The organism is Geobacter psychrophilus, assembly GCF_056821595.1.
Map to the genome: position 1 here is coordinate 3,958,173 of NZ_JBXDTU010000004.1, position 115,343 is coordinate 4,073,515.

A 115,343-nucleotide genomic window follows, 5' to 3' on the forward strand; every position below is an offset into this window, starting at 1 on the left:
ATTTCCCGTCAACGCTATTGGGGCAACCCGATTCCGATCATCTATTGCGACGTCTGCGGCGTGGTGCCGGTTCCCGAACAGGATCTGCCGGTAACACTGCCGGTGGACGTGGAATTTACCGGTGAAGGCGGCAGCCCCTTGGCCAGGCTGGAATCATTTGTCAATGTAACCTGTCCCATCTGCGGGATTTCCGCACGGCGCGAGTCGGACACCATGGATACCTTTGTACAGTCATCCTGGTATTTCCTGCGCTACTGTTGTCCTGAATTAGCGGACGCCCCCCTTGACCGCTCCAAGGTCGATTACTGGATGTCCGTGGACCAGTATATCGGCGGCATCGAGCATGCGGTCATGCACCTGCTGTATGCGCGCTTTTTTACCAAGGTACTGCGTGACATGGGCTATATCAGCTGTGACGAGCCGTTCCTCAACCTGTTGACCCAGGGCATGGTCATCAAGGATGGCGCCAAGATGAGCAAATCCAAGGGCAATGTGGTTGATCCGGACGCCCTGATCAGGAAATACGGGGCCGACACCGCTCGCCTCTTCTCGCTGTTTGCTGCACCTCCTGAAAAGGATCTGGACTGGAGCGACCAGGGGGTGGATGGTTCCTTCCGTTTTCTCAACCGTGTCTGGAAACTCGTTCATGACCGGCTTGAGCTGGTAAAAGGTGCCGGAAGTGTTGTAACGGCCTCACTCAGCGCCGAAGAACGGGTTCTGCGCCGCTCTGTGCACAAGGCCATTCGAAAGGTAACCGAGGATATTGAGGAGCGCTTTCACTTCAATACCGCTATCGCTGCGATCATGGAGCTGCTCAATACACTCCAGTCAACGGAATTAAACACTCCCCAGTTCGGTCCGGTCATGAAGGAGGCCCTGGAAAGCATGGTGCTCCTGCTGGCCCCGTTTGTGCCCCATATCGCGGAAGAGCTGTGGCAGTCACTTGGTCATACCGAACACATTTCATCGGCAGCCTGGCCTGAATATGACCGGAATGCGGTGGTCGATGAAGAGGTACTGGTGGTTGTCCAGGTCAATGGCAAGTTGCGTTCAAAACTCTTGGTAGCGGCCGGAACGGCAGAGGATGACCTGAAAACTCTTGCCCTGGGAGATGACAAGGTACAGCCGTTTCTGGAAAATGTGCAGGTACGCAAGGTGATCTGTGTGCCGGGCAAGCTGGTTAATATCGTGGTCGGGTAACTGTTTATGTCCACCGGATTCTTTCGTTGTTGCGGGATCATACGCAGGCAGGTACTGCCGATAGTGGGGCTTGGAATCTTGCTGATGCTGACAGCCTGCGGCTATCACTTTTCCGGTGCCGGCGCAAACAGGCTGGCATCCGGCCAATCCCTGTGGGTGTCGTTTATCGCGATCGAAAGTGACAGTCCGTCGGCCCAGACCGTTCTGCGCCGCTCGCTGCTGGAAGAGGGTCATGCGCTTCGCGGACTTTTTCCTGCTGGCGATGAAGCAACAGCGGACCTTCGGATTACCGGCGCTCTTCGTTCCTACACCGCTCAGGCTGTTTCCTATACTGCCCTTGATCAGGTCAAGGAGTACCGGCTGACGATAGAGGTGGTGCTTGAGCTGTTCCGCAAAGGAGAAACCGCTCCATTTTGGAAAGGCGTACTCCAGAGTTATCAGGATTACCCGGCAAATAGCGATCTGGCACAGCAGCGGTCAGCCGAAGGAGCTGCCCTGGCTGCCGCTTCCCGAATTCTTGCCCAGAAATTTTTGACAGCTGTGGAGCAATCGTACTGAATGACACCCCAGGAATTCGAGATACTTGTAAAAAAAGGTACGATCCCTCCGGTATGTTATCTGTATGGCGAGGAGTCTTTCCTGCTTGAGCGGGCCACCCGTGCGCTGCTGGAGCGTGCGATCGACCCTGCGCTGAAGGATTTTAATTTCAACGTCTTTTACGGCAATGAATCAAAAGGGGTCGATATCGCCGATGCGGCCCAAACCCTGCCCATGTTTGCCGAGCGGCGTGCCGTTCTGGTCAAACGGGCTGAAAACCTCACTGCTGCAGCCTGTGAGGCCTTGCTGCCCTATATTCAGAATCCCGCCACAAGCACCTGTCTGATTTTCACCGGAACCAAGATCGACCAGCGCAAAAAATTTTTTCTGGAACTGAAAAAATATGGAACAATGGTTGAGTTCAAGCGTATCTATGACAACAAGTTGTCCTCTTTTATTCAGGGGGAGTCCCTGGTTCATGGCAAGCCGATCGAACCGGCAGCAGCTGATCTGCTCTCATTTCTGATCGGAAACAACCTGCAGGAGCTGTCCTCCCAGATCGAAAAACTGGTCATCTTTGCCGGCAGCCGTCCTCGCATCTCGGTGGAGGATGTGCGGGTGATTGCCAGCAGCAGCAAGTCCTTTACCGTGTTCGAACTGGCAAAATACCTGTGTCTCAAGGACCTTCAGAATGCCTTGAAAAGCCTGGATACGCTGTTTAGGAATGGCGAGGAAATGCCCATGATGATCGGAGCCCTTTCGCGTCATTTCCGGCAGTTATGGAGGGTCAGGGAGATGCTGGATCGCAAGGCGGTCAAGGCTGAAATCGCCAAAGAAGTCGGGATCAATCCCTATTTTCTGGATGACATGCTCACTCAGGCCAAAAACTTCGGCAGGGGGACATTGCGGGGCATTTTTGATGAGCTGTATCGCTGTGACCTGGCTTCAAAGACCGGCGGCGGACAGCCCTATACGCTGATGCACGGGTTGGTGGTGGGGATCTGCAGCAGCTGATTTTGACTGGTGAACGATACGAAAAAAGGGGACATACCAACAGGTAGTCCCCTTTTTAGTTCGTATGATGCTGCGTCTAGCCGAGTGTGTTGACCAGCAGGGTCAGGCGGGACACGTTGCGTGATGCATTGGAGCTGTGGATAATGCCTTTGGAAGCAGAGGCATCAATAACAGGAATGGCGGCCTGCAAAGCTGCTGTTGCAGCAACTTTGTCCTTGGCAGCAACTGCTTCACGAACCCTTTTGATGTATGTTTTCAGCGTTGTCGAAGCGTGGCGATTACGCGCATTTCGCTTCGCATTCTGTTTGATCCTTTTGATTGCCGATTTGTGATGTGCCAAACTGCACCTCCATGAAAGCGTAGAATACGTAATTTATTAAGCTAAAGAGAATTTATTACCATTGATGGTGCGCTTGTGTCAAGCAAAATTATCCCTGTATAAGCACATGTCGCCCGTGTACGGCGAGTTTCCCTTCAACGAACAGTCTGATGGCTTCGGGAAAAATTCGATGTTCTTCCTGCTGGATGCGTGCCGAGAGGGTTTCATTCGTGTCATCCTGCGCAACAGGAACAACGGCCTGCATAATAACCGGTCCCGTGTCTGTGCCGCAATCCACAAAATGTACCGTGCACCCCGAAAACCTTACGCCGTAATCAAGGGCCTGCTGCTGGGCATGCAGACCGGGAAATGAGGGCAGCAGGGCGGGGTGGATATTCATGATGGCGTTGGGAAAGGCCGCGACCATGGCTTCGGAAAGAATCCGCATGTACCCGGCCAGCACGACCAGCTGAACCCCATACCCTCGCAGGATTTCCACCAGGGCGGTGTCATACTCTTTGCGGCTCTTGAAGCCGCAATTTTCATGAACAACACAGGGAATCCCGTGGGATTCAGCCCGGGTCAAGGCATAGGCCGCGGGATTGTTACTGATGACGCAGGCGATGCGGGCGTTCAGCTTACCGCTGTCAATGCTGTCTATGATCGACTGGAGATTGGAGCCATTCCCCGAAACTAGGACAGCCAGCAGGCATGGTTGTGATCCGGTACTCATTACTCCACCAACTGTACGCATTCAGAGCCTTCGGGACAGGCCTCAATCCTGCCGATGCTCCAGGCCTGCTCATCCATACCATGCAGGCGGTCGATAATATCCTCTGCTTCGTTTTCCGCCACAACCAGCACCATGCCGATGCCCATGTTAAAGGTTTTGTACATCTCGTCGCGGGCCACATTGCCGGCATCGCGCAGGACATCAAACAGGGCCGGCCGCTCCCAACCATCAAGGTTGATGGTTGCCTGGCAGCCGTGGGGCAGGATGCGGGGTACGTTCTCCAGCAGGCCTCCGCCGGTGATATGGGCGATGCCGTTGATGCGGAAATCCTTCAGCAGGTTCAGCACGGAGCGGACATAGATGCGGGTCGGGGTAAGCAGTTCCTCGGCAACGGTGCGGCCGGTTCCGGGAAATGGTGAGTCTATGGAGAGTCCCAGGCACTCAAAGATCAGCTTGCGTGCCAGCGAGTAGCCGTTGCTGTGGAGACCGCTGGAGGCGATGCCGATCAGCCGGTTGCCGACCGCGATGGTTGAACCGTCGATAATATTTTCCCGGTCAACGACACCGACCGTAAAGCCGGCTACATCATACTCGCCTTCGGCGTAAAAGCCGGGCATTTCAGCGGTCTCGCCGCCGATCAAGGCACAGCCGGCCTGACGGCACCCTTCAGCGATGCCCTTGACAATCAGGGCCGCTTTCTCAGGCAGTAGTTTTCCGGTTGCCAGGTAATCCAGGAAAAAGAGCGGTTCGGCACCCTGGACGATGATGTCATTAACGCACATGGCGACCAGGTCGATGCCGACCGTGTCGTGACGGTCGGCCATAAACGCGATCTTGAGCTTCGTGCCAACGCCGTCGGTGCCGGAAACAAGGACAGGATTCTTGTACTTGCTGGCGTTCAGGGAAAACAGGCCGCCAAATCCCCCGATTTCTGCCATGACCTCCGGCCGGAATGTTGATTTCACCAGCGGTTTGATCATGCTGACAAAACTGTTGCCGGCCGCGATATCGACCCCGGCGTCCTTATAAGTAACTCTTTGATCACTCACGCTCTGCCTCCTCAATCAAAAAGATATTTTTAGAGCATGGGCCGGGAAAAGTCAATTTCAATCTGGGAAATTGAACATTGTCTGAGATGGCTGGTGATGTCAGGATTAGTTCGTAGCAAGCGAAACTGCCTGTAGCGTTTGATAGAGGCAAGATGCCGATATTCGCTTTGTTTTGATTTACGTTTTTTTCACAACACCGAGCATCTTCCCAACGACGAGTCCGAAAACAGCAGCGATCAGGCTGAACATGGCACCCATTTTTGCAGCGCCACGAATGATCGGGTCGGTGAAGGCCTCACCGGCGACAAAAAGGGCCACGGTAAAGCCGGTGCCAGCGATGAGACCGGCTGTCAGCAGGTCACGTAATTTCATGCCACGGGGAAGACCGAACCCGAGCTTGGTTGCCAGAAAACCGAATGAGAAGATCCCTGCGGTTTTGCCGATCAGCAGTGAAGTCAGCACCAGGGCTGTGACGGTTCCCATGCTGGAAAACTGTACACCGGCATTGGACAGGCTGAACATGAATAACCCGAAATCGACAAAAACCTTCCATTCATGTTCGAAGCGCGAAAGAGGTGATCGGTCGCCTGGATCCTCTTCGAAAAGATGTTTGTGCTCTTTTTTTGCATGCGGGAGGAACGGTATGATAAACACCAGCGCCAGGGCTGGATGAAGGTGGGCGTGGTGCAGGCCGACCCAGCTAAGCGAACCGCCAACCAGCAGATAGGGCCAATAGCTTCTGACGTTAAAACGACGCAACAACCAGGCGATTGCCATTCCCAAGACGGTCAGCATGAGCCAGACCGGTTCTGTGGGCATGGTCGGGTTGGGGTAGAATATGGCGATTATCATGAGACCTATGGCATCATCGGCCACCGCCAGCAGCAACAGGTAGGATACGGCCGGATGGGAAGCTCCGAACGTCATTCGAGCTGCCAGCCAGGCCAGGGCAATGTCGGTGGCGGTGGGGATTCCCCAACCGCTGCGCAGCTCGGGAGCGCCGATTAGGGTATTCAGACACAGGTATACCGCGATCGGGCCGAGTACCCCGCCAAGAGTGCCCATGAGCGGGTTGATGGCCTTTGAGATCGGATTCAGATCCCCACCCGGCAGGCAGCTCTGGGTGATTTCAACCGCTGCTATGCCGAAAAAAAGCACCATGAACAGTTCGTTGGATACGAAGTGGAAAGAAAGTCCTCCCAGAAAAGGTGTTGTGTTGAAGGTTTGATATCCGGAGGGATTCAGGTTAGCCCAGACAACTGCAACCACCACTCCTGCCAGGAGTGGTAGGGAAAACTCGCGCAGAAAATTCAGGCGTTGTCTCATTTTGTTTGACTCCTTACCGCTAAACAGTGGTGTTACTTTGTACAATAGAAAAGGCGCTTATCCTAGCGCCTTTTCCAGTGCCTTCAGAATGTTCAGCTTGATCAGTACCCCAGCAGACGGGGCAGCCAGAGGGAAATGATCGGAACATAGGTGATCAGCAGCATGAACCCGATCATGGCAATCAGCCAAGGCATGACCGCCACCGAGAGTTCGGAAATACCCATCTTGGTAATGCCGCTGGCAACGTACAGGTTCAGTCCCACCGGCGGGTGGCACATGCCGACCTCCATGTTGACCGTAATCAGTACGCCGAAATGGATCGGGTCGATGCCGAGCTTCATAGCCACCGGGAAGAGGATCGGCGCCAGGATCAGGATGATGGAAGATGGCTCCATGACGTTGCCGGCCAGCAGCAGCAGAACGTTAGTCACCAGCAGGAAGGCGACCACGCCCAAGTTATGCCCCAGTATCCAGTCCGCCATGAGTTGGGGAATCTGCTCGTGGGTCATCAGGAAAGAGAACAGGACCGCGTTGGTGATGATATACAGCAGCATGGCGGACATGCTGGCTGAATCGAGCAGAACTTTCGGTATTTTTGCAAAGGTAATGTCTCTATAGACGAATACCGCTACGAAAAATGCATACACCGCACTCATGGCCGCCGCTTCGGTCGGGGTGAACATGCCGCTGTAGATACCGCCCAGGACGATTACGATCAGCAATAGGCCCCAGACGCTCTCGCGGAAAGCCTTGCCGCGTTGGGCCCAGGTTGCCTTCGGCATACGGGGATAATCATTCTTGCGGGCAATCCACCAGGAAACGAGACCCAGCAGCGTTGCCAGCATCAGACCCGGTACCACCCCGCCCATGAACAAGCCGCCGACCGAGGAGTTGGTGGCGACACAGTAAATGACCATCGGGATCGAGGGGGGGATCAGAATGCCGAGCGACCCGGAGGTGGTGATAACACCGGCCCCGAAACGTTTGGGGAAGCCGGCCTTCACCATGGCCGGCAGCAGGATCGAGCCGATGGCCACAACGGTTGCCGGGCTTGACCCGGACACTGCAGCGAACAGGGCGCAGGCGATGACACCGGACAACGCCAGTCCGCCATACAGGTGCCCGACCATAGAGGTGGCAAAGTTGATCATCCGTTTGGCGACGCCGCCATGGGTCAGAAAGTTGCCGGCCAGGATGAAGAACGGGATCGCCATGATCTCGAACTTTTCGATGCCGGTAAACAGCTTCATCGCCACCGCTTCTGTGGGGATATTGGTAAAAAAGAAGAGGAACGAGAGCACGGTAAGACCCAGGGCGATCGAGATCGGCATGCCGGTCAGCATCAGCAACAGCAGAATGGCAAACACGACCCCGGTACTGCCGAGCATGGCAATCGCTCCAAGGGCACCAGCAATACAGAGCAGCCATTTTGTTGCCTTTTGTTTGGAAAACTGTTCCCATCCAGCGACCGCAGTACTCATTTGGCACCTCCATCTTTTCCTGCTTTATCAAATCTGTGCTCTTCATATTCCTCAAGCACTTCAGTCGCATCGACGACAACTTCGTCGAGTCCGTCAACAGCGGCATGATCGTGATGCGGCAGCTCACCGGTGCGGAAAAAGCCCCACCCAACCTGCAGGAAGCGGAAACACATCAGATAGGAACCGAGCGGAACAGCAGCGTAAATGACCCAGGTCGGCCACTCCAGATCCGGCGTGATCGGTCCCTCGTACAGATCCCCGAGGGCAATCCCCAATTTGTTGTAGACGGCATAATGCATGCCGTTTTCCCAGACGAAGCGCGCCCCCAGTGTGCCGATCAGGCTGGTGAAGAGCGCGCCGCCGGCGATACCGATCAGGACGCACTTGACCCGCCAGGTATCCGGAAGTCGGTTGACAATGACATCGACACCGACATGGATGCCGGTTCGGACACCATAGGCCGCGCCGAACTTGGCCATCCAGACGAACATATAGATGCAGAGTTCCTGGGACCAGCTCATGTTGATGGTCAGCAGCCAATCCTGGACACCCGGAATCGGCACGCCGGACAGGTAGCGATGGGCAACGGCAACAAAGATTACAATCGTCGCCGCGCCGATGAGAAAGGTGATTATGACTTCCTCAAGATGGTTGAGATATTTCATCATGGTGTCAGCTCCTGGTCCCGTTATTGGGGTAGTACCTTGAATAGGGCGTAAAAAAGGCCGCTGCGTCGGCCGCAGCGGCCAGGATGTTGTTAATTCGGTGTGTAACCGGTTTCTTTGTAGACTTCCTTGACCAGATCGGCGCCGATACGACCCATGTTATCCTTGTGGGCCTTATCCATGGCCTTTTTCCAGGCAGCCTTTTCCTGAGGAGTCAGCGTAATCAGCTGCGAGCGGCCGGATTTCTTGACAGCGGCCAGGGCCTCGTCATTGTCCTTCTTGGCGACATCGTTGGCAAACTTGGTGGCATCCTTCATGGCGCCTTCAAGAATGGTGCGGATGTCGGCTGGCAGGCCGGCCCAGAATTTTTTGTTAACGATAACGGCATAGCCCAGGTAGCCATGATCGGAGAGGGTCACGTATTTCTGAACTTCGTGCATCTTCTGGGTGTACAGGTTGGAAGGTGGGTTTTCTGTTCCATCGACAACGCCGGTCTGGAGCGCCTGATATACTTCCGAGAAGGCCATGACCTGAGGATTGGCGCCTACCGAACGCATCTGGGAATCAAGCACCTTGGAGGACTGGATGCGCATCTTCTGCCCTTTGAAATCTGCCGGTACTTTCAGCGGCTTGTTGGCGCTCATGACCTTGAAGCCGTTGTCCCAGTATGCCAGACCATGAATCCCCTTTGCCTCAAGTTTGGCCAGCAGTTTGGTGCCGACCGGACCCTGGGTGACCTTGTGCAGCTCCTGATAGCTGTCGAAGATAAATGGGAGGTCGAAGACCTCAAATTCCTTGACACCCAGCGGAGCGAATTTGGCCAAAGATGGTGCCAGCATCTGAACGGCTCCCAGCTGTAACGCCTCCATCTCTTCCTTGTCTTTGTACAGCTGGCTGTTGGGGTAGACTTCAACCTTTACCCGTCCTTTGGTGCGTTCCTCGGCAATTTTCTTGAAATAGTCGGCAGCCTGGCCTTTGGGGGTGTGCTGAGCGACAACGTGGCTGAACTTGATCACGATCGGGGCGGGAGCGGCCAGTGCCGTGGCGGGGAGTGCCAGTACCAGGGCGCCTATCAACAGATGTTTCAGTTTCATGTGTGTTCCTCCTGTTTTGGGAATGTGGTGCGGGTCCTGATTTGCGAGCAGGCCCGCATTGTTGATACTGTGGCGATAGTCACCTTTATATCGTTGTTATAAAGCAAGCATGATGCCAAATGATGTGTGTGGGCAACTGACTGCAATCGTTGGTTAAATGAGGTTTGATGGGGTGGGGAAGGGGGAGAGGTGGCGAAAAACAGCCACCAGGGGTGGCCGGCATTCGCCATTAGCTCCTGTTTATCAGGGTTAGGAACGCTGATGAGCGTATGAATGGGACATGGTCTCGGCGCAGAACAGAGCCAGCAGCAGCAGAAGGGAGATCATGAGCGCAATGCCGGTCCAGCCATGCTGCACCCAGAACAGACCACCAAGGGTGCCGGAAATGCTGGAACCGAGATAATAGAAAAACAGGTACAGGGAGGCTGCCTGGGCCTTGGCGGTGGCGGCACGTCGGCCGACCCAGCTGGATGCGATGGTATGGACGCCGAAAAATCCGCAGGTGAACAGGGCCACCCCGGCAATGATCCAGGGCAGCGGCGCTGCCAGAGTCAGGACTGTTCCGGCGAACATGGCAAGGACTGTCAGGCGGATCATGAAGCGTCGCCCGAAGCGCTGTATCATTCTGCCCATCATGGCCGAACTCAGCGATCCGAAAAAATAGACCAGGAAAATCAGGCTGATGCTGGATTGGCTCATCTCATAGGGACGTGCCAGCAGACGGAAGCCGATGTAGTTGTACAGGCTGATAAAGGCGCCCATGCAGAGAAAGGCAATACCGAAGAGCAACAGCATGCCCGGATCACGGAGATGATGGATGATCGACGTGGCAAGATAGCGGATTTCAAAGGGGCGCTGACGGAAATTGCTCGATGGCGGCAGGCTTTTGGCGAACAGCAGGGCCAGCAGCAGGCTTAAGCAGCCGATCAGGCCGATTGCCGTCCGCCAGGGCATGTAGTCGGACATGATGGCGGAGACGACCCGTCCGGTCATGCCCCCGACAGCATTGCCGCTGATATACAGCCCCATGGCCGAACCGACGGCAGATGCATCCATCTCCTCGGCCAGATATGCCATGGCAACCGACGGGACACCGGCCAGGACAATGCCCTGCATGAAGCGGATGGCCAGCAGGGACGGGAAGGAACTGCTGAAGGCGGTAAGGATGGCCAGTGCGGCGGTCAGGAAAAGGGCCGTAACCATGATCGGCCTACGTCCCAGGGATTCCGACATGGTCCCCATCAGCAGCATGGTAACCGCCAGTGTCAGGGTGCTGATCGATAAGGGCAGGCTTCCAACAGCAGGTGAAACGCCGAATTCCCGGGAGAACAGCGGCAAAAGCGGCTGGATGTCATAGAGGGTTACGAAGGTGATAAAGCCGGCACAGAAAAGGGCCAGATTGACCAGTCGGTACCTGGGTGAGTCGGAGCTGATCCGTCCTTCTGCCGTGTTCACGTCCATGCGGTCCGGATCTCCTCGTTACAGGCCGTACTTATCCATCTTATACCGCAGGGTGCCGCGGGGAATCTTCAGGCGCGTTGCGGTTTGCAGGACGTTGCCCCTGGAGTGGGTCAGGGCCTGCCGGATGATGGCTTTCTCAAACTCCATCACGGCGTCATCCAGTCCCGTGCCATCGGGCAGGACAGGGCCATTGACCAGGGATGATGTTCCGGATGCTGCAACAGAATTGTCGGTGACTCTGCCAAGGATCTCTACCGGCAGGTGCTCTGCCAGCAGTTCAGGACCGGATTTCATGATGCAGATCCGTTCGATGACATTGCGCAGTTCACGGATGTTGCCCGGCCAGGCGTACTGTTGCATGAGCTGCAGGGCTTCAGGTGAAACCCCGCGAAAATCGCGTCCAAAGGCCAGGCTGAAGCTGTTGAGGAAAAAGGCGGCCAGGCCGGCTATGTCCTCGCTGCGCTGCCGGAGCGCCGGGATGTGGATCGGGAAGACGTTGAGCCGGTAATACAGGTCTTCCCGGAAGGTGCCATGGGCGATCCTGTCCAGCAGATTGCGATTGGTGGCGGCGATCACCCGCACATCGATGGCGATATCCTTGAGCCCTCCCACCCGGCGGATGGTGCGTTCCTGCAGCACGCGCAGCAGTTTTGCCTGCATGGCCATGTCCATTTCACCGATCTCATCCAGGAATACCGTGCCGCGGTGGGCTTCCTCGAACAGTCCCAGTTTTCGGCTGCCGGCGTTCGTAAAGGCCCCTTTTTCATGTCCGAACAATTCACTTTCCAGCAGCGTGGCAGGGATCGAGGCACAGTTGATGCCGACAAAAGCCGCATCCTTGCGGTCTGACAGGTCATGAATGGCCCGGGCGACCAGCTCCTTGCCGGTGCCTGATTCGCCGGTAATCAGAACGGTTGACGGGATGCGGGCAATCTCCCGTACCTGTTCGATGACCTCGGCGAACGCCGCGCTGGTCCCGATCATCGGGGAATGACCGGGCAGATAGGTTCCGGCCCGTTTCAGGTTGCGTACCTCACGTTTGAGGGTCTGGGTCTGAAGCGCCAGTTTAACGATGACCCGTAACGCATCTGCCTTGAAGGGCTTTTTCATATAGTGAAAGGCGCCTAGTTTGAGCGAATCGACCGCGCTTTCCACGGATCCGTAGCCGGTAATGATGATGATCAGCAGTTCCGGGTCGATCTCCTTGAGGACCTTGAGGATGTCGATACCGTTCTCGGTACCTAAATTGAGATCCAGCAGGGCCAGGTCGATTTCCCCCGAAGCAACCTGTTCACGCGCTTCGCCTCCGTTGGCTGCTTGACAGACCTGATAGCCCTCATCGCCCAGGATGCGGGCGACATTCTCGCGGATAAAGGACTCGTCGTCGATAATAAGAATTTTTTCCATGGTTTTGTATCCTTGGCCGGAATCTAAATCTTATACCAATTCCATATCAAGGCCCTATCTTCGTTGGCTCGTCTTAGTGAGTTAGAATGTGAAACATTCGTGAACGAACTATTCTGACTTGTCAGGGCAGGCTGCTCAACGTACTGCCATGTACGCCTCGCAGCCTCAATCCTCGCCGCCTTGATATCATCCTTGATCTGAAATTGGAATTTCAAATATTTTTTGTGGGTTATGCTGTCAGCGGCAGTTTCAGGGTGAAGACGGTCCCGGATGTTGCGGCGCTCTCCACAGAGATCTCTCCACGGTGCTCTTCCACGATGCGCTGGGTGATAGAAAGCCCCAGGCCGGTTCCGGCGCCCTTGCGTGTGAAAAACGGTTCGAATATCAGAGGCAGATCTGCTTCCTGGATGCCTGGCCCGCTGTCGGAAATGGTGATGGTAACATGATCTGCATCAGCCGCTGTGGCAATGATTATTTCTCCGCCTTCGGGCATGGCTTCCAGGGCATTCCTGGTGATATTCAGCAGGGCTTGCTTGATCTTCTCGGGATCGAATCTGAAGGGGGCAAGCGCCGCAGTATTCATACTGATCCGCACCTTCTGGCGTTCACACTGCCGGTGCATCAAGAGCACGGTATCATGCACCACCTGATTGAGGTCTGATTGGCGGAATTCCACTCTGGCCGGCGAAGAGTAGTTCAGCAGGGCATTGATCAGGCGCTCGACACGTTCGATTTCGGCCACCGCCTTCTTGATCATGATCTGGTCGTCGGATGCCGTGGCAGCCCTGTCATGCAGGTCATCCAGCAGCAGCGAGATCCCGGTCAGCGGATTGCGGACTTCGTGGGCAATCCCGGCCGAAAGTTTGCCCAGGGATGCCAGCCGGTCAAGGCGCATCATCTCCTCGCGCAGCTTCTCCTTTTCCGTTTCATTGCGCATGGTGACAGTCAAACCCTTTTCCGCATTTCGTCCGATGGGGAAAAAACCGACCTCAAAATGTGTCATGGTCCCGCTCCGCTCTATGCTGAAGGGTTCGCGGCCATAGTGGTCGCTGCTGTTCAATGAACGGGTGACCAGGGCGCCCATCTCTCCCCAGCCGTCAAATACCTGCAGATAGTGCAAGTCGATAGCTACGTCGTTACCGAGAAACTGCCGGCCGGTGGAGTTGATGGAGGTTAGCCGGCCCGCGGGGGAAAAGGTGACGATGGCGCTGGAGATACTCTCCAGAACACTTTCCTTGAAGTTGCGTTCATCTAGGATCTCCAGGCGCGAGCGGCGCAGTTCGTCCAGGGTCGAGAGTAGGCTGTTTTTTCGCTGTTCCAGCTCTTCGGCCATGAAGTTGAAGGTGTTGGCAAGGTCGCCGATTTCATCGGTAGAAGTTACTGCAACCCGGCATCCCGTATCGCCCTGTGCCAGCCGGTGGGCGCCGTCCGTCAACTGGCGCAAGGGGTAGCTGATGTCGCGCGACAGCCGCCAGGCCGCCAACCCGGCCAACAGGGCGGTCAGCATCAGTATGAGTGCACTGCGGCGGCGGTGATCTCCCAGCTGCTTTGTGATCAGGCGACTCCCCTTGCGGGCGGCATCATGGAACTGGTCCACCTGAAAGCCGATGGTTACGCCGCCGAAGACGCCATGTATCCAATATTCTCCCGTATTGTACAGGATCGGGGCATAGGCCATGATCTTCTTGATCCCCCCCGCGTTTGTGATGTCCACATACCCTGCTTGCCGGTTCCGGACCTTGCCGGACACAACGGGATAATTGGGGTGGATGAAACCGGCATGATCGAGGTTGAAAGGAACAAGACCGTTCTCGATGTCGCTTTTGCTTGATGTCGCGCTGTACGCCGGAACCTGTTTGCCGTTTCTGTCTACCCCGCGGATATCCCAGTAATTGGGATGGGTGATGATCCACCCCTCATCGTCGAAGAGAAAGGCGTAATTGCCGCTCTGGTAGGTGGGAAATGGTGTGAAAAAATTTATACCCGGATCGATGTGCTGGGTGAACTCCATCAGGTGGCGATGGTCCAGGGAAATGACAACCATACCGAGGAACGAGCTGTCCGGGGAGTACAGCGGGGTGCCGAAACGGATCACACCATCATATCTGCCGCCGTTAAAGGCGCTTTCCGGATTCGGAGCGCCGGCCAGCTGTTCCTGTTTTGAGATATGGAAACCGGTCAGGTGCGAGACATAGATTTCGCCGCTTATCAGTTGTTTGATCCGGTGGAAGTAGTCTTCGTTCTTGAACTCGGTTCCCGCGGGCGTGGAGACATCGCGCAATTCCGAGGCCGTGAGGAAACGACCGTCGCGAATGACGATCCGCTCCTTGCCGCGTTTGTCGATAAAGGCAAAGGATTGATAGAGCGGCACCTGCCTGCGGACCTCTCGCGGCGCCTTGACCGTGCCGTGGCGCTCCCAGATGTCACTGCGGCGGGTTTCGTAGAAGTTGAGTACACTCTGCTGATCCAGCGGGGTGCGTGAGAGGTATAACAGGTCTCCCTCGCATTGGCGCAGAAATTCCGAGATTGTCTCGGCCACGTGCTGGGCCCGCATCTGTAGCGATTCAGCGGCCTGAATGTCGGAAGTGTCGGCGATTTCAGCCGCCAGGCGGGTGTTGACCGATTCCAGATTTGAAAAAAGGATCAGTGATGAAGCCAGCAGCGGCAGCAGTGACAGCAGCAGGGTGATACAAAGTATTTTTTTGAAGAGGGTCAGTCGGGGCATGGCGGCTCCGCGCGGGCTCAAAGCTGATTGTATTTGTGAGATTTCAATGATACTTTAATCATTCAAGTATTCAAAGTATTCATTGTAATGGGGCACTGATGGGCTACCGAAATCTTCAGGAATGTGTATCCGATCTTGAGCAGCGCGGGATGCTGCTGCGGATTGATACCCCGCTCGATCCCCGGCTGGAAATCGGGGCCGTGCAGCGGCGGGTATACCAGGCCGGCGGCCCGGCACTGCTCTTTACCAATCCGCTTAACTGCAGCTTTCCCCTGTTGGGAAACCTGTTTGGTACGCTGGAGCGGACGCGCTTCATCTTCCGTGACACCCTGGACGATATCCGCCGTTTGGTGGAGCTGAAGATCAACCCCTTCTCGGTCCTGAAACACCCTCTGGATGCTGTCAAGGCACCCTTTGCGGCCCTCAATCTGCTGCCCCGGACCGTTTCCTCTGCAGCGGTGCTGGAATGCCGCACGACGCTTTCGCACCTGCCGCAGCTTGTTTCCTGGCCGATGGACGGCGGCGCCTTCATCACCCTGCCGCAGGTTTACTCCGAGAGTCCGGCCAGGCCCGGCTACGCAAAATCGAACCTGGGCATGTACCGCGTGCAGATATCCGGCAACCGATACCAGCCGGACCATCAGGCCGGCCTGCACTACCAGATCCACCGCGGCATCGGCGCCCATCATGCCGAGGCCATTGCCCGCGGAGATCTGCTGCGGGTCAATGTCTTCATCGGCGGGGCACCGGCCATGACCGTGGCTGCGGTCATGCCGCTGCCGGAAGGGATGCCGGAGCTCTCCTTTGCCGGTTTGCTGGCAGGGCAGCGCATCCCCATGACCCGCATGCCCGGATGCTTGCCGGTCTCAGCCGAGGCAGATTTCTGCATCTGCGGCGTGATTGATCCCGCGGCCACCCTGCCTGAAGGGCCATTCGGCGACCACCTGGGCTACTACAGCTTGGCCCACGAGTTTCCTGTTATCCAGGTCGAGGCGGTCTACCACCGCAAGGATGCCATCTTCCCCTTTACAACCGTAGGTCGGCCGCCGCAGGAGGATACCAGTTTCGGGGCCTTTATCCACGAACTGACCGGTCCGCTGATCCCGACGGTTGTGCAGGGCGTCAAAGAGGTCCATGCCGTGGATGCGGCCGGTGTCCACCCGCTGTTGCTGGCTGTTGCCAGCGAGCGCTATGTCCCCTATGCCGCTCAGCGCCATCCCCAGGAGCTGCTGACGGTTGCCAACGCCATCCTCGGCCAGGGGCAGCTTTCCCTGGCCAAGTATCTTCTGATCGTTGCCCAGGAGGACGCCCCCGGCCTGCGCACCCATGATATCGCCGCTTTTCTGGGGCACGTCCTGGAACGGGCCGACTGGCGCCGGGATCTGCATTTCCAGACCGCCACCACCATCGACACCCTGGACTACAGCGGCAGTGGCCTCAATGAAGGTTCCAAGCTGGTGGTCGCGGCTGCCGGACCCGTCCGGACGACCTTGGCGACGGAGGTCCCGGCCGGCCTGGAATTCCCTGAAGGTTTCGGCAGAGCGGCGGTGTGTCTGCCCGGTATTCTGGCGATCCAGGGGCCGGCTTCGGGGCAGGGCCGGGGGGCCTGCGACGAGGTTATCGAGGTATTTTGCCGCTTCTACCGTGAGCGCGCATGTTTCGGAGGCTTCCCCCTGATCGTGGTCTGTGACGACAGCCGCTTTACCGCGGCCACCCTGAACAACTTCCTCTGGGTGACCTTCACCCGCTCCAATCCGGCCACGGATATCTACGGGATCAACGTTGAGAACCGCGGCCGTCACTGGGGCTGCTGCGGCCCGCTGGTGATCGATGCCCGTATAAAGCCCTTTCACGCCCCGCAGCTGGTGGACGATCCGGCGGTGGAGCGTAAAGTGGATGCGTTGGGGACAAAAGGCGGACCGCTGGCAGGTATATTGTAATCAATGTTTGATGAGGTTGAGTGTAAATCAGCTTGCACTGCCCGGAATCATTATTCGGAGTGATGCCATGAATGCACAATGTGATACCCCTCCGCAACAACCAGATGAAATCTCGAATATTCGCCGTTATGCGATATTCTGCGCTCTGCTATGGACGCTGCTGCTTTCCGGATTGTTCATTGCATATGTAGCGGATAACCGTGAAACGATCCGGGAAATCGGCCAGAGCATGGCGCAGGCCTCTTTTGAAAAAGATCTTCTGTTTCGCCGCTGGGCTGCCCGGCATGGAGGGGTCTATGTACCGGTCACCGCCTCCACCCCCCCCAATCCCTATCTTGCCGATACTCCCGAACGCGATATAACCACCCCTTCCGGCAAACGTCTGACCCTGATCAATCCTGCCTATATGACCCGTCAGATATTCGAACTGGTTCGTGAACAGCCCGGTCTGCCCCAGGGGCATATCACGAGCCTGAATCCTGTTCGGCCGGAGAATGCCCCCGATCCCTGGGAAAGGCAGGCTCTCATGCTGTTGGACCAGGGTGCCAAGGAAGTGGTTGAGCCGGTACAGCTGAACGGTCAACCGCATCTGCGCTACATGCGGCCGCTCGTGACGGAAAAGCCCTGTCTCGGCTGTCATGCCGCCCAGGGATATAAAGAGGGTGATGGACGCGGCGGGATCAGTATTACACTTTCGCTGGTGCCGATCCAGAAGACCATGGACATGGAACTGTTTCAAGAGTTCTTTATTCATTCTATTATCTGGCTGGCCGGTCTGGGATTGATCTGGTTCGGGTCCAGGAGGATGACCCGCGTAACCCATACACTTCGCAATGAACGCAACAGTCTCCGTGAAAGCGAGCAGCGCTTTCGAATCCTCGCCGATTCGGCCCCTGTTATGATCTGGATGTCTGATCAAACCAAGGGATGCACCTACTTCAACAAGGGCTGGTGCGCATTTACCGGTCGGCAGCTTGCAGATCTGCTGGGTGATGGCTGGGCCGGCGATGTCCATCCCGAGGATCTGGAACGGTGCATCACGATCTATGAACAGGCCTTTGATGCCCGACAGCCGTTTTCAATGGAGTACCGGCTGCATCGTTTCGATGGTGAATACCGCTGGATTACCGACAGCGGTGTGCCGCGCTGGAAGGATGAAAACGGTTTTATCGGATATATCGGCTCATGTTTTGATATCACCGAGCGTAAACGCGCCGAGGAAGAGCGCATAGCCTTTGAGCAGCAGTTTCACCATGCCCAGAAACTGGAAAGCCTTGGCATTCTGGCCGGCGGAATTGCCCACGACTTCAACAATATTCTGACGGTGATCATGGGGCACTGTTACCTGGGTCTGGAGGAAATTGACCCGGAATCGTACAAGGAACACTTTCAGCAGATTGAAACCGCCGGGAATCGGGCTGCGGACCTGTGCCGGCAGATGCTGGCATACGCCGGCAGGAATCCGTTGGTCCAGACCCGCTTCAGTCTGTGGCTGTTGGTCGATGAAGTCGTCAGGATGCTGCAGTCGGCCATCAACAAGAATGTGACCTTCGACCTGGACATGAATCAACGAATCCCGGAAATCAAGGGCGATACCGGCCAGATCCAGCAGATTGTCATGAACCTGATCATCAATGCCGCCGAGGCGATCGGCGATGCACACGGCATTATCAGGGTTGTGCTTATAACTTCGGAATTTGAAGCGGATCATCAGGAAACGGATCTGTTCGGCACGGTCATCACCCCCGGCAGATATGCCTGTCTGGAGGTGACTGATACCGGTATCGGCATGGATGAGGAAACCCAGAAGCGTATTTTTGAACCGTTCTACACAACCAAATTCACCGGCCGCGGTCTGGGTATGTCAGCGATTCACGGCATTATCAAGTCTCATGAAGGGATACTGCAACTGACCAGCACGCCGGGTGTCGGCACAACCTTCAAGGTTTATTTCCCGGTGCCGGACGCGTCCGAGTATGAAGAAACCGCTTACTCAGATCCGGATCTGTTTGAAATGGCAGACGGAACCATTCTGCTGGTGGAGGATGAAAAAACACTGCGTACTATGGGAAGCGCACTTCTGGAGATGATGGGCTTTTCTGTCCTGACTGCACAGCACGGCTGCGAAGCCCTTGATATTTGCCGCGAGCACCTCGGCGAGATCGACATAATCCTGCTGGACCTGATCATGCCGGTGATGGGAGGGCTGGAAACCTATCATGAGCTGCGTACAATCGCTCCGGCACTTCCGATCATCATCTGCAGCGGCTATGGTGTGGAACTGGTGGACGACATTCTGAAGCATGATCGGCATGCCGGATTTATGCACAAGCCCTACAAACCTGACGAGTTGCGCAGTGTGATCATGGAAATGAAGGGATAATCTGTTAATTGGTTGTAATCCGCAGGATGGCGATATAGTCTCATCTTGAAGAAATACGGACTCCAGGCCTCCGGGGGAGTGCCTGCGTGCCGCTGAACGGGTACAACACCGGAGGGTCTGTCCATAGAACCATAGCATGTAGCCAATCACTGAACCCGCAAGGATCACATGTTACCAATTGAAAAAGTTCCCATACTTATCGTAGATGATCTGCCGCAAAATATCCTGGCCCTGGAAGCCGTCATAGCCGATATGGGAGTTGAAATCATTACGGCACGATCAGGTAACGATGCCTTGCGGCTTTCTCTGAAACACGATTTCGCGCTGATTCTTCTGGATGTGCAGATGCCGGGCATGAACGGCTTCGAAGTGGCTCGCCTGATCCGTTCAAATCCCAAAACCAACCATTTTCCGGTTATCTTTGTTACTGCCGGAATGAAGGATCTGCTCGATCAGATCGAGGGGTATGAGACCGGGGCGGTGGATTACCTGATGAAGCCTTTTGAGCCGGTTATCCTGCGCAGCAAGGTCAGGGTTTTTCAGGAGCTTTACCAGCAGCGCAAAGTGATTGAAAAATTTTACAGCAACCTCGAACAGATCGTTGAAGATCGGACCGCAGAGCTACAAGAGGCAAATGATACAATTTCCCGTCTGGCGGCAACCGATGAACTGACCGGACTTTCCAATCGCCGTTCGTTCAATGAGAGTTTAGCCGCTGCCCTGAGTGCCGCCCGGCGCCACGAGTTCCCCTTTTCAATGATCATGATCGATCTCGATAACTTCAAAAACATTAACGATACCTTTGGTCACAGCGAAGGTGACCTGATACTGAAGGCCTTTGCCGATCTTCTGCGGGTCATGATCAGGACAGAGGATCTTGCTGCCCGCTGGGGCGGTGAAGAGTTTATCGTCATACTGCCGCACACCCCCCGTGAGGCTGCGGCAGCCCTGGCCGAGCGGGTTCGGGTCGCCTTTGAACAGCATTCCGCCAGCGTCACACCAATTGTGCTGTCCGCCAGCTTTGGCGTCGTACAGCTGCAGATAGGGGATGATGCCGACGCCCTGATCCGGCGGGCGGATGATGCCCTGTATCGTGCCAAGCATGCCGGGCGCAACAAGGTGATTGTCGGGTGAGAAGGAAAGGAGCGGGATGCGCCGGGATGATATTGCTTGAGGCAGAATGAAACAGATTGGATACGTTTATTACCTTCCTGACCTTACGAAATGAGTGGAGAACCTTGCATGGATTTTTACGCCAACCTTAAAATCAGGGACAAGCTGATTATCGGCTTTGCGACTGTTGTCTTTATAGCCCTGGCAATCGGGGTCTTCGGCTATTTCCAGATACACAAACTTGAACGTGCCGGTACGTTCCTTTTTGAAAAAGGGATCAAACCGGTGGAACACATCGGTGATATTGCGGCTGACTTCCAGCGGTTGCGGGTCAATTTTCGAGAATTTATTCTGGCAACAGATCTTAATAGACATGAATTTTATCATGGCCGGATCGCAAAATTTCGTGCGGATATTGATGCAAGCGTAAAAAAACTTGAGGCAGCACTCCCTGATGCCGAATCCAGGAAACTGTTTGCCCGACTTGTACAGACACGCAGTGACTACACCCCCCATGTCAACCGGATTGTGGAGATTACAAAACCGGGCAGTCATGACGAGGCGCTGGCGTACCTGAGATCCGATGCTGTCAATGCTGCGGAACACGCCGAAATCGAGGCTATTGAAACTCTGCAGGAGTATCTGTTGGCGAATGCAGAAAAGATTTCGCAACTGAATGCCGATACCGCCACAAACTCAGGGGTTGTTCTGCTCTGTCTGGCTTTTGGCGCCTCACTGCTGGCAGCAATCATGACGATTCTGATCACCCGCAGTATCATTAACCCCATCAATTACGTGTTGCGTTCGATTCGTTCACTTCAGGAGGGTGGCAGGGAAAAGGCACGACTGGTGGAGTCCATTGCAGGTGGTGATCTGAGCCATGATGTGATCTATACCGAACCGCTGAAGCTGGATTTGGCCCAGGCCACCAGGGATGAAGCCGGAATGCTGCTGCATGCGATTGTCGGATTGAGCGAGATACAGTATACGCTGGATCAGGCTTTTGCGGGGATGACCGGATCCCTGCGCAACAACCGTGAGCAGGAAACCCTGCGCAACTGGTTCAAAAACGGCCAGTATGAGCTCAATACCATTTTGCGAGGCGACAAGTCTACTGCCGGACTGACGGAACAGGCCCTGGAATTCCTGGTCGAATACCTTGGCGCCGGTGTCGGCGTATTCTATGTCTATAACGAAAAGGAAGAGACACTTGAAATCGCCGCCAGCTATGCGTTGACCAGGCACAAACGGCTGAATGAACGGATATCCCTTGGTGAAGGCCTGGCCGGTCAGGCGGCGCTGGAGCAGAAGATCATCTGTATGGATGCCGCCCCACCGGAGTATCTCCGCATCAGTTCCGGACTGGGCGAATCCGAGCCTGCCAATATTGTTGCCCTTCCGCTGCTGCACAATAATGCCCTGACTGGTCTCTTGGAACTGGGCTCTTTCACAACATTTACAAAGGATGATCTGGAATTTCTGAAACAGATCATGGAATCACTCGCTATTGCGCTCAGCGTCAACAAGGCCCATCAACAGGTTAACGAACTGTTGGAACAGACCCAGGGGCAGGCCGAAGAGCTGCGAGTTCAACAGGAGGAGCTGCAGCAGACCAATGAAGAATTGGAAGAACGGGCCCAGATGCTGGAGATGCAGCGCGAACAGATTCGCGCCAAGAACCGTGAGGTGGAAGAGGCCAGTCGTGAATTGCAGCGCAAGGCTGATGAACTGGAGCGGGTAAGTACCTATAAATCCGAGTTTTTGGCCAATATGTCACATGAGCTGCGCACACCTCTCAACAGCCTGATGATCCTTTCCAGTCTGCTCAAGGATAACCGGGAGGGAAATCTTTCGAACAAGCAGGTGGAGTTTGCCGCTACAATTAACGGAGCAGGCCGGGATCTGCTCAACCTGATTAACGATATTCTGGATCTATCCAAAATAGAATCCGGACATATGGAATTCAGTTATGAAGAAGTGGCGCTGTCGGATATCTGCAAACAGCTTGAAAATACCTTCAATCCGATTGCAGCAGACAAGGGCATCGTTTTTACCGTAACAAACGAGAAGTCTACACCGACAAGCATCTGTTCGGATTTTCAGAAAATCCAGCAGATTCTAAAAAATCTGCTTTCCAATGCCTGCAAGTTTACCACCCAGGGGATGGTCAGTCTGCGCACCTATGACCCGAATACCGGGGAAAATCCACTTAAAACTCCGACCATTGCCTTTGCCGTAACCGATTCCGGTATTGGCATCCCGGCCGACAAGCAGACGCTGATCTTCAATGCTTTCCAGCAGGCCGACGGCAGCACCAGCCGCACGTACGGCGGAACCGGCCTGGGGCTTTCCATCTCGCGCCAGCTTGCCCGTTCCATGGGCGGGGAAATCTATCTGACCAGTGAGCCCGGCCAGGGAAGCACCTTCACTCTGTATCTTCCGGTCAAGGGCGAGTGCATGCTCAAGCCGTTAGTCGAGCAAGCTGACCTGCCACTGCTGCCGGCAGCCGACGCTTCTGCTTTTCGCGTAAAGGACGCAGCTCCGGTCAGGGACACGGCTGTCGACCTGTTGGCGGCACCGATCCCTGATGACCGCGAGCGGCTTCAAAACGGCGACAAGAGTATTCTGGTCATCGAAGATGACCTGACCTTTGCAGGGATATTGGCGGATATGGTGCGAGGTCGTGGATTTTCAGTGCTGGTTGCTGTTGACGGCGAAAACGGCATTGCTCTTGCCGAGCATTTTCAGCCGAATGCGATCATTCTGGATGTTATGCTGCCGCATATCGACGGGTGGGGTGTCATGCGCCGTCTGAAGGATAATCCGGTAACGCGGCATATCCCGGTGCATTTCATTACCTGCCTGGAGGAACGCCAGAAAGCGATGGGCATGGGTGCGATCGGCTTTGTCACCAAGCCGGTCAGCAGAGAGCAGCTGGACACCGTTTTCGGGACATTGGAATCCGCCATCGAAAAAACCATGAAAATGCTGCTGATTGTTGAAGATGACCAGGCCCAGGCCACTGCGATGGTGGCCCTCCTGGAAGAACGCAATGTGTCGATTACGGTTGCTGAGAGTGGTGTTGAGGCGGTCAAACTGCTTTCCAGCGAACTGTTCGACTGTATCGTGCTTGATCTGGGACTGGCGGACATGGGTGCTTTCGAGTTGTTGGAAGAGCTCAAAAAACTGGACCCTGAGCGTCGAATCCCGGTCATTATCCACACCGGTCGCGAATTGACCCGCGAAGATGAAAGACGGCTGCATCATTATGCAGAGAGCATCATCATCAAAGGGACCAAGAGCCCCGAACGGCTCCTGAATGAGGTGACGCTCTTCCTGCATCTGGTAGAGACTTCGCTTGACCCGGGCAAGCAGCGCATGATTCGCTCTGCGCTCGATAAGGAGGCCATGCTGGAGGGGAAAAAGATCCTGATTGTCGATGACGACATGCGCAACATCTTCTCGCTTACCAGCGCCCTGGCGGAAAAGAATATTATCGTGTTTGAAGCGGAAAACGGCTGTGAGGCCCTGAAACGGCTGGATGAGTTCCCGGATATCGATCTGGTGCTGATGGATATCATGATGCCGGAAATGGATGGATACGAGGCGATGCGCGCCATCAGAACCAATCCGCGCTTTTCTGCAGTTCCGATCATCGCCCTGACCGCCAAGGCGATGAAGGGGGACCGTGAAGAATGTCTCAAGTCCGGCGCCAGCGACTACATACCCAAGCCGGTTGATATGGAGAAACTGTTTTCGCTGCTGCGGGTGTGGCTGTACCCGGCCGCTGCAGCGGAGCAGGCCGGGATTTTGTAGCTATTAACTGAGTCAGCAGCACAGCAAAGGGAGGTACACATGAAGCGCATGATCGTAGTAATCGCTGCCCTGGTATCATTGTTCAGCGTGTCCATTGTCGCTCGGGCGGAAGAGATTCTGCTCAGTACCGGCAGCGGACCATTGGACAGTGTCATCAACCCGGTAAAGGCTGCGTTTGAGAAGGAGAGCGGGGTAAAGCTCCATATCCTGTTTGGAAGTGCATCGCTGGCGTTCAAGCAGTTCTACAAAGGTGTTTCTGAAATTGCAGTCGTGGGAACCGATTTTGACGATATTCTTGCTCTTATGAAAAAAGAGGGCGTTGAGGTTGCCGATTCTTCGTCGTTTCGTCATGTAACGCTTGGAAAAGGGAGGGTACGGACTGTCGTCAACAGGGAAAATCCGGTTTCAAAGCTTTCCAAGGAGCAACTCAAAGGAATATTTACAGGCAGAATCACCAACTGGAAGGAGGTCGGCGGTAAAGATACTCCAATTATCATTGTGCTTTCTACACTCAACCCGGCGACCATCGGTACGTTCAGGAAAGTTATCCTTGACGATGAGCCCTATACCATGGAGGTGCTTGAACTGGGACATATGGATGAGCTGCGCGGTGCAGTAGAGGTAAACCCGGAAGCCATTTCCATCGGCACCTCTTCCGTTCTCAGTTCCGGGGTCAAGCAACTGGAGACCCCGGAGGTGTTCCGTCCGGTCACCTTGATTTCCAAAGGAGAGCCTTCTCCAAACGTACAAAAACTTATCGACTTTATCCTGAAAGGGGCCGGTACGAAGCTTGTAAAGGAGTAACTGTGACCTGGCATCACCGGAGAAAAGCGGTATGACCGTAAAAACCAAACTGATAGCCAACGTGTTTATCACGACTGCAATTATTGCTGCCATCACCCTGGCCAGCTTTTATTCACTGCGTTTTCTCCAGCAAAAACTCACGTTTTTTACCGAGAAGAGCACCCCCTTCCAGATGCGGACGATAGAATTCCAGCGTGAACTGCACGAGTGTATTGCCTCTCTGGTCAAGTTGAATGCTGCCCGTAACATGACTGAATATACGACCTTTCAGGCAGAAGCCGAAAAAAACCTCGGAAGTATCGAAGATACGCAAAAAACATTGGAGAAGTTGGGTTCTGTTGTGCCGGGTGTGTCGGAAGAGCTTGTTGACATTGCGCTGGATCTCTTTGCTGCATCCGAAGAACGAATCAGCAGCACTGCCGCAGCGACAGCAGCCAAAGCCGATGTGCTGCAGCGCATGAAGGAATCAACGGCCCGTCTTGACGATCTGGATACCTACGTCAGCAATCTTCAGGGCAATTACTCCCGGGCCTATGCTTCGGCCTTGGAGAATACCGGGATGCTTTCCGGAAGATTGCGGAGCATCGAGGAACTGCGCAATCTGATAAGAGAACTGCAATTGATCGTTGTGACCGTTCAGAATGCCCAGAAGGATTCTGCTGTCCTGATTGCCAAAGGCAAGCTCAAATCTGTGGCAGTGCGCATCGCCGGGAATGACTACTACAAATCAAACAGTTCCATGACAGCTTTTACAAGCGGATTTATCGACAAGCTGAACGAATATGTAAAGCTCCAGTCCGTTGCTGTTGCACAAAAAAACAGTACTGCAATCCTCAACGCTGCAGAATCCGGAAAAGATCTTTCATTCAAGCTGAAAGACCTGTTTCAGACACTGGATCAGGACACAATGCTGGCACGTGAAGATTTGTCGCTGGCGTACGGCCGGCAGGGCAACCTCTTTACCCAGACCAGCAGTGCCAACGATATTCTGGTGGCAAACTCCCAGCTGATTGCTCTGGGGCTGACGGTGGCGGGTGAGACCAACCGGTTGTTTACCCTGGATTCGATCTCTGAGCTGGATACACTCGACGCGGAAGTCCGCACCCTGTTCACCAGGATACATGAACGGGTAACGATGCTGGAATCCATGCTGACCAGGTTGAATGCCATGGAGGAGTTGAAGATACTTCGGGCCGCGTCGACGTCCCTGGCAATTGTGCGCAACGAAATCTATGCTCCCGATGGAATTGTGACGACCCTTAAAAAGAAGCAGGGTGCGATTACCCGGGCAAATGCTTCATCCGACAAATTGCATGCCATCGTCAGTAAACAGTCAGCCAAAGGGAATGAAAGCGTTTCAGCTGCCAAATTTGAGCAGGATAAGGCAATTGCAGCGGTAAACAGCATGGTCAGGCAGAGTCTGTCCCAGATATTCGGCATCGGGATTGCGGCAATTGTTATCGGTATTATCTTCGGCGTCTGGATGTACCGATCGTTGCTGCTGCCTCTGCAGCTGGTGCTGGCAGCGGTCAGTTCGCAGCAGGAAAAGGTTAAAGAGAAGGCGGCTCTTGCGACGGCTGTTGCCGGTGGAGATTTGAGCCGGGAGGTAGCTGTCGGTGAAGCGTTGCAGCTGGATCCGTCACAGTTGAAAAAGGATGAGATGGGGGTAGTGCTGAATGCGGTTGTGGGGATGAGCCAGGCCCAGGTCACGTTGGACAGGGCCTTTGCCGCAATGACCGCATCCCTGCGCAGCAGCCGGGAAGAGGAAGCCAGCCGCGACCGGCTGAAAAGCGGACTGTTTGAGCTGAACCATATACTGCGGGGCGAACATGGCATCACTGATCTGGCAGACAGGTCGCTGGCTTTCCTGGCCACATTTCTTGGTGCAGGTGCAGGTGTCATCTATCTGTACGACGACAGGGCAGGGTTGCTCCACACCCTCTCTACCTATGCCGTAGCCAGGTCCGAGCGACTTGCTGACGGATTTCGTCTCGGTGAGGGATTGGCAGGGCAGGTGGCACGGGAGCAGAAAATGAGATGCCTCACAACCGTACCTTCGAATTATCTCCCGATAACCTCGGCCTTGGGCGAGGCGGACCCCCTTTCAGTAGCCATACTGCCGATCATGCACAATGATACGCTGGTCGGCGTTCTGGAACTGGCCAGTTTCAAGCAGTTTACCGCAGACAATTTTGAATTTCTGCAACTTTCATTGGAAGGGATTGCCATTGCAATCAGCGTCAATCGTTCAAGGCTTCAGATACTTGAGAGCTGTCAGCGAGCTGAACATATGACCGTGGAATCCGCATGACCAGCGACGAACTCACCGATATTGAGATCGCTCTCCTGATGGAGGGGATCTACCAGGTATACGGGTACGATTTCCGGGGCTATGCCGAGGCGTCACTGCGGAGGCGGATGGCCCAATGGCTTTCCGGTTCCGGATTTGCCACCCTGTCTCTGGCCCAGTCGCAGCTGCTGCGGGATCGCGCCCTGTTTGACACCCTGCTGCGGGGGATTACGGTTACTGTGTCGGAGATGTTTCGTGATCCCGCCTTTTTCAAGGCAATCAGGGAGCAGGTTGTTCCGCACCTGAAGACCTACCCCTTTGTCAAGATCTGGCATGCCGGATGTGCCTCTGGCGAAGAGGCCTACTCAATGGCGATACTGCTCAAGGAGGAAGGGTTGCAGGGGCGCTTCCGCATCTATGCCACCGATATCAATGAAGAGGTGATCAGCAAGGCGCAGGAAGGCATCTATCCGCTTCAGGTTATGCAGCATTTTACACGGAGTTACCAGCAGGCCGGCGGCACGGGATCATTTTCAGATTATTACACCGCCCGCTACAACCATGCCATCCTCAGTCCTTCGCTGCGGGAGGGTATCGTCTTTGCGGCACACAATCTGGCTGTTGACGCCGACTTCGGCGAGATGCACCTGATTCTGTGCCGCAATGTCATGATTTATTTCAAGCAGCCGCTCAAGGAGCGGGTGCTGGAACTGTTTGACAGCAGCCTGCTGCCGGGCGGCTTTCTTTGTCTCGGCACCAAAGAGAGCCTGGACCGTCGTACCATCTCGGATCGGTATGAGGCGATCACACCACGGATGCAGATCTATCGGAAGCGCTATGCGAAAAAGTAGCGGCAGGCAGTATAAAGCCGTTGTCATCGGTGTGTCGACCGGTGGGGTCACGGCGCTCAAGCGCTTACTGGGGGCTCTGCCGGCTGACTTCCCGGTTCCGGTTTTGATTGTTACCCATATCAAGCCCGATTCGGATGACAGCCTGGCGGCATTGCTGAATTCGCTCTGTGATATCCGGGTAAAGGAAGCTGACGAACAGGAACGCATGGCGCCCGGCACCGTCTACCTGGCGCCTGCCAATTATCACCTGCTGGTGGAACGGAGCGGCACTCTGGCGTTCTCGATTGATCCCCCGGTAAACTTTGCGCGCCCTTCGGTGGATGTACTCTTTGAGTCTGCGGCAGATGCCTGTGGTCCCGAGCTGATCGGCATCATTCTGACCGGGGCCGGAAATGACGGCAGCCTAGGTCTGCTGAACATAAAAAAATGCGGCGGCGTGGCCATTGTCCAGGATCCTGCTGACGCCGAGATGAGCTCCATGCCGCAAAGTGCGCTGCAGTTGCTGAATGCCGATCATATCGTGCCATTGATCGAAATACCGGGCCTTTTGATGAGGCTTGTTGAGGGTAATCCATGAATCTTTCGCCGCAGCCTGATGCCATTCCGATTCTGATTGTTGACGACCGGACTGAAAACCTTCTGTCGCTGGAAGGTCTGCTTGCTGACCAGGGGTTTGAGCTGGTCAGGGCGACATCCGGGAATGAGGCCCTGCTTCAGACGCTCAAAAAGGATTTTGCCCTGGTGCTGCTGGATGTGCAGATGCCCGACATGGACGGTTTTGAAACGGCCGAGCTGATGCGTGCGAATCCGAAGACCAGACATATACCGATCATCTTTGTCACCGCCGGCATGAAGGAGACCACGTTCCAGTTCAAGGGGTATGACGCCGGTGCCGTCGATTATCTGGCAAAACCTATAGAGCCGCTGTTTCTGCAGAGCAAGGTCAGAATCTTTGCCGAGCTGTATTGTCAGCGTCGTGAGATAGAGCGGCACAATAATCAGCTAGAGGAACTGGTCAACCTGAGGACAAACGAGTTGCACCGGGCAGCCGCAGAACTGAAGACGAGCAATCAGCAGCTTCAGCGCAGGAACAACGAACTGCAGGCCACTGAGGAGCTGTTGCGCAGGCAGATTACGGAATTTGTGGAAACCCACGATCAACTGTTGGCCACCGAGGAGATGCTGCGGGTTCAGATAGAAGAATTCGAAGCCGGTCAGAAACTGCTGAACGAATCCAACCGCAACCTTCAGACCCTTTTTGATGTCACGCCTCTGGCGATTATTGTTACTTCCTTTCCCGCCGGGATAATCCGCGAAATCAACCGTACCTTCAGCGAGGATTTTGGCTACCCAAGAGCCCGGGTTATCGGCTCGACCGGTGGAGAGTTGGGGCTGTGGTGCGATGTTGATGAACGTGAGTTTATTTCGAATCATACCCATGAGCTGCAAGGAGTGTCGGGCATTGCTGCTGAGATAAAAACAAGCCGGGAAGAATGCCGCGCAGTGATCCTGTACAGCAATCTCATGGATTTCAAGAACGAGAAATGCCTGCTGATCGTGTTTCTGGATGTTACCGATCAGAAAAGGATGGAGGACCAGATCCGGCATACGCAGAAGATGGAGGTTATCGGGCAGCTGGCCGGTGGTGTTGCCCACGATTTCAACAACATGCTGACCGCTATTATTGGCTCTGCCGAGCTTCTGGGGCAGCATGTCACCAACGATGCTGCAGCGCTGAAACTGCTCACCAATATTCAAAAGGCAGCCACCCGATCAGCCGATCTGACCGGCCAGTTGCTGGCTTTTTCCCGCAAAGGACAGAGAAATACCGTACAGGTCAGGATGGATACAACGATCCATGAGGTGATTTCACTTCTGGAACGTACGGTTGACAAGAAGATTACTCTTGAGACCAGGCTGATAGCAAAGAATACCTGTGTCGTCGGTGATCCGATGCTGCTGCAGAATGCCCTGCTGAACCTGGGGGTCAATGCCCGGGATGCCATGCCCGAAGGCGGTGTCATCAGGTTTGCTACCGCCAACGTTGAACTGGATGCTGCTTACTGTCAATCCGCTGCAGGCAACCTGTCGCCCGGAGCATATATTGAAATTTCCGTATCCGACACCGGTGTCGGGATGACGAAGGAAATCATCGAGCATGTATTTGAGCCGTTTTTTACGACCAAAGAGGTTGGCAAGGGCACCGGGTTGGGACTGGCAGCGGTGTACGGCACCATTACGGATCACCATGGCAGTATCAGCATTTACAGCGAACCGGGTATTGGATCGATCTTTAAAATCTATCTGCCGCTGGCAACAGAAAAGAACATGGAGGTCGTCTCCGGAGAAGAACTGATCCGCGGTTCGGGTGGTGTCCTGCTGGTGGATGACGAAGAGCTGATCCGCGTTGTCGGGCAAGCGCTTCTGGAAGGTATGGGATATTGTGTCTACCTGGCGTGTGACGGCGAACAGGCCCTGGAGGTCTATGCACGTGAGAAGGACCATATCTCTCTGGTGATACTGGATATGATCATGCCCAACATGGGCGGCAAGGAAACCCTGGCAAAACTGATTGAGAGCGATCCGGATATCCGCGTGCTGATGTCTTCCGGATACCACCAGGAAAGGATCGTTGACGAACTGACCATGCTCGGTGCCAGCGGATTTCTCCAGAAGCCGTATCATCGCAAGGAGCTGGGTTTGGCTATTGCCAGGGTACTGTCACCTTGAAGTATTCCTTCTGATCCACTGACTGCGAAACGCCATCTAGTGTGTACTCTCCCTGATCTTCCTGAATGTCGGCCTTGGCGTGTTGCGTGCTTGACTAACCTGCCTCTGCGGCCTATAAATAAAAATAACTTTCATTTACATGGCGGCCAAGCAGATGGAATCAGCGCAGAGTGCAGCAATACTCAAACAATTGAAACTCAAGGTGACGCCCCGCAGACAGGAGATCATGAACTGTCTGGGGAGCGAACAGTCCTACTTGTCTGCCGATGAGGTCTGGAGCCGTGTCAAACCCAGACTTGGCAGTGTCGGCCTGCCCACGGTCTACCGCATCCTGGACGAACTGGCCGAAGCCGGGGTCATCACCCGGATCTTCCAGGCTGACCGCAAACAGTATTATTTCCTCTGTGCCAATCAGGAGCATCATCACCACTTTGTCTGTGAATCGTGTCGGCGGGTCGAAGATGTAGAGCAGTGCGGCCTGGACGGTGTTTCCCAGGATTATGCCAAGCGCTCCGGCGGTCGGGTTACGTCCCATATCCTCCAGATCAACGGGATTTGCGGTGCCTGTTGTCAGGGGCGGGTGGCCACATGAAACGGGTTGTCCTGTATATACTCCTGGCGATGGCCGTCTGTGCTGCCGTCATCCTGGACGGATGCTCACAAGAGGTGCAGAAAGCGTCCACGAAACTGCAGGTTGTAACGACCCTGTTTCCGCTCTTTGATTTTGCCCGCACTATTGCCGGAGACAAGGCCGAGGTGACAATGCTGCTGCCGCCCGGCATGGAACCGCACAGCTTCGAACCCAAGCCCAATGATATCATTCGCATCAGCCAGGCCGGCCTGTTTGTGTATACCAACCCCTATATGGAACCCTGGGCTGCGACAATCATCAAGGGCATTGATCGCGGGCAGTTGCGGATAGTGAATGCCGGGCAGGGTGTCAGTTATGTGAAGGTCTCCGGTGAAAAGGGACCTGATCACGAAGGACATGCCAGCCATGGCACGGAGGAACACGCCGGCGGCATGGATCCGCATATCTGGCTGGATTTTGCCAATGCGGGCGTGATTGTGGACAATATCCTGGCCGGTTTTGTGGCGGCCGACCCCGTTAATTCAGCCTCATACCGCAACAGCGCAGCAGGACTGAAGGCCCGCCTGGCCGCACTTGACCAGCGCTACCGGCAGGGACTTTCGTCCTGCGCTACCCGGGTGTTCCTGCATGGCGGCCACTACACCTTTGGCTATCTGGCCCGGCGCTATGGCCTGGAGTATAGATCCCTCAGCGGTGTTTCATCGGAGTCGGAACCGTCGGCAGCCCGCATGGCAGATATGGTGCGTCAGATCAGGATCTCCGGGGTGCGGCATCTGTTTGCGGAAGAATTGCTGTCGCCGCGCTTGACCGAAACGCTGGCGGCTGAGGCCGGCGTGGCGGTGCTGAAGCTGCATGGAGCCCATAACCTGGGCAGGGATGATGTTCAGCGCGGCGTTGGATTCATCGCATTGATGGAACAGAACCTGGTGAATTTGCAGAAAGGGCTGGCATGTCGGTCGAAATAGTCTCAACTGAACGTCTGGGGTGTTGTTACCGCGAAGGGTGCGTACTGGAGGATATCTCCTTTGCGGTCCAGCGCGGTGATTATGTGGGCATTGTCGGTCCCAACGGTTCCGGCAAGAGCACCCTAGTTCAGGCCCTGCTGGGACTGGTGGCGATCAGCAGCGGTTCGGCCCGCCTGTTCGGTGTCACCTGCAACGGATTCACGCAATGGGGGCGGGTAGGGTACCTGCCTCAGAGCTTGCGGTTGCTGAATCCCGTCTTCCCGGCAACAGTCGCGGAAACCGTCGGACTCGGCTTGCTCTCGCTCAAGCGATTCCCCCGGCGCGTGACCCGTCAGGATCGTGCAATTGTTGATGCTGTGCTTGATGAATTAGGTATTTACGATATCAGGTCTAAGCTGATTGGAGAGCTTTCCGGTGGTCAGCAGCAGCGTGCGCTGTTGGCCCGCGCCCTGGTGAATAACCCTGAACTGCTGATCCTGGATGAGCCCACGGCAGCGCTTGATCCCGAAACCCGGGAGCGCTTCTATCACCTGATTGCCGACATCAACCGCTCTCGGGGCGTGACCGTCCTGCTGGTGACCCATGATACGGGTGTTATTGGCCAGCATGCGACGAAAATGCTGTACCTGGACAAGCGCATGCTTTTTTTCGGCAGTTTCGATGATTTCTGTCATTCCCCTGAGATGTCGGCCCTGTTCGGCGAACATTCCCAGCACCTGATGTGCCACAGGCATTGAACCCTATGAATATGTTTGAAATTTTATCCTATGGCTTCATCCAGCGGGCGTTGCTGGCAGGGACCCTGATTGCCGTGCTCTGCTCGGTGCTGGGGGTGTTTCTCGTGCTCAGGCGCCTGTCGCTGATCGGTGACGGTCTGGCCCATGTCACCTTCGGCAGCACCGCCATTGCCCTTGCATTCAAGCTCTATTCGGCGGCATCATTGCTCGTGTCGCTGCCGGTGGTGCTGCTGGCGTCGCTCGGCATACTCAAGCTGACGGAAAAGGCCCGGCTGAGCGGTGATGCGGCCATCGGCATCGTATCGGCGGTGGGGATTTCAGCCGGTATCATGCTGGCCAGTGTGGGGGGGGGCTACAATGTTGACCTGCTGAGCTACCTGTTTGGCAACATCCTTTCCATCACCCATGAAGAGGTGCTGATCGCTGCTGCCCTGTTCGGCGTGGTGATGCTGCTGCTGGGGCTGTTTTTCAATGACCTGCTGGCGATCACGTTCAATGAGGAGCTTGCCCGGGTGTCGGGTGTACGGACAAACCTGATCAACGCCGTTCTGGTGATGCTGACGGCCCTGTCGGTGGTGCTGGCCATGAAACTGGTCGGCATCATGCTGATCTCCTCCCTGCTGATCCTGCCGGCTGTTTCGGCCCTGCAGCTGGCCCGCAGCTTCAAGGCCTGCATCGCCCTGGCGGCCCTACAGGGCTGCCTTTCGGTTGTGGCCGGCATCTTTGTATCGTTTCTGAGCAATCTTCCCACCAGCGCTACGATCGTGATGATCAACCTGCTGTTCTTCGGCGTTGCCTGTACCGCCCGCCGCATCCTTACACCGCATACTAGTAACTGATTCCTTCATATAGAATCTGGAGGCGCAGATGATCATACATTCAAGCGGTTGGGTCCATAACCTGCTGCTTTCGCTGTCCCGCAGGGCTGATCAGGCCGAAAAGGATTGCCTCATGCTGGAGGACGCCTTGGGGCACGCCTACGAGGGACTCCTGATTACCGATGCCGACGGCATTATTCTCAAGGTGAACGATGCCTATGCGCGCTTTCTTGAGACGACCATCGACAAGCTGGTCGGCAGGCACGTCACGGAGGTGATCGAGAATACCCGCATGCACCTGGTGGCACAAAGCGGTGTGGCAGAGATTGCCCAACTGCAGAAGATCAAGGGGCACGAGATGATCTGCAGCCGTATTCCGATCGTCGAACACGGAAAGGTAGTGGCGGTGGTCGGCAAGATCATGTTTCAAAACATCGAGGATCTCTTCACCTTCACCGAGAATTTCAAGAAGCTGAAATCAGAATTGGAGTTTTATAAAAACGAGCTCAGCAAGCACCTGAGCGCCAAATACTCCTTCAACCACATTGTCGGCAGCAGCAAGGAGCTGGAATGGGTGAAGGAACTGGGCCGGAAAGTGGCTGTCAGCACCACCACCGTACTATTGAAGGGGGAGAGCGGCACCGGCAAGGAGCTGTTTGCCCATGCCATCCATAACGCCAGTCAGCGGGCCTTCGGTCCTTTTATCAAGGTCAACTGTGCGGCCATTCCCGAATCGCTCTTCGAATCCGAACTGTTCGGGTATCGGGAAGGGGCCTTTACCGGGGCCCAGAAAAAAGGGAAGAAGGGGAAGTTCGCCCTGGCCGATAAGGGTACGATCTTTCTGGACGAGATCAGTGAGCTGCCGCTGACCATGCAGGTCAAGCTGCTGCGGGTACTGCAGGAAAAGGAGATCGAACCGGTTGGTGCCGAGGCCTCCGAGGCCGTGGACGTCCGGATAATTGCCGCCTCCAACCGGGATCTGGAAACATTGGTGAAAAACGGCCTGTTCCGCCACGATCTGTATTACCGTCTCAACGTGGTCATGCTGGAGATTCCGCCGCTGCGCAGTCGCCGTGACGATATTCCGCAGCTGATCCAGTTCCATCTGCGGCAGCTGGAGAAGGAAACCGGCATACCGGTGGAAGGGGTCGAGCCGGATGTGGCCGAGATCCTCAGGCAGTACTACTGGCCGGGCAATGTGCGCGAGCTGCGCAATGTTCTTGAGCAGTCACTGTACGTCAAAATCGGCCCCACGATTTCGCGCAACGACATCCCGGGCGCCCTGGTTAAAGGTAGCGGCCTCGTGCCGGCGCAGGAAACCGGCCGTACGCTCAAGACAATTACCAGGCAGGCTGAAGAGGAAGCGATCCGGACAGCCATCCGCGAGGCGAAGGGTGACAAACAGGCCGCCGCCGCCCGGCTCGGTATCAGTAAATCTTCGCTGTATGCCAAGATTGAACAGTACGACATCGGGTCGATCCCGTCCCGCTGATGTGCTGATTGGCAGATAAATCCAATAAACTGGAATGAGTCCACATTTTTGGAAAATGTATAATCATGATATTGTCGGCTCAAGTAAATCAGCTTGTTACGTTATTAGCCCCTGTTGTATCTCATCGTTGAATCCCTCAAGACTCTCCCCGATATTCCAGATATCTGGAACCATGACCCTTCGTCGGCAGCTGTAATTACGCTGTTTTGTCAAGCCATTAAATAAAATATGTTAAATATAGGTATGTTGAGTTGCGTGTGCGCAATTGGTACGTGCGTGGCACAGCACTTGCTTTGCTATTGTATAAATCTGTTTTATTCGGAGTCGCCATGGGTATCAAAGATATTCTCCTGCATCTGGACAATTCTCCTGCCTGTGAACGCAGAATCGACGTGGCCCTGAATCTGGCGCGGGTTCAAGGCGCACGGGTGACCGGGCTGTCTATCGTGACCTATGCGTATTACCAGCCGCACTACCTGCATACCGAAGAAAAAATAGCTGCTGCCGAAGCCCTGTTGCAGGCGCAGGCGAAGATAGCGGGTGTTGACTCCCGGTGCCGCAGGATCGAGTCGAGCGTGGTCGGGGTTGGTACGCGTGAACTCCTGATCAGCGCTTCCCACAGCAGCGACCTGATTGTTGTCAGCCAGGAATCACGCCGGACAAGCCGGACCTCGGCAATCGTTGAGTACCTGATAACCGGATCCGGTCGGCCGGTGCTGGTCGTTCCTGCGGCAGGTGTCTTTCCCGCTGTTGGCACACGCGTTCTGGTGGCCTGGAAGAATGGGCGTGAAGCCGCCCGCGCACTGCATGACGCCCTGCCGATCCTGCACTCGGCAGAACAGGTGACGCTGCTGACAGTCGCTTCCGGGGATGATTCGGGTCTGGAGCAGTGGAACGTCATACAGGAGCATCTGCTGAGTCATGGCATCCAAAGCCGGGCAGAACAGATGCCGGTTACGACTGCTACCCTGGCGGACAATCTGCTGAATCACGCCTGCGAGGGGGGCTACGACCTGCTGGTGATGGGCGCCTATCAACCCGGTTCCCGCAGGGGCTCGCAGCTGGGTGCCGTGGCGGGCCAGATTCTGCGGGAGATGACCATTCCTGTTTTGATGTCGCATTAATAACCCATCCCCCTCCCGACCTCCCCCTTGAAAGGGGAGGAGTATTTAATCCCCTCCCTTTCAAGGGGAGGGTTAGGGTGGGGATGGTTTAAATATATGACACTGTTCTTCAATGTGGCTGAGATGAATGAGGTGCTGAACAGATGGTAGACCATATTCTTGTTACCAAAAACCTTTCCAAGGAATTCAAAGGCTTCACCGCCGTGTCTGCCGTTAACCTGCAGATCCAGCGCGGTCACATCCATGCCCTGATCGGCCCGAACGGGGCCGGCAAGACCACGGTCTTCAACCTTCTGACCAAATTTCTGATCCCGACCTCCGGCAGCATCCATTTTAACGGCAGTGACATCACGAGTGAAAAGCCGGCCGATATCGCCCTGCGCGGGATTGTGCGCTCCTTCCAGATATCGGCGGTCTTTCCCAATTTGACGCCCTTGGAGAATGTACGACTGGCGCTGCAGCGCAAACTTGGCGTTTCCTATCATTTCTGGAAATCGGATTTAATTCTGGACCAGCTGAATGACAGGGCCATGGAGCTGCTTGAGGCTGTCGGATTGACTGAATTCGCCGGGGAAATTACCGGAGAATTGGCCTATGGCCGCAAACGGGCGCTGGAAATAGCCACCACGCTGGCGCTGGACCCGGAACTGATGCTGCTGGATGAACCGACCCAGGGGATGGGAGTCGAGGATGTGGATAAAATTACCACGCTGGTGAAACAGGTCTCGGCCAATCGCACCATACTGATGGTGGAACATAACCTCAAGGTGGTATCGACGCTGGCAGACCGGATTACGGTCCTGCAGCGCGGTGCAATCCTGGCGGAAGGCCCCTATGACGAGGTGTCCCGCAATCCTCAGGTATTGGAAGCCTATATGGGGAGTGAACATGTCTGAGTCAGATCACAGGGAAATGCTCAAGATCTCCGGCCTGCATGCCTGGTACGGAGAGTCCCACATTCTGCATGGTGTTGACCTGACCGTCGGCAAGGGGGAGGTCGTCACTCTGCTGGGAAGAAACGGCGCCGGCCGTACCACGATCCTGAAATCGATTGTCGGCCTGGTCGGGCGCCGCAGTGGTTCGATCACGATCAATGGGGTGGAAACCATCAATATTCCGACGCACCGGATCGCACACCTTGGGCTGGGCTACTGTCCTGAGGAACGCGGTATCTTCTCCAGTCTGACGGTTGAAGAAAACCTGCTGCTGCCGCCGGTGGTGAAAGCGGGGGGCATGTCGCTGCCGGAAATCTATGCCATGTTCCCCAATCTGCAGGAACGGCGCAGCAGCATGGGCACCCGGCTATCGGGCGGTGAGCAGCAGATGCTGGCCATGGCGCGCATCCTGCGCACCGGTGCCCGGCTTCTGCTGCTGGATGAAATCACCGAGGGCCTTGCTCCGGTCATTGTTCAGACGCTGGGGCGACTGATTGCCCAACTGAAAGAAAAGGGCTTCACCATCATCCTGGTGGAGCAGAATTTCCATTTTGCCGCCGACCTGGCTGACCGGCACTATGTGATCGAACATGGTGCCATAGCTGAAATGATACCGAGAGACAGACTTGTCTCCAGCAGAGAGAAGCTTAACCATTACCTGGGGGTCTGATCAGGTATACAAACGGAAAGGAGTATCAACAATGAAAAATCTGTTTTCCAAGGTGGCGATGTCTGTTGCCGTACTGACGATGACGAGTGGAATGGCCGGAGCAGCAGCTAAAGGGATTTCGGACGGTGTCGTGAAAATCGGGGTGCTGACGGACATGTCGGGCGTGTATTCCACGCTGGGCGGGAAAGGCACGCAGGTAGGTGTGGAGATGGCGGTCAAGGATTTCGGCGGCAAGGTATTGGGTAAACCGATCCAGGTCATCGGCGCCGACCATCAGAACAAGGCCGACATCGCCTCGGCCAAGGCCCGCGAGTGGTTTGACAATGAAAAGGTGGATATGATCACTGGCCTGCTGAACTCGGGCTGCGCCCTGGCGGTGCAGAAACTGGCCGGGGACAAGAAGAAGATCACCATGAACACCGGCGCGGCCAGCACCGATCTGACCAATAAGGCCTGCACCCCCTATGGGATTCACTATGTCTATGACACCTATGCCCTGGGCAAGGTTACCGCGGAGGCCGTCGTTCCCAGTGGCGGCAAGAGCTGGTACTTTCTGACTGCTGACTACGCCTTTGGACACTCGCTGGAGCAGAATACCTCGAAGTTTGTCACAAAGTTGGGCGGCAAGGTGCTCGGCTCCGTGCGCCATCCACTATCCACGTCTGATTTTTCGTCGTATCTGCTCCAGGCCCAGTCATCCGGAGCCCAGATCATCGGCCTGGCCAATGCCGGCGGCGATACCACCAATGCAATTAAACAGGCCCGTGAGTTCGGCATCGACAAGAAAGGGCAGAAACTGGTCGGATTGCTGATTTTCGATACGGATATTAAAAGCCTCGGGCTTAGCGTGGCTCAGGGCATGCAGTTCACATCCGGCTTTTACTGGGACCGGGATAAGGCGACCCGCGATTTTGCCAAGCGTTTCTACGCCATTCACAAGGCCATGCCGACCATGGACCAGGCCGGCGCCTATTCCGCCACCATGAATTACCTCAAGGCCATCAAGGCTGCCGGTACCGATGATTCGGATGCGGTTATGGCTAAACTGAAATCCATGGATGTCAGCGACTTCTTTGCCGTTCACGGCAAGATCAGGGCTGACGGGCGCATGGTGCATGACATGTATCTGATGGAAGTCAAGAAGCCTGCCGAGTCCAAGGGTGAGTGGGACCTGCTCAAGATAGTTAAAACCGTTCCCGCCGACCAGGCCTTTATGCCGCTTTCCGAGAGTGCCTGCGGACTGGTGAAGAAGTAGGGGGAATTTGCCTCCCCTCCCTTGCCTAGAGGCACCTACTTTTGGTGACGGGAGGGGATTGAGGGGTGGGTGAGGATGCCACGAAGTTGTACGTTGCAACTACCCCCACCCCCTAGCCCCATCCCGCAAGGGGAGGAGGGACATGATGAACAGCAGATTTCATCACGAGGGAGTTGGTCATGGAGATCTCATTTCAGACAGTCATGTCGCAGGTTATGCTGGGGCTCAACAACGGTGTGTTCTATGCCATTCTGAGCCTGGGCCTGGCAGTGATCTTCGGTCTGCTGAATATCGTCAACTTTGCCCACGGATCACTCTATATGCTGGGTGCCTATGTGGCTCTCCTGGGCTACACCAAGCTAGGCCCCTTGATCGGGATGCCGGAATTTCACCTCAATTACTGGGCGGCATTGATCGTCGCACCGCTGGTGGTAGGTGTATTGGGGATCGTGATTGAGCGGACCATGCTACGCAGGCTGTACAAGTTTGACCACCTGTACGGACTGCTGCTGACCTTCGGTCTGGCCCTGATTATCCAGGGGGTTTTCACCAATTTCTTCAATGTATCCGGCGATCCCTACGATGCAAAGCCTGAAATACTGAGTGGCGCGGTCAATCTCGGCTTCATGATGTTTCCGAAATACCGCCTGTGGGTGATTGTCATCTCCCTGCTGGTCTGTTTCGGCACCTGGTTTGTCATTGAACGGACAAAGCTCGGTTCCTACCTGCGGGCCGGAACTGAAAATCCGGAACTGGTCAAGGCCTTCGGCGTCAATGTGCCGCTGATGATCACACTGACTTACGGCTATGGCGTGGCTTTGGCCGCCTTTGCCGGTGTGCTTGCCGCCCCGATCTATTCGGTCAGCCCGGTCATGGGCTCGGAAATGATCATCACCGTGTTTGCCGTGGTGGTCATCGGCGGGATGGGCTCGATTATGGGTTCCATTGTTACCGGTCTGCTGCTCGGAATTGTGGAGGGTTTTACCAAGGTAGTCTACGCCCCCGCCTCCAGCACTGTCATCTTCCTGATCATGGTACTTGTTCTGCTGGTCAAACCGGCCGGCCTGTTCGGGAAGGAGTCGTAAATGTACAAGCACGCAATGAACAGGTACGTCTGGATTATCCTGATATTCCTTGGTCTGCTGGCGCCGTTTGTTGTCTATCCGGTGTTCATGATGAAGCTGCTCTGCTTCGGGCTGTTTGCCGCTGCCTTCAATCTATTGCTCGGCTACACCGGACTGCTCTCCTTCGGACATGCCGCCTTTTTCGGGGGGGCATCCTATGTAACCGGGTATCTGGTCAAGAACAGCGGTTTGACACCCGAATTGGGCGTTCTGGGGGGGACGCTGTTCGCTGCCCTGCTGGGGTATCTTGTCGGCAGCCTGGCGATCCGGCGGCAGGGCATCTACTTTGCCATGGTCACCCTGGCCTTGGCCCAGATCGTATATTTCCTGGCGCTGAAGATGCCGTTCACCGGCGGAGAGGATGGGCTGCAGGGTATTCCCCGCGGCAAACTCTTCGGGTTGATCGACCTTGGACATGTCTACACCGTGGGAGGCAGTCCCCTCGGACTCAACCTGTATTATTTCGTGTTTGTCATGTTCTGCCTCGGATTCTGGGTCATCTTCCGGACGATCAATTCCCCCTTCGGGCAGGTATTGAAGGCTATCCGTGAAAATGAACCGCGTGCGGTATCACTGGGGTACAAGGTGGAGCGCTTCAAGCTGATTGCGTTCGTGATTTCGGCATCCCTGGCCGGCATGGCCGGTTCATTGAAATCGCTGGTCTTTCAGCTCGCTTCCCTGACCGATGTCAATTGGCATACCTCCGGAGAAGTGGTGCTGATGACGCTGCTGGGAGGGGTCGGCACGGTGCTTGGACCGTTGGCTGGCGCCTTCACCGTGGTGACTCTTCAGTCCGAACTGAGCTCGGTCGGATCCTGGATAACCGTTATCATCGGGGCCATCTTTGTGGTGTGCGTGCTGGTTTTCAGGCGCGGGTTTATTGGTGAGTTGGGCAGACTGCTGAAAAGGTCGCTGTAATAAACAAACATTTTAACCGCAGAGGACGCAGAGTTTCGCAAAGGAACAAAACTGTTAGATAAAGAGATCTCATTAGCCAGATGGAGAAACGCTTTTAAACCAAAATGGTTTGATTTTACTCTGCGTTCCTCTGCGTACTCTGCGGTAAGAACTTTTTTGAAATTATTCTTTTTGAAAGTCTGAAAAATCCAGGAGGCAGGATATGGCAGTCGTCTGCACAAGCATTCAGGAAGCATTGGAAGGGATCCGCGACGGTGCCAGCATCATGGCAGGCGGGTTCGGTCTGGTCGGGATACCGGAGAAACTGATTCAGGGTCTGCGTGAGTCGGGCGTACGCGACCTGACGGTTATCTCCAACAACTGCGGCGTGGATGAGTGGGGTCTGGGGATCCTGCTCCAGAACAAGCAGATCCGCAAGATGGTTTCCTCCTATGTCGGCGAGAACAAGGAGTTCGAGCGCCAGTATCTGGCCGGTGAGCTGGAGGTGGAGCTGGTTCCCCAGGGCACCCTGGCGGAGCGCATCCGGGCCGGCGGGGCCGGTATCCCGGCCTTCTATACCCCGGCCGGCGTCGGCACCCCGATTGCCGAGGGTCGTGAAACCCGGGTCTTCGGTGCAAAGGAGTATCTGCTGGAACTGGGGCTGACGGCTGATTTTTCCATTATCAAGGCCTGGAAGGGAGACCGCTTCGGCAACCTGGTCTACCGCAAGACTGCCCGCAACTTCAACCCGATGATGGCGGCCGCCGGGCGCATCACCATCGCCGAGGTGGAAGAACTGGTTGAAACCGGTGAGCTGGACCCGGACCAGATTCATACCCCCAGTGTCTACGTGCAGCGCATCATCGCCTGCAGCGGTCATGAAAAGCGGATCGAACGCCGCACTGTCCGGAAATAGAAAGCCCGAAAACAGAAAGGAATAAACATGGCATTGACACGCGAAGAGATGGCCCAACGGGCCGCCCAGGAAATAGAGGACGGCTACTACGTCAATCTGGGGATCGGTATGCCGACCCTGGTGGCAAATTATATCCCTGCCGGAAAAACGGTGGTGCTGCAGTCAGAAAACGGGCTGCTCGGTATCGGTCCCTATCCGACGGAGGAGCAGCTGGACCCGGACCTGATCAACGCCGGCAAGGAGACCATCACCATGATTCCCGGCTCCTGCACCTTCAGTAGTGCCGAGTCGTTCGCCATGATCCGCGGCGGGCATATCGATCTGGCCATTCTGGGGGGGATGGAGGCCTCGGCTTCGGGCGACCTGGCCAACTGGGTCATTCCCGGCAAGATGGTCAAGGGGATGGGGGGCGCCATGGATCTGGTGCATGGCGCCAAATGGATCGTAGTGCTGATGGAGCATTGCAACAAGCAGGGTGAAAGCAAGATCCTCAACAACTGTACCCTGCCGCTGACCGGCAAGGGGGTGATCAACCGCATCATCACCGACCGTGCCGTGCTGGATGTCACCCCGGACGGCCTGCGGCTGGTTGAGGTCGCGCCGGGATATACCCCTGCCGATATCCAGGCCTGCAGCGAACCGCGGCTGATTATGTCTCCGACGCTCTGAGCGAAAGGAACCGTTATGCGCACCGTCGTTATTGCTTCTGCAGCCCGGACTCCGATCGGCTCCTTTGGTGGATCGCTATCCACGATGTCCGCTGCCCAACTCGGGCAACTTGTCATCAAGGAAGTTATTTGCCGCAGTGGAGCCGGCGCAGAGCAGATTGAAGAGGTCATCATGGGGCAGATCCTGCAGGGGGGCTGCGGACAGAATCCTGCCCGCCAGGCGGCGGTCGGGGCCGGCATTCCTGAGTATGTTCCCTCCTACACGGTCAACAAGTTGTGCGGCTCGGGACTGAAGAGTGTTGCCCTGGGTGCCCTGGCGATTGCCGCCGGGGAGGCTGACATGGTCGTGGCCGGCGGAATGGAGAATATGAGCCTGGCGCCCTATCTGCTGGATAAGGCCCGCAGCGGCTACCGCATGGGGAGCGGGGTCCTGGCGGATTCGATTCTGACGGATGCCCTGACTGATGCTTTCCACGGGATTCACATGGGCATCACGGCCGAAAATATAGCCCACCAGTTCCGGATCTCCCGCGAGGAGGCCGATGCCTTTGCCCTGCAGTCGCAGCAGAAGGCCGCAAAGGCGGTCAGTGAAGGGCACTTCAGTCGGGAGATTGTAGCGGTGCCGATTTCCGGCAGGCGCGGAGAAACTGTCATAGTTGCGGATGATGAATATCCCCGTCGTGATACCACCATGGAAAGCCTCGCGAAGCTTCGGCCGGCCTTCCAGCCGGATGGTGTCGTCACCGCCGGGAATTCGTCCGGTATCAACGATGGTGCGGCGGCTGTCCTGCTGATGGAACAGGGAGCGGCCCGGCAGGCCGGAATACGCCCGTTGGCCCGGGTGCTGGGGTGGGGAACGGTCGGGGTTGATCCGCGCATCATGGGCATGGGACCGGTGGAAGCGATCCGCAAGGCGCTTGTTAAAACCGGTCTGACCCTGGATGACATCGACCTGGTGGAACTGAACGAAGCCTTTGCCGTGCAGTCACTGGCGGTGATCCGCGAGCTGCGCCTGGACAGCCGCAAGGTCAACGTGAATGGCGGTGCCATTGCGCTGGGGCATCCGGTGGGGGCCAGCGGAGCGCGGGTGCTGGTGACACTGCTGCATGAACTGGAGCGGCGTGGCCTGCAGCGTGGCCTGGCCGCGCTCTGCATCGGCGGCGGGCAGGGGATCGCTATGGTCGTGGAGCGGGATGTTTAGTAAGTTAGAAAATATTTTCTGCGATTTCTTGCAGGAAATATTTTCGTTAACGCACTTATCCTGTTTTTAAGGGTTAAGAGGAGAATAAAATGCTTAAAGGAAAAAGTGCACTGATAACCGGTTCAACCAGTGGTATCGGACTCGGCATTGCCCGTGTCCTGGCCTGGCAGGGCTGCAATATCATGCTGAATGGTCTGGGTGACCCGAAACTGATCGAAGCGACCCGCGCGGGACTGGAAGCGGAATGCGCGGTTTCCGTCCATTATCACGGTGCCGACATGACCCGGCCGGATGACATCGCTGCGCTGATTGAGGCCACGGCAGCCACTTTTGGCGGTGTTGACATTCTGGTCAATTGCGCCGGTATCCAGCATACCGCGCCGGTTGAGGAGTTCCCCCCTGACCGTTGGGCTGCCATCATCGCCATCAACCTCTCCTCCAGCTTTTATACGATCCACCATGCGCTTCCGCACATGCGCCGAAACGGCTGGGGGCGGATTATCAATATCGCCTCGGTGCATGGCCTGGTGGCATCGGTCAACAAAGCGGCCTATGTCTCGGCCAAGCATGGCCTGGTCGGTCTGACCAAGGTCGTAGCTCTGGAAACAGCCGGGACCGGAATTACCAGCAATGCCATCTGTCCCGGCTGGACCCGGACTGAGCTGATCGAGCCGCAGATCGTTGCCCGGGCGCAGGCCCTGGGTGTGGGTATCGAAGAGGGTGGCCGCAGCATGCTGGCCGAGAAGCAGCCGTCGCAGCAGTTTGTCTCAATCGAACAGATTGGCCAGCTGGCGCTGTTTCTCTGTTCTCCGGCCGCTGTGCAGATCACCGGGACTGCAGTGCCGATCGACGGCGGCTGGACGGCGCAATAAGCTGCTGTTGTTGTTCAAACGCAAAAAGCCCGGCATGATGCCGGGCTTTTTGCGTTTGAATTGGCCATCACTGAACCAGCATGGCCTTTGCGATCTCTTCGGCGACCTGTGGCCCTGCCAGCCGGGATACGATAGCCAGAGCGAACTGGATGGCGGTCCCCGGCCCCTGACTGGTGATAATGCTGCCGTCAGTGACAACCGCCGTCTGGTTCTCATACCGGGCACCACCCAGTCTGGTGCTGTAGCTGGGATAGGAGGTGGCGCGTTTCCCTTCCAACAGTCCCGCTGCTGCCAGAACAATGGGCGCGGCGCAGATCGCCCCGATCAACCTGCCTGACATGTGAAACTCTGCCAGCAGCTTGTGGACGCGGGGATCGGCATTGAGGTTGTCGCTGCCCGGTTGACCGCCGGGCAGGACGATCATGTCAAACTCGTCTGTCCTGACATTGTCGATGGTGGTATCAGGCAGCATGCTGATGTTGCGGGCGCTGGACACCGCTCCCGCATGCAGGCCGGCAGTGACGACCTCTATCTTTGCCCTGCGTAGCACATCCACGACAGCCACCGCCTCAAGCTCCTCGAAGCCTTCGGCCAGCGGTACAAGTACCTTTGGCATACCCACTCCTCCCTTCCTGGATTATAGATATCGTAGCGCAACGCAACGTGTCAGCGCCGTCCACCCGCCATTTTGATGCTCGCCGGCGCATTGCGCAACAGCCGCATGAAAACCGGACCGGCTAATGCACCCAGGCCGAGACAGCCGAAGGCAATGCCCCATTCTCCGTTGATGCCCGGGAACGGCTGCCAGCCCCTGAATGTGTCCAGAGCCCAGCCGAAAACCGTTGGCGAGATCATGCCCATGGAATACCCTATCAAAGACTGCAGTCCCATGGCCGATCCCAGGTAGCCGGGGGCCACCAGCTCGGTCAGGCCGGTGGAAAAGACCGGGGACTCGGCTACGATCAAATATCCGTACATCAGCCCGATTGCCAGTGTCAGCCAGAGGTTGGTATTGATCAGCCAGCCGAAGCCTAAAGACAACAACGCACTTGCCAGCATGACCATGCTGATGGTGGTGGTGCGCCCAAGGCGGTCCGAAAGGCTGCCGGTAATGGCGGTAGAAAACGCCCCGATGCCGACCATGACAGCGGCGACGGTGGCTGCCAGGCCCGTGGCGCGAGTGTTTTCCATGCCCCATCCAACCAGGGCTGATGTCATGAAGGGCGCCAGCCAGCTGCGCATGCCGTACATCTCCCACATGTGGGCGCCATAGCCCAGAATCATGAGCAGGGCCGGGCGGTTCTGTATGACTTCGCCATTGAAACCGCCACTGGTCAGTATGCGGGCAGCCGGATGGTAGCCGCTAAAGACATACAGGGAGAGCAACGCCCCCATGAATACGCCGGTAGAACAGAGCATGAAGGCGGTGCGCCATCCGGCCAGACCGGTCAGCCAGCCGGTGGCGGCAAGTGAGAACGAGGCCCCCAGGACTAGTGAGCCGACGTATATGCCAATGGCTCTGCCGCGCGTGGACGGGTCAAAGCGCTCTGCAACCAGTTTGAGCCCCGGCATGTAGGTGCCGCCCATGCCGATGCCGGTCAGGGCTCTCAGAATCATGCCGCTGGTGAAATCGTGGGCGTACAATGCGAAGAGGAGGTTGGCCGCTGCCGACCAGAATGCTGCAGTAATGAAGATCACCCGGGTGTTCATCCGGTCTGTCAGCGTGCTGAGAATCACCCCGGACAGGATATAACCGAGTTGATAGACTGAGAAGATCAGGCCGGCCTGGGTATTGCTCATACCCCATTCCACCCGCAGCAGCGGCAGGATGGCAGAATAGTTGATGAAGACCAGCATGATGAAGAGCTGGCAGATGCACATCAGGACCAGCCAGCGGCTGTTGCTGATGATGCCGGGCAACCCTCTGCCACCCTGATCAAGGGTCATGGGAACAGGTCTGCGTCTTTGAAGCAGGTGCCGGTCTGGTCCTTGGAGGATACCATCGGATCGGCAGAGAGCGGCCAGGTAATGGCCAGGTCCGGGTCGTTCCAGGCGATACAGCGCTCGTATTCTGGAGCCCAGTAGTCGGTGGTCAGGTACAGGAACTCGGCGATATCGGACGTGACGCAGAATCCGTGGGCAAAACCTGCCGGCACCCACATCTGCCGCTTGTTTTCCGCAGAAAGCAGGGCGCCGAACCACTGGCCGAAGGTCGCAGAGCTGCGGCGGATATCCACAGCCACATCGAATACCTCGCCGCTGATTACTCTGACCAGCTTGCCCTGGGGTTGCTGTATCTGGTAATGCAGCCCCCTCAGCACGTTTCCGGCAGAGCGTGAATGGTTATGCTGGACAAAGCGGTTGTCCAGGCCGGTCAGCTCCTGCCAGGTTCGCTCGTTGAAACTTTCAAAAAAGAAACCACGGTCGTCGCCGAAAACCTTGGGTTCAATGATCAAGACGTCGGGGATGGTAGTCGAAATGATGTGCATGACGGAGTTCTCCATGTGTAAAGTTGAGGCTCTGTTCTAGCAAAAAGGGAACTGCGCCGCAATATATACTTTCTTGATAAAAATAATCAATCTGCTGGAAAAATTAGAAAAATGGGGTATGATTGCCGCCATGATAACTTCAACAGTTCTTGACAATGGCGTGCGGGTAATTACCGAGCGTGCCGAACACATGCACACGGTTTCGATCGGTATCTGGGTCGCCAATGCCACCAGGCATGAAACTCCCGAATATAACGGTGTGGCCCACTTTATCGAACACCTGCTCTTCAAGGGGACCGAGCGCCGCACAGCCCGGCAGATCTCCCTGGAAATCGACTCCATGGGCGGTATTCTCAATGCCTTTACCGGCCATGAATATGTCTGCTATTACGCCAAGGTTCTGGCCAAATTTCTGCCGCGGGTGACCGACCTGCTGACGGATATATTCCTGCACTCCACCTTTCCGGCCGATGAAATCGAGCGGGAACGTAATGTCATCCTGCAGGAAATCAAGATGCGGGACGATTCGCCGGATGAAGCCATCCATGATCGCTTTCACCAGAGTTTCTGGGACGGCCATGCCCTGGGAAACTCGATCCTCGGTACGGAAGGGACTATCGGAGGCCTCTCCCGTGACATGATTTATGCCTACAAGCAGAGTCATTACCGCCCCGATGACATCATCATCTCGGCCGCCGGCAATGTCAGCCACGAAACGCTGGTGAACCTGGTGCAAGCGGAGTTCTCTGTTATTTCATCCAAATGGAAGCCGGATGTGCAGAGTTTCAGGCCCAAAGGGGGGCGTCAGGTCAACCTGATCGAGCGTGACCTGGAGCAGACCCTGATCTGCATGGGGACCCGTGCTCTGCAGCAGGACCATCCCGACCGCTATGCCATGCACCTGCTCACGACAATCCTGGGTGGCGGTATGAGTTCGCGCCTGTTTCAGGAGGTCCGTGAGAAAAAAGGGCTGGCCTACTCTGTGTATGCCTACGTTATTTCCCACGCCGATTCCGGGGCCCTGGTCGTCTACTCCGGGACCGAACAGAAACATTGCCGCGAGGTGATTGAGATTGCCCTGGCTGAGATGGTGCGGTTGAAGCGTGAACCGGTTTCTCAGGCAGAACTGGATTCAGCCCGTGAACAATTGAAAGGTAAACTGCTGATGTCGCTGGAAAGCAGTGACAGTCTGATGACCAGGCTGGCCAAGAATATAATCTATCTGGGTCGCCATCAGCCGATCGAAGCGATCCTGGCCGGGTTTGATGAGGTGAAGATACAGGATGTCACGGCAATTGCAGGGAATCTGTTTGATGGAGAATGTCTGAACCTCCATGCGATGGGTAAGGTCAACGGCTTGGGACTGTCTGCCGAGAGCCTGGAATTATAAATTTACCTTTCAGTTATGATCTGCCCGTGTGACCGAAACCTCCAGCGCCCCGGGCGCTGTCCTTGCTGAATTCATCAACTACAGCCAGCGAAACCTGTGCAACCGGTACAAACAGCATCTGGCAGATGCGCTCACCCGGTTCAATCGTGTAGGCGGTTGTGCTGCGATTGAAAATACCGATGCCGATCTCTCCCTGATAATCCGAATCAATTACCCCGATCGTGTTGGCCAATACAATCCCATGTTTGATCCCCAAGCCGGAACGGGGCACCAGCAGTGCCACCAAGCCCGGATCGTGGATGCTGATGGCAATTCCGCTGGGCACCAGTACGGTTTCGCCCGGCTGCACCGTCAGCGCTTCGGACAGGCAGGCGCGCAAATCCATAGCTGCAGCACCGCTAGTTGCGTAGCCGGGCAGAGGGATTTCGGCACCCATGAGCGGGTTCATTATTTTGGTTTCAATTTTACCTGAGTTCATGTAAATTCCTGCACTTAAGTGAGATATGCGGCGCAGTTGACACAATAGCAGACATTGTTTCCAGCCGACAATACATTAAACGATGAAAACGCAGTAAAGAGCAGTAGTGGAAGGAACCGGTCATGAAAGACCCGCGCATTGCACAGTTTGCCGAAATACTGGTCGACTATTCCACCCGGGTAAAAAAGGGTGATGTGGTATTGATCAATGCCGCCGGCTTTGAGGCAGCTCCGCTGGTCAAGGAGTTGTATGCCCTCTGTCTGAAGCGCGGAGCGAAATACGTCGAATACAGCTTCTCCAACCCCGAGATCGACCGCCTGTTCTATAATCTGGCCAACAGGCCGCAGCTGGAGCATTTCCCCCAGCATAAGCTGGATTTCTATAAAACCCTGACCGTGTACATCGGCATCTCTGCCGGTGAAAACTCCATGGTCATGGCCAATGCCCGCCAGCAGGCAATGGTGGCCTACCAGAAGCTCACCAAGCCGCTGATCGACCAGCGCGTCAAGCATACCCGCTGGATGGTGACCCGTTATCCGACCCATGCGGCTGCCCAGGAAGCCAAGATGAGCCTGGAGGAGTACGAGGATTACCTCTTTTCGGCCTGCTGCCTTGACTGGGATGCGGAATCAAAAAAACAGGAAAAGCTGAAAAAGCTGATGGACCGTACGAAGAAGGTGCGCATCGTTGCTCCGGATACGGATATTTCCTTCAGTATCGACGGCCTTCCGGGGATCAAGTGCGACGGCCGCTTCAACATGCCGGATGGCGAGGTCTTTACCGCGCCGGTGCGGGATTCGGTGCAGGGTCATATCGCCTACAACTGCCCCAGCATCTATCAGGGCAAGGAATACAACGGCGTACGTTTTGATTTCAAGGACGGCAGGATTGTCAAGGCTGTTGCAGAGGGGGGCCTGAGTGCTGCCCTCAACAAGATACTTGATACCGATGAGGGCGCCCGCTATATCGGCGAGTTCGCCCTGGGCATCAACCCCGGCATCCGTCAGCCGATGCGCAATATCCTCTTTGATGAAAAGATCTTCGGCTCGATTCACCTCACGCCGGGACAGGCCTATGACGAGTGCGATAACGGCAACCGTTCGGCTGTTCATTGGGATTTGGTCAGGATCCTGAATGAAGGTGAAATCTGGTTTGACGACATTCTGATCCAGAAAAACGGCCGGTTTGCACACAAGGACCTGCTGCAATTGAACCCTGATACATAGGAACTCCATGAGCGAAGAACTACACCCGGAAATAGATTTCGAACACGATGATTTTGATTTCACCACCCTGGAGGATGAACTGCGGGTTGATGAACTCTGCCAATCACTGCTCAAGCATTTTTATCAGCATCTGCAGCTCAAGGGGCGCACCCCTCAGCAGGCCTCCGAGCTGGCCTATTGCGTTGATTTCTACCTGCGTGATTATGTACTGGATTTTTGCCGCGAAAACGTGGTGAGACCGCAGCCGGGCATTGTCAGGCGTTTTGCGGCAAACTGGTATATCACCCATACCCTTGACCCCGAGATCGCCCTGTTGGAACGCCACCTTGAGGGTATCCGGGAATTCTATCGCTATCTGCACGGCCTGCACTATATCTGCCGGGAAGAGCTGACCTGGCTTGAGAAAGAGGCCGCTCAATCCGAATACTACCGGCAGCGTATCGAGACCTTCCTGGCGATCTACGGTGATGGCTACGTTGCCTGGGAAGCAGAATGTCCGCTTACGGTCGGAATATTGAAGGAGACTGTGTAATGGCGGGCAGGTCGTTGAAAACGATAACCGTAACAATCCTTGGTCAGCAGCATCTCAGGGAAGATTGGCTGTTCGATTTTGAAGGTGCGGAGTTCCGGCAGTTTATATCGGGTATGACCAGGGATATGCGGAAACTGGGGTTTGACCTGACCTGCGTTAAGAATCAGGACGTGGTAATTCCGATCAACAGCTATGCCGATCTGCTCAACTGTGTGAAAATATCGTCTGAAGACAGTCTGGGAAACCACTGCATCGGACATGTCATAGGAAAAAGTGAACACCTGGATATCCTGGAGGATATCGACGCAGCGCTCCGGCGAGTGGCCTTTGCACCTGAGACGATTGCCCCGGCAGGTGAATTCAGGAAGGTCTGCCACAACTGCGGTTGCGGGTGCTAGTGCTGAACGAAGTTAGTGTGATAACTTGAACTTGCTGATGAGGTTTCATACGACAACATGTTGAAATAGAGGCTGTTGGCAGCGCGCAGGAGCGGCCGTTCTGCCAGGCAGCTTACTGAGGATTTTGAGAGACGTCCGGGATTGCAGGATCAACTAACAACAAGCTACGTTTTGATTTTACCTGTGCTCGACAGGATATAAAGGAGACAGCCATGCCAGCAGTAGTCTTGCCAGAAACCGTCAGGAAGCTCCTGGCTTCACAGCCGATCGAGTTGCCGATCTTCCATCCCGTGGCCCTCAAACTCCAGCGGATGCTGACAGATTACGATTTTACGGTGGATGAAGTCGCCCAGGTGGCAACCGAGGATCAATCCCTGGCCAGTCAGATGCTGCGGATGGCCAACTCGCCGATGTATATGGGGCGCACCAAGGTGGCGACCATCAAGGAAACGGTTATCAGGCTGGGGGCACAGCAGGTGATCAATCTGGCCATTGCCGCTTCCCAGGCTTCTACCCATGCCTCGGAGAATCAGGCCCTTGACCGCTATATGAAATCACTGTGGCTGCACAGCCACGGTTGTGCCCTTGGCGCAAAATGGCTGGCACACAATTGCGGCATGCGCGGAGTGGCCGACGAGACCTACCTGGCAGCGTTGCTGCATGATGTCGGCAAGCTGTATCTACTCAAATCGATAGAGCGCCTGGTGGGAGCCGGGGTCATCAGTTCCATGTTTGATGATGAACTGATCATGGAAATTTTCGATGCGATGCATGTCGAGCAGGGCTATCGATTGATGCAGCACTGGAATTTTCCGGCCATGTACTGTGATGTCATCCGTGATCATCACTCGGAACAGTGGGATACGGTCAACAAGATGCTGGCTATTGTCCGCTTTGTCAACCTGGCCTGCCATCGGGTCGGGCTGGGATTGAAACATGAACCGGAGTTGGTGCTGATTGACACCAGAGAGGCTGAAATTCTTGATCTCAGTGAGATGCAGATTGTGGAGTTGGAAGCTGTTCTGGATGAATCGAGGGAAGAAGCAGTGGAGGAATAGGGCGTTTTTTCAGTTGTGAGATAGTGCAGCAGGGGGGAGGCATGTGATGCCTCCCCCTTTTTTTACCTATCCTTCGATCCGGGGAAACAAGGCCTCAGCCTTGGAAATAACCGTGCCCGCCTGTAAACCACCCCATACAAGCCCCGACTTATCGCAGGCTCCCGGACATCCCAGGCTGGTCAGTGCCTTCTCGGCCGTTGATGGCAGGAAGGCTGTCAGGACGGTATGGATGATGCGCTGCGATTCCAGCATGCAGTAGATAACCGTTGCCAGTTGTTCCCGTTTGGCCGGGTCCTTGGCCAGGACCCAGGGGGCGGATTCGTCGATGTATTTGTTGCCGGCTGAAATGACATCCCAGATGGCCTGCAAGGCCTTGCTGAAAGCCAGCTCGTCCATCAGCTTGTCAACCGTTGCCACCATTTCAATGGTCCTGGTTTTCAGGACGCTGTCTGTTTCAGTCAACTCGGCAGGAGCCGGCAGTATCCCATCAAAATATTTGAGAGCCATAGCGGTTGAGCGGCTGAGCAGGTTGCCGATATCATTGGCCAGGTCGGAGTTGATACGCTGGACCAGAGCGGTATGAGAAAAGTCGCCATCCAGTCCGAAGGGTACTTCGCGCAGCAGGAAATACCTGACCGCATCCACGCCGTATTTGTCGATCAGCATATTTGGTTCCACTACGTTCTGCAGGCTTTTGCTCATCTTCTGCCCTTCCACTGTCCACCAGCCGTGGGCAAATACCTTTTCCGGCAGCGGCAGACCGGCGGCCATCAGAAAGGTTGGCCAGTAGACGGCATGGAATCTCAGGATGTCCTTGCCGATCAGATGTACATTGACCGGCCAGTAGCGTCCGTAATTGCCGTCTTGATCCGGGTAGCCCAGTGCCGTGATGTAGTTGGTCAGGGCATCAAACCAGACATAGATGATATGCTTTTCATTGCCCGGCACCGGAATGCCCCAAGAAAACGTGGTGCGGGACACGGACAGGTCCCGCAGCCCTTCCTTGACAAACGAGATGATCTCGTTGCGTTTGCTCTTGGGCTGGATGAAGTCCGGATTGGCATCGATATGTGCCAGCAGCTGTTCCTGATACTTGCTCATGCGGAAAAAATAGGATTCTTCCTTGAGCTTTTCCACCGGTCGGTTGCAGTCGGGACAGCGCCCTTCAATCAGCTGGGTCTCGGTCCAGAAGGTTTCACAGGGGGTGCAGTACCAGTCCTCGTATTCCCCTAGATAGATGTCGCCCTTATCAAGGATATCCTTGAAAATATGGGCCACGCCCTTTTTATGACGTTCCTGGGTCGTACGGATGAAGTCGTTGGAGGAAATCCCCAAACGCTCCCAGAGCGCCTGAAAGCGCTTGACCACCCGGTCGGCCAGTTCCAGCGGGGTTTCACCGGCGGTGGTGGCGGCCTTTTCAACCTTCTGGCCATGCTCGTCACTGCCGGTCAGGAAGTAGACATCGTATCCCATCAAGCGTTTGTAGCGGGCCAGGACATCGCCGGCCACCGTTGTGTAGGCATGGCCGATGTGCGGTACATCATTGACGTAGTAGATGGGTGTCGTTACGTAAAAGGTCGGTTTCATGGTTCACTCCTGTTGGGATCGCTGCTTGACCCGCCACCTGCCGGTGCGCCGCCTTCTGCAGGTTTGCGATGACCGTGTCTGCGATTGCGGCTTTTTTTCTTGCCGGTTTTGGGCTGGGCGCCATCCGCTTGCGGCTTCTGATCTTTGGGGCTTTCCGGGGCCTGAGACGCGGCGCTCTCGACAGCCGCAGGTTTCTTCTCCGCTGATTGCTGGGGAGAACGGGCCGGGCGCTGCTGCCGCGGGCGCTCCCGCTGCTCCTGACGGCCGGCCGGTTTCTGTACGGTCACGGGAGCGGTTTCTTCGGCAGTTGCATCTCCCAAAACCTCATCGCGTTTTACGACCAGGAGTTTGCCGTCGTCCAGCCTGAGGGTGATCGTGCCGGTCAGTATGTTCAGTTTGTCGATAACGCCGTTCGTTGATGCGGTCCGGACCCGCTTGCCGCATTTGGGAAAGGTTTTGCGCAGACTGCAGTAGGTTTCATATTCATAGTCGAGGCAGCAGAGCAGCCGCCCGCACTGACCGGATATCTTGTTGGGATTAAGGGCCAGGTTCTGTTCCTTGGCCATTTTGACCGATACCGGCTGAAAATCACGCAGCCAGGAACAGCAGCACAATTCACGGCCGCAGATGCCGATGCCGCCGATCATTTTCGATTCATCCCGCACCCCGATCTGGCGCATCTCAATGCGGGTATGAAAGGTATGGGCCAGGTCCTTGACCAGGTCACGGAAGTCCACCCGGCCGTCGGCGGTGAAGAAAAATACCGCCTTGCTGCCGTCAAACAGGTACTCTACCTTGACCAGCTTCATCTGCATGTTGCGCTCGACAATCCGGCGCAGGCAGAAGTCATAGGCCTCTTTCTCCTTTTGACTATTGCGTTCAACCGTCGCCAGATCTTCGAACGTGGCTTTACGTGTGATGGTCACCAGTTTTTCGGCAGAGCCCGCTTCGCGTTCAACAGGTCCGGTCATGACTTCAGCGATACTGAGTCCCCGTTCGGTTTCCACGACAACCCGGTCACCCGCGACAAGTTCGATATCACCGGCATTGAAATCATACAGCTTGCTGGCGGCTGAAAATTGAATCGATATAATACGTGGCACTCATTCCTCCCTCTTTATAATCAAAACTGCTGACCGGTTTCTATCAAGTGATAACCTCGGCCATCTTCATGAACAGGCAATCCAGTGCCAGTTTGTTATTGGCATTTCTCTGGACCGCCCGTCGGGTTTCCGTAATGGCGCCCAGTATCTGCAAGGCGCCCTCGAGTGTGCAGCGTGTCGCAAAGGCTTCCAGAGCGGGGCGGATGGACGTGTTGACGATGTCTGTGCTGCCGGCGTGCAGATAGACCGTGTCGCGGGCAAATGAAAGCAGCAGATCCAGTGAGGCCAGGGTTTCATCCCGATTGCCGGCCAGCTCTTCGGCACTGTCAAAAACAGAAGCGATTTTTCCAATATTCAGGGCCGACATATGTGTAACCAGCACGTCCCGGCGGGCGGAAAGGGTGTCATTGTCCAGTTCGCCTGCTCTCTGCATACTTCCCTCAGACAGGGGTGCCAGCAGATCGGCAGCATCCGGTGCAATACCCGTGCTGATCAGCAGCTGCCGGACATGTTCCGGGGAAAGCGGCGAAAAGCGGATCAACTGGCAGCGGGATCGGATGGTCGGCAGCAGCATGTCTGCGTTCTCGGACAGCAGGATGATGATGGCATTGCCGGGTGGTTCTTCCAGGGTTTTAAGCAGGGAATTGGCGGCATTCACACTCATGCGCTCGGCCGGTTCCAGGATGCAGGCCTTGCGGGGTGCTTCGTAGGGTCGCAGGGACAGTTCCCGCTGAATCTCCCTGAGCTGATCTATGGATATGTCGCGCTTGTCCGGCAAAGGCTCGACGAAGTGAATATCAGCGTGGTTTCCGCCGGCTATTTTGCGGCAGGAGGGGCAGACCCCGCAGGCATCGTCGTCGACTTCTCGGCAGAAGATGGCCTGGATAAGAGCCAGGGCCGTTGTTCGCCGACCGCAGCCGGGGATCCCCTCGAAAATATAGGAATGGGAGATCTTGCCAGAGCGAACGGAACGCCGGAAAACCTCTACAATCTGTTCATGGCCGGTAATATCAGCGAACGGCATGGCTGCTACCCGCGAGGCGGTCCAGTACCTGAGATGCTATGGCTTCAGAAATTTCATCAATGCTGCCCTGAGCACTGACTGTCAGGAAACGACCCGGTTCACCGGCCGCCAGGTTCAGGTAGCCATCCCTGACGCGCTGATGGAACTGGAGGGTTTCCAGCTCAAACCGTTCCTCGCGCGGGCCGCTGGCAGCCTCGATGCGGCTCCTGGCCCGGGCCAGGCCGCTGGCAGCGTCACAGTCGAGCAGAATCGTCAGGTCGGGATGCAGCGAACGACAGGCCAGTGTGTTGAGTTCGTCGATAGTGCTGCGCTCAAGGCCGCGACCGTTATGCTGATAGGCGACCGTGGCATCGGTGAAGCGGTCGCAGAGCACAACGGCTCCGGATTCAAGGGCCGGCAAGATAATTTCGGCTACGTGCTGGGCACGGGCCGCCGCATACAGCAATAATTCGGTCAGGGCCTGCATGCCGCGATTTTCGGCATCCAGCAGGATCGCGCGGATCTTGTCGGCGATCGGGCAGCCGCCCGGTTCCCGCGTCATGGTGACCCGATAACCGGCCATTGTCAGGCGGTCATGCAGAAGCTTGATCTGGGTCGTTTTGCCGCACCCTTCGACACCTTCAAATGTGATGAAAAAACCCATGCCGTGCGCCGCCTGTCTTTGTGCTCAGAAATGATGAATTATAGGGGACTGCACATGTTTTATCAACTGAATTCAGCACGTGATTGGTATGAATCTAACCGTTGAATTCCGGCCTGCCTCCTTCGACATGCCCGGGACACCCTTCGACTAGCTCAGGTCGAACGGCTTTCAGCTCTGTAACGGTCTGATTTCCCGTTCGCGGTGAACCGGTCAAGCCACGAGCGGAAATCGGTTCTGCTCTGCATTCAGCCTGATGACTTTCTATTGCCAAATACGCCCCGCCTGACATATAGTCATAGCCATGACTTTCCCAGCACGCGAGCAGCTCCAGGAGTCCCTGGGCTACCGATTTTCGGATACCTCCCAACTACATCAGGCTTTGACACACCCTTCGTTTCTTAACGAACAGGAGCATGCCGGCGGCGATTACCAGCGGCTTGAATTTCTGGGAGATGCGATTCTGGGGATGTTGCTGGCCGAGATGCTGTATGCGCGTTTTCCCGAAGCTGCCGAGGGCGAGCTGTCACGCTCCCGGGCACAACTGGCTGACCAGGGCACCCTGGCGGGGATAGCCCGTGGCAGGGGATTGGGCGCATTTATCCGGGTCGGCAGAGGTGAGGAGCAAACCGCAGGGCGTGATAAAGATTCAATCCTGTGCGACGTGCTGGAAGCCCTGATCGCTGCGGTGTATCTGGATGGCGGACTTGGAGCGGCCCGCTCTCTGGTGGCAGCGCTGTTTCAGGAGCTGCTGCCCCTGGGGCTGACCGCATCCAGGGATGCAAAAAGCGAGTTGCAGGAGCTGCTGTCGGCCAGGGGACTGGCTGCGCCCGAATACCGGTTGTCTGATGAAACGGGACCTCCCCACGAACGCCGGTTCAGCTATCAGGTGCTGATAGCAGGCGAGGTGGCCGGCGAAGGGCAGGGGCGTTCCAAGAAGATCGCCCAGCAGTCGGCAGCAAGCCAGGCCTTACATCGCCTGCTGACCGCTGCGGCCAGCGCACCATGAAAAAGGTTACGGTTCCATTTTTCATCAGCCATCAAGGCTGTGCCCATACCTGCGTGTTTTGCGACCAGCGTGCGATCTCCGGCTTTTCGGGCGAGATTCCGGGCGCAGACGAGATCCTGGCAAAGATCGCCACCTGGCAGCGCACCGCCGGAGACCGTCCATTGGAAGTGGCCTACTTTGGCGGCAGCTTTACGGCGCTGCCGGTTGCGATACAGGATCAGCTGCTCCAGCCACTGCAGAGCCTGCTGGCGTCCGGTGACATAAGGTCGGTACGCATATCGACACGCCCTGACTGTATTGATGACACAATCGTCAAGCGCCTGTCTTTATTGGGCATCACGACCATTGAGCTGGGCGTGCAGTCCATGGATGATGGGGTGCTTGAACGCTCTGCCCGCGGGCACAGCGCGGCAGACAGCGAAGCGGCCATACGCTGTATCAGGGATGGCGGACTGCTTGTCGGAGCCCAGCTGATGCCGGGCCTGCCGGGTGATACACCGGCAAAATCATTCAATTCACTGCAGCGGGTCATTGCTGCCGGAGCAGATTTTCTCAGGTTCTACCCGGTGATCGTATTGCGCGGCACCGAACTGGCGCGGCGCTTCCAGTCCGGCGAGTATGTCCCGCTGACCGTTGATGAAGGCGTACAACTCTGCAAGGTACTGTTGCATGAGTCCATGCGGGCGGCCGTGCCGGTTATCCGCATCGGCCTGCAGGCTGATGAGGGCCTCAACAATACGACGGTGCTGGGCGGCTGCTGGCATCCGTCGCTGGGGCGGCTGACCCGTTCGGAACTCTATTTTGACCTGCTCTGCAGGCTGCTGTCGGGCATCCCGGCAGGTCTGCCCAGTACCATCCGCTGTCACCCGTCGCGTATTTCTGAAGTAAACGGGCAGGAGCGGATCAATCTGAAACGTCTGGGCGACCGGGTGGAATCGGCAAAGGTTGTGGCTGATGAAACCCTTAAAAAAGAGGAACTTGCTATCGATAGTTTCAATAAAAGCATAAAGGGAAACATGGTAACTGATCTTCATTACACTATCCACGGAGAATAGCTCATGCGTAAAGAATCCTTGAAATTTCTTGAACAACTGCTGGATGCCCCCAGCCCTTCCGGATACGAACAGCCTGCCCAGCGGGTATTCCGCGAGTATGTCACCCCTTACTGCGATGACATCACCACCGATGTGATGGGCAATGTATTTGCCCGGGTCGCCGGCAAGGGCAAGGACCTGCCCAAGGTCATGATCGTCGGCCATACCGACGAAATCGGCCTGCAGATCAAATATGTCGATGATCGCGGTTTCCTGTACTTTGCTGCGGTCGGCGGCGTTGATGCCCACCTGACTCCGGGCAAACGGGTCAACATCCATACCGCTGCCGGTCCGCTGCCGGGGGTTATCGGCAAAAAGCCGATCCATCTGATGGATGCCAAGGATCGCGACACGGTCGTCAAGCTGGAGGCTCAGTACATCGATATCGGCGCCAAGGACAAGAAGGAGGCCCAGAAACTGGTCAGGGTAGGGGATGCGGTCACCTTTGAAAGCTCATTTACCCGCCTGCACGGCGACCGGGTCGCTTCGCGCGGCTTTGATGACAAGGCTGGCTGTTTTGTCGTGGCCGAGGTGCTGCGACTGGTGAGGTCCAGCGGCAAAAAGCTGAATGTGGACCTGTACGGCGTTTCATCGGTTCAGGAGGAGATCGGTCTGCGGGGCGGCACTACCAGCTGTTACACGGTCAATCCGGATGTGGGCATCTGCGTGGAGGTCGATTTCGCTACCGATCAGCCGGACGTGGAAAAGAAGCACAACGGTGAGGTCGGTCTGGGCAAGGGGCCGATCCTGGCGCGCGGCGCCAATATCAATCCCCACCTGTTCGAGCTGCTCTCCAGCGCGGCCGAGAAAGAGAAGATCGACATCCAGCATACCGCCAGCCCGCGTGCCACCGGTACGGATGCCAATGTCATGCAGATCTCGCGCGGCGGCGTTGCCACAGCCCTGGTCAAGATTCCGCTCAGATATATGCACACATCGGTGGAAACGGTTTCACTGGGTGATCTGGAGCAGGCTGCCAAGCTGATCGTGGCGGCACTGGGGAAGATCACATCCAGGGAAGAGTTTATTCCACGCTGAACGGCAGGATTATCGTGCGCGGAACACGGCGTGAATCCCCGCTGTAATTATTGAAAAGGTTGCATTTAACTATTGACAAAAACGGACCGCTGTTGTTCTACTTTCTCTTTATAATTTATGATCAATTAGCCTTGCATCCTTGGCGGATGCAACAACAACCAGGAGGAATATGATGAACCCATTAGCCCAGGAACTCAACGATCTGCTAACGCAGCACAATCCGCATGTACTGGAGATGCTGTCCGATCTCGGTAAGAACCTGTTTTTCCCCAAGGGTATTCTGACCCAGTCGGCCGAAGCCAAGGATAAAGCGCACAAATATAACGCCACCATCGGCATTGCCACTGAAAACGGCGGACCGATGTTCCTGCAGTGCATTCAGGACAAGCTCTCCGCTTTTGATCCCAAGGATATCTATCCCTATGCCCCCCCGGCCGGCAAACCTGAGCTGCGTGCCCTGTGGCGCGAGAAGATGCTGCGGGAAAATCCGAGCCAGAACGGTAAGCATTTCAGCAATCCGATCGTCACCAATGCCCTGACCCACGGCCTCTCCATTGTCGGCGACATGTTTGTTGACAAAGGCGACCACCTGATCTTGCCCGACATGCTCTGGGGCAACTACAACCTGACCTTCGGCACCTGCAACGGTGCCATTGTCAAGAAACACCCGACCTTCACCACCACCGGCGGCTATGACGTGGATGCCTTCAAGGCAGAACTGAAGAACAGCGCCGAAGAAAAGGGCAAGGCGATTGTCCTGCTTAACTTCCCCAACAACCCCAGCGGTTACACACCGACCGTAGCCGAAGGCGATGCCATCGTGGCGGCCATCAAGGAAGTGGCCGAAGCGGGCTGCAACGTCGTTGCGATCGCCGATGACGCCTATTTCGGTCTGTTCTACGAGGACAGCCTGAAGGAGTCGCTGTTCGGCAAACTGGCCAACCTGCATCCGCGCATCCTGGCGATCAAACTGGACGGCGCCACCAAGGAAGAGTTCGTCTGGGGCTTCCGTACCGGCTTCATCACCTTCGCCGATGGCAATGAATATGAAAATACACCTGTCATAACCGCCCTGGAGAAAAAGGCTATGGGGATCATCCGTGCCAAGGTCTCCAACTGTCCACATCCGTCACAGACCTTTGTCATTGAGGCGCTGCGCTCACCCAATTTCCTGGCCCAGAAGGAAGAGAAGTTCCAGGTCATGAAGGGTCGCGCACTGAAGACGAAACAGGTGCTTGATAGTGGCAAGTACGCTTCTGCTTGGACCTACTACCCCTTCAACTCCGGCTACTTCATGTGTCTGAAATTGAAAACCGTGGAAGCTGAAAAACTGCGCGTCCATCTGCTGGATAAATACGGGGTCGGTGCCATTTCCACCACCAAGACCGACCTGCGGATTGCGTTTTCCTGTATTGCCGAGGAAAATATCCAGGAGTTATTCGATATCATCTATCAGGGAGTTCAGGATCTGGCTTAAGAGTCCGAGTCTGAAAATTCTGAATCATGCAAAAAGGCCCGCCATATTGGTGGGCCTTTTTTTATGAGCGATAACCCTTGGAATTCGGCAAGTTGCTCTGAAATAGCGTTGACACTACCCTGCCCCGGATGTATATCTCAAATCCCGAAGCTACAAATTCCTATCCTTGAAACCCTGATGTCACTGTTTCGGGAGATCGACCATGACAGCCCCTCTTCGCAGAACCAGAAACCTTTTTCAAATTTCGCTTGTTCTGGCAGCCTGTCTGTTGTCGTTTGTCCGGATCGCTCCGGCAGCCGACCTTACCCTTGCAATCGATGCTGCAGCCGGTCGGCATACGATCAGCGACGATATCTACGGTATGAATTTCGCTGACGAAGCCCTGGCCAATGAGCTGCGCCTGCCGGTGAACCGTCGCGGCGGCAACTCCACCACCCGATACAACTGGCTCAACGACACCTACAATACCGGCAGTGACTGGTACTTCGAAAACATCGCCGAAAGCAATACCAACACCACCACGCTTCCTAACGGCTCGGCGGCTGACCGCTTCGTGGAACAGAATCTCCGCACCGGCACCAGGAGCATCCTGACCATTCCGCTGATCGGCTGGGTGGCAAAACGGCGCTTGGAGAGTCACCCCTTAGACTGCGGCTTCAGCATCAAGAAATACGGTGCTCAGGATGACAACGACTGGCAATATGATCTGAATTGCGGCAACGGCGTGCACAGCGGCAGCAACCTCACCGGCAACGACCCGACCGACACCAGTGTTGAAACCACCACCACATTCGTCAGCGACTGGATCAGCCACCTCACCGGCCGCTACGGCACCGCTGCCAACGGCGGGGTCAGCTACTACAACCTGGACAACGAGCCGATGCTCTGGAACAGCACCCACCGGGACGTCCATCCGGCGCCAACAAGTTACAACGAACTGCGCGATCGGACGTACCTGTACGCCCCGGCCATCAAGGCCGCAGACCCCACGGCCCGGATCCTGGGGCCGGTGCTGTGGGGGTGGTGCGCCTACTTTTATTCCGCCAAGGATAACTGCGGCTCAAGCACCGACGATTATCAGACCCATGGCAACACCTATTTTGTACCCTGGTACCTGCAGCAGATGCAGACCTACGAGCAGCAGCACGGTCTGCGGATTCTCGACTACCTGGACCTGCACTACTACCCCCAGGCAGGGGTGGCACTTACGACCGCGGGTAATGCCGAGCTCCAGGCACTTCGGCTGCGCTCCACCCGCTCCCTGTGGGATGCGAGCTATGTGGATGAAAGCTGGATCAGAGACACCTGGAGCAACACGGTCTGGCTGATCCCCCGCATGCGGGAGTGGGTCAGCGCCAACTATCCCGGCACCAAGCTGGCCATCAGCGAGTACAACTGGGGTGGACTGGAGAGCATCAACGGCGCCCTGACGCAGGCCGATGTCCTGGGAATCTTCGGCCGGGAGGGTCTGGATCTGGCCACTCTGTGGGGCTCACCGGACTCAGCCCAGCCGGGTGCCTTTGCCTTCCGCATCTTCCGCAATTACGATGGGGGAGGGCACGGCTTCGGTGAAACCTCTGTCCAGGCCGTCAGCAGCAACCAGGCGAACCTGGCGGTGTATGCCGCCCAGCGCACCGTTGACAAGGCCTTGACCGTGGTGATCATCAACAAGCAGACCATTACCCAGACCGGGGTCGTCACCCTGGCCGGGTTTTCGCTCCCGGATGTCGCGGCCGTGTACCGCTATAGCGCGGCGAACCTGAACAGCATCGAGCATCTGGCTGATCAGCCCCTGGCTGCCAACGGTTTCAGCGGCAGCTTCCCGGCCAGTTCCATCACCCTGCTGGAGATTCTGCCCCGGAAATATTCGTTGGAGGTTACCACTGCTGGAACCGGTAGCGGCACGGTCAGCAGTATTCCTGCCGGGATCAGCTGTCATAGCGGCTCATCCGCGGGATGCAGCGCCAGCTTCACCGCGGGAGACAGCGTCAAGCTGCTTGCAACCGCCAGCACCGGCTCTGTATTCAGCAGCTGGAGCGCGGACTGCAGCGGCAGCGGTGAATGCACCGTGAGCATGGATCAGGCCCGCAGTGTGAGTGCCTCCTTCACCCCGGCTCCCTTTGTCCGCATCGGCGCCACCAGCCACGCCACCCTGCAGGATGCCTACAATGCCGCCAATACGGGGGATGTGATCATGCTCATGGGAGGCCCGCTGGCCGGGTCATTGACAGCCAACCGGGGTGTCGACGTATTCATCAGGGGGGGCTATGATGCCAGCTATGCTGCAAGCAACTCGCAAACGGCACTGCAGGGGAGTATTTCCGTGCGGCAGGGGAGAGTCAGGATGGGAGGGGTTAGCTTGATAATGCCGTGAAGCCATATTGTAAAAGGTTTCACGGCGTTTTGGTCAGTTAAAATTGTCTCGTGTCAAAAACAGGCCCCTCAGTTCTCATCTTATCCGTTACACCGCGCCAGGAAATACGGGAAGTGTCCCTAGTTTTCTCCTCAGGGAATCGAACAACTGAAGCTGGCAGCCTGAAGCCAATAACCACAACAACATCGGAGCATTGCTTATTTTACCACTCAGGTTGTCTCACAAACCCCGACCACCTCACTACTCTACCTATTTGTTCCTAAAATCAAAGTTAATTCTGTCCTTCACTTTGCATAATAAAAAAGAGTATGATATTTTTCGTCTTGCAAACAGCTTAGATTACTGATCATTGGCGTAATCAGAAGCTACTTAAATATGTGAGTAACTCACAAGGAGTCTGTTATGAAAACAAGAGTTTGCAGATTAATTTTGTTGTTGGTTATGGTAGCTACGGTGGGTTCTTCGTGGGGATTCACAGAAGGAACGAATAATTTTTTTGGAACAGGAGCCGGTTCACTTAGTGTCACTGGTGTCTTCAATAGTTTCTTCGGTTATAATTCCGGCAATGCCAACTCTTCGGGTGGATACAACAGTTTCTTCGGCTATGGTACTGGTCAAAACAACCTGACGGGGAGATTCAATAGTTTTTTTGGCAACGGTGCGGGTATTGCGAACACTACGGGGGAAGCCAACACTTTCATCGGTAATTATTCAGGAGGTTCAAATACAGCTGGGAGTAATAACACTTTTATTGGCAAATGGTCCGGGTATAACAATCAAGTAGGTAATGACAATGTTTTTATCGGTAAAACGGCTGGGTTTAATGAAACTGGTTCCAATAAACTCTACATTGACAATGGTTTTACCACTTCGCCTCTCATTTATGGTGATTTCAGTGCTGGAACTTTGACAGTAAACGGGACCCTCAATGCAGCTGGCTTTTCGGGTAACGGGGCGGGTCTGTCAAATGTCGTCGCAGTTAGCGCAGCAACATGCACACAAACATCAGAAATCGGCTCATTAGCTGAAACCAGCATTCCTAGATGGAATGGTATCCAACTGATATCTGGAATCATTACAGATAATGGCTCAACAGCAACAGTTTATGGCAAACTCACGGTATCGTCATGGTCGTCTGCCTCCGACGAACGCTACAAGCGGAACATAAAGCCGCTCCAGCTATCTTTGGACAAGCTGACACATCTCAGAGGAGTGAGTTATGACTGGAAGACAGAAGAGCATAAAGGGATGGGCTTTACTGAGGGTAGACAGATCGGCCTTATTGCCCAAGAAGTTGAAAAGGTGCTGCCAGAGTTGGTGGTAGCTGACGAGAAGGGCTACTTGGCCATTTCCTATGACAAGCTGGTACCCGTGCTGATTGAGGCGGTGAAAGAGCAACAGGTCTTTATTAAGGAACATCAGGAATCAATTAGACAGAAAGATGCACGTATCGAGAAACTAGAGAAGGCACTTGAGTTAATGGAGAAGAGACTGACATCCTTGGAGAACCTGCCACAAAAGGTTGCCTTCAGGTAAGTCACCGAGCCGAGAATAACTGTATGAGGCTACTTGTTTACAACTTTTGTTTTATCGATAATTTGAAGAATGTTGTCAACAAAAGCGCAGAATTTAAGTGCCTCTTCCCTAGGTAGCGTTCTCGGGAAAAAACTAGGGACACTTCCCGGTTTTTGTAGCCTAACCGGTTTTTTGATGAAATACAGAGAGTTACCTAGTTTCCCAATAACAAATCAAGTATCTCCGGCCGTTGCTGGGAACCCTTGGTTTTTGTGGTGTCGAATTCAGAACTCCGGCTGATTCCGGCTGATTCCAGCTGAAATGATCAACTCAAATATATTGGACAATCAAGAAACGACCGCCTGTAGTTGAATCCTGTCCGCCGTAGCCCGCACATATTTTTGTCGCCCATGTCCTGGAAGTGATACTTCCTCGACACTTAGAAGGCTGGCTGCAACCAGGATATCAACGTCCCTCTTGACCGAGCTTCGATCACGGTGCAGGCGCAATGCAATTGCCGTTATGGAGGAGGGGTCAGTCTTGGCTGCGCGAAACAGCCCCAGCCGTGCCGTGCTCATGACAGCAAACATATCGCCTGGATCTTCGAACTAAGTATAAACTCAGGCTTTGGAACCTCGCCGCGATCAATCTGTTTGGCGATTTCGCGTATATGTGCGAAATATTCTTCGGTAGTTCCTGTTTTAACTGTTACGTTTCGCATTATATTCCTCCAGCACCATTATCCACTCTTTTTCAAAACGCCGCTCGATTTCCTCGAAGCTCTTCGTGTCTACTAATTGGTGCCGAAATTCAGGCAGGAACTGTAGAAGAAAAGTTACAAATAGGTAGTCGCAAAATAGATAACCACCGACAGGCTTAACGGGCTGAACAGGGTGGTGAAGTAGACAATCCTGGAGGCATATTCGGGCTCATTGTTGTACTGGAGGGCAAGGATGGCCGTGTTGACGGCGGTCGGCGTGGCAACGCCGATGACCATGGATTGGGCCAGGATACCTTTTACCCCCAGAGCCAGGACGATCAGATAACCTAGCAGCGGCGACATCAGCAGACGGATGCAGCAGGGGAGCAGCACATCGCCGAACCTGAAATCAAGCTTGATTTCGGCCAGCTGAACCCCCAGCGCAATCAGGGCGATTCCTATGAACCCGTCCGAAATGTATTTGAGCGGCACCATGATCTGCTCCGGCACCTCGATGCTGAACAGCTTCACAATCAACACCACGGCCAGTACATACAGCGTCGGCATCTCCAGCATGTTGCGGAGGGATTGCCGACGGGAGGCGTTGGCCGAGCTGGCCTGGAACACCCCGAACGTGTTGGATGTGACGTTCTGGATCAGCATGATCAGCACCTGGATGGTCATGGCATTGGGCAAACCCTTAAACACCAGGTCGGCCAGCGGCAGACCATAATTGCCGCTGTTGAAGAACATGAGCGAATTCCCCAGCGCCTTGCCTCTGCTGCGGGAATAGGCAAACATGCGCGTCACAAGGGCTGAAACCGCCAGCATCAGGATTTGAATAGCCATGACATACGCCAGTATGAACCAGACATCCTTCAACAGGACGCTGGCATAATAGATCTTGGTGAAGAAAATGGCGGGCACGAAGATGTAGATGAAGATCTTGGCAAAGGTACGGGAATCCAGGTTCAGTCGTTTGTTGGCAATGAACCCGACTGCGATCAGCACCATGATCGGCAGCATGATTTTCAGTACAATGTGGGCAAATATGGCCATTGCTGCTCTTTCGAACGGATATGTTTCAAATTATAAGGCTACAAATCGAAAATGATTCAGGTCAATTGATAAATGAATGACTATTCCGGAGAGATTCTGAGGTTGGCAGGTCCGATTGATATGAGGTCATTTGGAACAAGTTGCTGTTTTTTAATAATTTTACCGTTAACCCTGGTGCCGTTTGTGCTCGCCAGATCTTCAATAACCAGCATATTATCGACAAATTTTATTTCTGCATGTCGACGTGAAATGAAGTTATCGTCTAAGATCAAATCACAGCCTTTTCTTCCGATTGTACAAGGAAGCGCCATAGAAAAACGTTCTCCCTGCAGCGGCCCCGACTCCACAGAGAGTACGATGCTCAGATGTTTCGGTTTTTCCTTTAGATAATCCTCGTTCCCCTCCATTGCAGGCAATACTGTTCTCTGTTTGTCATCTTTACGTCTGTTTGTCGGATACCCGCCTGGCGCAGGTGCATTTGCTTTACGTCTGTTTATGGGATATCCGATTGTAAGAAGATTATAGAGTGAATCCTTGTCAATCAGGCTTGAATCCTCTGCCATGGTTGTAATCATGTTACGGAAAACGAAGGCCTGGACCTTGTCTCCAGGTTGAAAGGCATAGAGGAGCATCTCTTCATCGACGGTCATTCCTTCTGATCGCCCAAAAGACAGATCAGAATAATGAGCAAGGGTCGCTTTTCCATTCCTGAAATAGAAAAAATTGAATTTGCAGTCACGGCATAGTGCGACCATTGCATTTGCGCCAACCTCGTTTATCTGCCGTACAATGTATTCGAAATCAAGTAGAGAGGCAGGAGCCTTGACGGCAGGTTCTTCCTGTAAAAAGAGCAACATGCTTTTCAACAGCACCGGGTCTGTTTCGCAGAGGGAAATAGTCATAGACTGATTGGAGGATCTAGCCAGATGCCCACCAAGTTCATGGATAGTGTAGCAATCCGGTTTGCCGTCAGCATATCTGCCGGCCGCATAAGGCGCACCATTAAAGAAAAAGAGAAAATATAGGGAACAATCATCGCCAGTAACTGAGAGGTATCCGGTAAAGGGGGGAGACGCTGTGTATATAATCCCTAGCAAGCTGTGTAACTGCTCGCCGGAAAATGGCCTGTTATCGCAGAGCACCTTTTGCCGAGGAAACTGGCAGCTGTCTATCTTTGTGTGAATAGCAGGTTGCTGCATGTTATATTGACTCCTTGAAAACGCGCAAAAAAGTATGGTCTACTATCATGCTGTCGCATGTTTCAGATGTTTCAACCTCTGACCTGCCAGGGTGTGCATCTCTCCTGTAATACACGTTAGACGACCACATTTCGGTATGTTAGTGAATTTATTATAGCGTTTATTCGGATATTAAAGTATACCATTGTTATAAAGTATACCAGGTTAAATATTTCTCAAAGAGTTTTTTTGTTTTCTGATAAAAATCTCAGTCATGCTATTTTAGCAATCACGTAATGCGGAATCGGATCAGTTTCAATTTTTTTATTTACTGCTAACCATGTAACAAGCCTGAAATATTTTTATTGTCCACCTGATACGTAAAAATGATAGAACATTACATAACTTTGTTTTGTGTTTTTACCAGATACTATAAATTGATATTGTTTCTATTCAAGCACAATTAATCGGGATCGCACAATGTCCACCATAGCCTCCACTGACCTCACTCAATATATAGGTGCAAATATAGGCACTGTTACGCTTGTTAAACTATTGGGCAAAGGGGCTATGGGCGCCGTGTTTATTGGGTACCAGGCTACCCTCAAACGCCAGGTTGCAGTTAAAATACTTCCCAAATCGCTTGCCAGCAGCACAAGAGCCCAGCAGATGTTTCGCGATGAAGCTGAAACGGTCGGGATTCTTAACCATCCATATATTGTGCCTGTGTACGAAATGGGAGAGACGAACGATTTCTTTTTTCAAGTAATGCAACTCGTTGTTGGTCACGACCTGAGAGAAATCATCGCCAAGGCCCGCAAACATCCTGTTCCGACCAAGCGGATCCTTCCCTTGTCTGAAACGATTCAGTATATCTGCCAAGTGCTCGATGCCCTCGGATATGCGCATGAAGAAGGTGTTTTTCATCAGGATATAAAGCCGGCAAATATTATTGTTGATGACCGGTTCAAGCGTGCGCTTGTGGCGGATTTCGGCATAGCCCGGACTGTCTGGGCTGAATACAACTCCAAGCAGATGGTGGTTGGGACACCGAAGTATATGTCGCCTGAGCAGGCATCGTGCACGACGATAATTGATGGTCGAACCGACATCTACTCCGTTGGCGTCATCCTCATGGAAATGACGGCAGGTTTTCTGCCGATGAATAAAGAACCGCTTGCTGATATGATTGAACGTAAGAAAAATAAACCGGATACATTTTATACAGCCAGGCCATCTGAAATTAATCCCTCGATACACTGTGAGCTTGAAGCGATAACTCTTAAGGCAATGGCGGCGCAACCCGATCACCGCTTTTCCGATTGCCTGGAATTTAAAACCGCACTTGAAGCGTACATTCGTAAACGTAACTTGAATTAATCATGATGGGTTTATTTTAAAACAGGGACGTAACAGGATATGTCAGAAACTACCATTGATTTAAAACAGGCATTACTGATCGCCAGGCCATTTAACCTGTCATTCAATAATGCTTTTATGTATGGGGGAAGTCACCAGACTACCAAAGATACCGCTGCATCCTTATTTTCAGTTATGCAGCCAATGTTCAATATTACAAGCAGTATCACCGTAACTGCCGAACGGGGCTCCATTTTTATTGAAAATCATTGCGTAGACAAACTGGTCAGTGTTTCACGCATTGTAAGCCGTTTTATTAAATCAGGTGTCCAGTCGGTTACCTTCGACAGGGATGCTTCCGTGGAAAGTGTTCAGGCACTTTTTTATGTAATGGGTGCGCTGGCTGATTTCAAGAGTGTTAATTCCATGCAGGCTTACTTCATTAAGGAACGTATTTATGGCGTAAAAATCGACTACGTTGTGTACCAGAAAGTTACTCTCGACGACAAAGTTGTTAATAAGACAGAAGCATCTGTTCAGGCAGATCCAGATAAAATTCTCAAGGAATTATCGGAATTACTATCCCTGCACAGTTCCGCTGGAAACGCCTCTGGAACCGGGGCAGGCACCGGAACCGGAACCGGCACCGGAACCGGAACCGGCACCGGAACCGGCACCGGCACCGGCACCGGAACCGGCACCGGCACAGGAACAGGAACAGGAACTGGAACTGGAACAGGAACTGGAACAGGAACAGGAACTGGAACAGGAACAGGAACAGGAACAGGAACAGGAACAGGAACAGGAACAGGAACAGGAACAGGAACTGGAACTGGAACAGGAACTGGAACAGGAACAGGAACAGGAACTGGAACGGGAACTGGAACTGGAACTGGAACCGGAGCAGGAGCAGGAACAGGAACTGGAACGGGAACTGGAACGGGAACTGGAACGGGAACTGGAACGGGAACTGGAACGGGAACTGGAACGAGAACGGGAACGGGAACGGGGACTGGGACTGGGACTGGGACTGGAACTGGAACTGGAACTGGAACTGGAACTGGAACTGGAACGGGAACGGGAACGGGAACTGGAACGGGAACTGGAACGGGAACTGGAACGGGAACTGGAACTGGAACGGGAACTGGAACGGGAACTGGAACTGGAACTGGAACGGGAACTGGAACGGGAACTGGAACGGGAACTGGAACGGGAACGGGGACTGGAACGGGAACGGGGACTGGAACGGGAACGGGGACTGGAACGGGAACGGGGACTGGAACGGGAACTGGAACTGGAACTGGAACTGGAACGGGGACTGGAACGGGAACTGGAACTGGAACTGGAACTGGAACTGGAACTGGAACGGGAACTGGAACGGGGACTGGAACGGGAACGGGAACGGGAACGGGAACTGGAACAGGAACAGGAACGGGAACTGGAACAGGAACAGGAACAGGAACAGGAACAGGAACAGGAACAGGAACAGGAACAGGGACTGGGACTGGAACTGGAACTGGAACGGGGACTGGGACTGGAACCTCTGTAACGGTAGAGTTATCCCAGACCGATTATAACAAATTCATTGCAAGCCAAATTAATTCATTCAACAATCAACTTGCTGAATCAGAGCAATCAGTAGACGATGCTGCACTTGCTCCGGTTGAAATGCTTGAATCGATCTATAAGCTCAAGGAAAAAGTCCTTGAGAATCTCAAGCTTCAGAAAGAGACCGGAAAGCTGACTGCTGCTGAAGAACTTGCCATCGACAAGATAAATCAGCTCAGTTACCAGGTTATTGTGCGGCTGATTAAGGAAGAATACCGAAACGATCGAACTATTTCCGTCAAGAGACTGGCTCAGATTATCCGACGTATGCTGCCGGATTTAAAAGAGCTGAAGTTTCTGCTGCCACAGCTCAAAGATGGTCTCTTTGCCGAAGGGATGTCGCCTTCCGAATACTTGTCGCTGGTGAAGGAACTGAATAATGAGCTTGATAGTGAAGGAATGATGCAGGTTTTGATTGAGGCATCGGATCAGGTTGGACTCACCTTCAATGAATTGCTTGAAGGGATCAAGGACGCTCCGGAAGAAGCGGCCCGGCTTATAGTGCTGGCTTCAGAAATTAAAAAGGGGGGCGCCAAGGCTGACGACGAGCAGATGTCAGCAGTTTTGAGCGACTACATTGAAAAAGTGAGTCGATCCCTTGCGTTGCAATCACCGGAAGCTGCTGCCTCTGGCGGTGGAAAGATGCTTAAAACGGCTGTCACAAGAATTGAGCGGGAAATTATTGACCGCTTGAAATCGCAGGATGTTGCTTCGAATACCATTTCCGGGGTAGCAGAAAAACTGGCAAGTCAGTTTTCGGAGACCATCTCTGTTTTGCAAGGCGACTGGCTCAGAGCGAATCTCAAGAAGTCGGACAAACTAAATGAAGAGATGCTGCTTTCTATCATTGAGCAGGTTTCTGAGCAGGGACAAGGGGGGATAACAGGAGAGATCCGGACAATTCTGATTTCCAACGGTTACTCTGCCGAAACGATTGATACTATTGTCAAGAGAGCCCAGTTGCGTGCAGTAGCAGCAATAACCCATTCGATAGAAATCCCCCCGGGCGTATACAATGACAAAAGCACGATCTTTTTTCTGGATCGGGAAATCAGGTTGAATTTACGCTACAATACGCCATTTTCAACTGTTCTCATTTCTTATGAGGAAGTCGTTGATATCAGGACCTTTACGTTAATTGATGTAACTCCTGACATATATATTCAGTTGACCAGCCAGGCTCTTAAGCTGCTGAAAGAAATACAGAAAAGGGATCTGGATGTAATTGGAATCTGTTCGATTAATAATACGAGCATCCCATTCATGGTATTGCCAATGACAGATTTATCCGGTGCAATCTTTGTAAAGAAGAGGCTCGATACAGACTTCCCGCAGCATGAATTTATGGTTAATGACATTCCTGTTCACATAGTTCCCAAAGTTACAATATGTGACTTCAATAAAAACCTGACGCCAGATAAAGCTTCCTATCTTAAGGCGATTTATCATCGTCATTGTCAGCCGAAATTACATTGATATGTATATGATCTCTGCTCATGCCACCCATCCCGGACTTGTCCGACAGAATAATGAAGATTGCATTCGTACGGATGACAATCTTGGCATCTATCTGCTTGCCGATGGCATTGGCGGGCATAATGCCGGCGAAGTGGCAAGCGCCCTTGCCGTTGAAACTGCCTATGCTGTGTTGCGTTCAAATATTTCCCATACTGACGTTGAAGGTTATTTTGAGCTTATGGTCCATGCCATGCACACCGCTCATTGGGAGATCGTCAGTAAAGCGCAATCAAACTCGCTGTTAAATAAGATGGGGACAACTCTTGTTGTAGCTGTTTTACGGGAGGATAAGGCGTATATCGTAAATGCCGGAGATAGCCGCTGCTATCTGTATCAGAACGGATCTCCTCCTCACCTTGATCCCTTTGTTGGTACTCAGGTCAGGTCTCCCTTTACAATGGGCGGCACTACCTTCAAGCGTCTGACCAACGATCACACGGTGGGCGATCATCTGCTGGCAACCGGCATTTCCCTTGACCAGATCCCTCGAAAGAAATTTCATACCCTTACCAAGTCAGTCGGGTGCGGGGATCCGCCGTACCCGGATTTCAACACTGCAGAACTCAAGCAGGGTGATCTGATCCTCATCTGTTCCGATGGCTTGACCGATATGCTGTCTGACTCTGAAATCGAAGCCATTCTCTCACATGGAGGAGCCAGTCTTGATAGACTGGCCGAAGATCTTGTTAATGCGGCCAATGCAAACGGCGGAAGAGATAACATCTCCATTGTACTGGTAGCGTCGTCTTAAACCGTAGCCGGGAGGCACTGCAGGTAAGTAAGGCTTACATGGAGCTCATTTATTTCAGTGGTTTGTAACATAGTAACTGGCTGAAAATATTCGGTATCAATCCTGAAAATATGTAGTCTATGACTTTTGACAACACGAGCAAATGCAGGGGAATATATTATGATTTCAGCAGGCAGAGCGATCCCGCTCAGGTTAGAGAGAAAATCTCAAGATGGAAGTTTGTGGGTATTTCCTATTGAGCAGTCACCGTTTGTCATCGGACGGAAGGATGGATCAAGTCTTCTTGTTGTCTCTGATGAGGTCTCCCGTAAACATGCAGAAATCATCGAGACGCTTGATGGCTGGCGGATCAGGGATTGCGGCAGTACCAATGGTACCTTTGTCAACGGCCGGCGCTTGACCGAATATCATATTCTCAGTCATGGAGATTATATAACAATTGGCGGTATCAGGTTTGATGTCGTTGAAATGACCGACGATTCGGAATGCACGCAGATGGTGAGTCCGGAGGCAGAACATTTGGAGCGGCTGCTTGACCTGAAGGCGGTTGTCCCATGCTTTCAACCAATGGTTTCTCTCTCTGACAGTACGTTAATAGGGTATGAAACTCTTGGAAGAATTGACTACGAAGGACTCCCGAATTGCCCCATACAACTGTTCCAGATTTCCCGGCGGCTGGAAAAGCAGATCGAATTGAGTGAGTTGTTCAGGAGTAACGCGCTCGAATATGCAGCACACATCGGGGTGAAAGAGTTGATCCTCTTTAATACACTGCCGGAAGAGATGAATTTGAAGCATTTGGGAAAATCTTTGGGAAAACTCAGAGGCACTGTACCTGATTTGCAGCTGGGAATGGAATTAAACGAACATACGATCACCACCGTTGAGATGATGAAGAATCTGAGATCAATGCTTAATGATCTGGATATGTTGCTTGTTTATGATGATTTTGGAGCTGGCCAGTCGCGGCTTGTCGAACTGCTTGACTCGGTGCCTGACATGGTCAAGTTTGATATATCAATTATTCAGAACATTCAGCTGCGTTCTGAAGCTTCGCGTTCCATGGTGGAAACTCTGGTAAAGATGGCCCGTGACGCCGGTATCCGTACGTTGGCTGAAGGGGTTGAAAGTCGTGAGGAGGCTGAAGCTTGCAGCGCTATCGGCTTTGAACTCGCTCAAGGATTTTATTTCGGATATCCAGCCCCGCTCTAGCAACTCTATTCAAAAACTCTATAATATTAAAGTGTTCTGTCTCTATGGAGTGCGATCTGCAACCCGCTTGCATCCCAAAAACAAAAACGGCGGGTTTCCCCGCCGCCACTGCTCAATCATCCCGCCTGATCCTGACTACCTGACTGACCCCCGGCATGGCCTCGATCTCATGGTCATCCAGGGTATCCGTATCGCCGATCACTCCGATGATGGTGCGGTTGGCGCCGGTCGACTGGTGAATATCAAAATCCCGGGTAATCAGGTATTCCTTTATCTGGTCCAACGCCTCTTCTGCAGCGTGTTTTTTCATAATAATAAGCATGTTGCGATATCTCCTTTAATCTTCTTCTTTATGTGACGTGATGCGTTCAAGTCGCCGCGATTCATCCACGACCCGTTCAAACATCCTGACAATGGCCTCATCATCCAATGGACCGGGATTGTCCTCCTTCATGCGGGCGAAGATGCGTTTTTCCCGGGAGGGGTCAAAGACCGGCAGGTTGAGATCCTTCTTGAGATGCCCGATTTCCAGAGCCAGACGGGCGCGCTCGTTGAAGATCCGTAGCAGTACATCATCAAGCAGGTCGATCCGTTTGCGTATTTCGTTGATATCCACGAATAGCTCCTATGTGCTGAAAACTAACCCCCCTCAATCCCCCCTTGTCAGAGGAGGTTGGGAGGGATTTAGAATTAAAACTGCTTCTTGATGAATGAATCCTTCTTGCCCCCCACCTCATCCCGTTCGGGATAATCGATGGTGTAGTGCAGGCCGCGCGATTCCTTGCGCATCTGGGCACAGGAGACGATCAGTTCGGCCACGGTGGAGATGTTGCGCAGTTCCACCAGGTCCGAGGTCAGGTTGAAGTTCCAGTAGTATTCCTCGATCTCGTCCTGGATCAGCTTGATGCGGCGCATGGCCCGTGCCAGGCGTTTGTCCGAGCGGACGATGCCGACGTAGTTCCACATGGTGCGGCGGATCTCGTCCCAGTTCTGCGAGACCACGACCATCTCGTCGCTGTTGGTGGCGGTGCCGGAATCCCAGGCCGGGATCTCCCGCGGGTCGTGCTGCAGGGTTTTCAACGCCTCGGAAGAGTGCTGGAAGGCCCGACCGGCATAGACCGCCGCTTCCAGCAGAGAGTTGCTGGCCAGGCGGTTGCCGCCGTGCAGGCCGGTGAAGGCCGTCTCGCCGATGGCGTACAGGCCGGGGATATCGGTCTCGGCGTCCGTGTTGACCGCTACGCCGCCGCACAGGTAGTGGGCGGCCGGAACGACCGGCAGCCACTCCTTGGTCATGTCCAGGCCGAAATCCATGCAGGTCTGGTAGATATTGGGAAAACGGCTGCGGACGATATCGGGCGGTTCGTGGGTAATGTCCAGGTAGACGCAGTCGTCACCGCTGGTCTTCATCTCGTTGTCGATGGCCCGGGCGACGATGTCGCGTGGGGCCAGGTCCTTGAGTTTGTGGTACTTCTCCATGAAGGCGGTGCCGTCGCGGCGGCGCAGGACTGCGCCTTCTCCGCGGACCGCCTCGGAGATCAGGAACGATTTGCCCAGGGGGTGGAAGAGGGTGGTCGGGTGGAACTGCATGAACTCCATGTTGGCGATGGTGGCTCCGGCCCGGTAGGCCATGGCAACGCCGTCTCCGGAGGCAACGTCCGGGTTGCAGGTGTACAGGTAGACCTTGCCGGCACCGCCGCTGGCCAGCAGGGTGATCTTGGAGGCAAAGGTCTTGACCTGGCCGTTGTTGTTATCCAGGGCATAGGCCCCCAGGCAGCGGTTCTGTTCTGTCCGGCAGCGTTCCAGATTGCGGCGTTCAATCTTGGCGGTGGTGATCAGGTCGACGGCAATATGATTCTCGTAGACCTGGACATTGGGGTGCTGGAGGACCGCAGCCACCAGGGCCCGCTCGATCTCGCGGCCGGTGATGTCCTCGGCATGCAGGATGCGCCGGGCGCTGTGGCCCCCTTCGCGGGTCAGGTCATAGTCGTCGCTGGCATTGGTGGTGAACTTGACGCCCCATTCGATCAGGTTGCGGATGGTCTGGGGGCCTTCCTCCACCACCATCCGGACTACGTCCTCGTGGCAGATGCCGGCCCCGGCCACCATGGTGTCCTCGATGTGGGCCTCAAAGGAGTCCTCGGCCGAGAATACCGACGCAATACCGCCCTGGGCGTACTTGGTGGCAGATTCGGAGATATCACGCTTGGTAACGATGGCGACGCTGCCATGGTTGGCTGCCTGAAGGGCAAAGGAGAGACCGGCGATGCCGCTGCCGATGACCAGAAAATCGCTTTCAATACGCATAAAGGACTTCCTTCCTGATAGTGTATACGGAGAAAGCTTGAATTATTGACTTTGGTGGCTGTTTTGTCAAGCAGAGAGGACAAAATCTGCGCTTTAATGATGGACTTTACGTTTCCGCTGCGTGATTATGCAAATGATTTACTGGGACAGGACAACAGACCATGCTGATTGCCGATTTACATATCCATTCACGCTATTCACGCGGCTGCAGCCGGGATCTGTCTCCCGAAACCCTTTGGCAATGGTCGCAGCTCAAGGGGATTGGTGTGGTCGGGAGCGGTGACTTCACCCATCCCGGCTGGATTGCCGAGCTGCAGGACAAACTGGAGGAGGATGGCGGCGGCCTCATGAAAATGAGGGGTTCGCTGCAGCTGCCGGAGGTGTTTCCATCCTGCCGGGCTGAGCTGCGCTTTCTGTTGAGCGCCGAGATCAGCTGCATCTATCGCCGCCATGAGCGCACCCGCAAGGTACACCTGGTGCTGCTGGCGCCCGATGTCAAGACGGTGCTCAGCATCAATGCCGCCCTGGCCCGGATCGGGAATCTGGGCTCTGATGGCCGCCCGATTCTGGGGCTGGACGCCTATCGCCTGCTGGAAATGATGCTGGAGATCTCCCCGCGCATCATGGTCATCCCGGCCCACGCCTGGACCCCGCATTTTTCGGTCTTCGGCGCATTTTCCGGCTTTGACTCCCTGGAGGAATGTTTCGGCGATCTGACGCCCCATATCCGGGCGATCGAGACCGGGCTCTCCTCCGACCCGGCCATGAATCGCCGACTGCCGATGCTGGACGACATTCAGTTGATTTCCAGCTCGGATGCCCATTCAGCCGCTAAATTGGGGCGGGAAGCCACCCTGTTCAATGTTGAGCGCAGCTATGAGGCGATCAGCACAGCGCTATCAACGGGCATCGGTCTGGCCGGCACCATCGAGTTCTTTCCCCAGGAGGGGAAATATTATCTGGATGGTCATCGCGGCTGCCGCATTTGTCTGCAGCCCAAGGAGACCCGTTCCTATAACGGCCGCTGTCCGACGTGCGGCGGAAAGCTGACAGTGGGGGTGCTGCACCGGGTTGTGGAACTGGCCCGTCGGACTGTTGCTGACCAGCCGGACGTGTTTCCGCCTTTTGAATCGATTGTTCCACTGGTAGAATTGATCGCGTCGATCGTCGGTTACGGGACAGCCTCCAAGCGGGTCCAGGCGATCTACTTCGGCCTGCTGGAACAGCTGGGCAGCGAGTTTCATATCCTGCGTGAAGCACCGGAAGAGGCGATTGCCCGGGCCTCATCGCAGGCGGTAGCATCGGCCATTTGCAATATGCGCCAGGGCATTGTCCGGATCAGCCCGGGTTATGATGGGGAATTCGGTAAAATCATGCCGGTTCCGGCTTGACGCTGCTGTGTATTTAAGGTAATTTCCCCGCAGTTTAGTGCGGGGTAGGTCAATTCTGGAGGTGATCCGGTCATGCGCGTTATAGCAGGGACTGCGCGGGGTGTGCGGCTGACGGCACCGGTCGGGATGCAGACCCGCCCCACAGCCGACCGGGTCAAAGAGGCGCTTTTCAGTATTATTACCAGCCGGCTCGAGCTGGAAGGGTCCCGGGTCCTGGATATCTGTGCCGGAACCGGCGGCCTGGGGATCGAGGCCTTAAGCCGCGGAGCAGCTTGCTGCTGTTTTATCGAGCATGATCTCAAGGTGGTACAGGTGCTGAAGGGCAATCTTGCCCGTACCGGTTTTGCAACGCACTCGGAATGTGTCGTGCTTGACGCGCTGAAGGGGCTGCAGCTGCTGTCCCGACACGGGAAAAGCTTTGATCTGGTCTTTTTCGATCCGCCCTATGCTGCCGGTCTGTATGGCGCTGTCGCGGATGCGTTGAGTACGCTTGATCTCCTGTCAGAGCATTCCCTGCTGGTGATGGAATGTTCCTCAAGAGTACCTGTGGCAGAACATGTTGGTATGCTTGTCAGGATTGATCGACGAGTCTATGGCGATACGGCACTTGAATTTTTTGTCAGGGAGTCTCAATGAAGAAGATAGCTGTGTATCCCGGTTCATTCGATCCGATCACCTACGGGCACCTGGACATTATCAATCGCGGCCTCAAGGTCTTCGATGAGGTCGTCGTTGCCGTGGCCTGCAACTCCCAGAAAAATGCCCTGTTCAGTTTTGATGAGCGCATAGACCTGATCAGCCAGGTGGTCAAGGGACAGGGGCGGGTCACGGTTGACACGTTTACCGGGCTTCTGATAGATTATGTTGCCAGCAAAAAGGCGCATGTTGTCATCAGGGGCTTACGGGCCATTTCGGATTTCGAATACGAATTCCAGATTGCCCAGATGAACAGCTGCATCAGCCAGAATGTGGAGACACTCTTTATGATGACCTCGCTCCAGTACGGCTACCTTTCATCCTCTATCGTCAAGGAGGTCTGTTCACTGAACGGCAACATTGACGGTTTTGTCCCTCCCGAAGTCAAGAAGGCCCTGCGCGGCAAGTATGGTCTGGACTAGCTAGACAGCCGGTCAGGAGGCGCCGCCATGGCGCCTCCTGTGTTTGGTACGACAGGATTGTTTCAGTAACGTACGTATCCCAGTTATCGCCACGAGGTGCACACCATGATCACACAAGACATGATTATCGCCGATATCATCAGGCAGCATCCCGAAACCCTCCCCGTATTTCAGAAGTTCAATCTCGACTGCTACGAGTGCCAGATCGCTGATCTGGAAACCCTCGAACATGGCGCCGGTGTACATAAGGTTGCCATTGCCGAACTGCTTGATGCCCTGAACCGTTCTTTGGTTTAATTCATGAGCGATATGGACCAGTATGCGGGTAGTTTTCCGGCCGGAATGAAGGTCGGGGTCGGCATCCCCCTGCCCAATGCCGAGGTTTTCAATGACTGGGCCATCATTCATGAAATCGATGAGGATCTGGTTTCCCTGCAGCTTTCCCGTGACCAGCTGCCGGTCAGGGTCTCTCTGCATGTGGGGCAGATTCTTGAGCTGCGCGGCGGCAAGGAGGGTAACAGCTATTCCTGCCGGGCGATTATCGTCAGCGAGGGGCATGCCAAGGAGCTGCTGCTCCGCCTGATCGGCGAGATCGTCTCCGATGAACTGCGCGAGTTCTATCGCATCGATGCCTTTCTGCCCATCAAGTATTATATCTCCCAGGAACAGCATCCCGAAATTCTCATGAAGCAGTGGGAGAAGCGCCGGGAGCAGCGCATTGACCGTGAACTGGCCCGCAAACAGAGACGCTGGGACAGTGAATTTGTTGACGGTGCGGCCGAGCTGCCCCAGGAAAGGCGTCAGGAGGATGATGAAAACGACGATCAGGATGATGAGTCCTGGGACACCATCATACCGCTGGCTGCCAATGTAAGCGGCGGCGGACTGCGCATCATGACCCACCAGGGTTTTGAGCAGGGGGAATACGTCCTGCTGGAGATCCTGGTACCGGCGCCCCGGCGGATAATCGATGTCGTGGTCAAGGTGGTCTTCGCCAACCGCAACTACGCGGCAGGTGACGACGCTGAGTACTTCAATACCGGTTTGCAGTTTGTCTTCATCGATGAACGCGACCGCGATTCGATCATCAATCACATTGCTTCCGTGCAGCTGAAACGGATACGCCAGTTGCGTGAAAAATACCTGTTTCGATCCCTGCTTGATGTTGATGAAGACACCCTTGAACCAGTGGAAGGGATTAACTGGAGGGAATTTGGTAAAAAGGTGCTGGTGTGGGCGGCCATGATTGCCGTCGTGATGGTACTGGTAAACTATTTCAAGCATTATGCGATTGAACACCCGAAGAACGAGATCGGGGAAAAATTCGAGAATGAACTGAAAAAATATATTGAAATGCAGAAAAAATAGCCTGCGGCACATCTAATAAATATTAATCAATCCTTGCTGTCCCGGTAATGTGCCTTATAAATCACCTGTGCTGTTCCCCCCAGCCAAAGTCCCAGCTCTTTCCTGACTTCCCTGTCGACATACGAAAAAATCCGCTGGATGGTGTCGTGGGTGCAGGCACGGGAGTGCCCTGGTACCTTGATCATCTGAAAACCCAGTTTGTCATATGCTGCGTAAAACGCGCGGTAGAGAGGGGCACTTGTCAGCGGCAGCCCTGAACGTTTCGCGATATAATTCATCTGTTCCAGGCCGGCTCTGCGTCCTGCAAGACCGGCAACACACTGGGAATCGGTGTAGATCTGCAGACCACCAGGGGCACAACCCTCCAGTTTCTCTTTCAATTCCTCTAGGGCCCACAACACGGTCTGGACTTCAAGCAGGGTCGATGACGTATCCTCAAGCCGCCTGGTTTTAAGCATTGCGGAAATTTCACTGCGCTGTACGTCGTCAGGACCGACCTCCAGGTACTGCAGCGGAAGCAGCAGATAACCTCCAACCCCGAGCTTGAGTTGGGGATTCACGCTCACATCGGTGAACAGGGCAAAATGGTTCATACTACTAAACTCCAGGTCGTTCGCGTCGAGATGGCAAGGGGAAAGGGAACCGTGTGGCGGCAATCATCCCAGCATCAAATCATCTGCCCGGTTGATGAACTCTGTCGCAGGGCGGTCGTGATAGATGCCGAAGCCCGGGGTTTCGCCGGAAACGCCGCGCAGGTAGAGGTAGATGACGCCGCCGAAGTGCGCTTCATAGCTGTAGCCAGGAAGTCTGAGCCGCAGATAGCGATCCAGGGCCAGGGTGTAGAGATGATACTGCAGGATATAGGCATGCTCGGCCATGGATCGGGTCAGGTCCTGAGCTGAGTACTGCTGACAGCTGGAGCCCAGGTGATTCGATTTCCAGTCGATGATGTAGTAGCGATTGTCGTTTACAAAGACCATATCCATAAAACCGTGCAGCATGCCGCGGCTCTGGATGAAATCCAGCGATTCAAGGATCTTATCAAAGCTGCCATGAAGTGTTGGTTGCAGTAAGCCGTCAAAGAGCCTGCTGAGACGCTCCGGGGAGAGTTGGGCAATCGGCAGGTAGAACTCCAGCTCGGACTGCCAGGCACCCTGCGGCAGTTGCGACAGGCTGAAACCGGGGCTGTCGGCCAGCAGCGCTGAGCGTGTCACGGCTGAGACCATGGTCGTGACGGCCGGCAGCCACTGCTCATGGTAGCCGTTGGCCAGCAGACAGGTACGGCTGCTCTGGGCGATATGGCTGTCGCTGAGCGCGGCGAAATCGAGACGTTCGAAGATCTCATGCAGACAGGTTCCGGCGGCGGCACCCCGGGGAAAATCAAAGATGCTCAGTCCGCTGGTGCTGATGTGGGTGTCAAGCGTCAGCGATTCGGGAGATGTGCCGGAAAGGGCGTCATAGTCCCGGGGCTGCTGGGGACGTTCGCTGCCGGCAACCATGCCGCTGAAGCTGGTGACACGCCAGTCGCTGGATATGGCCTGCGTCAGTCTGCGGCAGACCGGTGCCGGCAGATTTTCACCGGCAGGGCGATAGACCGGGGCCGGGGCATCAACCGGCAGGAATACGGCTGCCAGGCCTTCTGCCGGGGAGCCGAGACCTGCGATATCCGCCAGGATATTCTGGTCCGGGTATGCTTTGAAACCCTTGGCGTCCTTGACCGTTGCAGCGTGCAGCAGCGTGAAGAGCGGCGACGAGTGTGCATCGCTGATGCAGCCCCAGGCGACGTAACAGAGGAACTCGGCACGGGTAATGGCGACATACAGCAGTCTGGCCGCTTCAGCGGCGCGCTCCTGCCTGGTGAGCGCCTTGTGATCCTCCAGCTGGTCTGAACCCAGGTCGAGTGTCAAGGCCCCGTCATCACCATGATACAGCGCCTGAAGGTTTCTGTTCGAGGGGGCATCCCAGGCAAACGGCAGGAAGACGATCGGGTATTCAAGGCCCTTGCTGGCATGAATGGTGGAGAGCTGCACCGCATTGTCATCGGTCTCCAGCCGCAGCAATGCGGTTTCATCCTCCACCTCGGCGCCCAGGCGTCGTTCAAGCCAGAGAATCAATGTCTCCAGGCCGCTGGCGTGCTCCTGCTCCGCACGGTGCAGTAGTTCGACACATTGCAGGATATTGGTCAGGATCCGTTCTCCGTTGCTGCGTGCCAGGCATCTCTGCCGCAGACCGCATTCGCCCAGCAGGAGTTCCGCCATGGCAATGACACCGCCTGTGCGGGCGGCATGATTCAGGTTGCGAAAATGCAGCAGCCATGTTTCCCAGCCGCTGCTCTCGTCACCCGCCGCCAGATACCCGGCAACCTCATTGGCCGAGAGCCCCAGGCTGCTGGTCAACAGCGCCTCGCGCAGCAGCCGTTCCCGGGACGGTTCGTGCACGGCCCGCAAAATCCGCAGCATGTCCAGGGCCTCGATCGACTCGAAAATGGTTGCACTGCCGTGCTGTACCGATGGAATGCAAAGGTCATTCAGGGCTGACTGCACCAGGTCGGCCTGGTAATGGGCCTTGACCAGCACCGCAATATCCCCCGGAGCAAGCTTGCGCCGGCCGTGCTTGTCGATGATTTCGCGTGTTCCGTCCAGCAGGCGGGCGATCTCTGCGGACACCGTCCGGACGATTGTCCGGCAGGCCTCGTTTTTCCTGACCGCCTGGGTTTGGTCTTCACGGGGATAGACCCAGAACTGCAGGGGCTGTTCCACGGCTTGACCGTTGTGCAGGAGCCGGTGACCAGGGTTGCGCCCCGAATCAACCGGGCTGAAGCCGATCTCACTGCAGAGAAAGGGGTCTGCCGACGCCTCGAATACGGCATTGACCGCCGTTACCAGGGGCGCGACAGAGCGGCGATTGGTGACCAGTGTGGAACGGTTGCTGGCTTCAACCGCCTGGCCGGCTGCAATATAGGCGAAGATATCGGCACCGCGGAAGCTGTAGATGGCCTGTTTGGGGTCACCGATCAGGAATAGTGGATACGAAGCCGCCTTCGAGCGTATCTCTGCGTTGACTTCGTCAGAAGCTCCTCGACGTATTTCCATATACGCCTGCGTCGCTTCCTCCTCGTCGCCTTGACCTACACTCGAAATCGATTTCGTATGCACTCCCGCCAGATGGGAAAAGATCTCCCATTGCAGCGGGTCGGTATCCTGGAATTCATCGATCAATGCCGCGTGGTAACGCGTCCGCAGATTCCGGGCCAGCTGCCCGCCGCTTTCACCGGTCAGCGCCTTGTGCAGGTCCAGCAGCAGGTCATCGTAGCAGCGCAGGTTCAGACTCCGTTTGCGGTCGGACAGCTCCTGTCGCATCCAGCTGTGCAGAGCGGTCTGGTGATGGATCAGCCTGACCCTGATGGCTTGCTCGACCGCCTGAATCGCATCATAGAGCTGTTGACAGCGGTCAAAGAACGGGTGTGCCGGCAGCGTGGAGCCCTTTTTCTGTCCTTTCAGCACTCCGGCAGACGTGAACAGGTTCATTTCCGGACAGGGTGCCGTGACATCCCCCGCAGCCAGCCATCTGTCCAAGCCAGCTGCCGCTGCGTCGATCTGGGCCGGTTTGTACCAGGTCTGGCTCAGATTGGCCTGGGACAGCTGCTGCAGGATGCTATCCCTTTCAGCGCGCCAGATCCGGGCAGGTTCCGGCACCAGTCTGCTGCATCCGGTGATGATCCCGGTCAGATCTGCATCTTCCGTGGACGGAATGACCTTCAAGGCCGGGTTCTGGTAGTGTCCCCTGAACGGTTCCGCCAGTTTGGCGGGGGTGAAGCCCCTGGCGGTCAGCCACTTCAGGAAACCGTCCGCTTCGGTCATGATCTGTTTGCGCCAGAAGTCATCGCAGACCTCGGCCAGGATAGCCGCCTGGTCGCTGATCATCTCCGTATCGAAGAGCGACCCGCTTTCAAAGGCGTTTTCCTGCAGCGCCCGCTGGCAGAAACCGTGGATGGTGAAGATGGCGGCATCATCGAAGGAATACAGCGCCCGTGTGAGCAGTTGTACGGCTGTCTCCCGGTCCGTGCCGCGTGTGGCCAGCAGCATCTCTTCCAGTTCGTCCCGGGGGGCACGGCCGGTTGTGTACAGATCCAGGGTATCGCTGATGCGTGTCCGGATGCGGTCGCGCAGTTCGGCGGTAGCTGACTTGGTATAGGTCACCACCAGGATCTCTTCCGGCCGCAGGCGCTGTTCCAGCAGGAGCAGGATATACAGGGCGGTGATGGTCCAGGTCTTGCCGGTACCGGCGCTGGCTTCGATCAGGTGCAGACCGCTTGTTTCGATGCTGGTCAGGTCGAGGTGCTTCATGTCAGTTTCTCCTCGACCGCAATCGCACGCAGCGGGCCGTAGACACGTTCGGCCAAGTGGATGAACTCATCGTCCAGAACATCACTACCGTTGAAACAGAGCGCGAATGAGGATTGAGCCGATTCAGCCGGGGAGGGCGAGTGGTCTGTCCCGTTCCAGCGGCTTTCGGCACTGTCCCGGTTTTTATCGAGATACAGCCAGGAGCTCTGGGGAAAAAAATGCAGCGGCCGGCACAACCCTTCGCGGTACAGGGCGACCAGATCGGCCAGCAGCTCGGCGGCGTTGGAAATGGGGGGCAGGGTCAGGGTCAGGTCTTTGCAGATCAGCTGGCTCTCGCGGGGGTAGCCCTCTGCACGCAGGGTATTGAGGAGCAGGTGTTCGACCCACAGGGCCAGGCGGTCGCTCCCTTTCATGCCCGCGCAGCGCCAGCGTACGTGCCTTCCCTGGCGAAGCTCCCCTATGGAGCCGGTCAGCAGCGTTCCATTGACCTCCAGTGCCAGCGGGAGCGGATCGAGGGCATTCCCCAGGCGGGGCGCAACCAGACCGGCGAAAACGGCGCTTTCCTCCCGGAGGGCGGTGAAGGCGAACTGTCCGGCCCGCAGCGGCGGCAGCAGTGATCGGGCGCGGGCCGGGGCAAACAGATCGGCCGGATCTTCATGATTGAGGGCCTTTTTCACCAGATCCTGTTTGAGTCCATAGCCGGCCAGGCTGTCCAGGGTAAAGGGTTCACGCTCATCGATCTCTTCGGCAGGATCAAAGGGCTGGACGTTCAAGCGCTGCGCCAGAAAGGTTCTGGCGGGATTGCCGAGGAACCTGATCAGCTGGAGGACATCCAGCTGTTGCCACAGCTGCGGGTCATCGCTCAGGGGGGTGTCGATGAAGTGCCTGCGGGCCCTGCCGGTAGCGCGACAGGCATCCAGTGCATCCCGGGTCTCTACGGCATAGCTGAACAGTTGTGCGCCGTCAGCGTCGCTGAAGTACGCGCTGTTGAAGGACTGCAGCTTATGCCGAGTGACGACGTCGGGGGGCGTGTCCGCTGTTCCCTCCAGATAAAAGCCCCGCCGGACATAATCCAGCAGTTCGGCAACGACCACCGAGGGGGGCAGGAGCGTGTTGTCCCGGTCGTTCTGGCCGGTGTAGCTGATATAGAGGCGCTCGGAGGCGGACATGATCGCCTCCAAAAACAGGTAGCGATCCTCGTCCCGCACCGAACGGTCACCGCGTTGCCGCGTGCCGCTCATCAGGCTGAATCCCGGCTGGCGCTGATTTCTCGGGAAGATGCCGTCATTCATCCCCACCAGGCAGACCACCCGCTGGGGGATACTGCGCATGGGGAGCATGGCGCAGAAGGTCACCCGGCCATTCAGGAAGCCGGAGGCACTCCCGCCTTTTTCCAGCAGACCGGTCAAATGGTCGCTCAGCGCCTCCACCCCGATCCGCTGGTCGAATCCGGATTTCGCCTGGGTGTCACGAAGTGCCTGGAAGGCGGTATACAGCGAGTTGCAGCTTGTATCATTCTCGTCCAATGGGCGGAGCAGCTGGTCGGCAACCGTGGTCAGGGTAGCGGCCCATTCCTGCAGGGTCTGGTGTGACGAGAGTTGAACCCGTACGCGGGCGCTGATGTTTATGAACGCGGCCAGTTTGCCCAGGGCCTGCGCCTGGCGCCCTTCGATGTTGTCGTAGGGCATGTTGTCGGCAAAGAGCCGATCGCCATCGGGGGCCAGGGCATAGCCCAGGAATAACCGTTCCAGGCCGGCCTGCCAGCTGAAATCAGCATAGGACGGAAAACCGAGTGCGCTGCGATGCGCCTGGTCGAGCCCCCAGCGCACTCCGCAGCCGGAAAGCCAGGCACGGATGCGTTCAAGTTCATCGCCTGATAGGTCGAAGCACGCCATCACCTGGGGGCACTCGAGGATCTCCAGCATGCTGTTGATCCCGAAACGGCTGGCTGATAGACCCAGGATCCTGAGAAAGGTCTCGATGACCGGGTTCTCTTTTCGTGCGCTCTGGTCCGCGATGGTAAAGGGGATCGCGGGGCGGCCGCCGCAACGGGTGCCGAAGACGGCCGTGATGTAGGGGGCATAGGCTTCAATGTCCGGCGTCATCACGCAAACCGAACGCGGCTCCAGACCGGGCAGCTCTTCAAACATCTGCAGCAGATTGTCGTACAGCACCTCCATTTCGCGCAAAGGACCGTGGCAGGAATGGATCTGCAGTGAACGGTCACTGTCAGTGACGGTTGCGCGAGGAGCTGACCCGCCGCGATCGCACAATTCCAGTATATCGTTCCGGACAGTGCCCAGGAGGGTCGGAAATACAGGTTTCTGCCCGTTTTCCAGGTCATGCCAGGAGGCGTCGAAATCGAGCAGCAGGTTGAAAAACTCCTGACCCTGGGTACCGAGTGATGAGAGCAGGGGGGTGCCGGTTTCATAATACTCGAGTGCCTCGGGCGGGATAGCGGGGTTCAGCGCCAGGGAGGCCTGGCGTTTTTCCGAGAGGAGATCGGCCCAATAGGTTCCGCAGGGATTCAGCAGATAGATGTCGACGTGAATATAGCGGGCAAGCAACGAAAAGACCTCCAGATGGAAGGGGGGCAGGAACGAGATGCCGAACAGGCTGATACGCGGCGGCAGTTTGTCCGGCAGTGTTGCATCTGTCTCCAGGCAGTGCCGGAAGCGCTGCAGTAGTGCCGCCCGGTGCATGCCGGGGCAGGGTGTTGACAGGGCCCGCCATAACAGCGGCTGCCACTCATCACCCTGGCCCTGGTCCCATTCCAGGATCATCCGGGGTCGGTAGATGGTGTACTGGTCAAAGGTGTCGGCCAGGGTGCGCGCAAGCTGCAGCAGGCGACGGTCATCGCTGCCGTTTCCCAGGTATGAGGACAGAGTGGCAAACGCGGGCAGCTGGAGCAATGACGGCAGCAGTGCGGCGATGCGCCAGGTCATGGTGTCCGTTGCGAAGGGGGATGATTCCGGGAGGCCGGGGATGGCGGTACGGAAACAGGCGTCGAGGGTATCGTTGGGAAAACGGAAATCCATGCCGGCACAGACCCCCTGGGCAGCCGCCAGTTCCATGGAAAGCCAGCGCCCCATACCGGTGCTCAGGGTTACAACGGTTTCGCGGGCCAGCGGCCGGGGCGGGTTTTCCGAAAGAGTCCGTGCCAGGGCCGCGGACAGACAGGTAAGGGAGCTGCTGGTATGTACATGCAGATGGTTCATGGTGACAAACTATACCCGAAATGGCTGGACAAACAAGCAGGAAGTAGGCTATGTCATGCATTGTACGACGTACTTTGACGCATGAGGAGGAGCGCTGCAATGATAAAGAGTATGACCGGTTACGGCAAGGGTGGGGCGACCGCGCCCAGAGGCAGTTTTACCGTGGAGATCCGCTCGGTTAATCACCGCTATGGCGAGGTTTCCGTGCGCATGCCGCGCGCGTTTTTCTCCCTTGAAAACGAGATCAAGCGCCAGATTTCAACCGTGCTCAAGCGCGGCAAGATCGATGTAGCGGTGCAATGGGAGGAAACCACCGGCGCAGATGCAGTTCCGCAGCTCAATGGTGAGCTGGCCAAGGGCTATTTTGACAGCTTCAGCCACCTGTCCCGTGAGCTGGGCCTGACCCAGGAGGTGCCGCTGTCCCTGGTCCTTTCACAGAAGGGCGTTCTACGGGATGTGTCAACGGTTATTGAAGAAACCGAATTTCTGCCGCAATTGACCCAGGCGGTCGGGTCTGCCCTGGCCGCGATTGACACCATGCGTGCCAAAGAGGGGGAGGCGCTGGCAACGGATCTGTTGGCCCGTCGCAGCCAGATTGCCGAATGGGTTGCCCTGATCAGCGAACGGACCCCGCTGATGGTGGCGGAATATCAACAAAAGCTTGCGGCCCGGCTGGAACAGCTGCTTGGCGCTACGGAACTGGATCCGGCCCGTCTGGCCCAGGAGGTAGCACTGCTGGCCGATCGCTGCGACATTACCGAAGAGCTGGTACGGCTTGCCAGCCACTTTGTCCAGTTTGATGAAGCCCTGGGATTGAAAGAGCCGGTCGGCCGCAAGCTGGATTTCCTGATGCAGGAGATGAACCGCGAGGTCAACACGATCGGCTCCAAGGCCAATGATGCGATCATCGCCGGTCTGGTGATCCAGATCAAGGCCGAGATGGAGAAGATGCGCGAACAGGTTCAGAATGTGGAGTGAGTGAGGTCAACGCTGCTATTCGGACATCTTATTCCGGAATATCAGAACAGCGGAACCGAAGGTAACCAGCGCCATGACCGTTACCTGCAGCAGGAAGCCATAGGGCAGGGCACCCCCAACCAATGCCTGGCGGGCCCCCTCGAACAGCGCCGTGGTAGGCAGCGCCCGAACCCAGGGAATGACCGCGGGGGGATAGGATGAGAGCGGGAAGAACAGACCGGACATGAAGATCAGCGGCATGACCAGGACCGCTTCCACCTTGCCGATGGTTTCGGGCTTGTCCATGATCGTACCGCAGATCACACCGGCGCAGGAAAACAGCGCCGAGCCCGGTACCAGAAAGAGCAGGTAGACAGCCAGATGCTCGATCGGGAAGCGGAACGGGGTGATGGCAAAGATCACCAGCCCGACCACCAGCCCCTTGATCAGACCATGGGTAAAACCGGACAGGATCTTGGCAATCACAATCTCGGAGACTGAGATCGGCGTCACCCGGTAGGATTCGATCGTGAACTGCACCCGCCGGTGAAACCAGAGACTCCAGACACTTTCATTGTAGGCGGCATTGACGGCGGTCATGGTGATCAGGCCGGGGGCGATGAACAGGCCGTAGGGCACCCCCTCCACCAGGCCGATATAGCCCTGCATGCCGATGCCGAAGGCCAGGTAGATGGTCAAGGGATAGGCCACCACCGCGACCATTTCGGACAGGATGCTGCGGCGCAGGACCAGCATGTCACGCCGCCAGATGGCGAACGAACCGCGCAGGATCATTCCCGTACCCCCTTGCCGGTCAGGTCCATGAAGACATCCTCCAGCGTCCGTTCTTTCAGTGAAATACGCCGCACCGGAGCACCGTTGAGCGCGGTCACCACCTCCGACAGGCATTCCCAGGATGCAAGGCCGATGCAGATCGTTTGCTCCGAAACCTCAAGCGCCTTTACGCAGGCCATCCCTCGCAGCAGTTCGGCATAACTCCCGACCTGATCATTGAATTCGATCTGGTAAAACGTCCCCCCCTCCAACTTGTCCTTCAACTCCTGAGAACTGCCGAGTGCGATCAGTCGGCCGTGGTCCATGATGGCGATCCGGTCGCAGAGCTGCTCCGCCTCTTCAAGATAGTGGGTGGTCAGAAAGATGGTCATGTGGCCGGCAATCGACTTGATATACTCCCAGACCGCCCGGCGGGATTGGGGATCGAGTCCGGTGGTCGGCTCGTCCAGGAACAGCAGGCGCGGTTCGTGCAGCAACGCCCGCGCCACCACCAGCCGGCGCTGCATGCCGCCTGAAAAGGTGTCGGGCATGTCGTGCTGCCGCCCCGCCAGCCCCATCAGCTCCAGCAGTTCGTTGATCCGTCTGCGGTAGCGCCCGGCCTCCATGCCGTGCAGCCGGGCATGCAGCTCCAGGTTTTCCCGGGCTGATATGTAGCGGTCGAGGCTGTTTTCCTGGGAGACCACCCCGATCAGGCTGCGGATCTCGCGGCCGTGGCTGCGCGGATCGAGCCCCTCTATAAATACCTCTCCCGTGCTTTGCCGCATGAGAGTCGTCAGGATGCGGATCAGGGTGGTCTTGCCGGCCCCGTTCGGTCCCAGCAGGCCGAAGATCGATCCCTGGGAAACCTCCAAGTTGAAATCGGCCAGTGCGGTGAGATTCCCGTAACACTTGGAAAGCGAACGAACGGATATGGCGGATGGCGGGGTATTCATTGGTCGTAACGCCATTTGAAGTTGACCAGCTTGCAGCGCGGCATCAGCTGGCGAAACCGGTTCAGTCCTTCTTCGGTGATGCAGGTTCCGCTGCAGGTCAGCGTTTTCAGCCCGGGGAGCCGGATCAGGTTCATAAGTCCGTAGTCGCTGATGGCGGTATGATAGATATACAGCCTGTTCAGGCTGTTCAATTGGCATAGTTGCCGCAGGCCGCTGTCGGTAATTGCTGTATTGGAAAGATACAGCTCTTCCAGGCCACCCAGATGTGCCAGGTGGCTCAGGGCGGTGTCATCTGCGTCATACAGAAACAGAGCCTGAAGATCATCCGTCTGCAGAGTGTCCAGAAAAGCGAGACCGGCTCCGGGTGCGCATTTGACGTCCAGGCGTACTGACTTGTCCAGATAGACCTCTTTGGCGCCCCGGGCAATGCCGACCCTGTGCCAGTCTCTGAAATCCACGGAGCTCCTGCTCCGTTCAAAGAGGGTGCCGCACGGCAGGTCAAGCGGAAAGCGGATAATACGTGTTTCCAGCGGGGTGCCGCAGCGGCCTGTCTCACCGCTACCATCTCCCCGTAACACCGCCAGCCGGTTTCTGGTTTTGGCAATATCCAGATCCAGGGCAGCAGCCATCTCCGCCAGCAGGTCGATACCGTCAGCCAGGGATTCATCCACCCGGGTTTTGAAATTGTAGATATCCGTTGCCTTGAGCTCTTCAATCTGGCAGCCCAGGGCATGGATGTTTTGCTGCATCCGTGCTATTTCACGGATAACGCGCACCAGCTCCAGGGCCACATCCAGCTCGGATACGAGTTCCGGTCCCTGCTCCCAATCGAAGAAAATGTCTTCCAGTGCTTTGCGGTCACCGACCGCATAGGCATGATTGGCAATGGCCATCAACTCCTGTCGCCGCAGGCGTTGACCTTCATCGGGCGCCAGATCGGGATGAATGGCCTTGGCAACGGCGCGGTAAAGGGACTTGAGGTTCCTGGGCGGGGAAGTGGGGTCGTGATCGCAATCCGTTTCATCATCCAGCAGGTCGGTGCGATGATGAAAGTAGGCAAAGGCGTCATTGCTGGCCGGCGATGCAACCGTTTCAGCGGCATCACTGTCGTCCAGCAGTCCGTTCAGCTGCCATTCCAGGTCTTCCAGGATGGCGATCCGGGCACCCAGAACCCCTTCGTAGACCTGCTCGAACATGCGGATGTCCGCTTTCAGAGCTGAAAAAGCGGACTCTCGCGCCGCACATTGCTCCTTCAGGCCTGACAGCTCAGCCCGTTTTTTTTCGAGCTCAATCTCTTCGGGCGTTTTTAATTGATTACGGAAGGGGCTCATGACTGTTTCCCCGACAGCATGCTGTCACGGGATTCACGGGCCAGCGGCAGCGATATCTTGCGTTTGCTGGCCATGGAGCAGCGGTAGAGGGCATCAAAGGCGGCAATCAGGTCGCCAACCTCGCGGCTGGTGGTCATGAGGATGAAATCAACCACCTCATCCGGAATGCGAATCTGGCGGTCAGCGGCAATCTTCCTGAGAATCATCTGGCGGGAATGGTCATCGGACACGTCCACCCGCGCCACCAATCCCCACAGCAATCGGGATACGAGATGGTCGTCCAGAAAGGGGAGCTCGCGGGGCGGGTACAGGCCTGCCATGGCAATCTTGCGTCCTGACGAATGGAAGTCATTGAAGACCTGCCACAGTGCGATCCGCAGGTCGGCTTCGTCCGGCAGCAGATGCAGGTCATCCACCAGCAGTGCATCGGCACCGGCAAAGCGTGAGCAGAGTTCTTCAGCGTTGAATGATTCTCGGCAGGACAGATAGGGAACCGGGCGCTGCAGATTTTTGCTCATGACCTGGCCCATAGCCTTCAGCAGGTGGGTCTTGCCGGAACCGGGCGGACCATAGAGATACAGCAGGTTTTCCGAATCATCGGGTGCCGCGATGCGGAGTGAAAACTGCAGGGCGCCGGCGTTGCCGTCGCAGGCAATATAGTTTTCAAAGGTACAGACGGCGTTGACGGGAAATTCGAAAAAACCCTGCATGGTCAGAACAACTTTCCCTGGGGGACTTCCGCTACGATCCGGCCGAAGTGGAGATAGGCGGCCGGGGTTGCCACACGCCCACGGGGGGTGCGATTCAGGAAACCATTCTGGATCAGAAAGGGTTCATAGACATCCTCGATGGTGTCACTTTCCTCGCTGATGGCCGCAGCAATCGTGTCCAGGCCGACCGGCCCGCCGCCGAATTTATCAATGATCGTCAGCAGGATCATGCGGTCCATCTGGTCAAAGCCCATCTCGTCTATTTCCAGAAGCGTGAGGGTGCTGCGGACAACGTCCTGGGTGATCACACCATCAGCGCGGACCTGGGCGAAGTCACGCACCCTCCGCAAGAGGCGGTTGGCGATGCGGGGCGTGCCACGGCTGCGCAGGGCCAGTTCGGCGGCGGCTTTGGGATCGATTTCCATCCCCAGGATGCCTGAAGAACGGGAAATGATGGTGGCCAGTTCCGCGGGGGTATAGAATTCCAGGCGCGAGATGACCCCGAAGCGGTCACGCAGGGGCGAGGAGAGCAGGCCGGCCCGCGTGGTGGCGCCCACCAAGGTGAAATGCGGCAGGTCCAGCTTGATGCTGCGGGCGCTGGGCCCCTGTCCGATGATGATGTCCAGCTGGAAATCCTCCATGGCCGGATACAGGATCTCTTCGACGACATTGGACAGGCGATGGATCTCATCGATGAAGAGCACATCATGGGGTTCGAGATTCGTCAGGATGGCGGCCAGATCGCCGGGGCGCTCAATGACCGGTCCCGAGGTGGACTTGATGTTGACGCCCATTTCGCAGGCCACGATATTTGCCAGGGTTGTCTTGCCAAGACCGGGTGGGCCGTACAGCAGGACATGGTCCAGTGCCTCTCCCCGCCCCTTGGCGGCATCAATGAACAGCCGCAGATTCCCCTTGATCTTTTCCTGGCCGATGTAGTCGTCCAGTGCCCTGGGACGCAGGGTCGCGTCGAGCTGGAAATCATCGTCGCTTTTTTGGGGGGGTATGGCGAGTTCTCTGCTCATCTCGGCTCCATCGGTAAATAATCGCTAGACTATGAACGATTCCGGTTTGATTGTCAAACCGGGTATACATGAAGCGGTCATGTTTCAGTGCCTTTGAGCTTGACTTGCATTGATCACTGTACTAATTTTATACAATTATACATTTCATGAGGAGTTCATGCATGCCCTACGATAAATTGACGGAAGGCCTGACGTTTGATGATGTACTCTTGGTTCCCGCCCATTCCCTGATTCTGCCCCGAGATGCCAACCTGACCACCCGGATTTCCCGCAATATCCAGCTAAACATACCGCTTGTCAGCGCCGCCATGGACACGGTTACCGAGGCGCGTACCGCCATCTGCATGGCGCGTGAAGGCGGTATCGGCATCATTCACAAGAACCTTACCATTCAGGAACAGGCCTACGAGGTCGATAAGGTCAAGAAGAGCGAATCCGGCATGATTGTCGACCCGATCACCATGCGCCCTACCCAGAAAATCAGCGAGGCCCTGGATATCATGTCGCGCTACCGTATTTCCGGGGTTCCGGTTACCAAGGCCAACGGCAAGCTGGTGGGTATTCTCACCAACCGCGACCTGCGCTTTGAAACCGATTATGATCTGCCGATTTCCGCCCGCATGACCAAGCGCAATCTGGTGACGGTCGAGGTAGGGACAACTCTGGAGCAGGCCAAGGAACATCTCAAGCATACCCGGGTGGAAAAACTTCTTGTCGTGGATGAAGACAGGTTTCTTAAAGGCTTGATTACTATCAAGGATATTGAGAAGGTCAAGAAGTATCCCAACTCCTGCAAGGACAGTCTGGGACGTTTACGGGTCGGTGCGGCCGTGGGCCCGACCGAGGATATGGAGGCACGTATGGATGCCCTGATCAAGGCGGGCGTCGACGTGATTGTGATCGATACCGCCCATGGACATTCCCAGGGGGTTATCGATGCCGTTGTTCGAGCAAAAGCTACCTTCGCCGGGGTTGAGATCATTGCCGGCAACATTGCCACTGCCGAAGCGGCCGAGGCGCTGATCAAGGCAGGAGTCGACGGCATCAAGGTCGGGATCGGGCCCGGCTCCATCTGCACCACCCGGGTTGTTGCCGGTGTGGGGGTACCGCAGATCACCGCGATTCATGAATGTTCCCGGGTGGCCCACAAATACGGCATACCGGTTATCGCGGACGGCGGCATCAAGTATTCGGGCGACCTGCCCAAGGCGGTCACTGCCGGGGCCGATTGCATCATGATCGGTTCACTGTTTGCCGGTACCGAGGAATCCCCCGGCGACACGGTCCTGTACCAGGGACGGACCTACAAGACCTACCGCGGCATGGGCTCTATCGGCGCCATGAAGGACGGCAGCAAGGATCGCTACTTCCAGTCGGAAGTGGGGGATGATGTCAAGCTGGTGCCGGAAGGGATCGAGGGTATGGTGCCGCTGCGCGGACCGCTTTCGGCCAATATCCACCAGCTGCTGGGCGGTCTGCGTTCCGGCATGGGCTACACCGGCTGCGGCTCGATCGAAGAGCTACAGCAAAAAGGGCGCTTTATCCGGATCACCGGTGCCGGTCTCAAGGAGTCACATGTGCATGATGTGACGATTACCAAGGAAGCGCCGAACTATCGGGTCGGTAATTGATCTGTCAGGGGATGGTTGCTGGAAGTCCATAATCATAGCGTAGGAATCCATTTTTAAAGAATTTATTTCACTAAAACATCACAACACGTGACTCGTACAAAGCCACAAAGTTCACCAAGAATGCCTGAATCCGATTCAGTCTAAATCCTTCGTGCTTTGTGGCTTTGTGTGAGTAGACAGGTACTTAACAATGAGCGATATCCACAGCCAGAAAATTCTGATCCTCGATTTCGGTTCCCAATACACCCAGTTGATTGCCCGCCGGGTCCGCGAAACGCATGTGTATTGTGAACTGCATCCCTTTGACATGACGATGGATGCCATCCGCGCATTTGCACCCAGCGGGATAATCCTGTCGGGCGGCCCGAAGTCGGTCTATGAACCGGATGCACCCTCAGTTGCCGAGGAGCTGTTTGAACTGGGGGTGCCGGTGCTGGGAATCTGCTACGGTATGCAGCTCATGAGCCGCCACTTCGGAGGCGAGGTCGTGGCGGCAGGCAAGCGCGAGTTCGGCCATGCCGACCTGTTGGCAAGCTCTCAACCGGGACCGCTTTTTGACGGTTTTTTCATTGAAGGAAAAAGCCCGGTCTGGATGAGCCATGGCGACCATGTATCCAAGATACCGGTCGGGTTTGAGAGCGTGGCCGAGACTGCCAATGCACCGGTCTGTGCAATTCAGGATGTCAAACGAAAGCTGTACGGTGTGCAGTTTCACCCCGAGGTGAATCATACCCCGCGGGGTGAGATGCTGATCGAATCCTTTGTCCGCAAGGTATGCGGCTGCAGCGGACAATGGACCCCGGGTCAGATCATAGAAGATGCGATTGAGCGTATCCGGCGCCAGGTCGGCAATGACCAGGTCATCCTCGGGCTCTCGGGAGGCGTCGATTCTTCTGTCGCGGCGGCACTGATCCATCGTGCCATCGGTGACCAGCTGACCTGCGTCTTTGTCGATAACGGACTGCTGCGCCTGGCGGAAGGGGATCAGGTTATGGCAACCTTTGCCGAAAACCTGGGGGTCAAGGTTATCCGGGTTGATGCGGAAGAGCGCTTCCTGTCTGCCCTGGCCGGTGAGAGCGATCCGGAAAAGAAACGCAAGATCATTGGCGGACTGTTCGTCGATATCTTTGAAGAAGAATCAAAGCGCATCAAGGATGCCAACTGGCTGGCCCAGGGCACCATCTATCCGGACGTGATCGAGTCGGCTGGTGCCAAGACCGGCAAGGCCCACAACATTAAGAGTCACCACAATGTGGGCGGTCTGCCGGAGTATATGAAGCTGAAACTGCTGGAACCGCTACGCGAGCTGTTCAAGGACGAGGTGCGTGCCATCGGTGAAGAGTTGGGATTGCCGCACCAGATGGTCTGGCGTCATCCGTTTCCCGGTCCCGGGCTGGGAGTGCGCATTCTGGGTGAGGTCAAAAAGGAGTATGCCGACATCCTGCGCCGGGCGGATGCCATCTACATCGAAGAGCTCTACGCATCCGGCCATTATGAAAAGATCAGTCAGGCTTTTGCCGTCTTTCTGCCGGTCAAGAGCGTCGGCGTCATGGGTGATGGCCGTACCTATGAGTACGTGGTCGCGCTGCGGGCTGTTGAAACCAAGGATTTCATGACGGCCGGATGGTATCCGATGCCCTATGACGACCTGGCCCGCATCAGCGGCAGGATCATCAATGAAGTCAAAGGCATCAATCGCGTCGTGTATGATATCTCCAGCAAGCCGCCTGCCACCATTGAATGGGAATAAATGAAGAAAAATAACTGCCCTGAAAGTGCAGTTATTTTTATGTGTGGTATACCTTTAACCAGTGTTGAGTTGCGGGCATATCGTCTGAGCAATTCACGCGAGTATCAATCAGGCTGTTTGCGTAAAGCATCATATTTTCACATGCCAAAAGGAGCAGAAGCATGAATGCACCAACTCGGTACTACGATGACTCGGTTAAAGGATTCATCACCTGGAGCATCATCTGGGGCACGATTTCGGTATTGGTCGGAATCCTGATCTCACTGCAACTGGCCTGGCCGCAATTGAATGTTGCTCCGTATCTGACCTACGGCCGCTTACGGCCGATTCATACCAATGCCGGCATCTTCGGATGGGGCATCGGCAGTTTTATCGGCCTGTTCTTCTACATCACCCAGCGCCTGACCCGAACGCAACTCTGGAGTCCCGGATTGGCCAGGGTGACACTCTGGCTGTTCAACATCGGAATCGCATCTGCTGCCGTGACCCTGGCCATGGGAATCAATCGCACCAAGGAATACGCTGAGCTGGAATGGCCGCTGGCAATTGTCGTAGCCATTATCTGGGTGCTGTTTTCGATCAATGTCTTCATGACCATACTCAAGCGCAAGGAAGAGCAGATGTACATCTCGCTCTGGTATATCATGGCGGCCCTGGTCGGGGTAACGGTCCTGTATGTCATCAACAATCTGGGCATGCCGCTGCATTTATTCAAATCCTATCCCATATTTGCCGGCACCAATGACGCCAATGTGCAGTGGTGGTACGGCCACAACGCCGTTGCCATGGTGCTGACGGCTCCGCCGCTGGCAATCTTTTATTATTTTCTGCCGAAGGTGACCGGTAATCCGATCTTCAGCCACCGCATGGGCATTATCGCTTTCTGGAGCCTGATCTTCATGTACCTCTGGACCGGCGCCCATCATCTGCTCTGGACTCCGGTACCGGACTGGATCCAGACCTTGGCCATGGCCTTTTCGATTATGCTGATTGCCCCTTCCTGGGGGGCGGTGATGAATGGATATCTGACCATGAACGGTCAATGGGAGCAGATCAAGACCAATTACCTGGTCAAATTCCTGATCTGCGGCATCACCTTTTATGGTTTGCAGACCCTGCAGGGGCCGATGCAGGCGGTTCGATCCTTTTCTGCCTTCATCCACTATACCGACTGGGTACCGGGGCATGTTCACATGGGAACGCTGGGCTGGGTCTCCATGGTGCTGTATGCAGCGATCTACTACGTTACAACCACAACCCATGAAACTGAAATCTATAGCGAGAAACTGGCTGATATCCACTTCTGGCTGGCATTGATTGGTCAGCTGATGTATTCCGTCACCATGTGGATCGCCGGCGTGCAGCAGGGCAGTATGCTCCTGGCAACCAATCCGGACGGTACTCTGCATTACAGCTTTATGGAAACGATGATTGCCATCTTCCCCTACTACAAGTTGCGGGCTGTCAGCGGCTTCATCTTTCTGGCCGGTCTGCTGGTCTTCATCTACAACCTCTACAAAACGGTTGAAAAGGGGAAAGCACTTTCTTCCCGTACGTCGCAGGCCTGACCTAAATCCAAACCAGACGAGGACGATGCCATGCTGGAAAAGAATCCCGTTATCTTCATAATTCTGGCCTTTGTCGTGATCATGATCGGCACCACGGTAACCATGATTGCACCATTCAAGTGGATCAACGGTCCCGGTGACCGGATAGCCGAGGTGAAGCCCTATACCCCTCTGCAGCAGGAAGGGCGTGATATCTATATGCGTGAAGGATGCAACAACTGCCACTCCCAGACCGTGCGTACCCTGGCGGCGGATGTTGAGCGTTACGGTAACGGCGGAAGCTACTCGAAATCGGGAGAGTTCGTTTATGACCGGCCGCACCTGTGGGGATCGCGCCGCACCGGACCCGACCTGGCCCGCATCGGTCTGAAGTATCCTGATCCCAAGGGGGCCTGGCACCTCAAGCACATGGAAAATCCGCAGTCAGTGGTTCCGGCCTCCAATATGCCGGCCTATGCCTTTCTGAATGTACCGCTTGATACAGCCTACTCCGAACGAAAGATGAAACTTCTCAAATTCCCTTACACCCAGGCAGACCTGGATGAACTCAAGGGCAAGACTGAAATGGATGCCATCATCGCCTATATGCGCAAGCTGGGCACCGATATTCCGGTCAAAAAGATGGAGGCACCGGTGCAGCAGATCCCAATTGCCCGGACAAATCCATTCACTGATCTGAAGAACATCAAGGCGGACGCACTTTCAATCTATGCCAAGGATTGTGCTTCCTGCCACGGTGACAAACGCCAGGGGGGGCTTGGTCCGGTTCTGACCGGCTCGGCCAAATCAGATGCGGAGCTGTTCGCCGCCATCTCCAAAGGGATAGAGGCCAACGGCATGCCGGCCTTTGGTGGTTCACTGGACGAGCAGAAGATCTGGAAGCTGGTTACCCTCATCAAGCTGGGCAAACAGGATGATTGATGCCCGGCTCATTTTTCTGCTGCTGACGACGTTGCTGCTGGCGATATTGTCAGCCATCGCTGTCGTAACCCTCAGAAAAAATCGTAAGCACAAGCTTGAAGAGCCCAAGTACCGGATGCTCAAGGACGACTAATTATTCACAAGGAGCAGATGATGTCAGAACAGCATGAATATGATGGCATTAAATATCGTGAAGAGAAAAGCTCCCCGGGCATTTTTCGTATTCTTTTTGCCGTGCTTGTCGTATGGGGCGTTATTTTCACGGGGTATTACCTGTTTAGCGGCTGGAGTTCCCAGTCCGAGGCCGATGCAGCCAGAAAAGCACTTGCAGATAAAAAGCAGGTAGCGCACAAAGTTGTTGAGGCTACCGCGGCCGGTCAGCAGGGTAGCGGGCACAAGGTTGAAGCATACGTTGCGGCCGGTAAGCAGCTGTACGCCAAACATTGTGCCGCCTGTCATGGTGAATACGGCAAGGGAACCGTTGGACCGGATCTGACCGCTTCAAAATACAGATACGGCAAGGCGCGCCTCGATATAGCCAAGAGTATTTCAGAAGGCCGGCCGGGCGGCATGCCGGCTTTTAACGGCCAGATCAACCCCGAACAGGTTGAAAGCCTGGTTGAGTATCTTCTGTCCCTGAAATAGATCGGAAACAACAAAACACGCGCAGGGGGAATAGATTGTGAGTGCCATATCATTTGAAGAAATCATGTTTACCATCATGTCAGCCACTCAGGACACCTTTAAAAGCTACATGAACATCGATCTGCTGGCTGGTCATGTGGAAAAACGGGTTGATCCGGTGGACTCGGATGTGACCGGCATCGTCGGTGTTGCAGGGGATCGGGTAGGGTATATCATAATCGCTACTGACAAGAAGAGTGCCCAGTGCGTTGCCAAGGAACTGCTCATGGTCGATGAGGCGGATGATGAATGTATCCGTGATGCAGTGGGGGAATTGACCAACAATATTGCCGGAGTCTTTAAAACCAGGTATCACGAACAGTACGGCAGTGTTGCCCTTGGTCTCCCTTTGGTTGTTTCCGGCCAACTGCGTACTGTCTCCGATCCGCCCGACCCCAATGAAAAATCCAGCATCAATGTCCAGTGCAAAGGTGTGACAATACCCTTTACGACCGCTGATGGCAGCATTTCCATCAAGGTCATGGTGTATATGTAGTCGGCAGTGCTTTCAATTGATGCGATCCTGTTCACATTTTCTGATCTGTGCCGTTTGCGTTCTGTTATTGTCAGGATGCGGCACTGTTGCAACATCACAGTGGCGAAATGATGCCCGGTCTCGATTTACTACGGCTCTTTCAGCCGGAGCTGATGAATTTGCACCGGATGAAACCGACAATATCCGCCAGACAATTTCACTTGCAGACCGCTATTATGACCATGAGATGACAGCGGATGCCGATCGTCTCTATCAGCTCTCCAGCCAGAAGTGTCAACTCCTTTATCGAAATCTCGTTCTGAGAAAAGTTGCGGCCGCTGGTACAAACGCGCGTGAGGTCGAGCAGGGCCTGCAGGCAGTTGGAGATAACATTGCCGGGGAACGAATCCGTTTGGAAGAGTCGCTGCGCATATCGCCACCAGCGGTTGAACAGTTGCCCCGGAGCTCGGAACGCAGACCAACGCCCGTTCGAAAAAAGAAACGGTCCAGGTCTGAGTTGACGAATTCTGCCGTACCGATTGATATGCCGCATCGTACCAACTCAACTGAAACAACCATTTATCTGACCTTTGACGACGGCCCTTCACATCTGACACTGCCAATTGCTGGATTTCTCAAGTCAGAGGGCATTCCGGCCACGTTCTTTGTGCTCGGCAGCAATATCAAAGGTCGCGAGAAGGCCATCACAGCCACCTTAAACATGGGTCATCGCGTGGGTAATCACACGGAGTCTCATAATCTGAAAAAACTGAGAGCTTCCCTTGTTACCGATGCAAGTGAAGTAAAGCGTACCGGCACCATGATCGAGCGTCTGGGTGGCGATGGCAGGATGGTACGGATTCCCTATGGGGCATCCGGTAAAACCATTGTTTCACAGGTTGCTTCCGAAGGGGCGCAGATATTTGACTGGGACATCAACAGCAATGATTCAACGCTGCGGGGTGTCAGGGATCACCTGTTTATTGAAAAAACGGTATTAAACCGGTTGAACAGGAACTCAAAGAAGCATGTGATCCTCCTGTTTCATGACGGGGCCGGGCACGAAGCCACTCTGACGGCACTGCGGGATCTGGTCCCCCGGTTGAAGCGGGAAGGCTACCGTTTTGGCTTGCTTACCCGGAGCGAAAAAGTGGCACACTCAACTGAAAGCAGGCCAGCGAATCAATGAACGATATACTGAACCAATACGGTACACTGCTTGAAGAGGTGGATCAGTGGTTTGAAACCTGTGTAGCTCGGCATTCAGATGCGATCGCCTGCCACCATGGCTGCTCGGAGTGTTGTCGGGGATTGTTTGATATCACCCTGCTGGATGCCCTCTATCTCAAGAAAGGTTTTGATCAGCTTCCGGCTGCTGTGCAGCAGGCAGTTCAGGTGAAAGCGGCAGGCCGTCTTGATTACCTTGCAACGCATTGGCCGGATTTCACCCGTCCCTGGATACTTAATCATATCCCTGAGGAGCAGTGGGACACGATGATGCCGGAGGAGGACGAGACCCCCTGTCCACTGCTCTCCGATCAGGGTGCCTGTCTGGTATATGCGCATCGGCCGATGACCTGTCGGTTAAATGGAATTCCCATGATTGATACGAACGGAGAGGGTTTGTTTGATGAATGGTGCAGCCTGAATTTCGTCGAAATTGATCCGATCAGGTTAGAGGATATCAGGCATCCATTCAATGAACTGTTTACCCAGGAGTTGCTCCTGTTCCAGGAGCTGACGCGCAGAATTTTTGGTTCGGCGGTAAGTGAGCTGGATACGATCATTCCGGCATCAGTTTTTCTTGATGAAAAAAATCTCAGGCAGATCCGCTTGCCGGAATGTCACGACACCGGGGACAGACAGGGCCTACGCGAGCTTGCTACTTAGTCCACGGCAACAACAAAGCAGCCATTGAATCCCTTGCTTCCATACTGTTCCTGAGCCATCTGGGCAACCCGCAATGAAGTGAAGCGACCTAATCTGACCCGGTAGTATTGAGTCCCGCCTACAACAGCTTCCTGTACGTCAGTCGTACCGAATTTTCGTTTGAGCTCATCCGCGTATCGGTAGGCATTGGCTTTTATAGTGAATGCGCCGACCTGGAGAGAAAACGTGCCGGAATCATAACTTGGCAGCGGACGGTAGGACAGGGTGCCTCCCGCTCCATTGGTCCTGTAGCCGAGTGCCGTGACCTTGACCGGGGCCACCCCTTCCCGGAGTATTCCCAGACGGCCAGCCGCGGCATCGGATAGATCAATGATCCGGTCTTTGACGAATGGCCCGCGATCATTGATACGCACGACAACTTCACTGCCGGTGCCTTTATGCTGAACCCTCACATAGACACCCATGGGGAGAGTTTTGTGGGCGGCGGTCAAGGCATTCTTGTCAAAGGTTTCGCCGTTGCTGGTCCTGCGGCCGTGGAATTCCTGGCCATAGGAACTGGCGATGCCTTCCTGTTCAAAGCCCTCGTGACTGGCGAGAGGTTCGTAGCGTTTTCCATCCACAACGTAAGGTTTTTGTGCAGGTTTTTGACGCACCGTCTGCTGCTCCGCTGGCGGGTATGCCCTCTGGTATGTGGTGCATGACGAGATCAGTGCTGCTGTGCACATCAGAATGCATAGCCGTAGGTAATTACTGTGGGAGACGTTGATTGAATGTTTAGACATGGAATAAGACATACCTAACTAGTTTTCTTGTAGTTGTGACATTGGTGGCATTCGGTGGGGCCGGTACCTATCTCCCGGTGACATCCTTTACAGAAATAATGGGCAATGCGGGGATTGTCGAATCGCGATAATACCTTTTTTCTGGTTGGCTGATTTGAACGATGACAGAGAATACAGTCGCTTTCCTTGAATTTCTTCGAATGGATTGAATGATTAAAGATTACCTCACCTTTCTCATTGGGAAAGATAATGAGGTTGTTCTTGACCGGTATGTTGCGCTCAAGGATGCCGGTTGAGTGTGACAAAGCAATTGTACTGAGGGTAAGGAGTAGGAATCCTGAAATTATAACGGTACGGCGGATATGCACTGAACAGGTCCTCCTTAATGAGGTCATTATATATAATTCTATTTTGGTAAACTGTAAATGTTTTAGTGAACCGGTCAGGGAGGATTAATGCTTGACGATTGAGGCCATTTGAATATATATAAAGAGACATGCCGGAGTGGTGAAATGGTAGACACAGCAGACTCAAAATCTGCCGGGGGCAACCCCATGTTGGTTCGAGTCCGACCTTCGGTACCATAGACAAATAAAAGGCTTTGCAGGTTATTCTGCAAAGCCTTTTTCATGTCTTTTTTCGAAATGAAGTGATAAATGTTATTCAATCTTTGCCGGTTCGCAGAGATTGTCGGGGCAGTTTGCCTCGCCGCCGCAGGTGAAGCAGTAAAACTTCGGGTCACTGGTTATCCTGGAAATTTCATCATGCATTCCATTGCTGCGCAGCATACAGAGATGTCCGTGATGATCGGCACCACATCTGCATTTTTTCTGATTGTCCATAGTGTACGCCCCCTCTCGTTATTGCGATATAACCTGGTAAAAGTGTTCCCTTTTTAGCATGAATTGTGATAAAAAGAAATGTTTACAGCCTCGTGTATTTGTTTTGAAAGGAAGACTCCTCGTGACTTTCTCCCCAAAATCCATCTTGGTTACCGGCGGGGCTGGTTTTATCGGCTCCAATTTCATTCATTCCTACATTGCCAACAACCCTGGCTGCAGGGTTATAAACCTTGATGTGTTGACATATGCCGGCAACCTGAAAAATCTTACAGCAGTTGCCAACAACCCGCAGTACCAATTTGTAAAGGGTGATATCGGTGATGCTAGTCTGGTTGCTGGAATTCTCGCAAGGGAAAAGGTGGATGCGGTCGTTCATTTTGCCGCTGAATCCCATGTGGATCGCTCCATCACCGGCCCGGAAATCTTCGTGCGTACCAATGTTCTCGGAACGCAGGTTTTGTTGGAAGAGAGTCGCAGGCATTGGCAGTCCGGTGTTGTGGCGGATTTCCGATTTTTCCAGATTTCCACCGATGAGGTATATGGCAGTCTGGGAGCAACCGGTTACTTTACCGAAGAAACACCGCTGGCAGCCAACTCCCCCTATTCGGCCAGCAAGGCCGGGGCTGATCTTCTGGTTCGTGCCTATCACGAGACCTTTGGCATGCCGACGCTCAACACCCGCTGTTCCAACAACTACGGTCCCTATCATTTCCCCGAGAAGCTGATTCCCTTAATGATTCACAATATTATCAATAAAAGGCCGTTGCCGGTCTATGGTGACGGCCTGAACGTCCGCGACTGGCTGCATGTGCGCGATCATGCTACAGCCATTGAGGTTGTTCTGAAAACGGCGCAACCCGGGTCGGTATATAATATTGGCGGAAACAACGAATGGAAGAACATTGACATCGTCAACCTGGTCTGCGATCTGCTCGACGCGCGTCTCGGCCGGGCGCCGGGAGAAAACCGGGGGCTGATTACCTTTGTCAAAGACCGTCCCGGCCACGATCGGCGCTATGCTATTGATGCCTCACGCCTCAAGCAGGATCTGGGCTGGGAGCCGGCTTATACCTTCGAAAGTGGCATTGCCGAAACCATCGATTGGTATCTGGCGCATCAGGAGTGGGTGGAGGATGTCACTTCCGGAGCATATCTCACCTATTATGAAAATCAATATGGAGGTCGGCCATGATACTGGTAGTAGGTGCCAATGGCATGCTGGGGCGCGACATGATGGCCCTCATCGGTGATGCTGCCCGTGGTGTGGATATTGATGAGATCGATATCACCTCACTGGAATCTACAATGCGGATTCTCAAAACCTTGAAGCCGAAAACCGTCATCAATTGCGCGGCTTACACCGATGTGGATGGGTGTGAGAGCAATGCTGAGCTGGCCATGCAGGTCAATGGCGAAGGGGTGGCGCATCTTGCCATGGCAACCCGCGAGATCGGTGCCCGCCTGGTTCATGTCAGCACCGACTATGTCTTTGATGGCAGCAAGGGCAGCCCGTATGTTGAAGATGATGCCCCCTGCCCATTGGGTGTCTACGGTCAATCCAAGCTGGCCGGCGAGATGAATGCCGCCTTCAATCCCGATCACCTGATTGTCCGCACCCAGTGGCTCTACGGATTGCATGGCAAGAATTTCGTAGAGACCATGCTGCGTCTGGCCAAAGAAAAGGATGAGCTTGCGGTTGTTGACGACCAGATCGGTTCGCCGACCTGGACAGTCGATCTGGCCCATGCCATTCTGGCACTTTTGAAAACCGGTCAGCGTGGCATCTATCATGCTGCCAATTCCGGGTTCTGCTCGTGGAATGGCTTTTCAAAGGCTATTTTTGAAGAAGCCGGTCTGTCGGTACTCGTCAAGGGCATGACGACTGAAGAACTGAATCGTCCGGCCCGTCGTCCACTGTATTCAACGCTGGATTGCAGCAAGCTGGAACGTGATTCCGGTTTTCAGCCCCAGGCATGGCGAGCAGCTCTCAAAACTTACCTGCACCTCAGAAACAACAATAGCTAAGGGAGACACAATGGAACGAGGAGAACGCCCGTGGGGCTCATATCTGGTGCTTGATGAGAGCAGCAGTTATAAGATTAAACGCATAGAAGTGCTGTCAGGACAGCGTCTTTCGCTGCAGAAACATCACCATCGCAGTGAACACTGGATCGTTGTTTCGGGCACTGCGCTGGTAACCTGCGGGGATCAACAGCAGATAGTCAATGTCAATGAATCAACCTTTATTCCGATCGGCCAGAACCACCGTCTGGAGAACCCCGGTAAAATCCCGCTTGTTATCATAGAGGTACAGAGTGGTGAATATCTGGGTGAGGATGATATTGTCCGTTTTGATGACGATTATAACCGCACTAATGTAAACTCTGATGATGTTTGACAGGGTGCGGTACTGTTCTTTTATAAGGGTATCGTATCTGTACATCCTGCTTCTGGTGTTACTGAGTACCGGTTGTGCCAATACCTCGACCACAATCCTGGACGAGGAGGTTGTGACGAATCTGAAGCCCATGGCTACGTATAAATCACTGATTATTCATGATTTTGAACTCAGGAACGAGGTGTTTACCGACACACCGGAAGCCCGCATGAGTGAAAGAGAACGCCGCTATGCCCAAATTCCGACTGTGCTGGCAGAAAATATTGAGCGCTACGTCAAGGCCCGCCATACCTATCAGAACGTGTCCCGTACTGCACAACCGTCTGCAACCTCACTTGTCTTGAAGGGAAAGTTCACCAGGGTGGGGCGTTTCAGAATTTCGATAGTTGCGATGTTATATGATGGCGACAACGGTCACGAAGTTGCCTATTTTCGTCAAACCCTGTGGGATGTCCTTGATACGACCGGGGCGGTCAACCTGCTCGGGCGTGACATTGCGGACTTTATTGACCGGATTCAGTACAAGTAACGGAGAAATCGATATGTATATTGTAATATTAGCCGGTGGTTCCGGAACCAGATTCTGGCCGTTGTCCCGGGCTGCTCTTCCCAAGCAACTCATCTCCATCACCGGGGACCGGACCATGCTCCAGCGGACTGTGGAGCGGGTTCTACCCCTCAAGCCGAAGCGTATACTTATTATTACCAATAAGATTCAGGCCGAGGAAACGGAACGACAGCTGGCGCATTACCGTAAAATCCCCATAGATGTCATTGCCGAGCCATTGGCCAGAAATACGGCTCCCGCGATTGGACTGGCCGCAACGATTATAGCCGCATACGATCCCAATGGCGTCATGGTCGTACTGCCCGCCGACCATTTTATCAAGGATGAAGAAGCACTGCGTCAGACTCTGCTGCATGCGGCCCATGCCGCGCGCAACGGATATCTTGTAACGCTGGGTATCATGCCTTCCCGACCTGAAACCGGGTATGGTTATATCGAAGCTGATATGGACCTCCGTGGTACGGGGCCTTTCCCGGTCCGCCGTTTTGTCGAAAAACCACCCTTGGCCGAGGCCATCACCTATCTGGAAGAAGGAAATTTCTTCTGGAACAGTGGCATGTTCATCTGGCGAGCGGATACGATCATGCTGGAGATCGGCGCATATCTACCCGGATTGGCAGCTGATCTTTCCACAATCACATTTAACGGTGATGTCTGGGAATTGTCTGACCTGGAAGAGCAGATTGAATCAGTATACGCTTCCGTGGAAAGTGTTTCTATCGACGTCGGTGTCATGGAAAAGTCGTCCAGGGTGCAGGTCGTTCCGGTGGAGATGGGCTGGAGTGATGTGGGTAGTTGGAGTTCATTGCCGGAGGTGGTTGAGCCGGATGACTCGGGAACGGTCTGTATCAATACAATCGGACATGTCTCCCTGGATTCAAGCGGATGCGTGATCTATGCCGATGCCAGGGTTGTAGCAACGATCGGCGTTCATAACCTGATCATCGTATCGACCCCGGATGCCCTCTTGGTGTGCGATAATTCCCGGGCCCAGGACGTCAAGAAGGTCGTGGAAGAGTTTGGCAAGAGGGGAACTACCTCCGTTCTGTAGGTAGGATTGGTATGCTTGCTGCTGTGCATGCCATTTTTTTGTCAGCATTGTCAACGTTCGTATCATATGTGGTTGACTATTGGTGCGTTTGATAGTGTATTTTGCATAGTTCGGCAGATACCATCATCGTAACCACACGTATCCTGTTTATCAGGGTTTTGGGAGAGTGCATGAGTACCTCTATTCACGAAGAACTCGAACAGATACGATGCAGTGGTTTATACCGTTCCACCCGTATGATCAGCGGAAAACAGGCGGCACATGTCGAGATGAACGGGCGCGACGTGCTGCTGTTATGTTCAAACAACTACCTGGGGCTGGCTGACCACCCTGACCTGATCAGGGCATCTGTTGCGGCGGCGGAGCGCTATGGCACGTCAAGTTCAGCATCACGTCTTGTGTCGGGTACCATGGATCTTCATGAACAGTTGGAGGCAGAAGTAGCGGCGTTTAAAGAGACAGAGGCCGCTTTGGTATTTAATAGCGGTTATGCTGCCAACACCGGAATCATCTCTGCGCTGGCCGGGCGTGGCGATGTAATCTTTTCAGACCGGCTCAATCATGCCAGTATTATTGATGGTGCACTTCTTTCAGGCGCCCGCCTTGTACGTTACCCCCATAATGACCATGCGGCCTTGTCCCTTCTGCTGAAAAAGCATCGCGGGGTTGGGCGTGCAATGATTGTAACCGACGGTGTTTTCAGTATGGACGGTGACATCGCACCATTGCAGGAACTGGCAGATCTGAAAAAGAAATTCGGTGCCCTGTTGATGGTTGATGATGCCCATGGCAGCGGAGTGCTGGGGGAGCAGGGCAAAGGTACTGCTGAGCTTCTCCGGGTGTCTGGAGATATTGATATCAACATGGGTACCTTCGGAAAGGCTCTGGGCAGCTTCGGCGCTTATGCTGCAGTTTCTGTCAAGGTGCGGGAGTTGCTGATCAACCGTGCCCGCAGTTTCATTTTTTCGACTTCATTGCCTCCTTCAGTGTTGGCGGCCTCGCTGGCTGCCATCAAGGTAGTCCGGTCAGATGAAGGAAATTGTCTGCGCGAACGGCTCACAACCAATGCAGAACAATTCCGATCTCTGCTGAGGCAGGCAGGTTTTACGCTACCGGATGGGATGACCCAGATCATTCCGGTTATGACCGGGAGCGCGGAAACGACGATGCGTTTCTCAGAGCTGCTGCTTGAAGAAGGCATTTTTGCCCAGGGGATCCGTCCACCGACAGTTCCTGCCGGATTGTGCCGTTTGCGCTGCACGGTTATGTCAACCCATAGCAGTCTGGATCTGGAATGGGCTGCTGAACGGTTCATAGCCATCGGCAGGAAATTGGGTGTGATCTGATGCCGTGGTTTGAAAATGCTGCAGGAAACCGCCTGTGGTATGAGGAACATGGGTCTGGTGCACCGGTTGTTTTTATACATGGCTGGTGCATGTCATCCGCAGTGTGGGATCTCCAGCGGGAGGGACTGTCGGTTTCGTCTCGAATCATTACGCTCGATCTGCCGGGGCACGGCAATTCACCGCCGAATTCGGATTCCTTTCATCTGTCTGGCTGTGCTGCAGATATTGCCGGGTTGCTTGAATATCTTGATATTCACGATGTCATACTTGCCGGTTGGTCGCTTGGTGCTTTTATAGCGATAGAGGCATTTCAGCTCTGCAAAGAACGCTTATCCGGCCTGGTATTGATCTCAGGTACTCCCAAGTTCGTTCAGTCGGATGATTTTCCCTATGGGTTGATGCGGGGGGAAGCTGATGGCATGGCCAATAAGGTTCGTCGCAGTTTACAGCGTGCCCTGAAAGGGTTTGTCGCTCGAATGTTTGCATTCGGGGAGATACAGTCTGATCGTGTTAACGAAATATTGTCATCCGTTCAAGCACCGACCCCAGAGGTTGCCCTGAGTGCATTAGAGGCGCTGGTTGAGGCCGATATGCGTGATCGCCTGACATCCATAAACTGTCCGACTCTGGTTATGTACGGTGATTCTGATGTCATTTGTTTGCCGAAGGCCTCGGAATCCATGGCCAGGCAGATTCCGATGTCACTCCCGGTTATATTTTCCGGCTGCGGACATGTGCCGTTTCTCACGCAGAGCAGAAAATTCAATGCGTGTCTAAACGAATTTAAGGGGAGAGTGAGTAGTGGCGGTGAGTATCGACAAAAGTAGGGTAGGCCGATCATTTCATAAACAGGCTGCGGAATATGACCGGCATGCTTCGGTTCAGAAGCGGGTTGTGCAGCGTTTGATCTCGCTTGTAACCAGTCATGTTTCCGAAGTTCCGGCGACAGTTCTTGATATCGGCTGCGGAACCGGTCATCTGCTTTCCGCGCTGCAACAGCAGTATCCTCTATCCAGGCTGTATGGTCTCGACCTTGCCTACAACATGTCCCGGTGTGCATCGGAGCGCCTTGGCGCAGAGGCTCGGTTTGTAAATGCGGACGCCGAGTTTCTACCATTCAGGAATGCTGCTTTTGATCTGCTGGTTTCATCCTCAACATTGCAGTGGCTTGATAATCTGAATGTTTTTTTTCAGGAGGCACGTCGAGTCACTCATGCTGATGGATTGGTGTGTGCAGCCTTTTTTGGTGGCCGAACCTTATGCGAGTTGCGTGACTGTTTTCGAGATGTGGTGGAACGGCGCACAGGTTGCTGCAGCGGCTACGAAGACAAGCTGCACCGCTTCATGGGCAGGGCAGACGTGGAACAAGCCCTGCAGCGGGTAGATTTTGACAAGGCGATGGTTTTGAGTGAGATTGAAACTGAGTACTATAGCGATGTCCACGATCTGCTTCGATCAATCAAGCGAATCGGAGCCGGAACTACGGTTCAGGGAAACAGCCAGGGTGGCTTGGGATGGCGGGGGATACTTAACGAAACATCCCGATTATATTGCGAACGATACGGTTGTGATGGAAAGATTCCTGCAACCTACGAGGTTGTGTATGTTGTTGCACGCTGTCGCTGTATGGTTTAATCCAGTGAGGAAATGAGCTTTTTAGCAAGAGGACTTATAACACTGTAATGCACTTCAACTCCATCACGTTTACCTTCAATGATACCCTTGTGCTTGAGCAGAGCAAGATGCTGGGAGACGGTTGCCTGAGGCAATCCAAGGCACTCCCAGATATGTTTCACATTGCACTCGCGCGTACAAAGCCCCGCAACAATCTTGAGTCGAATCGGGTGACCAAGAACCTTTAATACTTCAGCCTCTGATACGAATTGTCTGTCTTTATTGAATTCCATAACATGACCCTTTGTTTTTTAATAAAATATATATATAGATTTCTTTGCCGTCAATATAAAACGCGATGATGAAACATTGTTATGTTTCTCAAGTTTTGATTGGTTGAGTACGGTAGAGGCTGCTATCGGCGTTTTTCTGTCAGAAAGTAACTTTCTTAACGCATGTATCCAGTTTATCAGGTTGCGGAAAGATTGTTGCGGCAAAGTGACAGGCTGAAGCATGACCGTTTGCCCGTTCTATAAGTGGTGGCGTATCTTTTTTGCAGATTTCAGCCGCATAACGGCAGCGTGGATGAAACCGACAGCCGGAAGGAATTGCCAAGGGCGAAGGCAGGTCGTCTGTCAGGATGATGGACGTCTTCCGAGTCGCTGTACTCATCCTTGGAATGGCGGCAATCAAGGCCTCGGTGTAGGGGTGCTGGCATTGACTGAAGAGGTCTGCTGCAGGAGCATACTCGACAATTATGCCGAGGTACATGATCATCACCTTGTCACAAATGTGACGAAGGACGGACAGATTGTGAGAGATCATGATCAGGGAAAGATCGAAGTCCATTTTCATCTCCTGCAGGAGATTGATGATCTGGGCCTGGATCGAGATGTCAAGGGACGAAACAGGTTCGTCGGCAATAAGGATACGTGGTGATGCAGCCAGTGCACGGGCAATACCTATGCGTTGTCGCTGGCCTCCGGAAAATTCATCGGGAAAACGTTGCGCCAGTTCCGGGTTCAAGCCGACGGTTTTCATAAGCGTTGCAACTGACATGCGATTGTCTGACGTTGAGGAGCCCGATATTGTGAGCGGTTCTGCAATGATGTCGCCGATCCGCATGCGCGGATTGAGAGAAGAAAACGGATCCTGGAAAATCATCTGGGTAGTGCGGCGAAATACGCTGTAATCCTGTGCAGAAAGCGACGTAAGTGGGGAACCCTGATAGAGGACTTCGCCATGATCCGGGTGAATCAATCCGGCCAGAATTTTCCCGAGGGTCGATTTTCCACAGCCCGATTCTCCTGCAATTCCCAGTGACTCGCCTTTGGCGAGTTCAAGGCACACATCATCGACTGCCGTCAGAAGCGCACCTTTTGCTGTCGGAGATGTGAGTTTAAACTGCTTTTGCAGATGAACTGCCTGGAGAATGGATGTCGATTTAAGTGTCATAGCCAGCATCTCACATTGTGACCAGGTGACACCTCTCGCATGGCCGGCAGTTCCTGACGGCATGCGGATTGTGCAACGGGACAGCGATCGCAAAAACCGCAGCCCGGAAGGATTGAATGCAGGCCGGGAGCTTGTCCCGGAATGGTGGTCAGTGGTTTGCCCGGCTCTGAATTTTGCGGCAGCGACGCAAGCAGGGCCAGGGTGTAGGGATGTCGCGGGTTGTCGAAAAGATCGCGGGTAGGGGCTTCTTCCACAACACGACCTGCGTACATGACATAGGTATGATCGGACTGTTCCGCCACGATGCCAAGATCGTGGGTAATCAGTAGAATTCCCATGTTGGATGATTGCCTGAAGGTATCAATAAGTTCCAGAATCTGGGCCTGGATAGTGACATCCAGGGCAGTGGTCGGCTCGTCGGCAATCAACAGGGCAGGGTTGCAGGCCAGGGCCATGGCAATCATTATCCGCTGACGCATGCCGCCGCTCAACTGGTGGGGATAATCACGCATACGGTCGCCAGCGGAGGGAATGCCGACCTGCTGGAGCAGTTCGATGCTTCGCTCGGTTGCGTCACTTCGTGATAGTTTTCGATGGAGCATAAACGGCTCAGAGACCTGATCTCCGATACGCAATACCGGATTAAGCGAGGTCATCGGCTCCTGAAAAACCATGGATATCCGGCTGCCTCTGATCGCCCGCATTTCATTGTCGGAAAGAGCAAGCAGATCTGTATCGCCAAGCCTGATGGAACCGGATGTAACCAGACCCGGGGGAGGTACAAGACGCAAGACCGAGAGCGCGGTCATGGATTTTCCCGATCCCGATTCACCGACCAGGGCGACAGTACAGCCAGTATCAATTGAGAGACTGACTCCGTTCACCGCCCGGGTGATACCATGTGGACCACTGAAACAGGTGTGTAAATCTGTAATGGAAAGCAGGTGGGGCACAGCGTCCTCGTCAGTGTTGTTAAGGTCAGGCGTAGCCGATGGTATCAATCATCATAGGCGGCATTGCTGTGAATCTTGAGCGGAAGAATGATCCATCTTCAATCACCTGTGAAAACACATCGACAATGGCCGGGTCGAACTGTGTACCAGCATGTTCATGCAGTTCGCTGACAGCGCTATCCAGTGGAAGGGCCTTGCGGTATGGACGGTCAGAGGTCATGGCATCGAAGGAATCGGCAACGGCCAGGATGCGTGCTTCAAGCAAGAGATCATCCTTCTTGATGCGGTTCGGGTACCCCATGCCGTCGTACCTTTCGTGATGTTGCCCGATGCAGACACGTACGTCATGAAGAAATTCAATTGGTTCGAGAATGTGCATTCCGATGGTAGGATGCTGTTGTAATTCTCTGATATCTTTGGGGGTGAGCTTGCCTTCCTTGTGCAGCAGGCTTAAATCAATACCTATTTTGCCAATGTCGTGCAAAATAGCGGCGCGTTCGAGAATCTGCATCCGATCAGCGGACAGGCTCAGCCGGCGGCCGATTTCCATGCAGTATCGGGTTACACGTTCAGAGTGACCTTTTGTATAGCTGTCACTGGCCTCAATTGCAGAAACAAGGGCCTGGATTGTGTTGAGATAGGTCTGCTGCTGCTCATCATATAAGGTCGCATTCTTAATAGCTATCGCCGCCTGGGCAGCAATAGTGCTGAGCATTTCCATTTCATCCGAACCGAATTGTGAGTCGTCAATCTTGTTTACAACACTGATGGTTCCAATGATTTCATCCTTTACCAATAATGGGGCACAGATCAGAGATTTGCGTTCATACCCCAGATCGCTGAAGCGATCGAATTGCGGCATCAGGTTGATGTCTGATATCAAAATGGGTTGCCGGTTT

The 115,343-nt window shown here is 54.9% G+C and carries 105 protein-coding genes and 1 tRNA gene (2 of these 106 cut by a window edge); 68 read left to right on the forward strand and 38 right to left on the reverse strand.

Annotated elements, in window-relative coordinates; genetic code table 11:
* The 3 genes in view from leuS to holA are tightly spaced (at most 6 nt apart) and all read left to right on the forward strand, a layout consistent with a single transcriptional unit that may run on beyond the window.
* Positions 1–1,200, forward strand: the final stretch of a protein-coding gene (leuS, locus tag ACOCF6_RS20990) for a leucine--tRNA ligase (RefSeq protein ID WP_482462272.1). It extends 1,272 nt beyond the left edge of the window; 1,200 of the gene's 2,472 nt are visible here — the last part of the coding sequence; its start codon lies off the left edge, out of view; the stop codon is at positions 1,198–1,200.
* A 6-nt stretch (positions 1,201–1,206) separates the two neighbouring features.
* Entirely contained in the window at positions 1,207–1,758 is a 552-nt protein-coding gene (gene lptE / locus ACOCF6_RS20995) for an LPS assembly lipoprotein LptE (protein WP_482462273.1), read from the forward strand.
* Positions 1,759–2,751, forward strand: a complete 993-nt coding sequence (holA, locus tag ACOCF6_RS21000; RefSeq protein WP_482462274.1) for a DNA polymerase III subunit delta — start codon at positions 1,759–1,761, stop codon at positions 2,749–2,751.
* Between the two features lie 76 nt (positions 2,752–2,827).
* Here the strand turns inward: holA and rpsT are convergent, their stop codons facing one another.
* The 10 genes from rpsT to ACOCF6_RS21050 all read right to left on the reverse strand — a co-directional run bounded on the left by rpsT (position 2,828) and on the right by ACOCF6_RS21050 (position 15,011).
* Complete coding sequence (gene rpsT / locus ACOCF6_RS21005) at positions 2,828–3,091, reverse strand: 30S ribosomal protein S20 (protein WP_482462275.1); 264 nt, start codon at positions 3,089–3,091, stop codon at positions 2,828–2,830.
* A gap of 88 nt (positions 3,092–3,179) precedes the next feature.
* Positions 3,180–3,803: a phosphoribosylglycinamide formyltransferase gene (purN, locus tag ACOCF6_RS21010; RefSeq protein WP_482462276.1), complete on the reverse strand. Its 624-nt coding sequence runs from the start codon at positions 3,801–3,803 to the stop codon at positions 3,180–3,182.
* Positions 3,803–4,852 (reverse strand): phosphoribosylformylglycinamidine cyclo-ligase, encoded by a 1,050-nt coding sequence (purM, locus tag ACOCF6_RS21015; RefSeq protein WP_482462277.1) that lies wholly within the window; start codon positions 4,850–4,852, stop codon positions 3,803–3,805. Before purM ends, purN begins: the two co-directional genes overlap by 1 nt.
* 177 nt (positions 4,853–5,029) lie before the next feature.
* Positions 5,030–6,178, reverse strand: coding sequence for a Na+/H+ antiporter NhaA (locus ACOCF6_RS21020; protein WP_482462278.1), 1,149 nt, complete (start codon positions 6,176–6,178; stop codon positions 5,030–5,032).
* 101 nt (positions 6,179–6,279) lie between these two features.
* Positions 6,280–7,659, reverse strand: coding sequence for a TRAP transporter large permease (locus ACOCF6_RS21025; RefSeq protein WP_482462279.1), 1,380 nt, complete (start codon positions 7,657–7,659; stop codon positions 6,280–6,282).
* Complete coding sequence (locus tag ACOCF6_RS21030; RefSeq protein ID WP_482462280.1) at positions 7,656–8,327, reverse strand: TRAP transporter small permease; 672 nt, start codon at positions 8,325–8,327, stop codon at positions 7,656–7,658. The genes ACOCF6_RS21025 and ACOCF6_RS21030 overlap by 4 nt, the downstream gene beginning before the upstream one ends.
* An 89-nt stretch (positions 8,328–8,416) precedes the next feature.
* Positions 8,417–9,418 (reverse strand): TRAP transporter substrate-binding protein, encoded by a 1,002-nt coding sequence (locus ACOCF6_RS21035; RefSeq protein ID WP_482462281.1) that lies wholly within the window; start codon positions 9,416–9,418, stop codon positions 8,417–8,419.
* A gap of 249 nt (positions 9,419–9,667) precedes the next feature.
* Positions 9,668–10,879 (reverse strand): MFS transporter, encoded by a 1,212-nt coding sequence (locus ACOCF6_RS21040; protein ID WP_482462282.1) that lies wholly within the window; start codon positions 10,877–10,879, stop codon positions 9,668–9,670.
* Positions 10,880–10,897: 18 nt separating this feature from the next.
* Positions 10,898–12,286, reverse strand: coding sequence for a sigma-54-dependent transcriptional regulator (locus ACOCF6_RS21045; protein ID WP_482462283.1), 1,389 nt, complete (start codon positions 12,284–12,286; stop codon positions 10,898–10,900).
* Between the two features lie 229 nt (positions 12,287–12,515).
* Positions 12,516–15,011, reverse strand: coding sequence for an ATP-binding protein (locus ACOCF6_RS21050; RefSeq protein ID WP_482462284.1), 2,496 nt, complete (start codon positions 15,009–15,011; stop codon positions 12,516–12,518).
* Between the two features lie 98 nt (positions 15,012–15,109).
* Between ACOCF6_RS21050 and ACOCF6_RS21055 the strand changes: the two genes are divergently transcribed.
* The 24 genes from ACOCF6_RS21055 (at position 15,110) to ACOCF6_RS21170 (ending at position 45,204) form a co-directional block, all read left to right on the forward strand.
* Positions 15,110–16,951, forward strand: coding sequence for a UbiD family decarboxylase (locus ACOCF6_RS21055; RefSeq protein ID WP_482462285.1), 1,842 nt, complete (start codon positions 15,110–15,112; stop codon positions 16,949–16,951).
* 67 nt (positions 16,952–17,018) lie between these two features.
* Positions 17,019–19,334 (forward strand): ATP-binding response regulator, encoded by a 2,316-nt coding sequence (locus ACOCF6_RS21060; RefSeq protein ID WP_482462286.1) that lies wholly within the window; start codon positions 17,019–17,021, stop codon positions 19,332–19,334.
* A 168-nt stretch (positions 19,335–19,502) separates the two neighbouring features.
* Positions 19,503–20,468: a diguanylate cyclase domain-containing protein gene (locus tag ACOCF6_RS21065; RefSeq protein ID WP_482462287.1), complete on the forward strand. Its 966-nt coding sequence runs from the start codon at positions 19,503–19,505 to the stop codon at positions 20,466–20,468.
* Positions 20,469–20,576: 108 nt separating this feature from the next.
* Positions 20,577–24,263, forward strand: coding sequence for a response regulator (locus ACOCF6_RS21070; protein ID WP_482462288.1), 3,687 nt, complete (start codon positions 20,577–20,579; stop codon positions 24,261–24,263).
* A gap of 39 nt (positions 24,264–24,302) precedes the next feature.
* Positions 24,303–25,067: a substrate-binding domain-containing protein gene (locus tag ACOCF6_RS21075; protein ID WP_482462289.1), complete on the forward strand. Its 765-nt coding sequence runs from the start codon at positions 24,303–24,305 to the stop codon at positions 25,065–25,067.
* Positions 25,068–25,098: 31 nt separating this feature from the next.
* Positions 25,099–27,378 (forward strand): GAF domain-containing protein, encoded by a 2,280-nt coding sequence (locus tag ACOCF6_RS21080; protein ID WP_482462290.1) that lies wholly within the window; start codon positions 25,099–25,101, stop codon positions 27,376–27,378.
* Complete coding sequence (locus tag ACOCF6_RS21085) at positions 27,375–28,208, forward strand: CheR family methyltransferase (protein WP_482462291.1); 834 nt, start codon at positions 27,375–27,377, stop codon at positions 28,206–28,208. Before ACOCF6_RS21080 ends, ACOCF6_RS21085 begins: the two co-directional genes overlap by 4 nt.
* Positions 28,195–28,785 carry a chemotaxis protein CheB gene (locus ACOCF6_RS21090; RefSeq protein WP_482462292.1) on the forward strand — a complete coding sequence of 197 codons (591 nt, stop codon included), beginning with the start codon at positions 28,195–28,197 and terminating at the stop codon, positions 28,783–28,785. The genes ACOCF6_RS21085 and ACOCF6_RS21090 overlap by 14 nt, the downstream gene beginning before the upstream one ends.
* On the forward strand, positions 28,782–30,938 hold the full coding sequence (locus ACOCF6_RS21095; RefSeq protein ID WP_482462293.1) for a response regulator: 2,157 nt from the start codon (positions 28,782–28,784) through the stop codon (positions 30,936–30,938). The genes ACOCF6_RS21090 and ACOCF6_RS21095 overlap by 4 nt, the downstream gene beginning before the upstream one ends.
* Before the next feature lie 154 nt (positions 30,939–31,092).
* On the forward strand, positions 31,093–31,530 hold the full coding sequence (locus ACOCF6_RS21100; RefSeq protein WP_482462294.1) for a Fur family transcriptional regulator: 438 nt from the start codon (positions 31,093–31,095) through the stop codon (positions 31,528–31,530).
* Positions 31,527–32,495 carry a metal ABC transporter solute-binding protein, Zn/Mn family gene (locus ACOCF6_RS21105; RefSeq protein ID WP_482462295.1) on the forward strand — a complete coding sequence of 323 codons (969 nt, stop codon included), beginning with the start codon at positions 31,527–31,529 and terminating at the stop codon, positions 32,493–32,495. The genes ACOCF6_RS21100 and ACOCF6_RS21105 overlap by 4 nt, the downstream gene beginning before the upstream one ends.
* Positions 32,480–33,232 (forward strand): metal ABC transporter ATP-binding protein, encoded by a 753-nt coding sequence (locus ACOCF6_RS21110; RefSeq protein ID WP_482462296.1) that lies wholly within the window; start codon positions 32,480–32,482, stop codon positions 33,230–33,232. The genes ACOCF6_RS21105 and ACOCF6_RS21110 overlap by 16 nt, the downstream gene beginning before the upstream one ends.
* 5 nt (positions 33,233–33,237) lie before the next feature.
* On the forward strand, positions 33,238–34,071 hold the full coding sequence (locus ACOCF6_RS21115; RefSeq protein WP_482462297.1) for a metal ABC transporter permease: 834 nt from the start codon (positions 33,238–33,240) through the stop codon (positions 34,069–34,071).
* Positions 34,072–34,099: 28 nt separating this feature from the next.
* Positions 34,100–35,542, forward strand: coding sequence for a sigma-54 interaction domain-containing protein (locus tag ACOCF6_RS21120; protein ID WP_482462298.1), 1,443 nt, complete (start codon positions 34,100–34,102; stop codon positions 35,540–35,542).
* Positions 35,543–35,871: 329 nt separating this feature from the next.
* Complete coding sequence (locus ACOCF6_RS21125; protein WP_482462299.1) at positions 35,872–36,666, forward strand: universal stress protein; 795 nt, start codon at positions 35,872–35,874, stop codon at positions 36,664–36,666.
* Between the two features lie 143 nt (positions 36,667–36,809).
* On the forward strand, positions 36,810–37,562 hold the full coding sequence (locus ACOCF6_RS21130; protein WP_482462300.1) for an ABC transporter ATP-binding protein: 753 nt from the start codon (positions 36,810–36,812) through the stop codon (positions 37,560–37,562).
* Positions 37,555–38,271 (forward strand): ABC transporter ATP-binding protein, encoded by a 717-nt coding sequence (locus tag ACOCF6_RS21135; RefSeq protein WP_482462301.1) that lies wholly within the window; start codon positions 37,555–37,557, stop codon positions 38,269–38,271. The genes ACOCF6_RS21130 and ACOCF6_RS21135 overlap by 8 nt, the downstream gene beginning before the upstream one ends.
* 31 nt (positions 38,272–38,302) lie before the next feature.
* The gene (locus tag ACOCF6_RS21140) at positions 38,303–39,526 is read left to right on the forward strand and encodes an ABC transporter substrate-binding protein (RefSeq protein ID WP_482462302.1); all 1,224 of its coding nucleotides are present in this window, start codon (positions 38,303–38,305) and stop codon (positions 39,524–39,526) included.
* 179 nt (positions 39,527–39,705) lie between these two features.
* Complete coding sequence (locus ACOCF6_RS21145; protein ID WP_482462303.1) at positions 39,706–40,611, forward strand: branched-chain amino acid ABC transporter permease; 906 nt, start codon at positions 39,706–39,708, stop codon at positions 40,609–40,611.
* Positions 40,612–41,568: a branched-chain amino acid ABC transporter permease gene (locus tag ACOCF6_RS21150; RefSeq protein ID WP_482462304.1), complete on the forward strand. Its 957-nt coding sequence runs from the start codon at positions 40,612–40,614 to the stop codon at positions 41,566–41,568.
* Between the two features lie 202 nt (positions 41,569–41,770).
* Positions 41,771–42,463 (forward strand): CoA transferase subunit A, encoded by a 693-nt coding sequence (locus tag ACOCF6_RS21155; protein ID WP_482462305.1) that lies wholly within the window; start codon positions 41,771–41,773, stop codon positions 42,461–42,463.
* 27 nt (positions 42,464–42,490) lie between these two features.
* On the forward strand, positions 42,491–43,132 hold the full coding sequence (locus ACOCF6_RS21160) for a CoA transferase subunit B (RefSeq protein ID WP_482462306.1): 642 nt from the start codon (positions 42,491–42,493) through the stop codon (positions 43,130–43,132).
* Between the two features lie 15 nt (positions 43,133–43,147).
* On the forward strand, positions 43,148–44,332 hold the full coding sequence (locus tag ACOCF6_RS21165; RefSeq protein WP_482462307.1) for an acetyl-CoA C-acetyltransferase: 1,185 nt from the start codon (positions 43,148–43,150) through the stop codon (positions 44,330–44,332).
* A gap of 89 nt (positions 44,333–44,421) precedes the next feature.
* Complete coding sequence (locus ACOCF6_RS21170) at positions 44,422–45,204, forward strand: 3-hydroxybutyrate dehydrogenase (RefSeq protein ID WP_482462308.1); 783 nt, start codon at positions 44,422–44,424, stop codon at positions 45,202–45,204.
* Between the two features lie 67 nt (positions 45,205–45,271).
* On the opposite strand, the gene ACOCF6_RS21175 is transcribed toward ACOCF6_RS21170, so the two are convergent.
* The 3 genes from ACOCF6_RS21175 to rfbC are packed head-to-tail and all read right to left on the reverse strand — an operon-like array spanning position 45,272 to position 47,693.
* The gene (locus tag ACOCF6_RS21175; protein WP_482462309.1) at positions 45,272–45,820 is read right to left on the reverse strand and encodes a DJ-1 family glyoxalase III; all 549 of its coding nucleotides are present in this window, start codon (positions 45,818–45,820) and stop codon (positions 45,272–45,274) included.
* Positions 45,821–45,870: 50 nt separating this feature from the next.
* Positions 45,871–47,151, reverse strand: a complete 1,281-nt coding sequence (locus ACOCF6_RS21180) for an MFS transporter (RefSeq protein ID WP_482462310.1) — start codon at positions 47,149–47,151, stop codon at positions 45,871–45,873.
* Positions 47,148–47,693 carry a dTDP-4-dehydrorhamnose 3,5-epimerase gene (gene rfbC, locus ACOCF6_RS21185; RefSeq protein WP_482462311.1) on the reverse strand — a complete coding sequence of 182 codons (546 nt, stop codon included), beginning with the start codon at positions 47,691–47,693 and terminating at the stop codon, positions 47,148–47,150. Before rfbC ends, ACOCF6_RS21180 begins: the two co-directional genes overlap by 4 nt.
* A gap of 130 nt (positions 47,694–47,823) precedes the next feature.
* On the opposite strand from rfbC, the gene ACOCF6_RS21190 reads away from it, so the two are divergent.
* Complete coding sequence (locus tag ACOCF6_RS21190) at positions 47,824–49,083, forward strand: M16 family metallopeptidase (RefSeq protein ID WP_482462312.1); 1,260 nt, start codon at positions 47,824–47,826, stop codon at positions 49,081–49,083.
* Positions 49,084–49,096: 13 nt separating this feature from the next.
* Here the strand turns inward: ACOCF6_RS21190 and dut are convergent, their stop codons facing one another.
* Positions 49,097–49,561, reverse strand: coding sequence for a dUTP diphosphatase (gene dut / locus ACOCF6_RS21195; protein ID WP_482462313.1), 465 nt, complete (start codon positions 49,559–49,561; stop codon positions 49,097–49,099).
* 122 nt (positions 49,562–49,683) lie between these two features.
* On the opposite strand from dut, the gene ACOCF6_RS21200 reads away from it, so the two are divergent.
* The 4 genes from ACOCF6_RS21200 to ACOCF6_RS21215 all read left to right on the forward strand — a co-directional run bounded on the left by ACOCF6_RS21200 (position 49,684) and on the right by ACOCF6_RS21215 (position 52,775).
* Positions 49,684–50,787, forward strand: coding sequence for an aminopeptidase (locus ACOCF6_RS21200; RefSeq protein WP_482462314.1), 1,104 nt, complete (start codon positions 49,684–49,686; stop codon positions 50,785–50,787).
* 7 nt (positions 50,788–50,794) lie between these two features.
* Positions 50,795–51,319, forward strand: coding sequence for a hypothetical protein (locus ACOCF6_RS21205; RefSeq protein ID WP_482462315.1), 525 nt, complete (start codon positions 50,795–50,797; stop codon positions 51,317–51,319).
* On the forward strand, positions 51,319–51,717 hold the full coding sequence (locus ACOCF6_RS21210; RefSeq protein WP_482462316.1) for a hypothetical protein: 399 nt from the start codon (positions 51,319–51,321) through the stop codon (positions 51,715–51,717). Before ACOCF6_RS21205 ends, ACOCF6_RS21210 begins: the two co-directional genes overlap by 1 nt.
* A gap of 212 nt (positions 51,718–51,929) precedes the next feature.
* Positions 51,930–52,775 carry an HDOD domain-containing protein gene (locus ACOCF6_RS21215; protein WP_482462317.1) on the forward strand — a complete coding sequence of 282 codons (846 nt, stop codon included), beginning with the start codon at positions 51,930–51,932 and terminating at the stop codon, positions 52,773–52,775.
* A gap of 66 nt (positions 52,776–52,841) precedes the next feature.
* Here ACOCF6_RS21215 and metG read toward each other — a convergent pair whose 3' ends face one another.
* Genes metG through tmk form a run of 4 tightly spaced genes read right to left on the reverse strand, consistent with a single transcriptional unit; the run spans position 52,842 to position 57,132 of the window.
* Complete coding sequence (gene metG, locus ACOCF6_RS21220; protein WP_482462318.1) at positions 52,842–54,362, reverse strand: methionine--tRNA ligase; 1,521 nt, start codon at positions 54,360–54,362, stop codon at positions 52,842–52,844.
* Positions 54,359–55,465, reverse strand: coding sequence for a PSP1 domain-containing protein (locus tag ACOCF6_RS21225; RefSeq protein WP_482462319.1), 1,107 nt, complete (start codon positions 55,463–55,465; stop codon positions 54,359–54,361). The genes metG and ACOCF6_RS21225 overlap by 4 nt, the downstream gene beginning before the upstream one ends.
* 43 nt (positions 55,466–55,508) lie before the next feature.
* On the reverse strand, positions 55,509–56,489 hold the full coding sequence (holB, locus tag ACOCF6_RS21230; RefSeq protein WP_482462320.1) for a DNA polymerase III subunit delta': 981 nt from the start codon (positions 56,487–56,489) through the stop codon (positions 55,509–55,511).
* Entirely contained in the window at positions 56,476–57,132 is a 657-nt protein-coding gene (tmk, locus tag ACOCF6_RS21235) for a dTMP kinase (RefSeq protein WP_482462321.1), read from the reverse strand. Before tmk ends, holB begins: the two co-directional genes overlap by 14 nt.
* A gap of 301 nt (positions 57,133–57,433) precedes the next feature.
* Here tmk and rnc point away from each other — a divergent pair, with 301 nt between their 5' ends.
* From rnc to ACOCF6_RS21265, 6 genes are all read left to right on the forward strand, one after another.
* On the forward strand, positions 57,434–58,138 hold the full coding sequence (rnc, locus tag ACOCF6_RS21240; RefSeq protein ID WP_482462322.1) for a ribonuclease III: 705 nt from the start codon (positions 57,434–57,436) through the stop codon (positions 58,136–58,138).
* Positions 58,135–59,193 carry an elongator complex protein 3 gene (locus ACOCF6_RS21245; protein ID WP_482462323.1) on the forward strand — a complete coding sequence of 353 codons (1,059 nt, stop codon included), beginning with the start codon at positions 58,135–58,137 and terminating at the stop codon, positions 59,191–59,193. The genes rnc and ACOCF6_RS21245 overlap by 4 nt, the downstream gene beginning before the upstream one ends.
* Before the next feature lie 3 nt (positions 59,194–59,196).
* The gene (locus ACOCF6_RS21250; protein ID WP_482462324.1) at positions 59,197–60,270 is read left to right on the forward strand and encodes a M42 family metallopeptidase; all 1,074 of its coding nucleotides are present in this window, start codon (positions 59,197–59,199) and stop codon (positions 60,268–60,270) included.
* A 169-nt stretch (positions 60,271–60,439) separates the two neighbouring features.
* Positions 60,440–61,747, forward strand: a complete 1,308-nt coding sequence (locus ACOCF6_RS21255) for an aminotransferase class I/II-fold pyridoxal phosphate-dependent enzyme (RefSeq protein WP_482462325.1) — start codon at positions 60,440–60,442, stop codon at positions 61,745–61,747.
* A 202-nt stretch (positions 61,748–61,949) separates the two neighbouring features.
* Positions 61,950–64,121 (forward strand): glycoside hydrolase family 44 protein, encoded by a 2,172-nt coding sequence (locus ACOCF6_RS21260; RefSeq protein ID WP_482462326.1) that lies wholly within the window; start codon positions 61,950–61,952, stop codon positions 64,119–64,121.
* A 402-nt stretch (positions 64,122–64,523) separates the two neighbouring features.
* Positions 64,524–65,657, forward strand: a complete 1,134-nt coding sequence (locus tag ACOCF6_RS21265; protein WP_482462327.1) for a tail fiber domain-containing protein — start codon at positions 64,524–64,526, stop codon at positions 65,655–65,657.
* A gap of 326 nt (positions 65,658–65,983) precedes the next feature.
* On the opposite strand, the gene ACOCF6_RS21270 is transcribed toward ACOCF6_RS21265, so the two are convergent.
* The 3 genes from ACOCF6_RS21270 to ACOCF6_RS21280 form a co-directional block, all read right to left on the reverse strand.
* Positions 65,984–66,226 carry an HVO_A0114 family putative DNA-binding protein gene (locus ACOCF6_RS21270; RefSeq protein ID WP_482462328.1) on the reverse strand — a complete coding sequence of 81 codons (243 nt, stop codon included), beginning with the start codon at positions 66,224–66,226 and terminating at the stop codon, positions 65,984–65,986.
* 245 nt (positions 66,227–66,471) lie between these two features.
* A complete protein-coding gene (locus ACOCF6_RS21275) occupies positions 66,472–67,395 on the reverse strand; it encodes an AEC family transporter (RefSeq protein ID WP_482462329.1) in 924 nt (307 codons plus the stop codon).
* 80 nt (positions 67,396–67,475) lie between these two features.
* A complete protein-coding gene (locus ACOCF6_RS21280) occupies positions 67,476–68,594 on the reverse strand; it encodes an FHA domain-containing protein (RefSeq protein WP_482462330.1) in 1,119 nt (372 codons plus the stop codon).
* A 459-nt stretch (positions 68,595–69,053) separates the two neighbouring features.
* Here ACOCF6_RS21280 and ACOCF6_RS21285 point away from each other — a divergent pair, with 459 nt between their 5' ends.
* From ACOCF6_RS21285 to ACOCF6_RS21305, 5 genes are all read left to right on the forward strand, one after another.
* A complete protein-coding gene (locus ACOCF6_RS21285; RefSeq protein WP_482462331.1) occupies positions 69,054–69,953 on the forward strand; it encodes a serine/threonine protein kinase in 900 nt (299 codons plus the stop codon).
* Between the two features lie 490 nt (positions 69,954–70,443).
* Positions 70,444–71,481 (forward strand): hypothetical protein, encoded by a 1,038-nt coding sequence (locus ACOCF6_RS21290; protein ID WP_482462332.1) that lies wholly within the window; start codon positions 70,444–70,446, stop codon positions 71,479–71,481.
* A gap of 119 nt (positions 71,482–71,600) precedes the next feature.
* Positions 71,601–73,016 carry a hypothetical protein gene (locus ACOCF6_RS21295; RefSeq protein WP_482462333.1) on the forward strand — a complete coding sequence of 472 codons (1,416 nt, stop codon included), beginning with the start codon at positions 71,601–71,603 and terminating at the stop codon, positions 73,014–73,016.
* A gap of 1 nt (position 73,017) precedes the next feature.
* Complete coding sequence (locus ACOCF6_RS21300) at positions 73,018–73,809, forward strand: PP2C family protein-serine/threonine phosphatase (RefSeq protein ID WP_482462334.1); 792 nt, start codon at positions 73,018–73,020, stop codon at positions 73,807–73,809.
* Positions 73,810–73,968: 159 nt separating this feature from the next.
* A complete protein-coding gene (locus ACOCF6_RS21305; protein WP_482462335.1) occupies positions 73,969–75,021 on the forward strand; it encodes an EAL domain-containing protein in 1,053 nt (350 codons plus the stop codon).
* 112 nt (positions 75,022–75,133) lie between these two features.
* Here ACOCF6_RS21305 and ACOCF6_RS21310 read toward each other — a convergent pair whose 3' ends face one another.
* The 3 genes from ACOCF6_RS21310 to nadB all read right to left on the reverse strand — a co-directional run bounded on the left by ACOCF6_RS21310 (position 75,134) and on the right by nadB (position 77,325).
* On the reverse strand, positions 75,134–75,343 hold the full coding sequence (locus tag ACOCF6_RS21310) for a hypothetical protein (protein WP_482462336.1): 210 nt from the start codon (positions 75,341–75,343) through the stop codon (positions 75,134–75,136).
* Between the two features lie 15 nt (positions 75,344–75,358).
* Entirely contained in the window at positions 75,359–75,637 is a 279-nt protein-coding gene (locus ACOCF6_RS21315) for a chorismate mutase (RefSeq protein ID WP_482462337.1), read from the reverse strand.
* Positions 75,638–75,711: 74 nt separating this feature from the next.
* The gene (gene nadB / locus ACOCF6_RS21320) at positions 75,712–77,325 is read right to left on the reverse strand and encodes an L-aspartate oxidase (protein WP_482462338.1); all 1,614 of its coding nucleotides are present in this window, start codon (positions 77,323–77,325) and stop codon (positions 75,712–75,714) included.
* A 161-nt stretch (positions 77,326–77,486) separates the two neighbouring features.
* Here nadB and ACOCF6_RS21325 point away from each other — a divergent pair, with 161 nt between their 5' ends.
* The 5 genes from ACOCF6_RS21325 (at position 77,487) to ACOCF6_RS21345 (ending at position 81,202) form a co-directional block, all read left to right on the forward strand.
* Positions 77,487–78,716: an endonuclease Q family protein gene (locus ACOCF6_RS21325; RefSeq protein ID WP_482462339.1), complete on the forward strand. Its 1,230-nt coding sequence runs from the start codon at positions 77,487–77,489 to the stop codon at positions 78,714–78,716.
* A 72-nt stretch (positions 78,717–78,788) separates the two neighbouring features.
* A complete protein-coding gene (gene rsmD / locus ACOCF6_RS21330; protein WP_482462340.1) occupies positions 78,789–79,352 on the forward strand; it encodes a 16S rRNA (guanine(966)-N(2))-methyltransferase RsmD in 564 nt (187 codons plus the stop codon).
* Positions 79,349–79,834 (forward strand): pantetheine-phosphate adenylyltransferase, encoded by a 486-nt coding sequence (gene coaD, locus ACOCF6_RS21335; protein WP_482462341.1) that lies wholly within the window; start codon positions 79,349–79,351, stop codon positions 79,832–79,834. The genes rsmD and coaD overlap by 4 nt, the downstream gene beginning before the upstream one ends.
* 105 nt (positions 79,835–79,939) lie before the next feature.
* Positions 79,940–80,131 carry a DUF1858 domain-containing protein gene (locus tag ACOCF6_RS21340; protein WP_482462342.1) on the forward strand — a complete coding sequence of 64 codons (192 nt, stop codon included), beginning with the start codon at positions 79,940–79,942 and terminating at the stop codon, positions 80,129–80,131.
* Between the two features lie 3 nt (positions 80,132–80,134).
* On the forward strand, positions 80,135–81,202 hold the full coding sequence (locus ACOCF6_RS21345) for a PilZ-like domain-containing protein (RefSeq protein ID WP_482462343.1): 1,068 nt from the start codon (positions 80,135–80,137) through the stop codon (positions 81,200–81,202).
* A gap of 26 nt (positions 81,203–81,228) precedes the next feature.
* On the opposite strand, the gene ACOCF6_RS21350 is transcribed toward ACOCF6_RS21345, so the two are convergent.
* The 3 genes from ACOCF6_RS21350 to recC all read right to left on the reverse strand — a co-directional run bounded on the left by ACOCF6_RS21350 (position 81,229) and on the right by recC (position 88,766).
* Complete coding sequence (locus ACOCF6_RS21350; protein ID WP_482462344.1) at positions 81,229–81,795, reverse strand: hypothetical protein; 567 nt, start codon at positions 81,793–81,795, stop codon at positions 81,229–81,231.
* Between the two features lie 63 nt (positions 81,796–81,858).
* The gene (locus ACOCF6_RS21355; protein ID WP_482462345.1) at positions 81,859–85,548 is read right to left on the reverse strand and encodes a UvrD-helicase domain-containing protein; all 3,690 of its coding nucleotides are present in this window, start codon (positions 85,546–85,548) and stop codon (positions 81,859–81,861) included.
* Entirely contained in the window at positions 85,545–88,766 is a 3,222-nt protein-coding gene (recC, locus tag ACOCF6_RS21360) for an exodeoxyribonuclease V subunit gamma (protein ID WP_482462346.1), read from the reverse strand. The genes ACOCF6_RS21355 and recC overlap by 4 nt, the downstream gene beginning before the upstream one ends.
* 99 nt (positions 88,767–88,865) lie before the next feature.
* Here recC and ACOCF6_RS21365 point away from each other — a divergent pair, with 99 nt between their 5' ends.
* Positions 88,866–89,744: a YicC/YloC family endoribonuclease gene (locus ACOCF6_RS21365; RefSeq protein ID WP_482462347.1), complete on the forward strand. Its 879-nt coding sequence runs from the start codon at positions 88,866–88,868 to the stop codon at positions 89,742–89,744.
* A gap of 15 nt (positions 89,745–89,759) precedes the next feature.
* Here the strand turns inward: ACOCF6_RS21365 and ACOCF6_RS21370 are convergent, their stop codons facing one another.
* From ACOCF6_RS21370 to ruvB, 5 genes are read right to left on the reverse strand one after another with little or no spacing between them, the layout of a single operon-like run.
* Positions 89,760–90,518, reverse strand: coding sequence for an ABC transporter permease (locus tag ACOCF6_RS21370; protein ID WP_482462348.1), 759 nt, complete (start codon positions 90,516–90,518; stop codon positions 89,760–89,762).
* Positions 90,515–91,450 carry an ABC transporter ATP-binding protein gene (locus tag ACOCF6_RS21375; RefSeq protein ID WP_482462349.1) on the reverse strand — a complete coding sequence of 312 codons (936 nt, stop codon included), beginning with the start codon at positions 91,448–91,450 and terminating at the stop codon, positions 90,515–90,517. The genes ACOCF6_RS21370 and ACOCF6_RS21375 overlap by 4 nt, the downstream gene beginning before the upstream one ends.
* Complete coding sequence (locus ACOCF6_RS21380) at positions 91,447–92,781, reverse strand: hypothetical protein (RefSeq protein ID WP_482462350.1); 1,335 nt, start codon at positions 92,779–92,781, stop codon at positions 91,447–91,449. The genes ACOCF6_RS21375 and ACOCF6_RS21380 overlap by 4 nt, the downstream gene beginning before the upstream one ends.
* Positions 92,778–93,491 (reverse strand): DnaA/Hda family protein, encoded by a 714-nt coding sequence (locus ACOCF6_RS21385; RefSeq protein ID WP_482462351.1) that lies wholly within the window; start codon positions 93,489–93,491, stop codon positions 92,778–92,780. The genes ACOCF6_RS21380 and ACOCF6_RS21385 overlap by 4 nt, the downstream gene beginning before the upstream one ends.
* 2 nt (positions 93,492–93,493) lie before the next feature.
* Positions 93,494–94,516 carry a Holliday junction branch migration DNA helicase RuvB gene (gene ruvB / locus ACOCF6_RS21390; RefSeq protein WP_482462352.1) on the reverse strand — a complete coding sequence of 341 codons (1,023 nt, stop codon included), beginning with the start codon at positions 94,514–94,516 and terminating at the stop codon, positions 93,494–93,496.
* A 161-nt stretch (positions 94,517–94,677) separates the two neighbouring features.
* Here ruvB and guaB point away from each other — a divergent pair, with 161 nt between their 5' ends.
* The 10 genes from guaB (at position 94,678) to ACOCF6_RS21440 (ending at position 103,435) form a co-directional block, all read left to right on the forward strand.
* Entirely contained in the window at positions 94,678–96,147 is a 1,470-nt protein-coding gene (guaB, locus tag ACOCF6_RS21395; protein WP_482462353.1) for an IMP dehydrogenase, read from the forward strand.
* A 190-nt stretch (positions 96,148–96,337) separates the two neighbouring features.
* Positions 96,338–97,897: a glutamine-hydrolyzing GMP synthase gene (gene guaA / locus ACOCF6_RS21400; protein WP_482462354.1), complete on the forward strand. Its 1,560-nt coding sequence runs from the start codon at positions 96,338–96,340 to the stop codon at positions 97,895–97,897.
* Positions 97,898–98,062 carry a hypothetical protein gene (locus tag ACOCF6_RS21405; RefSeq protein ID WP_482462355.1) on the forward strand — a complete coding sequence of 55 codons (165 nt, stop codon included), beginning with the start codon at positions 97,898–97,900 and terminating at the stop codon, positions 98,060–98,062.
* Complete coding sequence (locus ACOCF6_RS21410) at positions 98,059–99,465, forward strand: cbb3-type cytochrome c oxidase subunit I (RefSeq protein ID WP_482462356.1); 1,407 nt, start codon at positions 98,059–98,061, stop codon at positions 99,463–99,465. Before ACOCF6_RS21405 ends, ACOCF6_RS21410 begins: the two co-directional genes overlap by 4 nt.
* 30 nt (positions 99,466–99,495) lie before the next feature.
* Positions 99,496–100,386, forward strand: coding sequence for a cbb3-type cytochrome c oxidase subunit II (locus ACOCF6_RS21415; RefSeq protein WP_482462357.1), 891 nt, complete (start codon positions 99,496–99,498; stop codon positions 100,384–100,386).
* Positions 100,379–100,519 carry a hypothetical protein gene (locus ACOCF6_RS21420; RefSeq protein WP_482462358.1) on the forward strand — a complete coding sequence of 47 codons (141 nt, stop codon included), beginning with the start codon at positions 100,379–100,381 and terminating at the stop codon, positions 100,517–100,519. Before ACOCF6_RS21415 ends, ACOCF6_RS21420 begins: the two co-directional genes overlap by 8 nt.
* A gap of 20 nt (positions 100,520–100,539) precedes the next feature.
* Positions 100,540–101,031, forward strand: a complete 492-nt coding sequence (locus ACOCF6_RS21425; protein WP_482462359.1) for a c-type cytochrome — start codon at positions 100,540–100,542, stop codon at positions 101,029–101,031.
* Between the two features lie 37 nt (positions 101,032–101,068).
* Positions 101,069–101,566: a chemotaxis protein CheX gene (locus ACOCF6_RS21430; protein WP_482462360.1), complete on the forward strand. Its 498-nt coding sequence runs from the start codon at positions 101,069–101,071 to the stop codon at positions 101,564–101,566.
* A 19-nt stretch (positions 101,567–101,585) separates the two neighbouring features.
* Positions 101,586–102,734 carry a polysaccharide deacetylase family protein gene (locus ACOCF6_RS21435; RefSeq protein ID WP_482462361.1) on the forward strand — a complete coding sequence of 383 codons (1,149 nt, stop codon included), beginning with the start codon at positions 101,586–101,588 and terminating at the stop codon, positions 102,732–102,734.
* Positions 102,731–103,435, forward strand: coding sequence for a YkgJ family cysteine cluster protein (locus ACOCF6_RS21440; RefSeq protein WP_482462362.1), 705 nt, complete (start codon positions 102,731–102,733; stop codon positions 103,433–103,435). The genes ACOCF6_RS21435 and ACOCF6_RS21440 overlap by 4 nt, the downstream gene beginning before the upstream one ends.
* Here the strand turns inward: ACOCF6_RS21440 and ACOCF6_RS21445 are convergent.
* Positions 103,432–104,088 (reverse strand): septal ring lytic transglycosylase RlpA family protein, encoded by a 657-nt coding sequence (locus ACOCF6_RS21445; protein WP_482462363.1) that lies wholly within the window; start codon positions 104,086–104,088, stop codon positions 103,432–103,434. The genes ACOCF6_RS21440 and ACOCF6_RS21445 overlap by 4 nt on opposite strands.
* Positions 104,089–104,715: 627 nt before the next feature.
* Between ACOCF6_RS21445 and ACOCF6_RS21450 the strand changes: the two genes are divergently transcribed.
* Positions 104,716–104,801 (forward strand) — tRNA-Leu (locus ACOCF6_RS21450).
* Between the two features lie 75 nt (positions 104,802–104,876).
* On the opposite strand, the gene ACOCF6_RS21455 is transcribed toward ACOCF6_RS21450, so the two are convergent.
* Entirely contained in the window at positions 104,877–105,059 is a 183-nt protein-coding gene (locus tag ACOCF6_RS21455; protein ID WP_482462364.1) for a hypothetical protein, read from the reverse strand.
* Positions 105,060–105,180: 121 nt separating this feature from the next.
* Here ACOCF6_RS21455 and rfbB point away from each other — a divergent pair, with 121 nt between their 5' ends.
* The 8 genes from rfbB to bioC all read left to right on the forward strand — a co-directional run bounded on the left by rfbB (position 105,181) and on the right by bioC (position 112,057).
* A complete protein-coding gene (rfbB, locus tag ACOCF6_RS21460) occupies positions 105,181–106,251 on the forward strand; it encodes a dTDP-glucose 4,6-dehydratase (RefSeq protein WP_482462365.1) in 1,071 nt (356 codons plus the stop codon).
* Positions 106,248–107,084, forward strand: a complete 837-nt coding sequence (rfbD, locus tag ACOCF6_RS21465; RefSeq protein WP_482462366.1) for a dTDP-4-dehydrorhamnose reductase — start codon at positions 106,248–106,250, stop codon at positions 107,082–107,084. The genes rfbB and rfbD overlap by 4 nt, the downstream gene beginning before the upstream one ends.
* A gap of 10 nt (positions 107,085–107,094) precedes the next feature.
* Entirely contained in the window at positions 107,095–107,457 is a 363-nt protein-coding gene (locus ACOCF6_RS21470; protein ID WP_482462367.1) for a phosphomannose isomerase type II C-terminal cupin domain, read from the forward strand.
* Between the two features lie 112 nt (positions 107,458–107,569).
* Positions 107,570–107,986, forward strand: a complete 417-nt coding sequence (locus ACOCF6_RS21475; protein ID WP_482462368.1) for a hypothetical protein — start codon at positions 107,570–107,572, stop codon at positions 107,984–107,986.
* Between the two features lie 13 nt (positions 107,987–107,999).
* Complete coding sequence (locus ACOCF6_RS21480) at positions 108,000–109,076, forward strand: mannose-1-phosphate guanylyltransferase (RefSeq protein WP_482462369.1); 1,077 nt, start codon at positions 108,000–108,002, stop codon at positions 109,074–109,076.
* Positions 109,077–109,246: 170 nt separating this feature from the next.
* Positions 109,247–110,422 (forward strand): 8-amino-7-oxononanoate synthase, encoded by a 1,176-nt coding sequence (bioF, locus tag ACOCF6_RS21485; RefSeq protein ID WP_482462370.1) that lies wholly within the window; start codon positions 109,247–109,249, stop codon positions 110,420–110,422.
* Positions 110,422–111,249, forward strand: a complete 828-nt coding sequence (locus ACOCF6_RS21490; protein WP_482462371.1) for an alpha/beta fold hydrolase — start codon at positions 110,422–110,424, stop codon at positions 111,247–111,249. Before bioF ends, ACOCF6_RS21490 begins: the two co-directional genes overlap by 1 nt.
* Positions 111,224–112,057 carry a malonyl-ACP O-methyltransferase BioC gene (gene bioC / locus ACOCF6_RS21495; protein ID WP_482462372.1) on the forward strand — a complete coding sequence of 278 codons (834 nt, stop codon included), beginning with the start codon at positions 111,224–111,226 and terminating at the stop codon, positions 112,055–112,057. The genes ACOCF6_RS21490 and bioC overlap by 26 nt, the downstream gene beginning before the upstream one ends.
* On the opposite strand, the gene ACOCF6_RS21500 is transcribed toward bioC, so the two are convergent.
* The 4 genes from ACOCF6_RS21500 to ACOCF6_RS21515 all read right to left on the reverse strand — a co-directional run.
* On the reverse strand, positions 112,054–112,329 hold the full coding sequence (locus ACOCF6_RS21500) for an ArsR/SmtB family transcription factor (RefSeq protein ID WP_482462373.1): 276 nt from the start codon (positions 112,327–112,329) through the stop codon (positions 112,054–112,056). The genes bioC and ACOCF6_RS21500 overlap by 4 nt on opposite strands.
* 139 nt (positions 112,330–112,468) lie before the next feature.
* Entirely contained in the window at positions 112,469–113,491 is a 1,023-nt protein-coding gene (locus ACOCF6_RS21505; protein ID WP_482462374.1) for an ABC transporter ATP-binding protein, read from the reverse strand.
* Positions 113,488–114,444 (reverse strand): ABC transporter ATP-binding protein, encoded by a 957-nt coding sequence (locus ACOCF6_RS21510; protein ID WP_482462375.1) that lies wholly within the window; start codon positions 114,442–114,444, stop codon positions 113,488–113,490. The genes ACOCF6_RS21505 and ACOCF6_RS21510 overlap by 4 nt, the downstream gene beginning before the upstream one ends.
* Positions 114,445–114,469: 25 nt before the next feature.
* Positions 114,470–115,343, reverse strand: partial view of an HD domain-containing phosphohydrolase gene (locus tag ACOCF6_RS21515; protein ID WP_482462376.1) — the final stretch only. The gene runs 1,238 nt beyond the window's last position; only the last 874 of its 2,112 coding nucleotides appear in the window; its start codon lies off the right edge, out of view; the stop codon is at positions 114,470–114,472.

Coding starts and splice junctions, on each gene's coding strand:
- ACOCF6_RS21095 (WP_482462293.1), top strand. CDS start 28,782: ATGAATCTTTCGCCGCAGCCTGATGCCATTCCGATTCTGATTGTTGAC.
- ACOCF6_RS21205 (WP_482462315.1), top strand. CDS start 50,795: ATGAGCGAAGAACTACACCCGGAAATAGATTTCGAACACGATGATTTT.
- ACOCF6_RS21025 (WP_482462279.1), bottom strand. CDS start 7,659: ATGAGTACTGCGGTCGCTGGATGGGAACAGTTTTCCAAACAAAAGGCA.
- bioF (WP_482462370.1), top strand. CDS start 109,247: ATGAGTACCTCTATTCACGAAGAACTCGAACAGATACGATGCAGTGGT.
- ruvB (WP_482462352.1), bottom strand. CDS start 94,516: ATGAGCAGAGAACTCGCCATACCCCCCCAAAAAAGCGACGATGATTTC.
- recC (WP_482462346.1), bottom strand. CDS start 88,766: ATGAACCATCTGCATGTACATACCAGCAGCTCCCTTACCTGTCTGTCC.
- ACOCF6_RS21085 (WP_482462291.1), top strand. CDS start 27,375: ATGACCAGCGACGAACTCACCGATATTGAGATCGCTCTCCTGATGGAG.
- ACOCF6_RS21080 (WP_482462290.1), top strand. CDS start 25,099: ATGACCGTAAAAACCAAACTGATAGCCAACGTGTTTATCACGACTGCA.
- ACOCF6_RS21100 (WP_482462294.1), top strand. CDS start 31,093: ATGGAATCAGCGCAGAGTGCAGCAATACTCAAACAATTGAAACTCAAG.
- ACOCF6_RS21190 (WP_482462312.1), top strand. CDS start 47,824: ATGATAACTTCAACAGTTCTTGACAATGGCGTGCGGGTAATTACCGAG.
- ACOCF6_RS21435 (WP_482462361.1), top strand. CDS start 101,586: ATGCGATCCTGTTCACATTTTCTGATCTGTGCCGTTTGCGTTCTGTTA.
- ACOCF6_RS21305 (WP_482462335.1), top strand. CDS start 73,969: ATGATTTCAGCAGGCAGAGCGATCCCGCTCAGGTTAGAGAGAAAATCT.
- ACOCF6_RS21275 (WP_482462329.1), bottom strand. CDS start 67,395: ATGGCCATATTTGCCCACATTGTACTGAAAATCATGCTGCCGATCATG.
- ACOCF6_RS21055 (WP_482462285.1), top strand. CDS start 15,110: ATGGGCTACCGAAATCTTCAGGAATGTGTATCCGATCTTGAGCAGCGC.
- ACOCF6_RS21270 (WP_482462328.1), bottom strand. CDS start 66,226: ATGTTTGCTGTCATGAGCACGGCACGGCTGGGGCTGTTTCGCGCAGCC.
- tmk (WP_482462321.1), bottom strand. CDS start 57,132: ATGGGTTTTTTCATCACATTTGAAGGTGTCGAAGGGTGCGGCAAAACG.
- ACOCF6_RS21420 (WP_482462358.1), top strand. CDS start 100,379: ATGATTGATGCCCGGCTCATTTTTCTGCTGCTGACGACGTTGCTGCTG.
- ACOCF6_RS21345 (WP_482462343.1), top strand. CDS start 80,135: ATGAGCGATATGGACCAGTATGCGGGTAGTTTTCCGGCCGGAATGAAG.
- ACOCF6_RS21150 (WP_482462304.1), top strand. CDS start 40,612: ATGTACAAGCACGCAATGAACAGGTACGTCTGGATTATCCTGATATTC.
- ACOCF6_RS21415 (WP_482462357.1), top strand. CDS start 99,496: ATGCTGGAAAAGAATCCCGTTATCTTCATAATTCTGGCCTTTGTCGTG.
- holB (WP_482462320.1), bottom strand. CDS start 56,489: ATGCCGTTCGCTGATATTACCGGCCATGAACAGATTGTAGAGGTTTTC.
- ACOCF6_RS21405 (WP_482462355.1), top strand. CDS start 97,898: ATGAAGAAAAATAACTGCCCTGAAAGTGCAGTTATTTTTATGTGTGGT.
- ACOCF6_RS21245 (WP_482462323.1), top strand. CDS start 58,135: ATGAAAAAGGTTACGGTTCCATTTTTCATCAGCCATCAAGGCTGTGCC.
- ACOCF6_RS21165 (WP_482462307.1), top strand. CDS start 43,148: ATGCGCACCGTCGTTATTGCTTCTGCAGCCCGGACTCCGATCGGCTCC.
- ACOCF6_RS21260 (WP_482462326.1), top strand. CDS start 61,950: ATGACAGCCCCTCTTCGCAGAACCAGAAACCTTTTTCAAATTTCGCTT.
- ACOCF6_RS21470 (WP_482462367.1), top strand. CDS start 107,095: ATGGAACGAGGAGAACGCCCGTGGGGCTCATATCTGGTGCTTGATGAG.
- ACOCF6_RS21340 (WP_482462342.1), top strand. CDS start 79,940: ATGATCACACAAGACATGATTATCGCCGATATCATCAGGCAGCATCCC.
- ACOCF6_RS21115 (WP_482462297.1), top strand. CDS start 33,238: ATGAATATGTTTGAAATTTTATCCTATGGCTTCATCCAGCGGGCGTTG.
- ACOCF6_RS21060 (WP_482462286.1), top strand. CDS start 17,019: ATGAATGCACAATGTGATACCCCTCCGCAACAACCAGATGAAATCTCG.
- ACOCF6_RS21500 (WP_482462373.1), bottom strand. CDS start 112,329: ATGGAATTCAATAAAGACAGACAATTCGTATCAGAGGCTGAAGTATTA.
- rfbD (WP_482462366.1), top strand. CDS start 106,248: ATGATACTGGTAGTAGGTGCCAATGGCATGCTGGGGCGCGACATGATG.
- ACOCF6_RS21125 (WP_482462299.1), top strand. CDS start 35,872: ATGGGTATCAAAGATATTCTCCTGCATCTGGACAATTCTCCTGCCTGT.
- ACOCF6_RS21065 (WP_482462287.1), top strand. CDS start 19,503: ATGTTACCAATTGAAAAAGTTCCCATACTTATCGTAGATGATCTGCCG.
- ACOCF6_RS21210 (WP_482462316.1), top strand. CDS start 51,319: ATGGCGGGCAGGTCGTTGAAAACGATAACCGTAACAATCCTTGGTCAG.
- coaD (WP_482462341.1), top strand. CDS start 79,349: ATGAAGAAGATAGCTGTGTATCCCGGTTCATTCGATCCGATCACCTAC.
- ACOCF6_RS21145 (WP_482462303.1), top strand. CDS start 39,706: ATGGAGATCTCATTTCAGACAGTCATGTCGCAGGTTATGCTGGGGCTC.
- ACOCF6_RS21070 (WP_482462288.1), top strand. CDS start 20,577: ATGGATTTTTACGCCAACCTTAAAATCAGGGACAAGCTGATTATCGGC.
- metG (WP_482462318.1), bottom strand. CDS start 54,362: ATGAAACCGACCTTTTACGTAACGACACCCATCTACTACGTCAATGAT.
- rsmD (WP_482462340.1), top strand. CDS start 78,789: ATGCGCGTTATAGCAGGGACTGCGCGGGGTGTGCGGCTGACGGCACCG.
- ACOCF6_RS21035 (WP_482462281.1), bottom strand. CDS start 9,418: ATGAAACTGAAACATCTGTTGATAGGCGCCCTGGTACTGGCACTCCCC.
- ACOCF6_RS21295 (WP_482462333.1), top strand. CDS start 71,601: ATGCTTGAATCGATCTATAAGCTCAAGGAAAAAGTCCTTGAGAATCTC.
- ACOCF6_RS21440 (WP_482462362.1), top strand. CDS start 102,731: ATGAACGATATACTGAACCAATACGGTACACTGCTTGAAGAGGTGGAT.
- ACOCF6_RS21130 (WP_482462300.1), top strand. CDS start 36,810: ATGGTAGACCATATTCTTGTTACCAAAAACCTTTCCAAGGAATTCAAA.
- ACOCF6_RS21045 (WP_482462283.1), bottom strand. CDS start 12,286: ATGGAAAAAATTCTTATTATCGACGACGAGTCCTTTATCCGCGAGAAT.
- ACOCF6_RS21325 (WP_482462339.1), top strand. CDS start 77,487: ATGCTGATTGCCGATTTACATATCCATTCACGCTATTCACGCGGCTGC.
- ACOCF6_RS21375 (WP_482462349.1), bottom strand. CDS start 91,450: ATGAATACCCCGCCATCCGCCATATCCGTTCGTTCGCTTTCCAAGTGT.
- purN (WP_482462276.1), bottom strand. CDS start 3,803: ATGAGTACCGGATCACAACCATGCCTGCTGGCTGTCCTAGTTTCGGGG.
- ACOCF6_RS21300 (WP_482462334.1), top strand. CDS start 73,018: ATGTATATGATCTCTGCTCATGCCACCCATCCCGGACTTGTCCGACAG.
- ACOCF6_RS21155 (WP_482462305.1), top strand. CDS start 41,771: ATGGCAGTCGTCTGCACAAGCATTCAGGAAGCATTGGAAGGGATCCGC.
- ACOCF6_RS21090 (WP_482462292.1), top strand. CDS start 28,195: ATGCGAAAAAGTAGCGGCAGGCAGTATAAAGCCGTTGTCATCGGTGTG.
- ACOCF6_RS21310 (WP_482462336.1), bottom strand. CDS start 75,343: ATGCTTATTATTATGAAAAAACACGCTGCAGAAGAGGCGTTGGACCAG.
- rfbC (WP_482462311.1), bottom strand. CDS start 47,693: ATGCACATCATTTCGACTACCATCCCCGACGTCTTGATCATTGAACCC.
- ACOCF6_RS21075 (WP_482462289.1), top strand. CDS start 24,303: ATGAAGCGCATGATCGTAGTAATCGCTGCCCTGGTATCATTGTTCAGC.
- ACOCF6_RS21175 (WP_482462309.1), bottom strand. CDS start 45,820: ATGCCAAAGGTACTTGTACCGCTGGCCGAAGGCTTCGAGGAGCTTGAG.
- ACOCF6_RS21135 (WP_482462301.1), top strand. CDS start 37,555: ATGTCTGAGTCAGATCACAGGGAAATGCTCAAGATCTCCGGCCTGCAT.
- ACOCF6_RS21120 (WP_482462298.1), top strand. CDS start 34,100: ATGATCATACATTCAAGCGGTTGGGTCCATAACCTGCTGCTTTCGCTG.
- rnc (WP_482462322.1), top strand. CDS start 57,434: ATGACTTTCCCAGCACGCGAGCAGCTCCAGGAGTCCCTGGGCTACCGA.
- ACOCF6_RS21455 (WP_482462364.1), bottom strand. CDS start 105,059: ATGGACAATCAGAAAAAATGCAGATGTGGTGCCGATCATCACGGACAT.
- ACOCF6_RS21110 (WP_482462296.1), top strand. CDS start 32,480: ATGTCGGTCGAAATAGTCTCAACTGAACGTCTGGGGTGTTGTTACCGC.
- ACOCF6_RS21410 (WP_482462356.1), top strand. CDS start 98,059: ATGAATGCACCAACTCGGTACTACGATGACTCGGTTAAAGGATTCATC.
- guaA (WP_482462354.1), top strand. CDS start 96,338: ATGAGCGATATCCACAGCCAGAAAATTCTGATCCTCGATTTCGGTTCC.
- ACOCF6_RS21385 (WP_482462351.1), bottom strand. CDS start 93,491: ATGCAGGGTTTTTTCGAATTTCCCGTCAACGCCGTCTGTACCTTTGAA.
- lptE (WP_482462273.1), top strand. CDS start 1,207: ATGTCCACCGGATTCTTTCGTTGTTGCGGGATCATACGCAGGCAGGTA.
- ACOCF6_RS21020 (WP_482462278.1), bottom strand. CDS start 6,178: ATGAGACAACGCCTGAATTTTCTGCGCGAGTTTTCCCTACCACTCCTG.
- ACOCF6_RS21480 (WP_482462369.1), top strand. CDS start 108,000: ATGTATATTGTAATATTAGCCGGTGGTTCCGGAACCAGATTCTGGCCG.
- ACOCF6_RS21265 (WP_482462327.1), top strand. CDS start 64,524: ATGAAAACAAGAGTTTGCAGATTAATTTTGTTGTTGGTTATGGTAGCT.
- ACOCF6_RS21280 (WP_482462330.1), bottom strand. CDS start 68,594: ATGCAGCAACCTGCTATTCACACAAAGATAGACAGCTGCCAGTTTCCT.
- ACOCF6_RS21490 (WP_482462371.1), top strand. CDS start 110,422: ATGCCGTGGTTTGAAAATGCTGCAGGAAACCGCCTGTGGTATGAGGAA.
- ACOCF6_RS21255 (WP_482462325.1), top strand. CDS start 60,440: ATGATGAACCCATTAGCCCAGGAACTCAACGATCTGCTAACGCAGCAC.
- ACOCF6_RS21355 (WP_482462345.1), bottom strand. CDS start 85,548: ATGAAGCACCTCGACCTGACCAGCATCGAAACAAGCGGTCTGCACCTG.
- ACOCF6_RS21030 (WP_482462280.1), bottom strand. CDS start 8,327: ATGATGAAATATCTCAACCATCTTGAGGAAGTCATAATCACCTTTCTC.
- ACOCF6_RS21180 (WP_482462310.1), bottom strand. CDS start 47,151: ATGACCCTTGATCAGGGTGGCAGAGGGTTGCCCGGCATCATCAGCAAC.
- ACOCF6_RS21105 (WP_482462295.1), top strand. CDS start 31,527: ATGAAACGGGTTGTCCTGTATATACTCCTGGCGATGGCCGTCTGTGCT.
- ACOCF6_RS21350 (WP_482462344.1), bottom strand. CDS start 81,795: ATGAACCATTTTGCCCTGTTCACCGATGTGAGCGTGAATCCCCAACTC.
- ACOCF6_RS21040 (WP_482462282.1), bottom strand. CDS start 10,879: ATGGACGTGAACACGGCAGAAGGACGGATCAGCTCCGACTCACCCAGG.
- dut (WP_482462313.1), bottom strand. CDS start 49,561: ATGAACTCAGGTAAAATTGAAACCAAAATAATGAACCCGCTCATGGGT.
- ACOCF6_RS21160 (WP_482462306.1), top strand. CDS start 42,491: ATGGCATTGACACGCGAAGAGATGGCCCAACGGGCCGCCCAGGAAATA.
- ACOCF6_RS21285 (WP_482462331.1), top strand. CDS start 69,054: ATGTCCACCATAGCCTCCACTGACCTCACTCAATATATAGGTGCAAAT.
- ACOCF6_RS21505 (WP_482462374.1), bottom strand. CDS start 113,491: ATGACACTTAAATCGACATCCATTCTCCAGGCAGTTCATCTGCAAAAG.
- ACOCF6_RS21215 (WP_482462317.1), top strand. CDS start 51,930: ATGCCAGCAGTAGTCTTGCCAGAAACCGTCAGGAAGCTCCTGGCTTCA.
- ACOCF6_RS21140 (WP_482462302.1), top strand. CDS start 38,303: ATGAAAAATCTGTTTTCCAAGGTGGCGATGTCTGTTGCCGTACTGACG.
- ACOCF6_RS21380 (WP_482462350.1), bottom strand. CDS start 92,781: ATGAGCCCCTTCCGTAATCAATTAAAAACGCCCGAAGAGATTGAGCTC.
- ACOCF6_RS21170 (WP_482462308.1), top strand. CDS start 44,422: ATGCTTAAAGGAAAAAGTGCACTGATAACCGGTTCAACCAGTGGTATC.
- ACOCF6_RS21370 (WP_482462348.1), bottom strand. CDS start 90,518: ATGATCCTGCGCGGTTCGTTCGCCATCTGGCGGCGTGACATGCTGGTC.
- ACOCF6_RS21250 (WP_482462324.1), top strand. CDS start 59,197: ATGCGTAAAGAATCCTTGAAATTTCTTGAACAACTGCTGGATGCCCCC.
- ACOCF6_RS21200 (WP_482462314.1), top strand. CDS start 49,684: ATGAAAGACCCGCGCATTGCACAGTTTGCCGAAATACTGGTCGACTAT.
- ACOCF6_RS21050 (WP_482462284.1), bottom strand. CDS start 15,011: ATGCCCCGACTGACCCTCTTCAAAAAAATACTTTGTATCACCCTGCTG.
- nadB (WP_482462338.1), bottom strand. CDS start 77,325: ATGCGTATTGAAAGCGATTTTCTGGTCATCGGCAGCGGCATCGCCGGT.
- guaB (WP_482462353.1), top strand. CDS start 94,678: ATGCCCTACGATAAATTGACGGAAGGCCTGACGTTTGATGATGTACTC.
- ACOCF6_RS21425 (WP_482462359.1), top strand. CDS start 100,540: ATGTCAGAACAGCATGAATATGATGGCATTAAATATCGTGAAGAGAAA.
- holA (WP_482462274.1), top strand. CDS start 1,759: ATGACACCCCAGGAATTCGAGATACTTGTAAAAAAAGGTACGATCCCT.
- ACOCF6_RS21365 (WP_482462347.1), top strand. CDS start 88,866: ATGATAAAGAGTATGACCGGTTACGGCAAGGGTGGGGCGACCGCGCCC.